The 95,366-nt window shown below is 69.5% G+C and carries 79 protein-coding genes, 9 pseudogenes and 1 riboswitch; of the genes and pseudogenes, 59 read left to right on the forward strand and 29 right to left on the reverse strand.

Annotated features, from left to right (window positions below):
• Positions 1–146: 146 nt before the first annotated feature.
• Positions 147–947: pseudogene (locus ACGFSA_RS21780) on the reverse strand (IS256 family transposase); the annotation flags it as partial.
• A gap of 55 nt (positions 948–1,002) precedes the next feature.
• On the opposite strand from ACGFSA_RS21780, the gene ACGFSA_RS21785 reads away from it, so the two are divergent.
• From ACGFSA_RS21785 to ACGFSA_RS21795, 3 genes are all read left to right on the forward strand, one after another.
• The gene (locus ACGFSA_RS21785) at positions 1,003–1,890 is read left to right on the forward strand and encodes a transcriptional regulator (protein WP_393306577.1); all 888 of its coding nucleotides are present in this window, start codon (positions 1,003–1,005) and stop codon (positions 1,888–1,890) included.
• Positions 1,891–2,178: 288 nt separating this feature from the next.
• Positions 2,179–2,592, forward strand: a complete 414-nt coding sequence (locus tag ACGFSA_RS21790) for a hypothetical protein (protein WP_393306579.1) — start codon at positions 2,179–2,181, stop codon at positions 2,590–2,592.
• Positions 2,589–3,029 (forward strand): hypothetical protein, encoded by a 441-nt coding sequence (locus tag ACGFSA_RS21795; protein WP_393306581.1) that lies wholly within the window; start codon positions 2,589–2,591, stop codon positions 3,027–3,029. The genes ACGFSA_RS21790 and ACGFSA_RS21795 overlap by 4 nt, the downstream gene beginning before the upstream one ends.
• 108 nt (positions 3,030–3,137) lie before the next feature.
• Here the strand turns inward: ACGFSA_RS21795 and ACGFSA_RS21800 are convergent, their stop codons facing one another.
• Positions 3,138–3,491: an IS3 family transposase gene (locus ACGFSA_RS21800; RefSeq protein ID WP_393306710.1), complete on the reverse strand. Its 354-nt coding sequence runs from the start codon at positions 3,489–3,491 to the stop codon at positions 3,138–3,140.
• 50 nt (positions 3,492–3,541) lie between these two features.
• Between ACGFSA_RS21800 and ACGFSA_RS21805 the strand changes: the two genes are divergently transcribed.
• The 3 genes from ACGFSA_RS21805 to ACGFSA_RS21815 all read left to right on the forward strand — a co-directional run bounded on the left by ACGFSA_RS21805 (position 3,542) and on the right by ACGFSA_RS21815 (position 5,468).
• Positions 3,542–3,958 carry a TetR-like C-terminal domain-containing protein gene (locus ACGFSA_RS21805; RefSeq protein ID WP_393306583.1) on the forward strand — a complete coding sequence of 139 codons (417 nt, stop codon included), beginning with the start codon at positions 3,542–3,544 and terminating at the stop codon, positions 3,956–3,958.
• Between the two features lie 118 nt (positions 3,959–4,076).
• Positions 4,077–4,787, forward strand: a complete 711-nt coding sequence (locus tag ACGFSA_RS21810) for a ribonuclease HII (protein ID WP_393306585.1) — start codon at positions 4,077–4,079, stop codon at positions 4,785–4,787.
• A gap of 60 nt (positions 4,788–4,847) precedes the next feature.
• A complete protein-coding gene (locus tag ACGFSA_RS21815) occupies positions 4,848–5,468 on the forward strand; it encodes a hypothetical protein (RefSeq protein WP_393306587.1) in 621 nt (206 codons plus the stop codon).
• 69 nt (positions 5,469–5,537) lie between these two features.
• Here the strand turns inward: ACGFSA_RS21815 and ACGFSA_RS21820 are convergent, their stop codons facing one another.
• Together ACGFSA_RS21820 and ACGFSA_RS21825 are read right to left on the reverse strand one after the other, a co-directional pair.
• Positions 5,538–6,176, reverse strand: coding sequence for a hypothetical protein (locus ACGFSA_RS21820; RefSeq protein ID WP_393306589.1), 639 nt, complete (start codon positions 6,174–6,176; stop codon positions 5,538–5,540).
• A gap of 213 nt (positions 6,177–6,389) precedes the next feature.
• Positions 6,390–6,671, reverse strand: a pseudogene (locus ACGFSA_RS21825) (phosphoribosyltransferase family protein); the annotation flags it as partial.
• 254 nt (positions 6,672–6,925) lie between these two features.
• On the opposite strand from ACGFSA_RS21825, the gene ACGFSA_RS21830 reads away from it, so the two are divergent.
• Positions 6,926–9,085, forward strand: coding sequence for a RecQ family ATP-dependent DNA helicase (locus ACGFSA_RS21830; protein ID WP_393306591.1), 2,160 nt, complete (start codon positions 6,926–6,928; stop codon positions 9,083–9,085).
• A gap of 334 nt (positions 9,086–9,419) precedes the next feature.
• Here the strand turns inward: ACGFSA_RS21830 and ACGFSA_RS21835 are convergent, their stop codons facing one another.
• The 3 genes from ACGFSA_RS21835 to ACGFSA_RS21845 form a co-directional block, all read right to left on the reverse strand.
• Positions 9,420–10,847, reverse strand: a complete 1,428-nt coding sequence (locus ACGFSA_RS21835) for an amidase (protein ID WP_393306593.1) — start codon at positions 10,845–10,847, stop codon at positions 9,420–9,422.
• 320 nt (positions 10,848–11,167) lie between these two features.
• On the reverse strand, positions 11,168–12,805 hold the full coding sequence (locus tag ACGFSA_RS21840; protein WP_393306595.1) for an amidohydrolase: 1,638 nt from the start codon (positions 12,803–12,805) through the stop codon (positions 11,168–11,170).
• Between the two features lie 92 nt (positions 12,806–12,897).
• On the reverse strand, positions 12,898–14,349 hold the full coding sequence (locus tag ACGFSA_RS21845; RefSeq protein ID WP_393306712.1) for an APC family permease: 1,452 nt from the start codon (positions 14,347–14,349) through the stop codon (positions 12,898–12,900).
• A gap of 171 nt (positions 14,350–14,520) precedes the next feature.
• Between ACGFSA_RS21845 and ACGFSA_RS21850 the strand changes: the two genes are divergently transcribed.
• Both ACGFSA_RS21850 and ACGFSA_RS21855 read left to right on the forward strand, forming a co-directional pair.
• Positions 14,521–15,237, forward strand: coding sequence for a TetR/AcrR family transcriptional regulator (locus tag ACGFSA_RS21850; protein WP_393306597.1), 717 nt, complete (start codon positions 14,521–14,523; stop codon positions 15,235–15,237).
• A gap of 154 nt (positions 15,238–15,391) precedes the next feature.
• Positions 15,392–16,809, forward strand: a pseudogene (locus tag ACGFSA_RS21855) (NAD(P)/FAD-dependent oxidoreductase).
• Between the two features lie 15 nt (positions 16,810–16,824).
• Here the strand turns inward: ACGFSA_RS21855 and ACGFSA_RS21860 are convergent.
• Complete coding sequence (locus ACGFSA_RS21860) at positions 16,825–16,959, reverse strand: hypothetical protein (protein WP_393306599.1); 135 nt, start codon at positions 16,957–16,959, stop codon at positions 16,825–16,827.
• A gap of 116 nt (positions 16,960–17,075) precedes the next feature.
• Here ACGFSA_RS21860 and ACGFSA_RS21865 point away from each other — a divergent pair, with 116 nt between their 5' ends.
• Entirely contained in the window at positions 17,076–17,306 is a 231-nt protein-coding gene (locus ACGFSA_RS21865) for a hypothetical protein (RefSeq protein ID WP_393306601.1), read from the forward strand.
• Positions 17,307–17,706: 400 nt separating this feature from the next.
• Here the strand turns inward: ACGFSA_RS21865 and ACGFSA_RS21870 are convergent.
• Positions 17,707–18,099: pseudogene (locus ACGFSA_RS21870) on the reverse strand (DEAD/DEAH box helicase); the annotation flags it as partial.
• A gap of 110 nt (positions 18,100–18,209) precedes the next feature.
• Between ACGFSA_RS21870 and ACGFSA_RS21875 the strand changes: the two are divergent.
• The 6 genes from ACGFSA_RS21875 to ACGFSA_RS21900 all read left to right on the forward strand — a co-directional run bounded on the left by ACGFSA_RS21875 (position 18,210) and on the right by ACGFSA_RS21900 (position 26,380).
• Positions 18,210–19,508, forward strand: coding sequence for a DUF4192 domain-containing protein (locus ACGFSA_RS21875; protein WP_393306603.1), 1,299 nt, complete (start codon positions 18,210–18,212; stop codon positions 19,506–19,508).
• Positions 19,509–19,794: 286 nt separating this feature from the next.
• Positions 19,795–20,559: an NUDIX domain-containing protein gene (locus ACGFSA_RS21880; RefSeq protein ID WP_393306605.1), complete on the forward strand. Its 765-nt coding sequence runs from the start codon at positions 19,795–19,797 to the stop codon at positions 20,557–20,559.
• Between the two features lie 112 nt (positions 20,560–20,671).
• Positions 20,672–22,498 (forward strand): ATP-binding cassette domain-containing protein, encoded by a 1,827-nt coding sequence (locus ACGFSA_RS21885; RefSeq protein WP_393306607.1) that lies wholly within the window; start codon positions 20,672–20,674, stop codon positions 22,496–22,498.
• Positions 22,499–22,658: 160 nt separating this feature from the next.
• A complete protein-coding gene (locus ACGFSA_RS21890) occupies positions 22,659–23,546 on the forward strand; it encodes a FadR/GntR family transcriptional regulator (protein WP_393306609.1) in 888 nt (295 codons plus the stop codon).
• A gap of 324 nt (positions 23,547–23,870) precedes the next feature.
• On the forward strand, positions 23,871–25,421 hold the full coding sequence (locus ACGFSA_RS21895) for an RNA polymerase sigma factor (protein WP_393306611.1): 1,551 nt from the start codon (positions 23,871–23,873) through the stop codon (positions 25,419–25,421).
• Between the two features lie 128 nt (positions 25,422–25,549).
• Complete coding sequence (locus ACGFSA_RS21900) at positions 25,550–26,380, forward strand: S1 family peptidase (RefSeq protein WP_393306613.1); 831 nt, start codon at positions 25,550–25,552, stop codon at positions 26,378–26,380.
• 106 nt (positions 26,381–26,486) lie between these two features.
• Here the strand turns inward: ACGFSA_RS21900 and ACGFSA_RS21905 are convergent, their stop codons facing one another.
• Positions 26,487–26,720, reverse strand: coding sequence for a hypothetical protein (locus ACGFSA_RS21905; RefSeq protein ID WP_037701300.1), 234 nt, complete (start codon positions 26,718–26,720; stop codon positions 26,487–26,489).
• 439 nt (positions 26,721–27,159) lie between these two features.
• On the opposite strand from ACGFSA_RS21905, the gene ACGFSA_RS21910 reads away from it, so the two are divergent.
• The 6 genes and pseudogenes from ACGFSA_RS21910 to ACGFSA_RS21935 all read left to right on the forward strand — a co-directional run bounded on the left by ACGFSA_RS21910 (position 27,160) and on the right by ACGFSA_RS21935 (position 33,929).
• On the forward strand, positions 27,160–29,280 hold the full coding sequence (locus ACGFSA_RS21910; RefSeq protein ID WP_393306615.1) for a type IIA DNA topoisomerase subunit B: 2,121 nt from the start codon (positions 27,160–27,162) through the stop codon (positions 29,278–29,280).
• Between the two features lie 132 nt (positions 29,281–29,412).
• Positions 29,413–29,931, forward strand: a complete 519-nt coding sequence (locus ACGFSA_RS21915) for a DUF1453 domain-containing protein (protein WP_393306617.1) — start codon at positions 29,413–29,415, stop codon at positions 29,929–29,931.
• Positions 29,928–31,091, forward strand: a complete 1,164-nt coding sequence (locus ACGFSA_RS21920; RefSeq protein WP_393306619.1) for a sensor histidine kinase — start codon at positions 29,928–29,930, stop codon at positions 31,089–31,091. The genes ACGFSA_RS21915 and ACGFSA_RS21920 overlap by 4 nt, the downstream gene beginning before the upstream one ends.
• Positions 31,088–31,786, forward strand: a complete 699-nt coding sequence (locus ACGFSA_RS21925) for a response regulator (protein WP_393306621.1) — start codon at positions 31,088–31,090, stop codon at positions 31,784–31,786. The genes ACGFSA_RS21920 and ACGFSA_RS21925 overlap by 4 nt, the downstream gene beginning before the upstream one ends.
• Before the next feature lie 109 nt (positions 31,787–31,895).
• Positions 31,896–32,339, forward strand: a complete 444-nt coding sequence (locus tag ACGFSA_RS21930) for a DUF485 domain-containing protein (RefSeq protein WP_393306714.1) — start codon at positions 31,896–31,898, stop codon at positions 32,337–32,339.
• Positions 32,336–33,929, forward strand: a pseudogene (locus ACGFSA_RS21935) (cation acetate symporter). The gene ACGFSA_RS21930 and the pseudogene ACGFSA_RS21935 overlap by 4 nt, the downstream one beginning before the upstream one ends.
• Positions 33,930–34,023: 94 nt before the next feature.
• On the opposite strand, the pseudogene ACGFSA_RS21940 reads toward ACGFSA_RS21935, so the two are convergent.
• Together ACGFSA_RS21940 and ACGFSA_RS21945 are read right to left on the reverse strand one after the other, a co-directional pair.
• Positions 34,024–34,700, reverse strand: a pseudogene (locus ACGFSA_RS21940) (response regulator).
• Positions 34,697–36,367 (reverse strand): ATP-binding protein, encoded by a 1,671-nt coding sequence (locus ACGFSA_RS21945; protein ID WP_393306623.1) that lies wholly within the window; start codon positions 36,365–36,367, stop codon positions 34,697–34,699. The pseudogene ACGFSA_RS21940 and the gene ACGFSA_RS21945 overlap by 4 nt, the downstream one beginning before the upstream one ends.
• A 97-nt stretch (positions 36,368–36,464) precedes the next feature.
• Between ACGFSA_RS21945 and ACGFSA_RS21950 the strand changes: the two are divergent.
• Both ACGFSA_RS21950 and ACGFSA_RS21955 read left to right on the forward strand, forming a co-directional pair.
• Positions 36,465–36,638: pseudogene (locus ACGFSA_RS21950) on the forward strand (LacI family DNA-binding transcriptional regulator); the annotation flags it as partial.
• 113 nt (positions 36,639–36,751) lie between these two features.
• On the forward strand, positions 36,752–37,519 hold the full coding sequence (locus ACGFSA_RS21955; RefSeq protein WP_393306625.1) for a hypothetical protein: 768 nt from the start codon (positions 36,752–36,754) through the stop codon (positions 37,517–37,519).
• An 86-nt stretch (positions 37,520–37,605) separates the two neighbouring features.
• Here ACGFSA_RS21955 and ACGFSA_RS21960 read toward each other — a convergent pair whose 3' ends face one another.
• Positions 37,606–40,056: a DNA topoisomerase (ATP-hydrolyzing) subunit A gene (locus ACGFSA_RS21960; RefSeq protein ID WP_393306627.1), complete on the reverse strand. Its 2,451-nt coding sequence runs from the start codon at positions 40,054–40,056 to the stop codon at positions 37,606–37,608.
• A gap of 213 nt (positions 40,057–40,269) precedes the next feature.
• Between ACGFSA_RS21960 and ACGFSA_RS21965 the strand changes: the two genes are divergently transcribed.
• From ACGFSA_RS21965 to ACGFSA_RS21975, 3 genes are all read left to right on the forward strand, one after another.
• The gene (locus ACGFSA_RS21965) at positions 40,270–41,646 is read left to right on the forward strand and encodes a M16 family metallopeptidase (RefSeq protein WP_393306629.1); all 1,377 of its coding nucleotides are present in this window, start codon (positions 40,270–40,272) and stop codon (positions 41,644–41,646) included.
• Between the two features lie 26 nt (positions 41,647–41,672).
• Positions 41,673–43,055: a M16 family metallopeptidase gene (locus ACGFSA_RS21970; RefSeq protein WP_393306716.1), complete on the forward strand. Its 1,383-nt coding sequence runs from the start codon at positions 41,673–41,675 to the stop codon at positions 43,053–43,055.
• Positions 43,056–43,264: 209 nt separating this feature from the next.
• Positions 43,265–43,432, forward strand: a riboswitch (cyclic di-AMP (ydaO/yuaA leader).
• Positions 43,433–43,444: 12 nt separating this feature from the next.
• Positions 43,445–44,239, forward strand: a complete 795-nt coding sequence (locus ACGFSA_RS21975; RefSeq protein WP_393306631.1) for a M23 family metallopeptidase — start codon at positions 43,445–43,447, stop codon at positions 44,237–44,239.
• A 182-nt stretch (positions 44,240–44,421) separates the two neighbouring features.
• Here the strand turns inward: ACGFSA_RS21975 and ACGFSA_RS21980 are convergent, their stop codons facing one another.
• Positions 44,422–44,703, reverse strand: coding sequence for an HPr family phosphocarrier protein (locus ACGFSA_RS21980; protein WP_393306633.1), 282 nt, complete (start codon positions 44,701–44,703; stop codon positions 44,422–44,424).
• A 171-nt stretch (positions 44,704–44,874) separates the two neighbouring features.
• Between ACGFSA_RS21980 and ACGFSA_RS21985 the strand changes: the two genes are divergently transcribed.
• From ACGFSA_RS21985 to ACGFSA_RS22005, 5 genes and pseudogenes are all read left to right on the forward strand, one after another.
• Positions 44,875–47,829, forward strand: coding sequence for a GNAT family N-acetyltransferase (locus ACGFSA_RS21985; RefSeq protein ID WP_393306635.1), 2,955 nt, complete (start codon positions 44,875–44,877; stop codon positions 47,827–47,829).
• A gap of 74 nt (positions 47,830–47,903) precedes the next feature.
• Positions 47,904–48,500 (forward strand): DUF5998 family protein, encoded by a 597-nt coding sequence (locus ACGFSA_RS21990; protein WP_037701269.1) that lies wholly within the window; start codon positions 47,904–47,906, stop codon positions 48,498–48,500.
• The gene (locus ACGFSA_RS21995; protein WP_393306638.1) at positions 48,500–49,687 is read left to right on the forward strand and encodes an alkaline phosphatase family protein; all 1,188 of its coding nucleotides are present in this window, start codon (positions 48,500–48,502) and stop codon (positions 49,685–49,687) included. The genes ACGFSA_RS21990 and ACGFSA_RS21995 overlap by 1 nt, the downstream gene beginning before the upstream one ends.
• Before the next feature lie 53 nt (positions 49,688–49,740).
• Complete coding sequence (locus ACGFSA_RS22000) at positions 49,741–50,391, forward strand: thymidine kinase (protein WP_393306640.1); 651 nt, start codon at positions 49,741–49,743, stop codon at positions 50,389–50,391.
• Positions 50,392–50,416: 25 nt separating this feature from the next.
• Positions 50,417–50,710 (forward strand): annotated as a pseudogene (locus ACGFSA_RS22005) (SRPBCC domain-containing protein); the annotation flags it as partial.
• A gap of 63 nt (positions 50,711–50,773) precedes the next feature.
• On the opposite strand, the gene ACGFSA_RS22010 reads toward ACGFSA_RS22005, so the two are convergent.
• Positions 50,774–51,550: a VOC family protein gene (locus ACGFSA_RS22010; protein ID WP_393306642.1), complete on the reverse strand. Its 777-nt coding sequence runs from the start codon at positions 51,548–51,550 to the stop codon at positions 50,774–50,776.
• Between the two features lie 233 nt (positions 51,551–51,783).
• Between ACGFSA_RS22010 and ACGFSA_RS22015 the strand changes: the two genes are divergently transcribed.
• The gene (locus tag ACGFSA_RS22015) at positions 51,784–52,611 is read left to right on the forward strand and encodes a sulfurtransferase (RefSeq protein WP_393306644.1); all 828 of its coding nucleotides are present in this window, start codon (positions 51,784–51,786) and stop codon (positions 52,609–52,611) included.
• A 100-nt stretch (positions 52,612–52,711) separates the two neighbouring features.
• On the opposite strand, the gene sepH is transcribed toward ACGFSA_RS22015, so the two are convergent.
• Positions 52,712–53,767 carry a septation protein SepH gene (gene sepH, locus ACGFSA_RS22020; protein WP_393306646.1) on the reverse strand — a complete coding sequence of 352 codons (1,056 nt, stop codon included), beginning with the start codon at positions 53,765–53,767 and terminating at the stop codon, positions 52,712–52,714.
• A gap of 495 nt (positions 53,768–54,262) precedes the next feature.
• Between sepH and ACGFSA_RS22025 the strand changes: the two genes are divergently transcribed.
• A complete protein-coding gene (locus ACGFSA_RS22025) occupies positions 54,263–55,381 on the forward strand; it encodes a hypothetical protein (RefSeq protein ID WP_393306648.1) in 1,119 nt (372 codons plus the stop codon).
• Positions 55,382–55,397: 16 nt separating this feature from the next.
• On the opposite strand, the gene ACGFSA_RS22030 is transcribed toward ACGFSA_RS22025, so the two are convergent.
• Together ACGFSA_RS22030 and ACGFSA_RS22035 are read right to left on the reverse strand one after the other, a co-directional pair.
• The gene (locus ACGFSA_RS22030) at positions 55,398–56,720 is read right to left on the reverse strand and encodes a D-arabinono-1,4-lactone oxidase (RefSeq protein ID WP_393306650.1); all 1,323 of its coding nucleotides are present in this window, start codon (positions 56,718–56,720) and stop codon (positions 55,398–55,400) included.
• Complete coding sequence (locus ACGFSA_RS22035; protein ID WP_393306652.1) at positions 56,677–57,924, reverse strand: MFS transporter; 1,248 nt, start codon at positions 57,922–57,924, stop codon at positions 56,677–56,679. The genes ACGFSA_RS22030 and ACGFSA_RS22035 overlap by 44 nt, the downstream gene beginning before the upstream one ends.
• A 179-nt stretch (positions 57,925–58,103) precedes the next feature.
• On the opposite strand from ACGFSA_RS22035, the gene ACGFSA_RS22040 reads away from it, so the two are divergent.
• Entirely contained in the window at positions 58,104–59,231 is a 1,128-nt protein-coding gene (locus ACGFSA_RS22040; protein ID WP_393306654.1) for a ferrochelatase, read from the forward strand.
• A 42-nt stretch (positions 59,232–59,273) separates the two neighbouring features.
• Positions 59,274–60,092, forward strand: coding sequence for an inositol monophosphatase family protein (locus ACGFSA_RS22045; RefSeq protein WP_393306656.1), 819 nt, complete (start codon positions 59,274–59,276; stop codon positions 60,090–60,092).
• A gap of 100 nt (positions 60,093–60,192) precedes the next feature.
• On the opposite strand, the gene ACGFSA_RS22050 is transcribed toward ACGFSA_RS22045, so the two are convergent.
• A complete protein-coding gene (locus ACGFSA_RS22050) occupies positions 60,193–60,366 on the reverse strand; it encodes a hypothetical protein (protein ID WP_393306658.1) in 174 nt (57 codons plus the stop codon).
• A 357-nt stretch (positions 60,367–60,723) separates the two neighbouring features.
• Between ACGFSA_RS22050 and ACGFSA_RS22055 the strand changes: the two genes are divergently transcribed.
• The 4 genes from ACGFSA_RS22055 to ACGFSA_RS22070 all read left to right on the forward strand — a co-directional run bounded on the left by ACGFSA_RS22055 (position 60,724) and on the right by ACGFSA_RS22070 (position 64,312).
• Positions 60,724–61,377, forward strand: coding sequence for a response regulator transcription factor (locus ACGFSA_RS22055; RefSeq protein ID WP_393306660.1), 654 nt, complete (start codon positions 60,724–60,726; stop codon positions 61,375–61,377).
• 6 nt (positions 61,378–61,383) lie between these two features.
• Positions 61,384–62,619 carry a sensor histidine kinase gene (locus ACGFSA_RS22060; RefSeq protein ID WP_393306662.1) on the forward strand — a complete coding sequence of 412 codons (1,236 nt, stop codon included), beginning with the start codon at positions 61,384–61,386 and terminating at the stop codon, positions 62,617–62,619.
• 406 nt (positions 62,620–63,025) lie between these two features.
• Positions 63,026–63,322 (forward strand): DUF4193 domain-containing protein, encoded by a 297-nt coding sequence (locus ACGFSA_RS22065; protein WP_003965732.1) that lies wholly within the window; start codon positions 63,026–63,028, stop codon positions 63,320–63,322.
• Positions 63,323–63,334: 12 nt separating this feature from the next.
• Positions 63,335–64,312, forward strand: a complete 978-nt coding sequence (locus ACGFSA_RS22070; RefSeq protein WP_393306665.1) for a hypothetical protein — start codon at positions 63,335–63,337, stop codon at positions 64,310–64,312.
• Positions 64,313–64,374: 62 nt separating this feature from the next.
• Here ACGFSA_RS22070 and ACGFSA_RS22075 read toward each other — a convergent pair whose 3' ends face one another.
• A complete protein-coding gene (locus tag ACGFSA_RS22075) occupies positions 64,375–64,833 on the reverse strand; it encodes a DUF3093 domain-containing protein (RefSeq protein WP_393306667.1) in 459 nt (152 codons plus the stop codon).
• A gap of 58 nt (positions 64,834–64,891) precedes the next feature.
• Between ACGFSA_RS22075 and ACGFSA_RS22080 the strand changes: the two genes are divergently transcribed.
• The 12 genes from ACGFSA_RS22080 to ACGFSA_RS22135 all read left to right on the forward strand — a co-directional run bounded on the left by ACGFSA_RS22080 (position 64,892) and on the right by ACGFSA_RS22135 (position 77,484).
• A complete protein-coding gene (locus ACGFSA_RS22080; protein ID WP_393306669.1) occupies positions 64,892–65,476 on the forward strand; it encodes a PaaI family thioesterase in 585 nt (194 codons plus the stop codon).
• Positions 65,476–66,009 carry a dUTP diphosphatase gene (gene dut, locus ACGFSA_RS22085; RefSeq protein WP_037701218.1) on the forward strand — a complete coding sequence of 178 codons (534 nt, stop codon included), beginning with the start codon at positions 65,476–65,478 and terminating at the stop codon, positions 66,007–66,009. The genes ACGFSA_RS22080 and dut overlap by 1 nt, the downstream gene beginning before the upstream one ends.
• A 1-nt stretch (position 66,010) precedes the next feature.
• The gene (locus tag ACGFSA_RS22090; protein WP_393306671.1) at positions 66,011–66,784 is read left to right on the forward strand and encodes a DUF3710 domain-containing protein; all 774 of its coding nucleotides are present in this window, start codon (positions 66,011–66,013) and stop codon (positions 66,782–66,784) included.
• A 383-nt stretch (positions 66,785–67,167) separates the two neighbouring features.
• Positions 67,168–67,257: a K(+)-transporting ATPase subunit F gene (gene kdpF, locus ACGFSA_RS22095; RefSeq protein ID WP_037701211.1), complete on the forward strand. Its 90-nt coding sequence runs from the start codon at positions 67,168–67,170 to the stop codon at positions 67,255–67,257.
• Between the two features lie 7 nt (positions 67,258–67,264).
• Positions 67,265–68,929, forward strand: coding sequence for a potassium-transporting ATPase subunit KdpA (gene kdpA / locus ACGFSA_RS22100; RefSeq protein WP_393306674.1), 1,665 nt, complete (start codon positions 67,265–67,267; stop codon positions 68,927–68,929).
• Positions 68,930–68,973: 44 nt separating this feature from the next.
• Positions 68,974–71,070, forward strand: a complete 2,097-nt coding sequence (kdpB, locus tag ACGFSA_RS22105; protein ID WP_393306718.1) for a potassium-transporting ATPase subunit KdpB — start codon at positions 68,974–68,976, stop codon at positions 71,068–71,070.
• A 16-nt stretch (positions 71,071–71,086) separates the two neighbouring features.
• On the forward strand, positions 71,087–71,755 hold the full coding sequence (locus tag ACGFSA_RS22110) for a potassium-transporting ATPase subunit C (protein ID WP_393306720.1): 669 nt from the start codon (positions 71,087–71,089) through the stop codon (positions 71,753–71,755).
• Between the two features lie 171 nt (positions 71,756–71,926).
• The gene (locus ACGFSA_RS22115; RefSeq protein WP_393306676.1) at positions 71,927–72,676 is read left to right on the forward strand and encodes an ABC transporter ATP-binding protein; all 750 of its coding nucleotides are present in this window, start codon (positions 71,927–71,929) and stop codon (positions 72,674–72,676) included.
• Positions 72,677–72,882: 206 nt separating this feature from the next.
• On the forward strand, positions 72,883–75,426 hold the full coding sequence (locus tag ACGFSA_RS22120) for an ATP-binding protein (RefSeq protein ID WP_393306678.1): 2,544 nt from the start codon (positions 72,883–72,885) through the stop codon (positions 75,424–75,426).
• A gap of 53 nt (positions 75,427–75,479) precedes the next feature.
• Positions 75,480–76,172, forward strand: coding sequence for a response regulator (locus ACGFSA_RS22125; protein WP_393306680.1), 693 nt, complete (start codon positions 75,480–75,482; stop codon positions 76,170–76,172).
• 139 nt (positions 76,173–76,311) lie between these two features.
• Positions 76,312–76,719: an OB-fold nucleic acid binding domain-containing protein gene (locus tag ACGFSA_RS22130; protein WP_345514291.1), complete on the forward strand. Its 408-nt coding sequence runs from the start codon at positions 76,312–76,314 to the stop codon at positions 76,717–76,719.
• Positions 76,720–76,722: 3 nt separating this feature from the next.
• Positions 76,723–77,484 carry a DUF3159 domain-containing protein gene (locus tag ACGFSA_RS22135; RefSeq protein ID WP_393306683.1) on the forward strand — a complete coding sequence of 254 codons (762 nt, stop codon included), beginning with the start codon at positions 76,723–76,725 and terminating at the stop codon, positions 77,482–77,484.
• A 245-nt stretch (positions 77,485–77,729) separates the two neighbouring features.
• Here the strand turns inward: ACGFSA_RS22135 and ACGFSA_RS22140 are convergent, their stop codons facing one another.
• Together ACGFSA_RS22140 and ACGFSA_RS22145 are read right to left on the reverse strand one after the other, a co-directional pair.
• The gene (locus ACGFSA_RS22140) at positions 77,730–78,407 is read right to left on the reverse strand and encodes a TrkA family potassium uptake protein (RefSeq protein ID WP_037701202.1); all 678 of its coding nucleotides are present in this window, start codon (positions 78,405–78,407) and stop codon (positions 77,730–77,732) included.
• A complete protein-coding gene (locus ACGFSA_RS22145) occupies positions 78,407–79,075 on the reverse strand; it encodes a TrkA family potassium uptake protein (protein WP_358860377.1) in 669 nt (222 codons plus the stop codon). The genes ACGFSA_RS22140 and ACGFSA_RS22145 overlap by 1 nt, the downstream gene beginning before the upstream one ends.
• Before the next feature lie 173 nt (positions 79,076–79,248).
• On the opposite strand from ACGFSA_RS22145, the gene ACGFSA_RS22150 reads away from it, so the two are divergent.
• The 3 genes from ACGFSA_RS22150 to ACGFSA_RS22160 all read left to right on the forward strand — a co-directional run bounded on the left by ACGFSA_RS22150 (position 79,249) and on the right by ACGFSA_RS22160 (position 83,066).
• The gene (locus ACGFSA_RS22150) at positions 79,249–79,440 is read left to right on the forward strand and encodes a hypothetical protein (RefSeq protein WP_393306722.1); all 192 of its coding nucleotides are present in this window, start codon (positions 79,249–79,251) and stop codon (positions 79,438–79,440) included.
• 120 nt (positions 79,441–79,560) lie between these two features.
• Positions 79,561–81,606: an APC family permease gene (locus ACGFSA_RS22155; protein ID WP_393306686.1), complete on the forward strand. Its 2,046-nt coding sequence runs from the start codon at positions 79,561–79,563 to the stop codon at positions 81,604–81,606.
• Positions 81,607–81,707: 101 nt separating this feature from the next.
• The gene (locus ACGFSA_RS22160; protein ID WP_393306688.1) at positions 81,708–83,066 is read left to right on the forward strand and encodes a class I SAM-dependent RNA methyltransferase; all 1,359 of its coding nucleotides are present in this window, start codon (positions 81,708–81,710) and stop codon (positions 83,064–83,066) included.
• Positions 83,067–83,812: 746 nt separating this feature from the next.
• Here ACGFSA_RS22160 and ACGFSA_RS22165 read toward each other — a convergent pair.
• From ACGFSA_RS22165 to ACGFSA_RS22185, 5 genes and pseudogenes are all read right to left on the reverse strand, one after another.
• Positions 83,813–84,058 (reverse strand): hypothetical protein, encoded by a 246-nt coding sequence (locus ACGFSA_RS22165; RefSeq protein WP_393306690.1) that lies wholly within the window; start codon positions 84,056–84,058, stop codon positions 83,813–83,815.
• 93 nt (positions 84,059–84,151) lie between these two features.
• On the reverse strand, positions 84,152–86,536 hold the full coding sequence (locus tag ACGFSA_RS22170; RefSeq protein WP_393306692.1) for an N-6 DNA methylase: 2,385 nt from the start codon (positions 86,534–86,536) through the stop codon (positions 84,152–84,154).
• A gap of 288 nt (positions 86,537–86,824) precedes the next feature.
• Positions 86,825–87,472 carry a hypothetical protein gene (locus ACGFSA_RS22175; protein WP_393306694.1) on the reverse strand — a complete coding sequence of 216 codons (648 nt, stop codon included), beginning with the start codon at positions 87,470–87,472 and terminating at the stop codon, positions 86,825–86,827.
• A pseudogene (locus ACGFSA_RS22180) lies at positions 87,469–87,720 on the reverse strand (hypothetical protein); the annotation flags it as partial. The gene ACGFSA_RS22175 and the pseudogene ACGFSA_RS22180, both read right to left, overlap by 4 nt.
• Positions 87,721–87,782: 62 nt before the next feature.
• Positions 87,783–89,912, reverse strand: a complete 2,130-nt coding sequence (locus tag ACGFSA_RS22185; protein ID WP_393306696.1) for a UvrD-helicase domain-containing protein — start codon at positions 89,910–89,912, stop codon at positions 87,783–87,785.
• A gap of 102 nt (positions 89,913–90,014) precedes the next feature.
• On the opposite strand from ACGFSA_RS22185, the gene ACGFSA_RS22190 reads away from it, so the two are divergent.
• Positions 90,015–92,603 carry a DUF262 domain-containing protein gene (locus ACGFSA_RS22190; RefSeq protein ID WP_393306698.1) on the forward strand — a complete coding sequence of 863 codons (2,589 nt, stop codon included), beginning with the start codon at positions 90,015–90,017 and terminating at the stop codon, positions 92,601–92,603.
• Between the two features lie 450 nt (positions 92,604–93,053).
• On the opposite strand, the gene ACGFSA_RS22195 is transcribed toward ACGFSA_RS22190, so the two are convergent.
• A complete protein-coding gene (locus tag ACGFSA_RS22195) occupies positions 93,054–93,254 on the reverse strand; it encodes a hypothetical protein (RefSeq protein ID WP_393306700.1) in 201 nt (66 codons plus the stop codon).
• A gap of 174 nt (positions 93,255–93,428) precedes the next feature.
• A complete protein-coding gene (locus ACGFSA_RS22200; protein ID WP_393306702.1) occupies positions 93,429–93,656 on the reverse strand; it encodes a hypothetical protein in 228 nt (75 codons plus the stop codon).
• A 114-nt stretch (positions 93,657–93,770) separates the two neighbouring features.
• On the opposite strand from ACGFSA_RS22200, the gene ACGFSA_RS22205 reads away from it, so the two are divergent.
• The 3 genes from ACGFSA_RS22205 to ACGFSA_RS22215 all read left to right on the forward strand — a co-directional run bounded on the left by ACGFSA_RS22205 (position 93,771) and on the right by ACGFSA_RS22215 (position 95,241).
• Complete coding sequence (locus tag ACGFSA_RS22205) at positions 93,771–94,598, forward strand: Scr1 family TA system antitoxin-like transcriptional regulator (protein ID WP_393306704.1); 828 nt, start codon at positions 93,771–93,773, stop codon at positions 94,596–94,598.
• Complete coding sequence (locus tag ACGFSA_RS22210) at positions 94,595–94,798, forward strand: DUF397 domain-containing protein (protein ID WP_393306706.1); 204 nt, start codon at positions 94,595–94,597, stop codon at positions 94,796–94,798. The genes ACGFSA_RS22205 and ACGFSA_RS22210 overlap by 4 nt, the downstream gene beginning before the upstream one ends.
• 254 nt (positions 94,799–95,052) lie before the next feature.
• Positions 95,053–95,241 (forward strand): hypothetical protein, encoded by a 189-nt coding sequence (locus ACGFSA_RS22215; protein WP_393306708.1) that lies wholly within the window; start codon positions 95,053–95,055, stop codon positions 95,239–95,241.
• Positions 95,242–95,366 lie beyond the last annotated feature (125 nt).

A 95,366-nucleotide genomic window follows, 5' to 3' on the forward strand; every position in this document is an offset into this window, starting at 1 on the left:
ACACCGCGCCCGACTCAGCCACCGCCGATGGCACGCGTACGCCGACACCACACCATGATCAGAAAGCACGCCGACTGTTATCTACAGCTGCCGTATCCTTGCTGGCCGGGCCCTGAGCATGGTTACTTTTGGTGATCTTGCAGGGGTCATAGGGGGAGGCGGTCGGGGAAGGCGAGCATGAAGTGGTTCATGGCGCGCTTCCAGTCGAGGGTGCCGGTGCCGCGGACGCGGCCCTGGGGGATGGGGCCGTCGCCGTCGATGTGGCGGCCTTCGATGCGGCGGATGCCGAGGTAGAGGAGGTTGATGGCGGCGTCGTCGGAGGGGAAGTGCCCGCGCGTCTTGGTGATCTTGCGGAGTTGGTAGTTCAGGGACTCGATGGCGTTGGTGGTGTAGATCACGCGCCGGATCTCGCGGTCGAAGGCGAGGAAGGGGATGAACTCCTCCCATGCGCGCTCCCAACTCGCAAAGAGACCAGGGTAGTTCTTGCCGTAATCGGTCCGCAGTTCATCCAGGGCGCCGAGCGCCTCGGACTCGGTGTTCGCGGTGTAGATCGGCTTCAGGGCGGTGGCGACCTTCTTGCGGTCGGCGTAGGTCACGTACTTCATCGAGCTGCGGATCAGGTGCGTGACACAGGTTTGGACCTGGGCCTTCTCCCAGACGGTGTTGATCGCACCCGGGAGGCCGGTCAGGCCGTCGCAGCACACGATCAGGGCGTCCTTCAGGCCGCGGTTCTTGAGCTGGGTGAGCACGTTCAGCCAGAACTTCGAGCCCTCGCTGTCCTGCAGCCAGATGCCCAGGACGTTCTTGATGCCGTCCACGTCGACGCCGATGACGAGGTGGGCGGACTTGTTGGTGACCATGCCGGAGTCGCGGACCTTCACGCTCAGCGCGTCGATGTAGAGGATCGGGTAGACCTCGTCAACGGGCCTGTTCTGCCAGGCGGTTATCTCGGTCGAGGAACCGAACCTGCGTACCTTCCGGCGGACGCTGCAAGATGCACGGGTGTTGTACTTCTCCGACAGCTACAAGAGCGTCGCGGCCCAACTGCCGGGCCTGCTGCGCGATGCCGCACAAGCCGTCGCCTACTACGACAGCGGGGACGAGTACCGGCAGGCCCTGCTGGCCCGCGCCGAGGCGCTGCGTCTGGCCGGCACCTACCTCACCCAGGTACGGCAGTACGACATCGCGTATGCCGCCGTGCGTGGCGCCATCATGGATGCCCGTCAGGCCGGAGACATGCTTGCGGCGGGCTCCGGGGTCGGCTGCATGTGCTGGCTGCTGGTGAGGCAGGGAAGGTTGGACGAGGCGGAACGGGTCGCCGCCCGGAGCATGGACGCGGTGGAGCCGAAGATCACCGGGGCCGAGCCGGACCACTACGCGGTGTGGGGCGGCCTGGCTATGGAGGCCGCCGCCGCAGCGGCGAGGAACAACCGTCCCGACGAGGCGAAGGAGTACCGTCAAGCCGCCCGGGTCGTGGCAACCGCTGTCGGGACGGCACATCGCAACGTCTCCCGCCACTGGTCCGTCTTCGGGCCGGTCACCGTCGCGGTCAAGGCACTCGAAGACTCCCTGGTCATCGGCGACGCCCGCGCGGTGGTGCGCAAGGCTGGCGAGCAGGAGGAGTTGTCGCCCAAGGCGTGGAAGCGCTTGGGCAGGCCCAGTACCAACGACGGGAACCGCTTCACCCTCGATGTGGCGCGCGCCCACACCCGGACCGGCGACCTGTCCGCCGCCATGGACGAGTTGACCCGTGTCCGGGAAGCCGCCCCGCAGTGGCTGCGGCACCAGAACGGGGCCGCCGAGACCATGCAGGAGATCCTGGGCAAGCGCAAGCGCACCCTCACGACGGAGATGCGCGAAATGGCCGACTACCTGGGCGTTATCGGGTAGCTGCCACGCAGCGTGGCAGTTCGTGAACCAAGAGTCGTGAACTGTCATGGCTACAGCCTGGAGTGACGATCAGTCAGTGCCTACGGTCACTGTGTCCACGATCAGTGACCCAGGCCGGGGGTGCCCAGTGAGCCAGCCCAGGAGCGATGCCGACCGCATGCGTCGCAGAGAGTTGTACGACGCCGCGTCGGGCGGGGGAGGTCCCCGTCACGGACACCAGTGGAACCCGAAACCGCCGCTGATCTGCGAATGCGCAGATAGAGAGGGTCCGCTTAGCACACGTACTACGTGCTGGCGGGGGCCACGCCGGTCCTGGTGCACAACTGCGAGGGCGGCGGAGATGATTCCGTTGCTCATTACGCCCTTGGTCGGCGTGAAAATGGTCTGAAGGACTTCGCCAAGTCCATTGAAGCCGAGCACTTCCTCGGTTCGCCGGATGCCACGTGGAAACAGGATGTTCTCAATGCGATTGGCCAGGTGAAGGCAGGCGAAGCGCGACCGTCCTTCCTGTTCGACGGTCTCCCAGGCGCGAGTCAGGGGCCCGCGAAGGCTCTGAAGATCACACTGGAGACACCCGAAAAGCAGCGCATGTGGACACAGTGGGAATTGATCCAGGTCAATGAAGCCGGTCTCATGGGACAGATAGACTTCTATCGGTTCAGTCGGCGTACCGAAACATGGGCAAGGGCCAAGTTCAAGTGACGTACCAGTTGGTGGACGGGAATCTCCCGCTGACTCTGCAGGGCACGTTCAAGCCGTGGGCTATCGGAGTAGGCCACAGCAAGATCCTGCTTCGCGGATTGTCGGGGGGCGAGGAGGGGGATGCCCCTCGGGTCTTCGACGTCTTGTTCCAGGACGTCTCCCGAATCTCGCTGGCTGATCGGTACGCAGGCCTCAGCCTGTCGGACGCGGGCCCGGAAGCCTTGCGCGCCGAAGAGCGGAGGGCCGGGCGTAGCTGGGGAGAGAGCGCACTCTTCCGAGTCTCCGAAGACCATCCGTACGATTACGTCGTTGCGGGGCATGTCTTCTGGGCTGAAGTTTTCGTTCCCGCCACGGATCCGAGCCCGCTGATGCAGGAATTCCCCATTCCTGGCTCGATCAAGGATGACCAGGTCTTCCGAGTGAGAGCGGATCGGTAGCCCCCATCACGTCGAAGCCCTGTCAGGCCCTGTCTGGCAGGGCCTCGGCGCGTCCGGGGGCCGCTCGGCTGGCCCCAACGCCGTGTAGATAGCTCCAGCGGGCTCCTGTCATGGGTCTGGTGTGGTCAGGATGTCGATGCTGATTGGTGGCCTTGTAGCTGGTCCGGTCGATGGTGCCTTTGGCGTTGTACTTGGAGATTGCGCGTTTGACGACGCGGGGTCGGGTTGCTTCAGTGGTAGATCGTGATCATGCTGGTGCTGCCGCCCGGCGGTGGTTGAACCGTTCCGGGTTCGGTAGAGACTCCAGATTGTGGCTGTGACCTGCTGTTTTTGGTTGTTCTGGTAGTGGGTGGTTTCGTATTCGGCGGGTGGGGCGTGGCCGATCTCACCGTGGAGTCGGCGGTGGTTGTACCAATCGACGTACTCAGCGGTGGCCAACTCGACTTCGCCATGGCTTTCCAGGGCCGCTGCGGCTTGATGAGCTCGGTTTTGTAGAGACCGATGGTCGACTGATGGCGGAGGCGCTGCGGGCGGTGTTGCCCGCGATCGGTGAGGCGCCCGACTGCGGCAGCATTCGCGAAGATCTCTACCAGCTGGGCCGACGGCTGCGCGACGCCATGCTCTCCACGCCCGGAACCGCCCTGCTTTCCGTGCTTCACGAGTGCGACTCGAGCGCCTCCGGACGCCTCCAGGCCGTGATCTTCCGAGGCGTGATCCAGCCGTCCACCGAGCTCTTTCGGAAGGTCGTGAGCCGGGGTGTCGAGCGGGGTGACGTCCGTTCCGATGCGACGAGCGAGCCGGCCCTGGACGTGATCCTCGCGATGATGATGTGCCGCAGCAAGGTGTGCGGCAGCGAATGGCCGGATGCCTACATCGCGGAATTGATCGATCAGATCATGGCGCCGCTGCTCCGGCCTTCCGGCAGTTGAACGCAACCGGTGGCAGCCGGACCCTGAGCGTTCCGTCGGAGTGATGCCACGGGCCACACGACGGTCCGGCGCCCCGGGGTGTTCGTGGCGTCTCTGTCGGCGTACCCTGACTGGCGCCATGCCGTACGAACCACCCACGCACACCGTCGAGCGCTCACTGCGCGCTACCACTGGTGCCAAGACCGTCGCCGGTGTCGACGAGGTCGGACGCGGAGCGTGGGCGGGACCGGTCACCGTGTGTGCCGCTGTCACCGGCCTCCGCAAGCCCCCCGCCGGACTCACCGACTCCAAACTGATCAGCCCGAAGCGCCGTGCCGAGCTGGCACCGCTGCTCCAGGACTGGGCCACGGCCTACGGCCTCGGTGACGCCTCCCCGCAGGAGATCGACGAGCTCGGGATGACCGCGGCTCTGCGCCTCGCCGCCGTACGCGCCCTCGAAGCGCTGCCCGTGCGCCCCGACGCAGTGATCCTCGACGGCAAACACGACTACCTGGGAAAGCCCTGGACGGTCCGAACCGTCATCAAGGGCGACCAGTCCTGCATCGCGGTCGCGGCCGCCTCGGTGATCGCGAAGGTCCACAGGGACACGATGATGGCCGAACTGGGCGCGGAATCGGGGGAGTACGCCGCTTTCGCGTTCGATGCGAACGCCGGCTACCCGTCCCCCGTGCACAGGGCCGCTCTGGAGGCGCTGGGGCCCACGCCCCTGCACCGCCTCTCGTGGTCCTACCTCGACGCGCTGCCCAGGTGGCAGCACCTGAAGAAGATCCGCATCTCCGCCGAGGCGGCTGCACTGGAAAGCGGGGGCCAACTCGGCTTCGACTTCTGATCGCGTATTTGTTCCCACCCGCCGACGCCCTCTGCGCCGGCGTTTGATAGACAACCACCCATGCCTCTCATCCCCGAGGAGCCTCAGATTCACGAGAGCGCCCAGGGTCCCCGCGTCACTCCGGCCGCAGGCCGCACCGCGCCGACCCCCCGTCCCGTACCCGGCCCGCGTTCCGCGGCCACGCCGCGCCCCGGTCGTCCGGGTCCTGGCCCCGCGAGGCCCGCGCCCCCGGCGCAACGCCCGCACTCCACCTCCGGTCAGCCTCACGAGGCCCGGTCGGAGACTCGTTCCGCGCCGCAGTTCCAGCTGATCCCGGCCTCGGCCGGCAGTGCGCTCGACGCCGTCGACGAGGCCGTCGATCTGCTGCTCGACTCCGGACGCGCACCGGGCGACATCCTGGTGCTCACCACCGGCGAGCAGCACCCTTGGGCGGTGCACGAACTCTCCTTCGGAGAAGCCGCCTACTGGGCCCAGCACGATGCGGGCGACGACGTCTTCTTCGCCGGTGCTGTGGCCGCGGACCGGGTGAAGGCCCGGCCCGTGGTGATCGTCGCGGTCAACGGTGACGTCGATGACGCCACTGCCCGTGTGCTGCCTCTCGCGAGGGAGCGTGCCGGAGCACTGCTGGTCGTCTGCGGTGACCCGCAGCGGATCAACGCCGTGCTCGGCGCCGGCGTCTGAGCCGGACGACGCGCACGGCCGTGGTGACCCGGCTGCCCGACGACGGGGCGGCCGGGCCCACGACTTGGGTCAGCGGGCCGCGGTACGTCGCAATGCCTCCGCCGCGCCGCCGCCGGTGCGCAGCGGGAACGGATCATGCTGGGCAACGGTGTCGGCGAGAGCCGCGGGCGTCGATATGGAGTTGGGTCGACGGCCGCCCCGGCCCTCGCCCAGCACCTGCCACCCGCCACGCGTCAGCGTGATGTACGCGCCGCACCGCAGGCCGTGCAGTGTGCAGGCATCCCGCAGACCCCACATCCACGCCCCGTCCTCCTCCGTCCACCGCTCGTCGCCCTCGCGGCAGTAGAGCAGCACCGCTGTGCGGACGGGTGTGCGGCGGCGCAGATCGTGCGGGATGACCCGGCGCAAATGCGCCAGCAGTGCGTTCCGGAACTCCCAGCCGTCCGCGGAGACGGAGCGACGGGCGAACGAGGCGCTGGCCGTGAGGCGTTCCTCATGGTCGAGTACGGCGACGACAGCGGTCTCCGGGGTCGGCCGGTGCCGGGTATGCAGGCCGCTGACCACCTCGCGCGGGCTGCGCAGCAACGGTATGCCCGCGGCGGCCCACTCGGCCGGTTCGAGCATTCTGGCAAGGCGGTTGACGGAGTCGGCGGACACCGAGGACGCCGACATCGAAGTGGCTGCGGACGGAGCGAATCCGAAGGTCACGATCCTCCCTTCGCATACGCCCACGGTGCGGGCAGGGTTGGGTGGGGCGCACCGCGGCACAGCCCTTCCGGGCCGCGAAAGGACCGTGCGGGGAGCGAGCTCAATTCTTCCTGGCGTATCGGCGGGCGGCAACGAGCAATTGGCGCGGCTGATGGAAATCGGCCGGAATGACACGGATATCCCTGCCCAAACCGTGGACGGATGACGCCCCTGTCACGCCTGAACGGCGAGGACCAGCGGAAACACCCCTTCCGCACCGGCCGTGCGCAGCAGCCGCGCTGCCACGGCGAGCGTCCAGCCGGTGTCCGAGAGATCGTCCACGAGCAGCACCGGCCCCCCTGCCGACGCCAACGCCTCGGCCAGTTCCGGCTCCACGACGAGCGCCTCATGCAGGGCACGCACCCGCTGCGCGCTGTTGGTCTGCGACATCCGCACCCCGTCCGCCCCGGGGGCGTAGGCGACGCTGCCGAGCAGCGGCATGCGGCCGACCGCGGCGGCGAGGCGGGGCAGGACCTGGTCCCGGAAGTCGGGATTGTTGAGCCTCTCGGAGCTACAGAACTGGGAAGGCGTTCAAATTCCAGACGGGAATGGGGCCCTACCTGCGCAGACGTGCGGATCGGGGATAGTCGTGGCCGAGCGCTCCGCCTCGGCCGTCCGCTATCGGTCCGCGACAGGCGAACCGATTGTGAGCGGGGTGTCGCGCTGGGTGAGTTGGCCGATTGTCCGTGCCATCGGGTTGCATGGGGGGCATGGACAACCTGGAGCTCCGCACTGAAGCCGATGCCATCCTCGCTGAGCTCGTCGGTGCCCCGGGGGGTTCGGCGCGGTTGCGGGAGGACCAGTGGCAGGCGGTGGCGGCCCTGGTGGAGGAGCGTCGGCGAGCGCTGGTGGTGCAGCGCACCGGCTGGGGCAAGTCGGCGGTGTACTTCGTCGCTACCGCGCTGCTGCGCCGTCGTGGCTCCGGCCCGACGGTGATCATCTCGCCGCTGCTGGCACTGATGCGCAACCAGGTTGAATCGGCGGCGCGGGCCGGCATCCAGGCGCGCACCATCAACTCGGCCAATCCGGAGGAGTGGGACACGATCTACGGGGAGGTCGAACGCGGCGAGACCGACGTTCTCCTCGTAAGTCCAGAACGTCTTAATTCTGTTGATTTCCGCGAGCAGGTGCTGCCCAAGCTCGCGGTTACCACCGGCTTGCTGGTGGTTGACGAGGCGCACTGCATCTCCGACTGGGGGCACGACTTCCGCCCCGACTACCGTCGGTTGCGGGCGATGCTCGCCGAGCTTGCTCCGGGCGTTCCGGTGCTGGCCACGACCGCGACTGCCAACGCGCGCGTGACGGCGGACGTGGCCGAGCAGCTGGGTACCGGTGCCGGCGAGGCTCTGGTGCTGCGTGGCCCGCTGGAGAGGGAAAGCCTGCGGCTCGGTGTGGTCCAGCTTCCGGATGCCGCGCACCGCCTGGCCTGGCTCGCTGAGCATCTGGACGACCTGCAGGGCTCGGGGATCATCTACACCCTCACTGTTGCCGCAGCCGAAGAGGCCACCGCTTTCCTGCGGCAGCGCGGCTTCCGCGTGGCGTCATACACCGGTAAGACGGAGAACGCGGACCGGCTGCAGGCCGAGGTGGACCTGCAGGAGAACCGGGTCAAGGCGCTGGTTGCGACTTCGGCGCTGGGCATGGGCTTCGACAAGCCGGACCTGGGTTTCGTGATCCATCTCGGCTCGCCGTCCTCGCCGATCGCCTACTACCAGCAGGTCGGCCGCGCTGGCCGCGGGGTCGAGCACGCCGATGTGCTGCTGCTGCCGGGCAAGGAGGACGAGGCCATCTGGCGCTACTTCGCCGATACTGCCTTCCCACCTGAGGCGCAGGTTCGCCAGACCCTCTCGGCTCTCGCCGGTGCAGGACGGCCTCTGTCCGTGCCGGCCTTGGAGGCGGCGGTGGATCTTCGGCGCAGCCGGCTGGAGTCGATGCTGAAGGTGCTCGACGTCGATGGGGCCGTCAAGCGGGTGAAGGGCGGCTGGACCTCCACCGGGCAGCAGTGGGCCTACGACTCCGAGCGCTACGCGTGGGTCGCCAAGCAGCGGGCGGCTGAGCAGCAGGCCATGCGCGATTACGTGAGTACGGCCCAGTGCCGGATGGAGTTCCTGCGCCAGCAGCTGGATGACGGGGGAGCGACCCCGTGCGGCCGGTGCGACAACTGCGCGGGAGCCTGGGCCGCCCCCTCTGTTTCGGCAGATGCGTTGACCGGGGCGACGAAGGAACTGGACCGCCCCGGGGTGGAGGTTGAACCGCGCCGCATGTGGCCGACGGGGATGCCCGCACTGGGCATCGACCTCAAGGGGCGCATCCCGGCCAAAGAACAGTGCTCCACCGGGCGTGCCCTGGGCCGGCTCTCAGACATCGGCTGGGGCAACCGACTGCGCCCGCTGCTGGCTGAGAACGCGCCCGATACGCCGGTCCCCGACGATGTTCTCCAGGCCGCGGTGGCGGTCCTCGCCGACTGGGCGCGCTCTCCCGGGGGCTGGGCGCCGAACGTCCCGGACGCCTCTGCCCGACCGGTGGGCGTCGTAGCTGTGCCGTCCCTGACCCGCCCGCAGCTGGTCAGCTCCCTCGCCCAGGGAATCGCGACCATCGGCCGCCTCCCCTTCCTGGGCACCCTGACGCACACCGGGCCGAACGGTGCGCACGCGGCACGCCGCAGCAATTCCGCCCAACGCCTCAGGGCGCTGTCCGGCGCGTTCACCGTCCCAGAGGAGCTGGCTGGTGCCCTGGTGAGTTCTCAGGGCCCCATCCTGCTCGTGGACGACTACACCGACTCCGGCTGGACCCTCGCAGCCGCTGCCCGGCTGCTACGTCTGACAGGCGCCGAACAGATCCTGCCGCTGGTCCTTGCCGCAGCGGGCTGACATTGCCTGTTCAGGCGTGCACGTGGGGCAGATGGGCGGCCCGCGCGTCAGATGTACCGACGTGCGGGCTTCCCTCTCCTCCGACATGGGAAATTTTGCCCGGCTGATGTCGCCCTGCGTCACCACCGAAAGTCAGCCGGAGCCGTTCGTTTGACAGACCCCGGCCCGGCGGGGCCCGTAGCCCACATCGTGGAGGATGGCGGCGGCCTCAGCAGGTCGGCGCCCTGCCCCGGTAGTGGTCCGACCTCGATGCGCGGGCGACGGCTTCCTGAGTGTGCGCCCAACCTCCCGCGACAGAACACCTGGTCCGTGGTTCCGGTGGCATGACGTCAAGTCAGAGGACCGGGACGCTGTTCCAGGGTCGGACGGCCTCGATCGCTGCCGCGGCGCGGAACACCGTGGCGTCGTCGTAGGTGCGTCCGACGACCTGCACCCCCGTCGGTACTCCGGTCGAGGCGAAACCGGAGGGCACGCTCAGCACCGGGCAGCGGCTGGCGATGTTGAACACTGTGGTCATTGCGGATTCCAGATAGAAGTCCAGCTCGACGCTGTTGATCACAACCTTGGTCGAGAGGTAGTCGTCGTCCGCCTTGAGCGCTGGGATGGCGGTCGTCGGGCACAGCAGGACGTCGTAGCGGTCCAGCAGGGCGCCGAGCGTCGTCTGCACCGCAGCCTCGATCTCAAGGCCCTGCAGGAGGCTGCCGGGCTCGCGGACGGCCTCGGCGGCTCGCCGGGCGAAGTCGAGCGCGTACGTGGTGAGCTGGTCGGCGTGCTCGGCGGCGACCGACGCGATGTAGGGGCCGAATATTGAGCCGAAGTGGATCATCGCTGCCCGCATCACGTCCGCCCGCATGATGGGGATCTCTACCTCCTCGACGATGGCTCCGGCCGCGCGCAGCGCCTCCGCGACCGCGCGGGTGTTGGCCTCGACCTCGGGATCGACCGGCCAGTCCCCGAGGGTGACCGAAAGCGCCACCCGCAGGCCTTCGGCGCCCTCGAACCGCTCGGGCAGGACGAGCTTGGGCCGCAGCGAGACCGCGTCCAACGGGTGGGGTCCCGCGATGACGTTCTCCAGCAGGGCGCAGTCTCCGACGGTGCGCGCCATCGGACCGTCGTGGCAGTACGTGTCGAGGTTGAACGGCGTCATCGCCGGCACGCGCCCGTACGGCGGCTTGAAGCCGACTGTGCCCGTGTACGAAGCGGGGATGCGGATCGAGCCGCCGATGTCGGAACCGGTCGCGAGCGTTGCCTCACCCGCCGCGAGCGCGGCGCCTGCGCCGCCCGAGGATCCGCCCGGAGTGAACTCCAAGTTCCACGGGTTGCGGGTGACGCCCCACAGCCGTGACTGCGTGTACCCCGCGCAACTGAACTCCGGGGTCGTGGTCCGGGCGTGCACGATGCCGCCGGCAGCCTGGACCCGCTCGATCACCGGGTGCGTCTGCTCGGCGATCTCGCCCTGGTACGCCAGGGAGCCGTCCGTGATGCGGCGGCCCGCGATGGGCTGCTCCTCCTTCGTCGCGACGGCGAGACCCTCCAGAGCGCGGGGTGCCTCGCCCTTGCCCCCGTACCGCGCTTCGGCCTCGCGGGCGGCGGCGAGCGCCTCCTCGAAGGTCTGCTCGGCAAGGGCGTTGACCTTCGGCTCGACGGCTTCGGCGCGCGCGATGACCGCGGTCATCAGCTCGACCGGTGACAGGGAGCGGTCACGGAAACGGCGCAGGGCCTCGGTGGCCGGCAGATAGGCGATGTCGGTGAGGTCGGTCATGTGATGGTCCTTTGCGATGAATCAGAAGAGTCGGGTGGGCGCGCGGCGGCCTTCGGAGATGCGGGTCGGATCCCATCCAGGCCGCGGGCACGGAGTCGAGCAGGAGGCGGGTGCAGGGATGTTGGGCCTGGTCAGGACGGGTGTTGGGGGACCGGATTCGGCGGTCTTTCCGCCCTTGAGCACGATCACCTCGTCGGTGATGTGCCGGACGACCGCGAGTTCGTCGCTGACAGAGAGGAAGCTGATGCCCTCGTCGCGCCGGATGCCGGCGAGCGCGTTGGCGAATCCACGGGTGGAGCCGCGCTCCGAGGGCGCCTCGGTCAGGAGGCGGAGTGCACCAGCGCTCCCCCCACGTAGGTCTGCAGAACCCGGGCTGTGTGGATCTCCTCGGCCGGGGCGGTGAAGATGTCCCGGTCGAGGACCACCAGGTCGGCGAGGTGGCCCGGCCGCAGGGTGCCGACGTCGTCCGTGCCGTTGACGTGGGCCGAGCCCGCCGTGTAGGCCGCGACCGCGGTGGCGAGGTCGAGCCGCTCTTCGGGCAGGAAGACCCGGCCATCGGTTGCCCCGGGCTGCATCCGGTTGACGGCGACGTGGATTCCGGCGAGAGGGTCGGGGCTGCTCACGGACCAGTCGCTGCCCGCGGCGAGGGTCGCGCCGGCACGCAGCAGGGAGCCGAAGGGGTACTGCCAGGCGGCGCGTTCGGGACCCAGGAATGGGATGGTCAGCTCGTCCATCTGCGGCTCGTGCGAGGCCCAGAGCGGTTGGATGTTGGCTATCGCACCGAGCCGGGCGAAGCGCGGGATGTCGTCGGGGTGGACCACCTGCAGGTGGGCGAGGTGGTGTCGCGTGGCACGGCGGCCGTTGGCGGTGCGGGCCGCCTCGATCGCATCCAACGCCTCGCGCACCGCACGGTCGCCGAGGGCATGGAAGTGCACCTGGAAGTCGAGCGCGTCGAGCTCGGCGACGTACGCGCGCAGCGCGTCCGGGTCGACGAAGCTCAGTCCGCTGTTGGCGGTGGCGCAGCCGCACCTGTCCAGGTAGGGGCTGGTCATCGCGGCGGTGAAGTTCTCCGCGATGCCGTCCTGCATGATCTTCACCGAGTCGGCCCGGAACCTGCCGTGGGTCAGTTCCTCGCGGCGGGACACCAGCTCCGGGACCTGGTCGGAGCCTCGGCTGCGGTCCCACCAGAGCGCGCCGTTGACCCGGGCGGTGAGGATTCCCTCGCGGGCGGCGGTGAGATACGCGTCGGAGGGGTCGGGCTGGCCGTTGAACACGCCGAGCAGGGCGTCCTGCCAGCCGGTGATCCCGAGCGAGTGAAGCAGCCGCTGCGCGCGCAGCAGTCCGTCGAGGCGGTCGGCGGCGGTCTTTTCGGGCACGAGTCGGGCCACCAGGCCGGTGGCGCCTTCCTGGAGGACGCCGCTCGGTGTGCCGTCGCCCTCCCGTTCGATCCGGCCGTCGGCAGGGTCCGGGGTGTCCCGGGTGACGCTCGCGAGTTCGAGCGCGCGGGTGTTGGCCCAGGCACCGTGGTGGTCGCGGTTGATCAGATACACCGGCCGGTCCGGCACCACGGAGTCGAGCAGTTGTCGGGTCGGAAGGCCGCCCTCGAAGCTCTCCATGGACCAGCCGCCGCCGGTGATCCAGGTGCTGTCGGGGTAGGCATCGGCGAACTCGCGTAGGCGGCGCAGGTATTCGTCGACTCCCACGGTGCCGGTGAGGTCGCACTCGGCGAGCTCCAGGCCGCCGTAGACGGCGTGGATGTGGGAATCCTGGAAGCCGGGAAGTAGCAGCTTGCCCCTGAGGTCGACCACTTCGGTCTTCGGGCCGATCAGCTCCCGTACCTCGTCATGGCCGACGGCCGAGATCCGCTCCCCGGTGACGGCGAGGCTGCTCGCCCGGGTGCGGGCGGGGTCCCCGGTGTGCACGGGGCCTTGGGTGAAGACCAGATCGGCCTTGGTCATGGGAGGTGCTCCTGATGGGTCGGCGGTCCGTGAGCGGGCCGCTGGAGGGAACGATGGGTCGCGGTCCGTGCCGCGCGTCAGCAGGGCGCCGATCAGCCGACGCTGATCGGTTCGCTGTCAGGGGCGGCGTTGCGGTTACGGGTGAAGTAAGGCGACCGGCGGTGCCAGCGGGCCCATGCGGCGGCCAGCAGGCCGGAGCCGATCATCAGCACCGGGACGAGCAGTGCGAACCAGCCGTTGTCGGCGGAGACTTCGAAGTGATCGGTGGAGCGATAGAAGGTCCAGGTGAGGTAGCCGCCGGTGGCGAGCAGCGCGAGCGCGCCCAGCACCGGTGCGACGACCGCGCGCAGGGCCTCCAGTGGTGAGGTGCGCAGCAGGTGGCGGAAGCGCACCGCCGCGGCCACGGCGGTGAGGGCGTAGTAGAGGGCGACGACGATGCCGATCGCGTTGACGGCGGCGAAGATCAAGTCGTTGACGGTGGGGATGGCCAGCGCCATCGCGGCGAGGACCAGGGCGATCGCGGTGATCAGCAGGGTGCCGACGGCGGGGGTCCCGTGCTTGGGATGGAGACGCGTCCAGACGGAGCCGAGGACGCCGTCGCGGCCCATTGCGTACATCCCGCGGGCCGTGGGGATGACTGCGGCCTGCAGTGACGCTACTGCGGAGAACATGAGGGCGATGAGCGGCAGTGCGGCCAGCGGCTGCTCGGCGAGCTTCATGCCGAAGTAGGCGAGCCCTTGCGCGCCGTTGTCGGCCAGTTCGTCCAGCGGCAGGACCCGCTGGAAGGCGGTGCCGGCCAGCAGGAAGAGGAGCAGCATGACGGTCAGGGCGATGAACCCGCCGCGGGAGGCGTCCCGCGGGTTACTGACCTCTTCACCGACGCTGAAGACCGACTCGAAGCCCCAGTAGCAGAAGACCGCGAGCACCATGCCCTGGGCAAGGGCTTCGGCTGAGGGGATGTCGAAGGGGTTGTACCACTGGAGCGAGAAGGGCTGGTCCCCGGTGAACAGGCCGTAGCCGCAGAAGGCGATCAGCACGCCGTACTCGAAGATCAGCAGGTACTTCTGGAGACGCGCCGCGAGGTCGAGCCCGCGCACGGCGACCAGCGCGGCGGCGACCAGGACGGCCATGCCGAGGAGGGTGGACTGGAGGGTGGAGTCCGGATCGAGGGAGAGGCCGGCGACGCTGTGGACGGTGGCCTGGCCGAGGAGCTGGATGATCGCCGAGCCCGTCACCGTGGTGGTGTAGGCCATGAACACGATGGTGCCGACGACGTTGACCCATCCGGTCAAGAAGCCCAGCCAGGGACTGAAGATGCGGCCGACCCACTGGTAGCTGCTGCCGGCGTTGGGGTCGACACGGTTGAGCCGCCCGTATCCACCCGCTATGCAGAGAATGGGCAGGAAGGCCAACAGCATGATCGCCGGCAGGTGCAGGCCGACGATGCTCGCCATCAGGCCGAGTCCGATGCCGATACTGCTGGTGGCCGCGGTGCTCGACGCGGCGAGGACGATGCCGTCGACGACGCCTATGGACTTCTGCATAGCGGCCTCGGGGGCCTGGGCGCTTCTTCTCGACGTGGTGCTTGCATTCTTCACTGGTACCACCAACGGATCGTCGCCTGCCTGGGGGAAGGTAGCCGGAGGGCCTGGATGGCAGGTCATGAAACCGCCGCCTTCTTCACACGTCAATGGCGTTGTCATAAGCTCCGGGCCATGAATGAGCGTGTGATTCCGGAGCCGCAACGGCGGCGCAGAAGGCCGACGAAACAGGGCACCGTGCTGTCCGAGCAGGTCATTGTGGAGACGACCCTGCGGTTGGTCGGCCAGCATGGCGCTGATGCGTTGACGGTCCGACGGCTGGGAGCCGCGCTGGGCGCCGATCCCAGTGCGCTCTATCGGTACTTCCGCAACACCGACGACCTGCTGCTGGCGGTCGCCGACGAGCTCATCGGCCGTGCCCAGCTCGGCTGGAAGCTCACCGGCGAGTGGCGTACCGACCTGTGCGAGCTGGGTCTGCGCGTCCATGCCTCGTACCGGGCGCACCCGCAGGCCGCCCTGTTGGCGGCGCACCGAACGACCGGGCGGGACAACGAGATCCGGGCCGTGGAGATGATCCTCGGCGTGCTGCGGTCGGCGGGCTTCCCCGACCGGGAAGCGGTGCGGATCTATCACGCCTTCGTGGACCAGGCGCTTGCCTTTGCGGCCCTCGACGCGGCCGCGCTCGCCCTGCCCGCTCCCGCGCAGGCGGCCGATCTCCAGGTGTGGCAGGACCGCTACGGCCGCCTGGAAGCGAGCGCCTACCCTCACATCGGCGCCACTGTGAGCCTGCTGGCCGCCGACATGATGCACAGTGGCTATCCGTTCGCGCTGGAGCTGCTGCTCGACGCAGTCGCAGCCAGGCTGCCCGGGGCAGGTGGGGAGGCCGGCTGAGTCCGGATCAGGCGCTCTCGCCACGGGCCGCGCCAGGACCCGGGCCGGGCGGATCGCGGCCGAGAACCTGACTGCGTCGGCCTCGGGGCCGGGTGGGCCGCAGCACCGTGAGTTTATGTCAACACTGTTGACGATCTTCTGGGAGTGGAGTCTGATGGCTGGACCGCAGGCTCAGCCGCTCCACGCACCACCCGAGGAGTCCTCCGTGGATCCCGTCCGCGTGCTCCAGGACACCAGCCCCACCCCGTTCTGGCTGGACGACCCCGGTCACCCGCAGGCCACATCGGCCCTGGTCGCCGACACCCGCTGTGATCTGCTCGTGGTCGGTGGCGGCTACAGCGGCCTGTGGAACGCGGCGACGTCGTCCTGATCGAAGGCGAGGAGATCGGCTGGGCCGCATCCGGGCGCAACGGCGGTTTCTGCGAATCCAGCCTCACCCACGGTCTGAGCAATGGCTTCGATCGCTGGCCCGACGAGCTCGCCGAGCTGGAGCGGCTCGGCATCCAGAACCTCCAGGCGATCGAGGACACGATCAAGAATTACGGCATCGATTGTGACTGGGAGCGCACCGGCTCTCTCAACGTGGCGACCGAGCCGTACCAGGTCGACGACTTGCACGAGCTGGCCGCGCTCGCCGCCCGCTACGGCTCCGAGCAGACGGTACTGGACGCCGACCAGGTCCGCGCCGAGATCAACTCACCGACCTTCTTGGGCGCGCCCCGGGACAAGGAGGGCACGGCAATGCTCAACCCCGCGCGTCTCGCATGGGGCCTCAAGCAGGCCTGTCTGGACCTTGGCGTACGCATCCACGAGCACACCCGGGCAACTGCCATCGCGGAGGCCGGGCCAGGAATCGCGGTGCGGACCCCGTACGGACGCATCCTGGCGAACCGGGTCGCCCTCGCGACCAACGCCTTCCCCTTGCTGGTCAAGAGCCACCGCCTCTACACCGTCCCCGTGTACGACTACGCGCTGATGACGGAGCCTCTCACGGACGAACAGCACGCCTCTGTCGGCTGGCGCAACCGGCAGGGATGCTCCGACGTCGCCAACCAGTTCCACTACGTGCGGCTCTCCGCCGACAACCGCATCCTGTGGGGCGGCTACGACACCGTCTACCACTACCGGGGCCGGGTGCGTGCCGAGCACGACCAGCGGCCGGAGACCTTCGCTACCCTGGCGCGACACTTCTTCCGGACCTTCCCGCAACTGGAAGGGCTGCGCTTCACCCACGCCTGGGGCGGCGCGATCGACACCTGCACCCGCTTCTGCGCATTCTTCGACACCACTCACCGGGGCCGGGTCGCCTTTGCGGCCGGATTCACCGGCCTCGGAGTGGGTGCGACCCGCTTCGGTGCCGAGGTGATGCTCGACCTGCTGGCCGGCGAGCGCACCGAGTGGACCGAACTGTAGATGGTGCGGCGCAAGCCCCTTCCGTTTCCGCCGGAACCGGTCCGCTGGGCGGGAATCCAGGCCACCAGGTGGTCTCTCGCCCATGCGGACGAGAACTCCGGGCGACGTAACCTCTGGCTCAAGACCCTCGACCGGCTCGGCCTCGGCTTTGGAAGCTGATGTCTCGTCATCCGATCAAGGCTGTTCGTCGGGCGGGTTGAACCCCCAGGTCCGGCCGGTGACCTGGTCGGAGCAGATGCCGACCTGGTCGGCGAAGAGCACCTCGGCGCCCTCGGCCCTCACCCTCGTGCGGATCGTCGGCCAGGCCAAGCTCCTGACTTGTTCAATTGAGCCCAGACGCTCGGTCTGCAGCCGTAGTGTCCAGGGTGTCGGTCGGCACGGGCCCGCAGTGCTCCTTGCCGCCCTCGGGCTGGCTCATTGATAGCGTGCCGCCGCCGGCCGACACCCGCGGCAACCGTGCGCTGAACTCGGTCTTGCACACGATCGCCATCTGCCAGATCCGTGACGGCGGGCGCGGACAGGACTACTACCTGCGCAGGATCGCGGAGGGGAAGACGCCCGCAGAGGCTCGAAGGGCCCTGAAACGGCGTCTGTCCAATGTGGTCTACCGGATCATGAAACGTGATCAACGGACCCACCTCGCCCAGGTCGCTTGACACACAGAGGCGCTATCAGGTCATGTTCCACGCGGCCGGAGCCATGAGAACGAGCCCCGGCGGCCGGACAGTACAACGCGAAGACAGCCCAGCAGGGCATCAAGTCAGTGCCAGAGTCACGACCACCGGAACCCACGTACCACTATCAATGTCAGTGCCGCCTGCCATCCAGGTGCAACGCCCGGCGGCGCCCATCACCAAAGCCGATGCCGCTGCCGGGCACACCCCTGCGCAGCAACGCGGAGCACGGCGCCCCGTCCCGGGTCAGGGCCTGGCACCGGCTGGCCACACGCCTTCCTGAACTCTCTGAACCGGACACCCGGATCGAGCGCTCTAACAAGAGGCCGCAGAACCTACTGAATAGCGGACAGAGTCCGAGTTTGGAGAGGGCAGCGCTTCGGGGGCTGACCAGCAGCACATCCACCTCGCCCGCGGCCACCTCGGCCTGGACGGTCTCCCACTCCTCGGTATTGGACGAGTTGATCGTGCGGGCGATGATGCCGGCCCGGGCCGCGGCCGCGACCTGGTTGCGCATCAGCGCGAGCAGCGGAGAGACGATCACGGTCGGGCCGCTGCCCTGCGCCCGCAGGAGCGAGGTCGCGACGAAATACACGGCGGACTTGCCCCAGCCGGTCCGCTGGACGACCAGCGCTCTGCGCTTGTCCGCGACGAGCGCCTCGATGGCCCGCCACTGGTCCTCGCGCAGCCGGGCAGTGCCGGTGGTGTCCCCGACGAGTCGGGCCAGTACGGAATCGGCCGAAGCCCTGAGCTCTGCGCGGTCTGCGTTGGTCATGCCCCCATGCAACCCGATGGCTACGACAAACGGCGAACGACCCCGCGTCCCTGTGGACAACTTATCCACAGGGGGTCGCGGAATTCTGCTGTCCGCGGGACGGTCATGCCATGAACCAGCACCACGAATCCACCGGACCGGCCGACGAGCAGCAGATCACTCTGCGCGGGCCCGCCGAACTCGCCGATGCCCTTCCGTATCTCATGGGCTTCTATCCGAACGACAGCGTGGTCATGGTCGCTCTGCACGGCGGCCGGGGCCGCTTCGGCGGGCGGCTCAGGCTCGGAATTCCGCAGTCGCCGCAGGAATGGCCACACATCGCCGAGCAGCTCGCCGAGTGCCTGGTCAAGGGGAGCGAGCGACGCGGTGAGCACCCTGATGCGATCGTCGTATTCCTCTGCCAGGATCCTGCCGACGGGGAGACCCCGGGCCAGACGATGGAGCGCCTGCGACCGCTGGCCCAGCGTCTGCGCACGGCCTGCGGGGCTCTCGATGTACCCGTCCTCGAAGCGCTCTGCATCTCCGGCGGACGCTACTGGTCCTACTGCTGTCCGGATGCGCGCTGTTGCCCGGGCGAGGGTAACGGCTTGTCCCTGCCGGGCACTTCGGTGATGGCGGCCGCCGCCACTTACGCGGGTATTCAGGTCCGGGGATCTCTGAGGGAGATGGAAGCCAGACTGGCGCCTCTGAAGACCCCGGCCGTGGCAGAGCAACCGCAGGCCCTCGACTCGGCCGGTGCTGCACTGGTGCCGAGGATCCTCGACGAGGAGGGACGCAAGGAAGTGGCTCGCGAGACCCTCGGGCTCGCGCGCGTCCTGATGAAACGCCTCCGGGAGGCGCCGACGACCGCGCCCTCCGCGGCCGACGGCCGGGACGACTCGCTGATCAGCAATGACGAGGCCGCCGCGGTGATCCTCGGTCTTCAGGACCGGGAGACCCGGGACAAGGCCGCGGAATGGATGGAAGGGCCCGAAGCCCAATCCGCCCTGCGGCTGTGGCAGGCGCTCTCACGCCGTTGCGTCGGACCGTACGAGGAACACGCTGCTGCGCCGCTCACCCTGGCCGGCTGGGTCTCCTGGTCGACCGGCGACGAGCCGGGCGCTCGGGTCGCACTGGGGCTGGCCCTCCGGGTGGACCCCGACTACACCTTCGCTCAACTGCTCCATCAGGCGTGCAACGAAGGACTCGATCCGGAGGCTCTGCGCCGCTGCCTGCGCGGGGAGAGCAGCGAGCAGAAGGAGCGAGGTCACCATCGTGCCGAGCGAGTCGTCCGGCCCCGCACGGTACGCCCGTCGGCGGTGAGGCGGAACAAGACGCAGCCCCGCCCGGCCCGGCCGAGGGCGGTCGCGCGACGCCGTGACCGTGAGCCGCGGGCCCACGGTCACGGCGGGGCCGGCGGCGGCCGATGACCATGGATACCGATCGCCCGGCGTCGGGCAGGGGAGCGGGGGCGCGGCGCAGGGCATCGAGTTGAGCGGGCGCAGACAGCGAGACCGACAAGAGCGACGAAGGGGAGCCGCCGGTGCGAAGCTTCTGCCCACCGGAACACAACGGCCTCCGGGGTGCTGCCGTGGCGTGCCCCGGAGAACGACTCTCATCGCGCGGGTGGCGAGCCGACCAGTTTCTGGGGCCGGGCTGGATGAAGATCATGACGAAGGGAGTGTTTATCGTCAGGCAGACGACTATGATCACGGCATGCCGCCCTACGACCCGTCGACCTTCCCGCCCTTCGCTGTCACCGTCGACCTGGTTGTGCTCACCGTGCGCCGTCATGCGCTCTGTGCGCTGGTGGTTCGCCGCGGCGAGTCCCCGTTCCAGGGCAGGTGGGCACTTCCCGGTGGCTTCGTCAGAGCCGATGAGGACCTCGGAGCCGCTGCGGCGCGTGAGCTCGTCGAGGAAACCGGATTGTGCGCGCAGGACCCGGTGGCTCCGGCAGTCGGCAACGGTGCCCACCTCGAACAGCTCGCCACCTACGGCGACCCCAAGCGCGACCCCCGGATGCGGGTCGTCAGCGTGGCTCACCTCGCACTCGCCCCCGACCTGCCCGCTCCCCGCGCGGGCGGCGACGCGAACAGTGCACGATGGGCACCTGTCGAGGATCTGCTCGGGCCGGAGGGCGGTTTCGGCCGCGAGGGTGAACAGCACGCCCCGCTCGCCTTCGATCATGCGCAGATCCTCGCCGACGGCGTCGAGCGGGCACGTTCCAAGATCGAGTACTCCTCGCTGGCCACCGCTTTCTGTCCGCCTGCGTTCACGGTCGGAGAGCTGCGCCGGGTGTATGAAGCGGTCTGGGGGGTGGTTCTGGATCCACGGAACTTCCATCGCAAGGTGACGGGCACCCCCGGCTTCCTGGTGCCTGCCGGCGGAACGACCACCCGCCAGGGCGGGCGCCCCGCCCAGCTCTTCCGGGCCGGCGCGGCCACCGTGCTCAACCCGCCGATGCTGAGGCCCGAGGTCTGACCTCGCGGAACGCCCGCAGGGCCGATGATGCGCTAAAAGTCTGATATGTCGGGTTATCGTGCTGCAGTATTCGCCCTGCCGCCGAGCGGTCTCACCTCCCGCGAGAGAAGCGATGCTCCAGGCCATCGGACTCACCAGCGCCCCCCACCGCGGCCGTCCGCCCGCCGTGGACGACCTCACCTTCGAAGCCGGACCCGGCCGCGTCACGGCACTCCTCGGCGCCCCCGGTTCCGGCAAGACCACAGCCCTCCGTCTGATGCTCGAAATCGAGGCGGGTCGCGGTGTCACCTACTTCCGTGGCAGGCCGCTGCACCGTATCCCGCATCCCGCCCGTGAAGTGGGAGTGCTCCTCGGGGACGTGCCTGGCCATCCCGGCCGCACCGTCCGTGGCCAGCTCCGCATGCTCGGCGCCGCAGCAGGGGTACCCGCCTCCCGGGCCGACGAGCTGCTCGACACCGTCGGTCTCGCCGGGTTCGGCGACCAGCGCATCGGTGCGCTCTCGCTCGGCATGGACCGCAGGCTGGGCCTCGCGTCGGCGCTGCTCGGAAACCCCCATGCGCTGATCCTCGACGATCCCGGAGAGGGGCTCTCGCCACGCGAGAACGCTTGGTTGCACGGGTTCCTGCGTGCCCATGCCACGCAGGGAGGAACGGTCCTCTACACCACCTGTGACCCCAAGGAGGCGGCGCGCGCCGCCGACCACGTGGTCACCGTCGACGCCGGACGGCTGGTCTCCGACCAGAACGTCATCGACTTCTCGCGTACCCGTCTGCGCCCCCGCGTCGCAGTCCGGACTCCGCACGCCGCACGGCTCGCCGCAGTCGTGAGCCGTGAGGCGCGGGCGGCCCGGCGTTCCGTCGAGGTGGTCACCGAAGCGGGCAGCCGCCTCTCGGTGTACGGCAGCACGTGCGCGGAGATCGGCGACACGGCATTCCGTCACGGTGTACCCGTTCACCAACTCGCCGACGAGATCGCCGACACCGGCCCCGCAACGGCCGTCGCTCCCGAAGTGGAGGCGGCATCGCCGGGGAGGGCGTCACCCGCGTCGGGCCCGGAGGCGGCACTGGCGCAACCGGAGCCGACTGCCTCCGAGCCGGAGGCTGTGCCGCAAACGGCATCGCCCGTCCCGGGTCCGGAACACGCGCCGTCGATCCGCCGGCGGCCGGCTCGTGGTCCGCACCGGCCGCTCCGCTACGAACTGCGCCGTCTCTTCGGCGTCAGGACAACGACGTTGATCATGGCGGCCGTTCTGGTCGTCTCGGTCGGGCTCTCCGTCCTTCTCGCCCGCACCGGCCATGCCCCGCTGCCGAACTTGCTTGCAGCTTGGCCCACGACGCTGCCCCTGCCGCCTGCTGCTGCGGGTGCCGGACTGCTCGGCGCGCTCTCCTTCGGCGACGAGTTCCGCTACCCCGCGCTTGCGGCAGGCCACGGCACCGTCCCCCGCCGCCTCGGTCTGCTCCTGGCCAAGCTGGCGGTCTCCGCGGGTGTCGCGCTGCTTCTTGCCCTGATCGTTGTGGCGGCCTCTGCCGAGGCACTCTGCCTCGTGTACGGAGGCGACTTGGTCAGCGTTCCATCGAATACAGCTTTTCTCGCAGCAAGTTGGGTGGGCCTGAACGTGGGCTGCGCCTGGGCGGGTCTGCTGGCCGCCGGAATCTTCCGAGTGACCGCCGCTGGAGTCGCCGCAGTGCTCGCTGTGCCCGCGCTCGTCGTTCCGCTTGTCCGAAGAGTGCTGTCGGGGCCGGCCGGCCACTCGGTACTCGGGCTCCCCGGCAGGCTCCGCGAACTGGCTTGGGTGCAGTGGCCGGACGGGACGGACTCCTGGGTGATGGCGGGGGTGCGCGTGGTCGCGCACCCCGTGGGGGCGGCGCTGTCGTTGTTGCTCTCGGTCCTCATCTGTGCGTATGTGTTCACCAGCCTTCGCGGCAGGGTCCGTTGGTGATCACGGAGCGCGGCCACCCGGTCACGAGACCTGCAATTCCCTTGAGGATGCCCGTTTTATACGGATAAGGCGTCAATTGGGGGGTGGGCGCCGATCACCCTTTCGTGTGCTTTTCACCAAAGACCTCAAGGGGTGGGCGAGCCGCGCCGACAAAGGATGCGTGAGTACCCTTGCGCACACCATGATGACCGCCGCCCGCTCCGTCGATTCCGGCCTCGCCGGCTCGGGTGAACTCGACCGCTACCCCTATACGGAGGCGCCGGCCGGCGAGCGCGCCGCCATCCGTTCGTGGGACGGCACCGATGCAGAGCTGGGGCGAGCGGGCCGGCGGGGTTCGGCCAGCCGTGGCCGTGGCCTCCACGGACAGCTCGTTCAGCAGCTCGGTCAGATGATTGTCTCCGGTGATCTGGGTGCCGATCGCCCGCTCGTGCCGGAGGAGATCGGCCAGCGTTTCGAGGTCTCCCGCACCGTCGTACGTGAGTCTCTGCGCGTTCTTGAGGCCAAGGGCCTGGTCAGCGCCCGGCCCAATGTGGGTACCCGGGTCCGTCCGGTAAGCGACTGGAATCTGCTGGATCCCGACATCATCGAATGGCGAGCCTTCGGTCCGCAGCGTGACGACCAGCGTCGTGAGCTGGGTGAGCTCCGCTGGACGATCGAACCGCTCGCCGCTCGCCTCGCCGCCGGTCACGGCCGTGAGGACCTTCAGCAGCGGCTCGGTGACATGGTCGAGATCATGGGGCACGCGCTCGCGCAGGGCGACGTGATCACCTACTCGCGGGCTGACGCCGAGTTCCATTCCGTGCTGATCCAGGCCGCCGGCAACCGCATGCTCGAACATCTCTCCGGCATCGTCTCCGCCGCCCTCCAGGTCTCGGGTGGTCCGGTCACCGGCTGTGACCGCCCCGGCGAGGCGTCCCTCGGTCACCACGTCCGGATCGTCGACGCCCTCGCGACTGGCGATGCGGCAGGTGCCGAGGCGGCCATGCGTCAATTGCTCGTCGTCCACCCCGAGGTGGAGCGGGTGGTGCCGGCGCCGCGCGAGCACTGACGCGGTACGGCCAGGGTGTACGAACCATGTGTCGCCGGACCCTCGCGGTCCGGCGGCTCAATTGTTGAAGGATGTCGCTCTTCGTCACATTCGCCGTGAATGGGGTGTGACTCGGGCCACGCAGATTGGGCGTAACACTCCTTGAGGTGGTGCGATGACTTAAGAGGTGACCGCCGCGGAAGGAATACAGCAGCCATTGACGGCGCTGTGCAGTTCTGAGGCCAAACCCGCGCCGTCGGTACATTCCCAGCCCGACGGTCGTCGGTTCCAGCCCTCTCCCGGGCCGGGCCGGAAGCCGTTTTCCATCGTTCCGAGAGGTTGTTCGTGTCGGCCAGCACATCCCGTACGCTCCCGCCGGAGATCGCCGAGTCCGAGTCTGTGATGGCGCTCATCGAGCGGGGAAAGGCTGATGGGCAGATCGCCGGCGATGACGTGCGTCGGGCCTTCGAGGCTGACCAGATTCCGCCAACCCAGTGGAAGAATGTTCTGCGCAGCCTCAACCAGATCCTCGAGGAAGAGGGTGTGACGCTGATGGTCAGTGCCGCGGAGTCGCCGAAGCGCGCCCGCAAGAGCGTCGCAGCGAAGAGCCCGGTCAAGCGCACCGCCACCAAGACTGTCGCGGCCAAGACGACCGTGACGAGGACCGTCGCGGCCACCGCCGCCCCGTCGGCCGAGACCGTGGACGTGGTGGCGGACGACGCTGCCGCGGCCAGCCCTGCGAAGAAGGCGGCAGCCAAGAAGACGGCTGCCAAGAAGACCGCCGTGAAGAAGACGGTGGCTAAGAAGACCGCAACGAAGAAGGCCGGCAAGAAGGACGCCGACGAGCTCCTCGACGGCGACGAGGCTGTCGAGGAAGTACAGGTCGGCAAGGGCGACGAGGAGGAGGGCGAGGGCGAGAGCAAGGGATTCGTCCTCTCCGACGACGACGAGGACGACGCGCCCGCGCAGCAGGTCGCCGTCGCAGGCGCCACGGCCGACCCGGTCAAGGACTACCTGAAGCAGATCGGCAAGGTCCCGCTCCTCAACGCCGAGCAGGAGGTCGAGCTCGCCAAGCGCATCGAAGCGGGCCTGTTCGCCGAGGACAAGCTGGCGAACTCCGACAAGCTCGCGCCGAAGCTCAAGCGAGAGCTGGAGATCATCGCCGAGGACGGGCGCCGCGCCAAGAACCACCTGCTGGAGGCCAACCTCCGCCTCGTGGTCTCGCTGGCCAAGCGTTACACCGGCCGCGGCATGCTCTTCCTGGACCTGATCCAGGAGGGCAACCTCGGTCTGATCCGTGCGGTCGAGAAGTTCGACTACACCAAGGGCTACAAGTTCTCCACGTACGCCACCTGGTGGATCCGTCAGGCGATCACTCGCGCCATGGCCGACCAGGCCCGCACCATCCGTATCCCGGTGCACATGGTCGAGGTCATCAACAAGCTCGCGCGTGTGCAGCGTCAGATGCTCCAGGACCTGGGCCGTGAGCCCACCCCGGAGGAGCTGGCCAAGGAGCTCGACATGACCCCCGAGAAGGTCATCGAGGTCCAGAAGTACGGTCGTGAGCCGATCTCCCTCCACACGCCGCTGGGTGAGGACGGGGACAGTGAGTTCGGTGACCTGATCGAGGACTCCGAGGCGGTCGTCCCGGCCGACGCGGTCAGCTTCACGCTCCTCCAGGAGCAGCTGCACTCGGTGCTCGACACCCTTTCCGAGCGTGAGGCCGGCGTGGTCTCGATGCGCTTCGGTCTCACTGACGGTCAGCCGAAGACCCTTGACGAGATCGGCAAGGTCTACGGCGTGACGCGTGAGCGCATCCGTCAGATCGAGTCGAAGACCATGTCGAAGCTGCGCCACCCGTCGCGTTCACAGGTGCTGCGCGACTACCTCGACTGAGTCGCGGGAGTAGGCAGACCGAGGGCCCGGTTCCGAGGAACCGGGCCCTCGGCGCATGTGCGGGTGCGGTTGCCGACATGGCGGATGACTCTGAGTGGGCATGATCCACCGCAGAGTCAGGAGTACGCATGTCCCGTACCGTCGTCCGCGCCATGACCGGGCTGCTCGCCCTGGTTGCCGCGGCAGCTGTGATACCGCTCGGGTCCCCGGTTCCGGCGGCTGCCGACAGCATCGTCATCGGTGGGCAGCCGGCACACGTCAAGGACAGCCCGTGGGTCGTGGCGCTGTCCAGCCGTAACCGATTCGGAGGTACCCGTGCGGGCCAGTTCTGCGGTGCCGTGCTGGTAGGGCCGACGAAGGTGCTGACCGCCGCCCACTGTCTGGGCCGGGAGGCGCTCGGCACCGATGTGGGCCAGGTGCGCGACCTGCGGATCATTGCCGGGCGGGATGAGCTGACCGGCTCCGGTGGCCGGGAGGTCGCGGTCAAGGGCACATGGATCAACCCGGGGTACGACCCCACCACCAACTCCGGCGATCTGGCGGTGCTCACGCTGGCCGATGCGCTCCCCGGAGAGAGCGTGATCCCGATGGCCACAGCCGGTGACCAGTCCGATGAGCCGGGTAGCGCAGCCCTCGTCTACGGCTGGGGGGACATCTCCGGGAACGGTGACTACGTGACGTCGCTCCGCTCCGCCCAGGTGAGTGTTCTGCCGGACAGCACGTGCCAGCGGGCCTACCCGGGTGGCAGAGGCGCCGCGTACGAGGCCTCGACGATGCTCTGCGCGGGCGAACCGCAGGGCGGGCACGACGCATGCCAGGGGGACAGCGGAGGGCCGCTGGTGGCCGGTGGGCGGCTCATCGGCCTGGTGTCCTGGGGGAATGGCTGTGGGGTCGCGGGCAGCCCCGGCGTCTACACGAGGATCTCCGCGGCTGCGGGCTGGATGGCAGGCAGTAGCTGACCAGCGCCGCTCCGTAGGTACGAGAACGGGCGGCTCCCCCCTCGGTGGGGGAGCCGCCCGTCGGCCGGTACGGAGCCGGACCCTGGCTCGTCGTGGATGCGAGGTGTCAGTGTTGTTCCTCTTCGACGGCATTGGCCTGCACGGCCGTCAGTCGGTCCGTCTCATCCTGTATTTCCGCGGCGATCTTCTTGAGTTCCGGCTCGAACTTGCGACCGTGGTGGGCGCAGAAGAGCAGTTCACCGCCGCTGATCAGGACGACGCGCAGATATGCCTGGGCGCCGCAACGGTCACAGCGGTCTGCTGCGGTCAGCGGGCTCGCGGGGGTCAGAACAGTAGTCACGTCGCCTCTTCTCTAGCTCGACGAGCTGTCGTACCAGGGTCAACATCCAACCAGGCCGAAAACGTTCCCGCTCGTGGCTTTTCTTCGAAACTTCTTCTCAAGATGGCCGTCTGTTGCCGGTTGGCGGCGAATGTGCCGTATTGCGTAGCGCTACGGTTTCGCGTTGCTTGTATCGGTCGGTCGGTCCGTCCGGCCGGCTTGCCGGTTTGTTCATGAGGACGTGCCCGGAGCCTAAATGGTTCATGCCTCGAAGGGAACGTGATGTGCGCGTCACTCCAACGAGGGATCGAACGCGTATGCGAGGCTGGTCTAGTGTGAGCATTCCCCGAGGGCGGCGGTACAACCGCTCTATCAAGCCTCGGTACGCTCTCAGCGGCAACCGAAGCCGAGCCCGTTACCCACCTGGACCCCAAATGAAATTCAGCGAGGAGCGAACCGCGTGACCGCCGATACGTCCGTGCCGTCCACTGCGCTGCTGACCGGAGCAGACCGAGACGGCTCCAACTACACCGCGCGGCACCTTCTCGTACTGGAGGGGCTTGAGGCGGTCCGCAAGCGCCCCGGGATGTACATCGGGTCGACCGACAGCCGTGGCCTCATGCACTGCCTCTGGGAGATCATCGACAACTCCGTCGACGAGGCCCTCGGGGGTTACTGCGACCACATCGAGGTCATCCTCCACGAGGACAACTCCGTCGAGGTCCGGGACAACGGCCGGGGCATCCCCGTCGACGTGGAGCCCAAGACCGGACTGTCCGGCGTCGAGGTCGTCATGACCAAGCTGCACGCCGGCGGTAAGTTCGGCGGCGGCTCGTACGCCGCGTCCGGTGGTCTGCACGGTGTGGGAGCCTCCGTGGTCAACGCGCTCTCGGCCCGCCTCGACGTCGAGGTCGACCGCAACAGCGCGACCCACTCGATCAGCTTCCGGCGCGGGGTGCCGGGCATCTTCACCGAGCAGGGGCCGGACAGCCCGTTCGACCCGGCCAACGGCCTCCGCAAGGGGAAGCGGGTCCCGAAGACGCGCACCGGCACCAGGGTGCGCTACTGGGCCGACCGGCAGATCTTCCTCAAGGACGCCAAGCTCGGCCTGGAGACGCTCTACCAGCGGGCCCGGCAGACGGCATTCCTCGTCCCCGGACTCACGATCGTCGTACGCGACGAACGCGGTCTCGACGGTGAGGGCAAGACCGAGGAGACGTTCCGCTTCGACGGCGGGATCAGCGAATTCTGCGAGTACCTCGCCCAGGACAAGGCCGTCTGCGATGTGCTCCGGCTGACCGGGCAGGGCACCTTCAAGGAGACCGTGCCGGTCCTGGACGAGCGCGGGCACATGACGGCGACCGAGGTCACGCGTGAGCTGGCTGTCGACATCGCCATGCGCTGGGGCACGGGATACGACACCAACCTCAAGTCCTTCGTCAACATCATTGCCACCCCCAAGGGCGGCACACACGTGACCGGGTTCGAACGCTCCGTGACCAAGACGGTCAACGAGGTGCTCCGGTCCGCGAAGCTCCTGCGGGTCGCCGAGGACGACATCGTCAAGGACGACGCCCTGGAGGGCCTCACCGCAGTCGTCACCGTACGGCTGGCGGAGCCGCAGTTCGAGGGCCAGACCAAGGAGGTCCTCGGCACCTCGGCGGCCAACCGGATCGTCGCCAATGTCGTCGCCAAGGAGCTCAAGGCATTCCTCACCTCCACCAAGCGTGATGCCAAGGCGCAGGCCAGGGCGGTCCTGGACAAGGCGGTCGCCGCCGCGCGCACCCGCATCGCGGCCCGGCAGCACAAGGACGCACAGCGTCGCAAGACGGCGCTGGAGTCCTCCTCGCTGCCCGCCAAGCTCGCGGACTGCCGCAGCGACGACGTGGACCGCAGCGAGCTCTTCATTGTGGAGGGGGACTCCGCGCTCGGCACGGCCAAGCTCGCCCGGAACAGTGAGTTCCAGGCGTTGCTGCCGATCCGGGGCAAGATCCTCAATGTCCAGAAGGCGTCCGTCTCGGACATGCTGAAGAACGCCGAGTGCGGCGCGATCATCCAGGTCATAGGGGCCGGGTCCGGGCGGACCTTCGACATCGACGCCGCCCGCTACGGCAAGATCGTCCTCCTGGTGGACGCCGATGTCGACGGCGCGCACATCCGCATCCTGCTGCTCACGCTCTTCCAGCGGTACATGCGGCCCATGGTCGAGGCGGGACGCGTCTACGCCGCCGTGCCCCCGCTCCACCGGATCGAGCTGGTCCAGCCGAAGAAGGGCCAGGACAAGTACATCTACACGTACTCCGACGGCGAGCTGCGCCAGACGCTGCTGGAGCTGCAGCGCAAGAAGGTCCGGTACAAGGACTCGATCCAGCGGTACAAGGGGCTGGGCGAGATGGACGCCGACCAGCTGGCCGAGACCACGATGGATCCGCGCCACCGCACACTGCGGCGGATCAACATCGGCGACCTCGAATCCTCCGAGCAGGTCTTCGATCTGCTGATGGGCAACGAGGTCGCGCCCCGCAAGGAATTCATCACCAGCTCGGCGGCCACACTGGACCGCTCGCGCATCGACGCGTGACCGGCAGCCGCCGTCTCCACCCGTGGGTGGAGACGGCGGCTCCACCCACGATCAACCCCTGAGCCGATCCTCTGACCTGGCATTTTCCGTAGCGTCGAAGGTGTTGAACCTTTCCGCACTTCGGAGGCCGCCATGTCAGGGCTCATCAATGTCCTGGTGATCGTTGCCGTCATCGCGCTCGTCGCGGTCCGCCAGTGCTCGGCACGACGGATCTCGGACGACCGGCGCTGGTGGGTCCTGCCCGGCATTCTCATCTTCTTGTCCCTGCGCGAACCCGGCCTGACCGACCCCCGCCACGAAGCGCTGTCCGTGATGGTCCTCGGTGCCGAACTGCTGGTCGGGCTGGTCATCGGCGTCGGCTGGGGCTGGACGACCCGGCTGTGGCGCGGGTCGGACGGATCGCTGTGGAGCAGGGGCACCAAGGCCACCGTCCTGGTCTGGACGGGAGGTCTGGCGCTGAGAGCCGCGCTGTACGGGACGGCCGTGCCGATGGGCATACGTCAGGGCAGTGCCGCCCTCATGGCAGCTCTCGCGCTGACGCTGCTCGCGCGCAGCGGTGTGCTGACCTGGCAGGCCCGGGGGATGAGCCCGGCATACGGTGATGCGGTCGGCGGCCTGTCGTCGCAGCCGGTGTGGAAGGACCGTGTGTGACACGCGCTACCTGGACGAGTTGGCCGTCCCGGGAGGCACTCTCCCGGCAGGGGCGCACGCGCCCACGGGCGGTCATTGCCTGGTCCGTACGCACGCTCCTGCTGGCCCTCGTGCTCTGGGGCAGCGTCACTGCCGGAAAGTTCGGTCCCTGGGAAGTCGCGGTCGGACTGCTGGGCGTAGTGGGCTGCGGCTGGACCGCATGGGCGTTCTTCCGGACCAGTCTGGAACACCGGCTGTGGCCCTCCCTCGGGCTCATGGCGCTGCTGATGGCGGCGGCCTTCGGGGCGCAGCAAGCCGGTGCCGGTGTGCCGGCCGTAGTCCTGTGGTGCGGCTGCGCGGTGACCGCGCTGGAGCGGTTGCCGCTCTCGGCGGCCGTTCCCGCCACGGCCGTCGCGCTCGCCGCGTACGCCGCTGTCAACACCGACGGGTGGATGACGACGGCGCTGACCACGGGGGGCCTCTGCCTCGCGGGATATGTGCTCCGGTTGGATGCCGAGGCACGTGGCAGCGCCCTGCGGCTCCTGGCGCAGGAGCGGGCGGCGAGGGCGGCGGAAGCGGAATCGGCTGCGCTGAACGAACGCTCCAGGATCGCTCGGGAGATACACGATGTGCTCGCGCACAGTCTTTCTGCGCAGTTGGTGCACCTGGAGGCGGCGCGGCTGCTCATCGCACGAGAGCCTTCCGGGGAGTTCCGGGATCAGGTCCTGGAGCGAGTGGTGGCGGCCCGTTCGATGGCGCGCGAAGGGCTCGCCGAGACCCGTCAGGCGCTCTCCGCGCTCCGGGGCGAGGTCGCGCCGGTGGAGGACTTCCTGAGGCAGCTGGTGACTGCGGAGCCGGGCGAGATGACCGTGGCCGGGGAGCAGCGGCCGCTGACGGCAGACGCCTCGCAGGCGGTCCGGCGGGTGGCGCAGGAGGCGCTGACCAATGTGCGCAAACATGCGCCGGGGGCCACCGTTCTCGTACGGCTGGAGTATCTGCCGGGCGAAGTCGCCCTGGAGGTCAGGGACCGGGGCGGCCGCCGGCCCGTGGACGAGCTCGCTGTCAGCGGCTCCGGATACGGTCTGCTGGGAATGAGGGAGCGCGCCGAGCTGCTCGGCGGGACGTTGGAGGCAGGCCCGGGCGAGGAGGGGTTCGTGGTGAGTCTGCGGGTGCCCGCGTGAACGCGCGGGTCGTGGTCGCCGACGATCAGTCGGTGGTGCGCGAGGGAATTGTGATGCTCCTGGGGCTGTTGCCCGGAATCGAGGTGGTGGGATCGGCGAGGGACGGGGACGAGGCCGTGGCGCTCGTCGCCGAGCGGGCACCCGATGTGGTTCTGATGGATCTTCGGATGCCGCGCTGCGACGGGGTGGAGGCAACACGGCGCATCCGCACGGAGTATCCGGGCACACAGGTGGTGGTCCTCACGACGTTCGCGGACGACGACTCGCTCTTCCCCGCGCTGCAGGCGGGGGCCCGCGGCTACCTCACCAAGGACGCCGGGGGCGACGAGATCGTGCGGGCCATCCAGGCAGTGCTGTCGGGCGAGGCCGGGCTCTCGCCCGTGGTGCAGCGCCGGCTGCTGGAGCGGGTCACCACAGCACCGGCCCCCGCCGGGCCGGTGCCTGAGGAGTCGCGACTGCCCGACGGTCTCACGCCCCGCGAGGCGGAAGTACTCGTTCTGATCGCCGAGGGCATGTCCAACCAGGAGATCGCCCGCAAGCTGCACATCTCGCAGGCCACGGTGAAGAGCCACATCAACAATCTCTTCGCCAAGGCCGGGGTGCGCGACAGAGCGCAGGCCGTGCGCTATGCGTACGTTCGGGGTCTTGCACGCCCGGGACATCCTTCACCTGAAGAGGTGAAGAGAGGCGAATGAAGTGCCCGGGATCTTCCTGATCTGCTCATTCTTGGGTACGCGGCCGAAGTGGTCCGTGGACAAGGGGAGTTGTTCGGTGGAGAAGGAAGCAGGGCGCGACGTTGCAGCGATGCGAGTGGACGACCCGTGGTACGACGCTCTGGCCTCCGGATGGGGCGAGCTGGACGGTGCGGGGGGCTTCGTGTCCGTCGGGCCACCCGGGCCCGTGGCCCCGCAGCGCAGCCACAGCGCGGCCGACATCTATCTGGAGGTGCAGCGCAGCGCGGCCTTCCAGGAAGTGCGCCGTCGATACCGGCGGTTCGTCGGCCCCGCCACCCTGGCCTTCTTCGTCTGGTACCTCGCCTACGTTGTCACGGCGGTCACCGCACCCGGGCTGATGGCCCGTCCGGTCGCCGGGGCCGTCAACGTGGCGATGGTCGCGGGGCTCGGGCAGTTCCTTACCACGTTCCTGCTCACCGGGGCGTACACCCGTCATGCGCGGCTGCGCAGGGACCGGGCCGCGCTCGATCTGCGGTGGGAGACTCAGGAGATGACGCGGGGGATCGGGCGTTGAGCGGGAATCACCAGACCCTGGCGTTGCTTTTGTTCAGCGCATTCATCGCCGTGACGCTCGCCATCACCACCTGGGTGAGCCGCAACCGGCACGGATCGGCGGAGGAGTTCTATGCCGGCGGTCGGTTGTTCTCCCCCATGGAGAACGGTTTCGCGATCGCTGGCGACTACATGTCGGCCGCATCCTTTCTCGGTATCTCCGGCCTGATTGCGCTGGTCGGATACGACGGCATGCTCTACTCGGTCGGCTTCCTCGTCGCCTGGCTCGTCGTCCTGCTGCTGGTGGCCGAACTCGTCCGTAACTGCGGCCGATTCACCCTCGCCGACGTGGTGGCCGCGCGGATGGCGGAACGTCCGGTACGGATCGCGGCCGGCACCTCCTCCGTCACCGTCTCCGTGCTCTACCTGGTGGCGCAGATGGTGGGTGCGGGCAGCCTGGTCGCCCTGCTCCTCGGCGGTACGAGCAACGCCGCCCGCTCCTGGACCGTCATCGGGGTCGGGGCGCTCATGGTGATCTATGTGTCCCTCGGAGGGATGCGCGCCACGACCTGGATCCAGATCGTCAAGGCCGTCCTGCTGATCGTGGGCGCGACTGTGCTCACCGTGCTCGTTCTGGTCCATTTCCACGGCAACGTCAATGCGCTCCTCACCTCCGCCGCCGAGCGGAGCGGGCACGGACTGAAATTCCTCTCGCCCGGACTCAAGTACGGCGGCAGCTGGACCGCCCGATTCGACTTCATCAGCCTCGGGCTGGCCCTGGTGCTCGGTACGGCCGGACTGCCCCACATCCTGTCGCGCTTCTACACCGTGCCCACCGCCCGCGCCGCCCGCCGCTCGGTCGTCTGGTCGATCGGCCTCATCGGCAGCTTCTACCTGATGACGATCGTGCTCGGGTTCGGTGCGGCAGCGCTGGTCGGTTCGGCGGACGTACGGGCGTCGAGTCCCGCCGGGAACACGGCCGTCCCGCTGCTGGCCCTGGTGCTCGGCGGCGGCCAAGGTTCCACCGGGGGAGCGATTCTGTTCGCCGTGGTCGCCGCCGTGGCCTTCGCGACCATTCTCGCCGTCGTCGCCGGGATCACGCTTGCCTCGTCCGCCTCCGTGGCCCATGACCTCTACGCCTCGCTCAGGCGCCCGGGCTCCAAGCAGCACAGCGAAGTCACTGTGGCCAGGGTCGCCGCGGCCGGGATCGGGGTGGCCGCCATCGGGCTGGGCCTGGTCGCCCAGGATCTGAATGTGGCGTTCCTGGTGGGGCTCGCCTTCGCCGTCGCTGCCTCGGCCAATCTGCCGGTGCTGCTCTACTCGCTGTTCTGGCGGAACTTCACCACGCGGGGGAGCGGTCTGGTCGGTCTACGGCGGGCTGATCCCCGCGGTGCTGCTCGTCCTGCTTTCACCGGTCGTCTCCGGCAGCCCCACCTCGCTCTTTCCCGGCGTCGACTTCCAGTTCTTCCCGCTGGAGAACCCCGGACTGGTCTCCGTCCCGCTCGGCTTCCTGGCCGGCTGGATCGGCACAGTCACATCACCCGAGCCACCCGACGGCGCCAAGCATGCGGAGACCGAGGTCCGCGCGCTGACCGGGGCGGGGGCGGTGTAGCCGGTCCGGGCAGCGGACGGCGGAGGAGCCGGTCCGGGAAAAGCGGGACTGGTTGTGGCTGCCGCGGGCCGGTGGTCCGTCACACCGGGATTCCCTAGGAGCCCGAGGCCCAGGTGCAGCGGTGTTCCGGGCGGCCTGTCTCGCCGTAGCGCAGTGTCAGCCGCACCCGACCCGTTCGTTCCAGCAGCTTCAGGTAGCGCTGCGCGGTCTGCCGGCTCATTCCGGCGCTCTCCGCGATCTCCTGCGCGGAGAGCGGCCCCTCGGCGCCCTTGAGCGCCTGGCGGACCAGTTCCGCCGTGGTGGGAGAGTGGCCCTTGGGAAGGTCGGGTTCGCCCGCCGCCCACAGAGCGCCGAAGAGCCGGTCCACGTCTCCCCGCTCGGTCTCGCCGCCGCCCTCCAGGGTGTGATGCAGCGTCGCGTACGCCTCCAGCTTGGTATGCAGCGCCGCGTACGTGAACGGCTTCACCAGGTACTGGAGCGCGCCGTGCCGCATGGCCTCCTGGACGGTGGCGACGTCACGCGCCGCAGTCACCATGATCACATCGGTGCGGTGGCCGACCCTGCGCAGCTCCCGCAGCACGGCCGGGCCATTGCGGTCGGGCATGTAGTGGTCGAGCAGGACGAGGTCCACGTGCTGCGACTCGACCGCGGCCAGCGCCTCCGCGCGCTGTGCGCCTGGGCGGTCACCCGGAAGCCGGGCACCTTGGCGACATACGCCGCGTTGATCCGCGCGACCCGGATGTCGTCGTCCACGACCAGGACCTGGATCACTGAACTCCTCCCGTGAGGTCCGGCTCCGGAAGCTGTGTTTCCGCGAGACCCGGTTCGGTGAGCGCCTCGGGCAGTACGACAGTGAATTCGGCACCGCCTTCCGGCGCCCCGTCGACGGTGGCGCTGCCGCCCTGTCGTTCGGCCAGTCGCCGTACCATCGCAAGGCCCAGACCGCGCTTGCCGTGCGCCGGGAGTTCCTTGGTCGACCAGCCCTCCGTGAAGACCGACTCGCGATTCTCGGGAGGGACGCCGGGGCCGCTGTCACGGACCCGCAGCACCACCGTACGGCCGTCCGCCCGCAGCCCCACCTCGATCAGGGCGTCGTCCGATCCGGTGGCCGCGTCCAGGGCGTTGTCGACGAGGTTGCCGACGACGGTGACCAGCCCGCGCGGGTCCACCAGCCGGTCGGGGAGCAGCGTGCCGGGCGCCATACGCAGCGAGACGCCGCGCTCCGCGGCGACCGTCGCCTTGCCGACCAGCAGGGCGGCCAGCAGCGGATCACGGACCTTCTCGGTGACCTGCTCGGCGGTGGCCCGGTGGACGCCGACGACCTCCGTGACGAACTCCATCGCGTCCTCGTGCATCTCCAGCTCCAGCAGCCCCAGGAGGGTGTGCAGCCGGTTGGCGTGCTCGTGGTCCTGTGCGCGCAGGGCATCGATCAGACCGCGGGTGGAGTCGAGCTCCCGGCCGAGGTGTTCGAGTTCGGTGCGGTCGCGGAGGGTGGCGACGGCGCCTCCGTCGGCGGTCGGCATCCGGTTGGCGAGCAGCACCCGGTTGCCGCGCACGGTCAGCAGATCGTCGCCCACTACCCGGCCGGCCAGCACGTCCGCGGTCCGCCCCCGGCCGAGCACGTCGTCGAGCGGGCGGCCCGCGGCGTCGGGGCCGAGCCCCAGCAGCCGCTGCGCCTCGTCGTTCAGCAGTTGGATGCGTCCCGTACGGTCCAGCGCGACGACCCCTTCGCGGATGCTGTGCAGCATCGCCTCGCGCTCGGTCAGCAGCGTGGAGATGTCGGAGAAGGCCAGGTCGTGGGTCTGTCGCTGGATGCGGCGGGAGATCAGGTAGGCAGCCAGCGCCCCGACGGCGAGCGTCCCGCCCGCGTAGGCGAGCAGCCCCGGGATCGCCGCCAGGAGCCGGGCGCGGACACTGTCGTACGCGATGCCGACGGAGACCGCTCCGACGATGTGGTCCGCGTTGTCGCGGAGCGGCACCTTGCCGCGTGCCGAGCGGCCGAGCGTACCGCTGTCGATCTCCATGATCTCTCCGCCCGCGAGCGCCTCACTGGGGTCGGTCGAGACGACCTTGCCGATCCGGCGGGTGTCGGTGTGCGACCAGCGCACCCCGTGCCGGTCCATGACGACGACGTACTCGGCGCCGGTGGACCACCTGATCCGCTCCGCGGCGGATTGCACGGGCCCCCTGGGTGCGGGGGCCGTGGTGAGCAGGGACTCGGCGATCTGCGGCTGGGCCGCCGTGCTCTGTGCGATGGCGAGCGCACGGCGCATCGTCTCGTCGTCGAGCTGCGTGCTGAGGGGTGCCAGGAAGAGGCCGGTGGCGAGTACGGTGACGCCGGTGGCGATGGCGAGCTGCATCAGCAGCACCTGGGAGAAGACCCGCTGCGGCCAGCCGAGCCGTCGCGGTCTCCGGGGGGTGGGCGGTGGTGCGCTCATCGTATGAAGGTAAAACGCAGCCCTGCGCTTCCTGAAATCTCTCTTTTCTCCAGCTCCACGCAATCCACTTGCGTCTTTTTTCGCTGATCTTGCGTGCATGACGCGACGGCTTGCTCAGGTGGCGCTGAAGGTGGGGGTCAGCGAGGCCACGGTCAGCCGGGTGCTCAACGGCAAGCCCGGAGTCTGTGACGCCACCTGGAAGGCCGTCCACTCCGCGCTCGACGTCCTCGGTTACGAGCGCCCGACCCAGCTGCGCGGCGAGCGGGGGCGGTTCGAGCAGTCGGTCCAGGCGCGGGGGCGTGCGGCACGGGCGCACAAAGACGGTGCGTGAGCCGACCGTTACGGTGCGGCCATGGACGCCGCCGTACTCGACCGCCGACCCGCATGCACGACGAGTGCATACCGCCGGATCTCGTTGACCGTCTCCACGCCCTCGGTCACGCCGACGTGGTGCGCGCCCAGGCCTTGGCGGAGGACGGTGACTGGTTCTGCGCCCGCGCCTGGGCGCGCCTGCTGGCTGGCCGGGGCGAGTTGGAGGAGGCCCTCAGGGTGCTGGCCCCGTACGTCGGGACGAGCTGGTGGACGGCGGCCGCGGAGGCCGCCCGGCTGCTGGACGCGGAGGGCCGGGGCGAGGAGGCTTACGCGCTGCTCCTGCCGCACGTCGCGGACTGGTGCCTCGCCGAGGCTCTGGCCGAGGTGGGTGTCAGGGTGGGCCGGGGCGAGGAGGTTACGGCGCTGCTGGCGGCCCGGACCGTGCCGGGGTGCCCGTGCGCGCGGTGCGGTAGCCCGGAGTGCGGCGGGCGGTACCCGGAGCCGTTCAACGCGGTGAACTTGCTGGCGTCCGTCCGCGAGGGACAGGGCCGCACGGATGAGGCGGTCGAGGTGCTGCGCACGTACGGCTCCACGCCGGTTAACAACCGTGACCCGCTGGCCGAACTGCTGGTGCGGCACGGGCGGATCGATGAGCTGCGCGCCTACGCGGCGGGTGAGGACCGGCTGGAAGCTGCCCGCCGTCTGGCGGAGGTGCTGGAGGCCCGGGGGGGATGTGGTGGGTGCGGTCGAGGTGTACCGGCGGCATGCGGAGCACGACGACTGCGAACCGCCGGTGGAAGCAGGGCCGGCGCCGGACATGACGCAGGACGCCGCACATGAGCAGAGCATGTGGGGCGTCCTGCGTTACGTACAACAGCCGGCTGGCTGAAACCGACCAACGAACGCGGCCGGCGGTATCCCGTCGGCTACACCGGTCCGGCGATCACCGCGACTGGCTTGGCCAGCGGCGTCCCCGAACCGTCGCGCCGCGGATCCGGCTCCGGCAGTTCGGACGGGGTGCCGTTCTTCTGCGCCGCCCGCGCCGGGATCGCACCCGCCCAGGCGAACACCAGGACGTCCTCGCCCTTGAGGAAGCGCTGACAGCGCACACCGCCGGTGGCCCGGCCCTTGCGCGGGTACTGGTCGAACGGCGTGAGCTTCGCCGTCAGCACCGAGTCGTCCAGCGTGCCGTGCGAGCCCGCCACCGTGAACACCATCGCGTCCGCCGCCGGGTCCACCGCGCCGAACGAGAGCACCTCGACGCCCTCCGCCAGCTTCACGCCCGCCATGCCGCCCGCCGGCCGGCCCTGCGGCCGTACCTGGGCCGCCGGGTAGCGCAGCAGCTGTGCGTCGGACGTGATGAAGACGAGGTCCTCCTCGCCCGTACGCAGTTCGGCGGCGCCGATGATCCGGTCGCCGTCCTTGAGGGTGATGACCTCCAGCTCGTCCTTGTTGGCCGGATAGTCCGGCACCACCCGCTTGACGACGCCCTGCAGGGTGCCGATCGCGAGGCCGGGGGAGGACTCGTCGAGCGTGGTGAGGCAGATGACCTCCTCACCGGTCTCCAGCGTGAGGAACTCCGAGACCCGTGCCCCGCCCGAAAGATTGGGCGCGGCATGGGTGTCCGGCAGCTGGGGCAGGTCGATCACCGCGAGCCGCAGCAGCCGCCCTGTCGACGTCACCACGCCGACATCGCCACGCGCCGTCGTCGGCACGGCCGACACGATCACGTCGTGCTTGGCGCGCTTGGCGTCCTCGGCGACGACGATCGGGTCGCCGGTGGCCGTACGGGCCAGCAGACCGGTCGAGGACAGCAGCACCCGGCAGGGGTCGTCCGCGACCTCCAGCGGCACCGAGGCGACCTGCGCACCGGCCGACTCCAGCAGCACCGTACGCCGGTCGGTGCCGAACTTCTTCGCGACCGCGGCCAGTTCGGTGGAGACCAGCTTGCGCAGCTCGGCGTCCGATTCGAGGATCGTCGTCAGCTCGTCGATCTCGGCGTTGAGCCGGTCCCGCTCGCTCTCCAGCTCGATCCGGTCGAACCGGGTCAGTCGGCGCAGCGGGGTGTCCAGGATGTACTGCGTCTGGATCTCGCTCAGCGAGAAGTGCTCGATGAGCCGCTCCTTCGCCTGCGCGGAATTGTCGCTGGACCGGATGAGCCGGATGACCTCGTCGATGTCGATCAGCGCGACGAGCAGGCCCTCGACCAGGTGCAGCCGGTCCCGGCGCTTGGTCCGGCGGAACTCGCTGCGGCGGCGCACCACGTCGAAGCGGTGGTCGAGGTAGACCTCGAGGAGCTCCTTGAGACCCAGTGTGAGCGGCTGTCCGTCGACCAGCGCCACATTGTTGATGCCGAAGGACTCCTCCATCGGCGTCAGCTTGTAGAGCTGTTCCAGCACGGCCTCGGGCACGAAGCCGTTCTTGACCTCGATGACCAGGCGCAGGCCGTGCTCGCGGTCGGTGAGGTCCTTGACATCGGCGATGCCCTGGAGCTTCTTCACCGAGACCAGGTCCTTGATCTTGGCGATCACCTTCTCCGGGCCGACGGAGAAGGGCAGTTCGGTGACGACCAGGCCCTTGCGGCGGGCCGTCACGTTCTCCACGGTGACCGTCGCACGGATCTTGAACGTGCCACGCCCGGCCGCGTACGCGTCCTTGATCCCGCCGAGGCCTACGATCCGGCCACCGGTCGGCAGGTCGGGTCCGGGGACGAACCGCATCAGGGTCTCCAGGTCCGCGCCCGGATGCCTGATCAGATGGCGGGCGGCGGCGATGACCTCGCCCAGGTTGTGCGGCGGCATATTGGTCGCCATGCCGACCGCGATCCCGGATGCCCCGTTGACCAGGAGGTTCGGATACGCGGCGGGGAGGGCGACCGGTTCCTGTTCCTGGCCGTCGTAATTCGACTGGAAATCGACGGTGTCCTCGTCGATCGACTCCGTCATCAGCGACGTGGCGTCGGCCATCCGGCACTCGGTGTACCGCATGGCGGCCGGCGGGTCGTCGTTGCCGAGCGAGCCGAAGTTGCCGTGCCCGTCGACGAGGGGGAGCCGCATCGAGAACGGCTGCGCCATCCGGACCAGCGCGTCGTAGATCGACGCGTCGCCGTGCGGATGCAGCTTGCCCATGACCTCGCCGACGACGCGGGCACACTTCACATAGCCGCGGTCGGGGCGCAGCCCCATCTCGTTCATCTGGTACACGATGCGGCGGTGCACCGGCTTCATGCCGTCGCGGGCGTCCGGCAGGGCCCGTGAGTAGATCACCGAGTACGCGTACTCGAGGAAGGAGCCCTGCATTTCGTCGACGACGTCGATGTCGAGGATCTTCTCCTCGAAGTCGTCCGGCGGCGGGGTCTTCGTACTGCGGCGGGCCATCGCTGCTGCGACTCCTTCACAGATCTGTTCGGGCAACGTCTGGTTCTGACGCGGACCATTGTGGACCGCCGCACTGACAACGCCGACCTCGACCCGTCCCAAGCGCTCTTTCACGCGAACTTCCACGGCACGGGAACTTCGCCAGGTGTCCGTGCGCTTGCTTACAGTGGCAGGTCTCGCAAGAAATCCAGTATCGCGATCGAAGGGACGTACATGCCCATGGGTCACACGGCCACAGCCCAGGCCGGCTCCGGCGGCTTGACAGCGACCGAGCACCGTCTGGCCAACGGCCTGCGCGTGGTGCTCTCCGAGGACCATCTGACCCCGGTCGCCGCGGTGTGCCTCTGGTACGACGTCGGGTCGCGCCACGAGGTCAAGGGACGCACGGGTCTGGCTCACCTCTTCGAGCACCTGATGTTCCAGGGCTCCGGACAGGTCAAGGGGAACGGACACTTCGAGCTGGTGCAGGGCGCCGGCGGCTCCCTCAACGGGACGACCAGCTTCGAACGCACCAACTACTTCGAGACGATGCCCACGCACCAGCTGGAACTGGCCCTGTGGCTCGAAGCCGACCGGATGGGCTCGCTGCTCGCCGCGCTCGACGACGAGTCCATGGAGAACCAGCGGGACGTCGTCAAGAACGAGCGCCGCCAGCGGTACGACAACGTTCCGTACGGCACGGCGTTCGAGAGGCTGACCGCCCTCGCCTACCCCGAGGGCCACCCGTACCACCACACCCCGATCGGCTCGATGGCCGACCTGGACGCGGCGACGCTCGAAGACGCGCGGACCTTCTTCCGTACGTACTACGCGCCGAACAACGCGGTGCTGTCGGTCGTCGGCGACATCGACCCCGAGCAGACGCTCGCCTGGATCGAGAAGTACTTCGGCTCCATCCCGTCCCACGACGGCAAGCAGCCGCCGCGCGACGGCACGCTCCCCGAGATCATCGGCGAGCAGCTGCGCGAAGAGGTCCACGAGGAGGTCCCGGCGCGGGCGCTGATGGCCGCCTACCGGCTGCCGCACGACGGCACCAGGGAGTGCGATGCCGCGGATCTCGCGCTGACCGTGCTCGGCGGAGGCGAGTCCTCCCGGCTGCACAACCGCCTGGTCCGCCGCGACCGCACGGCCGTTGCCGCAGGTTTCGGGCTGCTGCGGCTGGCCGGCGCGCCGTCGCTCGGCTGGCTGGACGTGAAGACGTCCGGCGGTGTCGAGGTGGCGCAGATCGAGGCCGCGGTCGACGAGGAGCTGGCCCGGTTCGCCGCCGAGGGGCCCACGCCCGAGGAAATGGAGCGCGCTCAGGCACAGTTGGAGCGCGAGTGGCTGGACCGGCTCGGCACGGTCGCGGGCCGCGCCGATGAACTCTGCCGGTTCGCCGTGCTGTTCGGCGACCCGCAGCTTGCCCTGACCGCCGTCCAGCGGGTCCTCGACGTCACTGCGGACGAGGTCCAGGCGGCGGCCAGGGCCCAGCTGCGCCCCGACAACCGGGCGGTGCTCGTCTACGAGCCGGTCGATCCGGCCGAATCCGCCGACGCGGAAGCCGACGAGACGGACACCGACACCGACGCGCACGAAGGGGCGGACAAGTGACCGACGCTGCCGCGACTGGAGTATCGATGGAGTACCACCCGCAGCCGACCCCCGGTACGGCCAGGCCCTGGGCCTTTCCCGCACCCGAGCGCGGCGCCCTGCCCAATGGGCTGACGGTGCTGCGCTGCCACCGTCCCGGCCAGCAGGTCGTCGCGGTCGAGATCTTCCTCGACGCCCCGCTGGACGCCGAGCCCGAGGGCCTCGACGGCGTGGCCACGATCATGGCGCGGGCCCTTTCCGAGGGCACCGACAAGCACTCCGCCGAGGAGTTCGCCGCCGAGCTGGAGCGTTGCGGAGCCACCCTCGACGCGCACGCCGACCATCCCGGCATGCGGGTCTCCCTGGAGGTTCCGGCCTCCCGGCTGGCCAAGGCGCTCGGGCTGGTCGCCGAGGCGCTGCGGGCGCCCGCGTTCGCCGACAGCGAGATCGAGCGACTGGTGAACAACCGGCTCGACGAGATTCCGCACGAGCAGGCCAACCCGGCCCGGCGTGCCGCCAAGCAGCTCTCCAAGGAGCTCTTCCCGGCCACGTCGCGGATGTCACGCCCGCGCCAGGGCACCGAGGAGACGGTGGAGCGGATCGACTCCGCGGCCGTGCGCGCCTTCTACGAGGCCCATGTCCGGCCGTCCACCGCGACCGTCGTCGTCGTCGGCGACCTCACCGGTATCGACCTGGACGCCCTGCTCGCCGACACCATCGGCGACTGGACCGGGAACACGGTGGAGCCCCGTCCGGTCCCGCCGATCACCGCCGACGACACCGGCCGCGTGGTGATCGTCGACCGTCCGGGCGCCGTGCAGACGCAGCTGCTGATCGGCCGCATCGGCGCCGACCGGCACGACAGCGTGTGGCCGGCCCAGGTCCTCGGCACCTACTGCCTGGGCGGCACGCTCACCTCCCGGCTGGACCGGGTGCTGCGCGAGGAGAAGGGCTACACCTACGGCGTGCGGGCCTTCGGGCAGGTCCTGCGCTCGACGGCTCCGGACTCCGCCTCCGGGGCGACCGGCGCGGCGATGCTGGCGATCAGCGGCTCGGTGGACACGGAGTCCACCGGACCGGCGCTCGACGACCTGTGGAAGGTCCTGCGGACCCTGGTGGCCGAGGGACTGACCGACGCCGAGCGCGAGACCGCTGTGCAGAACCTCGTGGGTGTCGCCCCGTTGAAGTTCGAGACGGCTGCCTCCGTCGCCGGCACGCTCGCCGACCAGGTCGAGCAGCATCTCCCGGACGACTACCAGGCGCAGTTGTACGCCCGTCTGGCCGAGACCGGCACGGTCGAGGCGACCGCAGCCGTGGTCAACGCCTTCCCCGTGGACCGGCTGGTCACGATTCTCGTCGGCGACGCCGCGCAGATCGAGGGGCCGGTCAGGGCGTTGGGCATCGGTGAGGTTTCGGTCGTCACCGGCTGATGCGCCAAAGCCCCGCCAAGAGGGGCAAAGGGGGACCCTGGTGAGCCGCTTCTCGCCAGGGTCTTCCCTTTTGCCCGATTCGAGGCGAAAGCTTCTTGCTTGCCCTGTGGGATGCGCTACAAAGCGCCCTGTCCGTTTGGTGAATGAAAGTGCCCCCGCCTAGCGTCGGCTCCACTGTCCGTCACTCGTATGCCGCAATCCGTGGCGCCGGGCAGTGATCGTCGAATCCCCGTCAGGCGCGAGCCTGGGGAGCCGGGGACCCACACAGTCCCTGGGGTGAATCGGATGCCGCGACCTCCTGTGAGGCCGGGGATCCGTAGGAGACCTTCCTGCTCCGAACCCGTCAGCTAACCCGGTAGGCGAGAAGGAAGGAAAGGACCAGCTACTTCATGGCGTTCACCCGCCCCACCGGGAAGCACCGTGCCCCTAGCCGCCTGAAGCGCAGGAGCGCACGCGTCACCGGAGTCGCGACGCTGGCGACCACCGGCGTCATCGGCGGGCTGGCCTCTCCGGCCCTCGCCACGGATGCCGAGGCCCCCTCCGGCAACGAAACCGGTCTGACCCAGGTCATCGCCATCGAGGATGCCCTCGCCGACCAGGTGGCCACCCAGGCCGAGGTGCAGAAGCGCCAGGCCGACGTCGCCGCGAAGGCTGCCGAGGCGGCCAAGGCCGAAGCGGAGACCGAGGCGGCGGCGAAGGCCAAGGCCGAGGCCCGCGCCAAGGCGGCCCGTGATGCGAAGGCCCGCGCCGCCCGTTCCGCCGAGCGCACCCGCCTGGGCTCCTTCCAGCTCCCGGTCGCCGGTTCGTACGTCACCACCGGCTACAAGTCGAGCGGGTCCCTCTGGTCTTCCGGCCGCCACTCGGGCATCGACTTCCACGCCGCCTCCGGCACCTCCGTCGTCGCCGTCGGCGCCGGCACGGTCGTCGAGGCGGGCTGGGGCGGTGCCTATGGCAACAACATCGTGCTGCGGATGACGGACGGCACGTACACCCAGTACGGCCACCTCTCCTCGATCGGTGTCTTTGTCGGCCAGAGCGTCGGCATGGGCCAGCAGATCGGCCTCTCCGGCTCGACCGGCAACTCCACCGGACCGCACCTCCACTTCGAGGCCCGCACCACGCCTTCGTACGGCTCCGACATGGACCCCGTGGCGTACCTGCGCGCCCATGGCGTGAACGTCTGACCGACGTCCCATCCGCAACACGTCGAAGGCCCCGGCTTCCGCCGGGGCCTTCGACGTGTCCGTTCCTGCCGATCCGTCCCACGGAACCGTCCCCGGGCCCAAAGATATTCATGGTTTTCGGCCCGGCGTCGGAAATGCAGTCGCATTGGCGGGAAGGCTTCCCCCTGATCGGAACCCTGGAATCAGACGGTCTCCGGGAGCTCCTCGAGCCCCTCGGTGACCAGCTTCGCCAGACGGTCGAGCGCGGCTTCCGCGTCGTCCGCCTCGGAGGCGAGCACGATCTCCTCGCCGCCGTGCGCGCCGAGACCGAGCACCGCGAGCATGGAGGCGGCGTTCACCGGGGGGCCGTCGGACTTGGCGATCGTCACGGGGATGCCGGACGCCGTGGCGGCACGGACGAAGATGGAAGCGGGGCGGGCGTGCAGGCCTTCGGCCCAACCGACATTGACGCGGCGCTCAGCCATGGTTCTGCCCTTCACGAATCAATGGTTGTCTAGACCAGTCTCTCACTCGGTGCGCTGCCTCCCGCCGACCCGCAACCCGGCCTCAGCCCGTGCCGCACGGCCGATCGGAGCTCTCAGACTGCCCCGGCCCCGGGCCCTACGCGACCGCTGACCGCGCCGTAGGCTTTGTCCATGCAGCCCACGCCGGAGCAGAGTCCGCACCACGCGTACCCCGACCACTGGGAAGCGGATGTGGTGCTCCGCGACGGCGGTACGGCCCGCATCAGGCCCATCACCACGGACGATGCCGAGCGCCTGGTCAGCTTCTACGAGCAGGTCTCCGACGAGTCGAAGTACTACCGGTTCTTCGCTCCTTACCCCCGTCTGTCCGCCAAGGACGTCCACCGCTTCACCCATCACGACTACGTCGACCGGGTGGGGCTCGCCGCCACGGTCGGCGGCGAGTTCATCGCCACCGTCCGCTACGACCGGATCGACGCGAACGGCCGGCCGGCCTCCGCCCCTACCGACGAGGCCGAGGTCGCTTTCCTCGTCCAGGACGCGCACCAGGGCCGCGGCGTGGCATCGGCGCTCCTCGAACACATCGCCGCAGTGGCGCGTGAGCGCGGCATCCGGCGCTTCGCCGCCGAGGTGCTGCCCGCCAACAACAAGATGATCAAGGTGTTCCGTGACGCCGGGTACACCCAGCAGCGCAGCTTCGAGGACGGCGCCGTCCATCTCACCCTCGACCTCGAACCGACCGCCGAGTCCCTCGCCGTCCAGCGCGCCCGCGAGCAGCGGGCGGAGGCGCGGTCGGTGCAGCGACTGCTCGCACCGGGGTCCGTCGCCGTCATCGGCACCGGGCGTAACCCCGGCGGGGTGGGCCGCACGGTTCTGCGCAACCTCCTCGGTGCGGGTTTCACCGGCGGTACGTACGCCGTGAACAGCTCGTTCGCCGCCGCTCAGGGAACGATTGACGGAGTCCCCGCGCACCGTTCCATTGGCGAGATCGGTGAACCGGTGGACCTCGCGGTCGTCGCCGTGCCGGCGGACCGGGTCCCGGAGGCCGTCGCCGACTGCGGCGAACACGGCGTCCAGGGCCTCGTGGTCCTCTCCGCCGGATATGCCGAATGGGGTGCCGAAGGCAGGGAAAGGCAGCGCGAACTGGTCCGCCAGGCCCGCTCGTACGGCATGCGCATCATCGGCCCGAACGCCTTCGGGATCATCAACAACGCGGATGGCGTACGGCTGAACGCCTCCCTCGCCCCCGAGCCGCCCGCCCCGGGGCGCATCGGTCTGTTCACACAGTCGGGCGCGATCGGCATCGCCCTGCTCTCCGGGCTCTACCGGCGCGGCGCGGGTCTGTCGACGTTCATCTCCGCGGGCAACCGCGCCGACATCTCGGGCAACGACTTCCTCCAGTACTGGTACGAGGACCCGAACACCGACGTCGCCCTGCTCTATCTCGAATCCCTCGGCAATCCGCGGAAGTTCACCCGCCTCGCGCGGCGCACCGCAGCGGTGAAGCCGGTCGTCGTGGTGAAGGGGGCCCGGCACAGCGGCAGCACCCCGCCCGGTCATGCGGTGCCGATCAGCCGGATCCCGGACGCGACGGTCTCCGCGCTCATGCGGCAGGCGGGCGTGATCCGCGTCGACACGGTGACGGAGATGGTCGACGCGGGCCTGCTCCTCGCCGACCAGCCCCTCCCGGCGGGACCCCGGGTCGCGATCCTCGGCAACTCCGAGTCCCTGGGCCTCCTCACGTACGACGCCTGCCTGGCCGAGGGGCTGCGCCCGCGCCCGCCCCGCGACCTCACCACCGCGGCCACCCCGCAGGACTTCCGGGATGCGCTGGCGGAGGCACTCGCCGACCGGAGCTGCGACGCGGTGATCGTGACGGCGATCCCGTGGGTCGGCGAGAACGGCCAGGCGGAAACGGGTGACGGCGAGGTCCTGGCCGCCGCGCTGCGCGCGGCGGCGGCCACGGGGCCGGCCAAGCCGGTGGCCGTGGTCCACGTGGAGATCGGCGGCCTGGCGGAGGCGCTCGCGGCCGCCAGCAGCACGGTCGCTGCGCCGCGGATGGCCGCGACGGCTGCCCCGGGTGCTTCGGCCGCGGCGGACGGCAAGGGCACCCCGCGCGTCACGAGCCCCACAGGCACTTCAGCCACGCCGAGCACCACCGGCACCCCAGCCACCTCAGCCCCGCCGGATCCCCCGGCCCAGCCGAACGCCCCCGGCCCCGGTGCTCCCACGCCGTCTGCTCCCTCCACCGGCCGGATCCCCGCCTACCCCGCCGCCGAGCGTGCCGTCCGTGCCCTCGCCGAGGCGGTGAAGTATGCGCAGTGGCGACGGCAGGCCGCGGTGCCCGGCAAGGTGCCCGAGTTCCTCGAGGACACCATCGACGCGGCAGGCGCCGCCGACCGTATCGACGCCCTCCTCGGGCCCGACCCCGATCCCCGGGGCCGTCAGCTCAGCCACGACGAGGCGCGCGAACTCCTGGGCCGCTACGGCATCTCCGTACGGCCGACGCTCCCCGCCCCCGACCCGGACGCCGCCGTCGCCGCGGCTGCCCGGCTCGGCTATCCGGTGGCGCTCAAGACCACCGCACCTCATCTGCGCCACCGCGCCGACCTCGGCGGCGTCCGGCTCGACCTCGCCAACGAGACCGCGCTGCGCCGGGCGTACGGCGAGCTGACCGACCTGCTCGGCAAGTCAACCGAGCTGCAGCCGGTCGTCCAGTCCATGGCACCGCGCGGGGTGGACACCGTCGTGCGGGCCACGATCGACCCGGCGGCGGGCGCCGTCCTCTCCTTCGGTCTCGCGGGCGCGCCCTCCGAACTCCTCGGGGACACCGCCCACCGCCTCGTGCCGGCCACCGACCGCGACGCCGCCGAACTGATCCGGTCCATCCGCGCGGCCCCGGTCCTCTTCGGCTGGCGGGGCTCGGCGCCCGTCGACACCGCGGCGCTCGAGGAACTGCTGCTGAGGGTGTCCCGGCTCGTCGACGATCACCCCGAGGTGGTCTCCGTCGCACTGGAACCGGTCGTGGTCGCCACGCAGGGGCTGACCGTCCTCGGCGCGACCGTCCGGCTGTCGCCGCCACCGGCCCGTACCGACCTCGGCCCCCGTCGCCTGCCCAACTACTGAATCCACGGACGATCTGCCGCAGGCCCTGTCCACAGCGTCCCCGGCAGGCATCCACCCCCCGTAGGATGGTCCGTATGGCGAAGACCGGTACGACGACCCAGGGGCTGCGCGCGGCGATCGAGCGCAGCGGCTACTACCCGGCCCTTGTGGCCGAGGCGGTGGAGGCCGCCGTCGGGGGTGAGCCGGTCGCTTCGTACCTGGTGCACCAGGAGACGACCTTCGACTCCAACGAGGTGCGCAGGCACGTCACGGTCCTGGTCCTGACGGACAACCGTTTCATCGTCAGCCACACCGACGAGCAGAACGCGGACACCAGTTCCCCGTCGCCGTACGCCACCACCTCCACCGAGTCCGTCAAGCTGGACCGGATCTCGTCGGTGGTGGTCAGTCGCGTCGTGGCCGACCCGGAGAAGTACGTCCCGGGAACACTGCCCCGCGAGGTCGTCCTAACCATCGGCTGGGGCGCGGTCTCCCGCATCGACCTGGAGCCCGCCGCCTGCGGCGACCCCAACTGCGAGGCGGACCACGGCTACACCGGCAGCTCCACCGCCGACGACCTGAGCCTGCGCGTCAGCGAGGCCGGTGACGGCCCGGACACGGTGCGGCAGACCCTTGCCTTCGCCCAGTCCCTCTCCGAGGCGACGGCCGCGACCGCGGCTACCGGCCGCTGATGGCCCAGCCTGCCTGGCAGGACCCCGTTCTGCTCCCTCTCGACACCGCTCCCGTCCCCGCGTACGGCAGCGGTTCGCTCGCCGATCTGCTGCCGACGCTCGTCGCCGGACAGGGCGTGCCCGGCTTCACGGCGGCGATACCGGAGCTCACCCCCGCCGACCGGAACTGCGTCTTCCTGATCGACGGACTCGGCTGGGAGCAGATCAAGGCCCATCCGGACGAGGCGCCGTATCTGCACTCGCTGCTCCCCACCTCTCGCGGGGGCACGGGCCGTCCCATCACGGCGGGCTTCCCGGCCACCACCGCGACCTCGCTCGCCTCGGTCGGTACGGGGCTGCCGCCCGGCGCACACGGCCTGCCCGGCTACACCGCTCGTAATCCGGAGACCGGCGAGCTGATGAACCAGCTCCGCTGGAAGCCCTGGACCTCGCCGGCGGTCTGGCAGCCGTACCCCACTGTCTTCCGGCTCGCCGACGAGGCCGGTGTGGCGACCGCGCAGGTCTCCGCCCCGACCTTCCAGCACACCCCGCTCACCGAGGTCGCACTGAGCGGCGGCACGTTCCACGGCAGGCTCTCCGGCGAGGACCGGATGGACCTGGCCGCGGACCGGCTCGCCGCCGGTGACCGGTCGCTCGTCTACACGTACTACAGCGAGGTCGACGGCAAGGGGCACCGCTTCGGCGTCGACTCCGACGCCTGGCGCGGCCAGCTGATGTACGTGGACGGTCTCGTGCAGCGCCTCGCCGAGCAGCTCCCGCCCCGCTCGGCGCTGTACATCACCGCCGACCACGGCATGATCGACATCCCGTTCGGCGAACAGTCCCGGATCGACTTCGACGAGGACTGGGAGCTGCGCGCGGGCGTCGCCCTGCTCGGCGGCGAGGGCCGGGCCCGCCATGTGTACGCCGTCCCCGGCGCCGAGGCCGATGTGCTGACTGTCTGGCAGGAAGTGCTCGGCGAGCAGTTCTGGGTGGCGAGCCGGGACGAGGCGATCGCGGCCGGCTGGTTCGGTCCGAAGGTCGACGAGCGGGTGTACGGCAGGGTCGGTGACGTGGTGGCGGCCGCCCGCGACGACGTGGTGGTCACCGCGTCCGTCCAGGAGCCGCACGAATCGGCGATGGTGGGCATGCACGGCTCAATGACCCCCGTCGAGCAGCTCGTCCCGCTCCTCGAAGTACGCTCGTAACCCGTTTTTCTCCCTCTCCGGCCCTTGCTGAACCGAAAGGTGTTCACCCCCTCATGCCCGAGCTTGTGTTCTTCTCCGGAACGATGGACTGCGGAAAGAGCACGCTGGCGCTGCAGATCGGCCACAACCGGTCGGCCCGCGGGCTGCAGGGCGTCATCTTCACCCGTGACGACCGGGCGGGCGAGGGCAAGCTCTCCTCGCGGCTGGGGCTCGTCACGGAGGCCGTCGAGGCCGAGGAGGGCATGGATGTGTACGCTCATCTCGTCGACCACGTCACGCGTGGCGGCCGGGCGGACTACGTGATCGTGGACGAGGCACAGTTCCTCGCTCCTGTACAGATCGACCAGCTCGCCCGGATCGTCGACGACCTCGGCCTGGACGTCTTCGCGTTCGGTATCACCACCGATTTCCGGACGAAGCTGTTCCCCGGGTCTCAGCGCCTCATGGAACTGGCCGACCGGGTCGAGACCCTTCAGGTCGAAGCGCTCTGCTGGTGCGGTGCACGGGCGACGCACAACGCCCGCACGGTGGGCGGCGAGATGGTCGTCGAAGGTGCCCAGGTCGTGGTGGGGGACGTCAACCAGCAGGCGGACGAGGTCGGTTACGAGGTGCTGTGCAGGCGCCACCACCAGCGCAGGATGACCAGCGCGACGGCCCGCGCGGGTGCGCTGTCGCCGGACGTCCTTCCGGTGACGTCCGGCTGAGCCGCCCCCGGACCCGCGGAGCCGGCCTGCTGTGGGGCACCGCTTCACCCTGGACATGGGTCCCTGGGGCCGGCTGGCGTGCGAGGTACTCGCTGTCGAGCCTGAGCGTCCTCTGCGCTATACCTTTGCCCCTGGCTCGCTGGGCACCACCGTCACCTGGCGGCTTCACCCCGAGGGGACGGGCACCCGGCTGTTTCCGGAACATGCCGGGTTCGATGTCGACTCGCCCCTGGGCGAAGCGGCGTTCCACGGCATGGCCGACGGGTGGCCGGACGTCCTGCTGCGCATCGAACCGGCGCTCGCCGGTGGGGACCGGTAGCGGGCCCGCGAACGGAAGGGGCTCAGGGGACGCGGCGGACGCGGCCGCCCACGGCGTGAGGGATCACTGTTCCTCGGACCGTACGATCGTGAAGGCGGCGCCCTCCGGGTCCGAGACCGTCGCCACGCGCCCGCGCGACCCGTCCCGCGGGGGTTGCAGCACATGCCCGCCGAGATCCACCACCCGTGCGGCCGCCTCGTCGGTGTCGGTGACCTCGAAGTACGTCATCCAGTGCGGGCCCCGGTCGCGCGGGAGGGCACGGCCGACGCCGTGCAGCGAGGCCACCGGGCGGCCGTTCAGGTGCAGGGTCTGGTAGTCGAAGTCGGCCGAGACCACCGCCTCTGCGTCGTAGCCGAAGACCGTCTGGTAGAACTTGGCGACGGTCGAGGTCTCGCGGGTCACCAGCTCGTTCCAGACCGGGGTGCCGGGAACCCGCGCCAGCGCCGTACCGAGATGCGCGGCGGCCTGCCAGATCCCGAAGACCGCGCCGTTCGGGTCGGAGGCGATGGCGAGCCGGCCGGCCTCACCGGCGTCCAGCGGTCCCACGGCGACGGTGCCGCCGCAGGAGCGGATGGTCTCCGCCGTGACGTCGGCGTTGTCGGTGGCCAGATAGGTCGTCCAGGCGACCGGCAGGTGCCGCTCCGGCGGCAGCTGCCCGATGCCCGCGACCTCCTTCCCGTCGATCAGCGCCCGCACGTACGGGCCCAGTTGCTGCGGGCCGGGCCCGAACTCCCAGCCGAACAGCTCGGCGTAGAACTTCTGGGTCGTGGACAGGCCGTGCACGATCAGACTCACCCAGCAAGGTGTTCCGGGTGTGCGCCGAACGGCAGCCTCGGTCATCGTCACTCTCTCCTCGGACCATCGTGGTGGCCGTACGGGGGGAACGGGGCCGACGCGCCGACCGGCGGTGCGGGATGTGTGCGCCCCGTGCAGATGCTTGCACCACCCGGCGCGCGATGCGCCCCGGCCGCGCCGCATGTTCCCGGATCTCGACAGAGGAAGTCCGTTTTGATGCGATATATCCGTTGTAGCGCTGTTACCGGTGTGCAGGCTTCTGCGCGAGGATGGCACCCATGAAGCCCATCATCTCCGCATTCGAATGTGCGAGCGAGTCGGCGGGGCCACGTCCGCCGGTGCTCCTGGACGTGCGTTGGCAGCTCGGTGGACCGCACGGCCGTCCCGACTACGAGGCCGGGCACATCCCCGGTGCGGTCTTTGTCGATCTGGACGCGGAACTCGCCGGTCCGGCAGGCAGCGGCGGCCGTCATCCACTGCCCGACCCCGAGGAATTCGGCGCCGTGATGCGCCGCGCCGGGGTCTCCCGCGACATTCCGGTCGTGGTGTACGACGGCGGTCAGGGCTGGGCCGCGGCACGCGCCTGGTGGCTGCTGCGCTGGACGGGCCACCCGGACGTCCGCGTGCTGGACGGCGGTCTCGCCGCCTGGGGCGGCGAGCTCTCCACCGAGTCGCCCACCCCGGCCGAGGGCGACTTCAGGCCCGAACCGGGTGCGCTGCCCCTGCTGGACGCGGAAGGCGCGGCGGCGCTGGCCCGCTCCGGACTGCTGCTCGACGCGCGGGCCGCGGAGCGCTACCGCGGCGACGTGGAGCCGATCGACCGGGTCGGCGGCCACATCCCCGGCGCGGTCTCCGCCCCGACGTCCGAGAACACGGGTGGTGACGGACTGTTCCTGCCCGCGGAGGCGCTGGCCGCCCGCTTCAAGGAACTCGGTACGGACGGGGCACCGGAGGTCGGCGTCTACTGCGGCTCCGGGGTCTCCGGTGCGCACGAGGTGCTGGCCCTGGCCGTCGCGGGAATCCCCGCCGCGCTGTACGCGGGCTCCTGGTCCGAGTGGTCCGCCGACGAGTCCCGGCCGGTGGCCACGGGCCCCGACCCCCAGTAGCGGCGCCATCCGGAACTGCGGTGACCGGTTCCGGAGGCAGGCCGCACGAGGACCCGTACGCAGCGGCGTACGGGCCCTCGTCATGCCACGGTCACCCGGGTCAGTCCTGCTTCTTGCGGCGGGTGCCGAAGACGATCTCGTCCCAGCTCGGCACCGCGGCCCGGCGGCCCGGACGGACACCGTCCGCCTCCGCCTGGCGGTCGGTCGTCCCGGTCAACCGATCGCGGTGACCGGCCACCGCGCGCGGCATCAGCACATCCGCATAAGCGGAACCGGCGCCCGCGGAGGCTGCCGCGGCCGGCGGCTCGTCGGCCTCCGACCCCTGAGCGGCGGGCTCGGTCGTCGGCGGTTCGGGCCGCTCCGGCACCACCATGTCGCCACGGAAGCTCGGCACGGCCTCCAGCAGACTGGTCAGCGAGTCGCGCTCACCGGCCGAGACTCCGACGTTGTGCTCCTCGGGCTCGGGCGGAGGCGGCGGAGCGGGCCGTTCCATCTGACGGTCGAGCGCACGGTCCAGCGGCCGGTCGCGCGGCAGCCGGGCGATCCGGGGCACGAACGGGAAGCTCGGCTCGGGCGCGGCGACATCGTCGGTCTCGCCGATCAGCGAACGCGCCTCGTCGTCCACGGCCTGGACCAGGCGTCGCGGCGCGTCGTACGTCCAGCTCGCCGAGTGCGGCTCGCCCGCGACCCGGTACACCAGCAGGACCTCCCAGGTGCCGTCGTCGCGACGCCAGGAGTCCCACTGGACGGTTTCCTTGTCGGCGCCGCGCAGCAGGAGTCGCTCCTGCACCGCCTCGCCGAGCTGGGGGCCGGTGTTCTCGCCGGGACGGCGCACGGGAGTCTTCCGGGCCCGCTCGGCCATGAAGGCGCGCTCCGCGAGCACGGGGCCCTCGAAGCGGCGGACACGGTCGACCGGAATTCCGGCGAACTGAGCGACCTCCTCCGCAGAGGCACCGGCTCGTATCCGGGCCTGGATGTCGCGGGGGCGGAGGTGGCTCTCCACCTCGATCTCGATCTGGCCGAGCCGCGCGCGGTCGTTGCGCACGGCAGCGCGCAGCCGCTCGTCGATCGGAAGCGTGTACTCCGTGCTGTCCGCAGCCTTGAGCACCAGTCGTGTGCCGTCGTTGGAGACGGCCACGACACGCAGTTCGGGCATGGGGACCTCCCGGGTGGTGCCTGCCGACGTCACGTGCGTCGCTGCTTCCGCTAGTCGAGTGTGGCCTGCCCGGGTGCAGCCTGCCACAACATTGCCGTGTTGCCCGGCGTGTCGGGTGTGAGCCCTGGATCGCCGGTATGACACGGTGACCTTTGCGCAACGCTGAGTGACCAATTGTCACCCCGCGTAGCTGGCCCCCGTGTGATGCCGTGGCGCCGCCGGATCGAGTGCCTCCTTCGGCCCCGTCCCGAAGGTCCCGGACCCCACGTGGGAGTCCGGCCCCAGGGCTCGCCACAGTACTCCATTCGGGCCATGTGGGTGGACCGGCGCGCCGCCGAAGTTCTCGGCGGGTGCGGGAGTCCAACTACCCAACTGGACGCGAAATGCCCATGACGCGTGTCCTGCTTCACAGAATCACCGGAAGTGGAACTATTCACTTCGCCCAATTGTCCCTTCCTGTTGCATGGTGGGAGAGATGTCAATCAAGGGCTGGAAATGGTGCAGAAGCCGGAAAGTGACACAGAACCCAGAGAAAGGCGTATCGATCTGAGCCTGCCGCAGGTTGCCGGCAGTGCGGTGGCAGCGGTCGCGGCGGCAGTGGCGGCCTCGCAACTGGGTGTGTACGGAACGATTCTCGGCGCCGGAGTGATGAGCATCGTCGCCACCTGCGGCGGCTCGGTCTTCCAGCACTTCTTCCGTCGCACGGGCGAGCAGATCCGCGAGGTCACGGTCCACGCGAAGCTCACGGGCAGGGAGACCCGCGGGGCGAGCGGGACGCGTGAGGTGCGGGACGCGTACGGAGCGTCGGATCCGCAGGAGGTACGCGCGGCACGCGACGTGGCGGAGCGCGAGACGTGGGGTGCTCACCGGCCGCCCGACGGATCCGCGGACGCGACAGCGGTGCTGCGCACGGCCGCGGCCGACCCGGACCGTACGCAGCTGCTGAAGCCGCTCGCCGATCACGAGACCCGGCCGCTGCGGCCCCTCGGCACGGACAGGACCCAGCTGCTCACGTCTCCCGACACGGATGCGACCCGGCTGTTCGGGCCCCGTCCCAAGGACGGGGCCCGGCGGCCGGTGCCGCACGGCCCCGCCCCGGACGAGGAGTTCTCCGCGTCGACCATCCACGGAACCCGCATCCGCGGCTGGAAGCGGTCGGCCGTCGGGGCCGCCGCGGTCTTCGCCGTGTCCATGGCCGGGATCACCACGTATGAGCTCGTCTCCGGCGGCGATCTGAGCGGTGGTCACGGAACGACCGTGGGATCCGTCGTACGCGGCGGGCAGGGCTCAGAGCCCGCAGACCCGGCACCGTCCGTCAGCACGGACCCGGGTCAGGGGCGGACGCCAGGTCAGGAGAGCGGCGGGACGCCGGGCACGGACCCGCAGGGCGGGCAGAGCCCGAGTCCGGGCACCGGCCAGGGCGACCGCTCCACGGCCGAGCCGACGCCCGCGCCCACATCGTCGACCTCGGGCGGCGGCCCGGCGACTCCGGCTCCCACGCCCACTCCGACGGCGCCCGGCGACTCCGGCAGCGTCGCCCCGGACCCCACCGGCGCGGGTGTCGCCCCGGGGCAGGAGGCACCGGCCACGACCGGCACGGGCGCCGGCCGGTGACCGGCCGGCGCGGCGGTCAGTCGCCCAGGACCCGGCGCAGATAGTCGTTGGCGAAGAGCCGGTCCGGGTCCAGCCGGTCGCGTACGGCGGTGAACTCGCCGAACCGCGGGTACACCCCGGCCAGGTACTCCGCATCGCGTGTGTTGACCTTGCCCCAGTGCGGGCGGCCGCCGTGCGCGGTCATGATCCGCTCGACCGCGGTGAAGTACGCCTGATAGGGCGTGCCCTTGTACAGATGGACGGCGATGTACGCGCTCTCCCGGCCCGAGGCCGTGGAGAGCGCGATGTCGTCCGCGGGGGCCGTGCGGACCTCCACCGGGAAGCTGATCCGCAACGGCGAGCGGTCGACCACAGCCCTGACCTCGCGCAGCGCCTCCGTCGCGGCCTCGCGCGGCAGGGCGTACTCCATCTCCACGAAGCGGACCCGGCGTGGGCTGGTGAAGACCTTGTACGGGATGTCGGTGTAGGTACGGGCCGACAGGGCACGGCTGGAGAGCTTGGCGATCGACGGGATGGTGGCGGGGACCGCCCGGCCGAGAGAACAGGCCACCTGGAAGATCCCGTTGGAGAGGAGCTCGTCCTCGATCCAGCCGCTGACCTTTCCGGGCGGAGCGGCGGGGCCCGCGCTGCGGTTGTTGCGCTTGGTGTTGCAGTTGCCGGTGTGCGGGAACCAGTAGAACTCGAAGTGCTCGTTCTCGGCGACCAGTTCGTCGAAGCCGGCCGTGACCTTGTCGAAGGTCATCGGCTCCTCGCGGGCCGTCAACAGGAAGACCGGCTCCACGGCGAACGCGATCGCGGTGATGACACCGAGTGCGCCGAGCCCGACCCGGGCGACGGCGAAGATGTCGGCGTTCTCCTTCTCGGAGCAGGTCAGCACCGTGCCGTCCGCCGTGACCAGTTCGAGGGCGCGGATCTGGGCGGATAGGGACGCCGAGTCGCGGCCGGTGCCGTGGGTGCCGGTCGAGGTGGCCCCGGCGACCGTCTGCTCCATGATGTCGCCCATGTTGGTCAGCGACAGGCCCTCCCGGGCGAGCGCGACGTTGAGCCGCTTCAGCGGGGTGCCGGCCTCGACGGTCACCGTCATCGCCGTGCGGTCGATCTCGCGGATGCCGGTGAGCAGATCGGGGCGGATCAACAGGCCGTCGGTGGCGGCGGTCGCGGTGAAGGAGTGCCCGGTGCCGACCGGCTTCACCTTCAAGCCGTCCTCGGACGCCCGGCGCAGCGCCTCGGCGAGCTCGTCCACGGAGGCGGGGGAGACGGCCCGGGCCGGACGCGCGGTTACATTCCCCGCCCAGTTACGCCACGCGCTCGTCGTCGGCCGTGCGTAGGTGTCGGTCATCTTCCCCGCGCCTTCCCGTAGGAACCGGCTTGGCAAGCCGGCGATACCCCAGGAACGCCACCGCGGCCGCGAGCGCTCCCGCCACGGTGGGCACCGCGTACCCCGCCTTCGCCCCGGACGCGTCGACGACCCAGCCGGCGGCCGAGGAGCCGAGCGCCACGCCGACCGCGAGCCCGGTACTGGTCCAGGTCATGCCCTCGGTCAGCTTGGTGCGCGGTACGTGCTGCTCGACGAGGGCCATGGTGGTGACCATCGTCGGTGCGACGGCGAGACCCGCGACAAAGAGCGCCACGGCCAGGAACGGCAGGCTCCCGGCCAGTTGGAGGGGGATCATACTCACGGCCATGGCGCACACCCCCACCAGCCACCTGGTGGACGCCCTCCCCTTGAGACGGAGCAGTCCGAAGACGGCTCCGGCGAGGCAGGACCCCAGCGCGTACACGGCCAGCACCAGGCTCGCCGCGGCCTTGTGCCCCTGGCCCTCGGCGAAGGCCACCGTCACCACATCGACCGCACCGAAGATCGCGCCGGTCGCCACGAAGGTGCCCACGAGCACCTGGAGACCGGGGGAGCGCAGTGCCGAGCCGTCGGTGTGCTGCTCGCGCGGATGCGGGACCGGCTCGGTGGCGCGCTGGGCGGTCAGCCAGGCGACGCCGGCCAGCAGGAACCCGGCGGCCAGCAGTGGCCCCGCCTCCGGGAACCAGGCAGTGGACAGACCGATCGAGATGATCGGCCCGAAGATGAAGCACACCTCGTCGACGATCGACTCCCACGAGTACGCCGTGTGCAACTGCTGCGGCGAGCCCCGGTAGATCTCCGCCCAGCGGGCCCGGATCATCGACCCCACGCTGGGCACGCAGCCGGCGCCGGCTGCGAACACGAAGAGGGTCCAGTCCGGCAGCCGCTGCTGCGCGCAGATCAGCAGCCCGGCCACCGCCGCCAGTGCGACGAGGGTGACGGGGCGCAGGATGCGGCGCTGCCCGTGCCGGTCGACCAGCCGGGAGACCTGCGGTCCCAGCACAGCCGCCGATATCGCCAGCGTCGCGGAGAGCGCGCCCGCGAGACCGTAACGGCCGGTGATCTGGGAAACCATGGTCACCACACCGATGCCCATCATGGACAACGGCATCCGGCCGAGGAATCCGGCAGCCGAGAACCGCTTGGTGCCGGGAGCGGCGAAGATCGCGCGGTAGGGACTGGGCAAGGAGGGCTCCGGTACGGCGAGGTCACATGGGGTGTCAGGGATGCGTGTCAGGCGTGAAGGTGGCCGATACAGCTTACGGGCGGCGCACGGCGTCCGGCGCCGGGGCGGATGCCGGGTCACGGGCACGCCGGTGGATGTCGGTTGGAGCGCTGTCACAGTCGGGTGGGAGGATCGTTCCCATGTCCGATCTGCGCGCTCCCGCTCCCTACGACGCCCTGCTGCTGCTCTCCTTCGGCGGACCCGAGGGCCCGGACGACGTGGTCCCGTTCCTGGCGAACGTGACCCGCGGCCGTGGCATCCCCGAGGAGCGGCTGAAGGAGGTCGGGAAGCACTACTTCCTGTTCGGCGGCGTCAGCCCGATCAACGCCCAGAACAAGGCCCTGCTGGACGCCCTGCGCAAGGACTTCGCGGACCACGGACTCGATCTGCCGGTGTACTGGGGCAACCGCAACTGGGCGCCCTACCTCACCGACACCCTGCGCGAGATGGTTGCCGACGGACACCGCCGCATCGCCGTCCTCGCCACCAGCGCCTACGCCTCGTACTCCGGCTGCCGCCAGTACCGCGAGAACCTCGCCGAGTCGCTAGCCGTGCTGGAGGCCGAGGGACTGCCGGTGCCGCGCGTGGACAAGCTCCGGCACTACTTCAACCATCCGGGCTTCGTCCGGCCCATGGTGGAGGGTGTCCTCACGTCGCTGGCCGAGCTTCCCGAAGAGGACAGGGCCGGGGCGCACCTCGCCTTCACCACACACTCCATCCCCACCTCCGCCGCCGACACCTCCGGCCCCGAGGAGGCGCACGGCGACGGCGGCGCGTATGTCGCCGAGCATCTCGACGTCGCCCGGGTGATCGTCGACGCGGTGCGTGAGGAGACCGGCGTCGCGTATCCCTGGCAGCTCGTCTACCAGTCGCGCAGCGGCGCCCCGCACATCCCCTGGCTGGAGCCCGACATCTGCGACCACCTGGAGGCGCTCCACGGGGCGGGCGTGCCCGCTGTGGTGATGGCCCCCATCGGCTTCGTCTCGGACCACATGGAGGTCCTGTACGACCTCGACACCGAGGCCACCGCGAAGGCCGCCGAGCTCGGTCTGCCGGTGCGGCGGTCCGCGACGGCCGGTGCGGACCCGCGGTTCGCCGCGGCCGTGCGCGAGCTGGTCCTGGAGCGCGCCGCCACCGAGCGGGGGCGCACGGTGGAGCGGTGCGCGCTCGGGGCGCTCGGTCCGAGCCACGATCTCTGCCCCGTCGGCTGCTGCCCGGCCCGTGCCCTCAAGCCCGCCGCGGCGGGCGCCGACAGTCCCTACGCCTAGGAGCGTTGTATCTCTGTGACCCCTGTGAGCCCTGTGCCCTCTGTGGCCGACCCCGTCCTGTCCGAACTGCTCGGCCTCGCCCTGGAGGCCGCCCGGCGCGCAGGTGCGCTGCTCCGCGACGGCCGCCCCGCCGATCTCGGGGTGGCCGCGACCAAGTCCAGCCCCATCGACGTCGTCACCGAGATGGACATCGCCGCCGAGAATCTGATCACCGGCTTCCTCGCCGAGCGCCGCCCCCAGGACGGCTTCCTCGGCGAGGAGGGTGCCAGCTCCGCGGGCAGCAGCGGCATCCGCTGGGTCATCGATCCGCTCGACGGCACGGTGAACTACCTCTACGGTCAGCCGACCTGGGCCGTCTCCATCGCAGCGGAACGGGACGGCGAGCGTGTCGTGGGCGTGGTGGAGGCCCCGATGCGCCGTGAGACGTACCACGCGGTCCTCGGCGGCGGTGCGTACGCAAAGGGCGGCGCGTACGGCGATGGCACCGCGCTGCGCACCCGGCCCGCACCGCCGCTCGACCAGGCGCTGGTCTCGACCGGCTTCAACTACGTCACCGACGTCCGTACGCACCAGGCGGACGTCGCCCAGCAGCTGATCCCGAAACTCCGCGACATCCGGCGCAGCGGCTCCGCCGCCGTCGATCTCTGCGATGTCGCCGCGGGTCGGCTGGACGGCTACTACGAGCGCGGGCTCCACCCCTGGGACCTCGCCGCCGGTGACCTGATCGCCCGGGAGGCCGGCGCCCGCACCGGCGGCCGGCCCGGACTGCCCGCCGACGGCGACCTGACCGTGGCCGCGTCACCGGGCGTCTTCGAGCCCCTGCAGATCCTCCTGGAGGATCTGGGCGCCTGGCACGACTGACGCACCCGGCCATAAAGCGCCTGGGGCGCGCTGTGGCGGGCGTTCACGACAGCACAGGGCCCCGGCGTCATGGGGGATGCCGGGGGCCTGTGCCGACTGCTCAGACGGCCGTGGCGCCGACTTCGACACCGTGCTCGGCGGCGAGGCGGCGCAGGTCGTCCAGCTCTCCCTGCTCGACATCCGCGAGGAAGTCGTCGCCCGTCTCGCGGGCCCTGGTGAGGTCGTACTCGGCGGTCTTGATTCGCTGCAGTAGACCTGCGGTGAAAGCGTCCATGGTGCGCCCCCTCATCGTGGGTCGGTGGCACGGGGGTGTGCCCGGGTTTCCCTCCGCCAGGGGCGGCAGGGCGGGTGATCACGCACTCTCCGGGGACGGAGCGGCCGTGGTGCGCCACATGCATGGCGTGATCGCGGGTGTGAATTCGTCCTCCCCAGGCCCTGGCTCAGAGAAACCTCAACTGGCCCGGAAATCCGGTGAATTCCCCGAAGCCGCAGGTCGCGCCGCGCCGCCTTACCGCCGGTTTATACGCGTTGCAGGCAGGATGGACCCGCACAGACAGTGCTGCTGGGCCGGCCCGATCACGGTCCGTGGCCTCATTCGAACGTTCTGAAGTTTCTAAGGAAGGACAGCGCCGTGCGTGTACTCGTCGTGGAGGACGAGCAGCTGCTCGCCGATGCGGTGGCCACCGGACTGCGCCGGGAGGCCATGGCGGTCGACGTCGTGTACGACGGTGCGGCGGCCCTGGAGCGCATCGAGGTCAACGACTACGACGTCGTGGTGCTGGACCGGGACCTCCCCCTGGTGCACGGCGACGACGTCTGCCGCCGGGTCGTCGAGCTGGGCATGCCGACCCGGGTGCTCATGCTCACGGCCTCCGGGGACGTCAGCGACCGGGTGGAGGGCCTGGAGCTCGGCGCCGACGACTACCTGCCGAAGCCGTTCGCCTTCAGCGAGCTGACTGCGCGGGTACGGGCCCTGGGGCGCCGCACGACGGTCGCGCTGCCGCCCATCCTGGAGCGCGCCGGCATCAAGCTGGACCCCAACCGCCGCGAGGTCTTCCGCGACGCGCAGGAGATCCAGCTCGCGCCGAAGGAGTTCGCGGTGCTGGAGGTCCTGATGCGCAGCGAGGGCGCGGTCGTCTCCGCGGAGCAGCTGCTGGAGAAAGCCTGGGACGAGAACACCGACCCGTTCACCAATGTGGTCCGGGTGACGGTCATGACCCTGCGCCGCAAGCTCGGGGAGCCACCGGTCATCGTCACCGTGCCCGGTTCCGGTTACCGGATCTGAGGCCTGGTGTCCACCATCCCGGCGCCCCCGACAGCGCCCCCGAAACCCACCTGGGACCCCAAACAGCTGGAGCCCCCGTACCCCTGGCTGCGCCCGACCATCCGGATACGGCTCACGCTTCTGTACGGCGGGATGTTCCTGATCGCCGGCATCCTGCTGCTCTCGATCATCTACATGCTGGCCGCACAGGCCCTGCACGTGGGCAGTGAGCTGCCGTTCAAGGTCGTCAGCGGCCAGGTCTCCAGCGATCTGTGCAACCTCTCCGGGGAGGGGTCGTCACCGGCTGCCGTCAACGCGGCCATGAACACGTGTGTCAACCATCAGCGCCAGGAGGCGCTCGACACCCTCCTGAACCGTTCGCTGCTGGCCCTCGTCGGTCTGAGCGTCATCGCCTTCGCCTTCGGCTACGCCATGGCGGGCCGGGTGCTCTCCCCGCTGGGCCGCATCACCCGCACCGCCCGCCGGGTGGCCGGGACGGACCTGTCCCGGCGGATCGAGCTGGACGGTCCCGACGACGAGCTCAAGGAGCTCGCCGACACCTTCGACGACATGCTCGACCGGCTGGAGCGGGCCTTCACCGCGCAGCAGCGGTTCGTCGGGAACGCCTCGCACGAGCTGCGTACCCCGCTCGCGATCAACCGCACCCTGCTGGAGGTCCACCTCTCCGACCCACAGGCTCCGCCGGAGCTCCAGCAGCTCGGCAAGACCCTGCTGGCCACCAACGAGCGCAGTGAGCAGCTGGTCGAGGGCCTGCTGCTGCTCGCCCGCAGCGACAACCAGATCATCGAGCGCAAGCCGGTCGACCTCGCGGAGGTCGCCACGCGCGCGCTCGACCAGACCCGGGCCGAGGCCGAGCAGAAGGGCGTGGAGATCCGTGAGGAGATCGTGCCTGCCGTCGTCCAGGGCAACGGTGTCCTGCTGGAGCGGATCGCGCTGAACCTCGTACAGAACGCCGTGCGCTACAACATCCGGGAGCAGGGCTGGGTGGAAGTCACCACCGAGCTGCAGCCCGGCCAGGCGCTGCTGGTGGTCTCGAACACCGGCCCTGTGGTGCCGGCGTACGAGATCGACAACCTCTTCGAGCCCTTCAGACGGCTCCGTACGGAGCGAACGGGCAGCGACAAGGGGGTCGGGCTCGGCCTGTCCATCGCGCGGTCCGTGGCGCGTGCTCACGGCGGCCGTATCATCGCGGAACCCCGTGAGGGTGGTGGTCTCGTGATGCGCGTCACCCTGCCGGTCTGAGAGGCTGAGTCGAGCGATACGCGCAGGGATTACTTCGTTCGCTTTGAGCGGAATTTTCGGGACCCGTGCCCACGGGATCCGTGTGTGATCGATCACAGGAGCGAATTTCGGGCGCTCCACGCTCCGTGACCAGGCCCCCTACCCAAAATCCGGCAATAGTCGGGGTTTTCGGGGGCCGATATCACGGGAAGTACACGGGGTGGCGCCCGTGAAGCGCGGCATGCGGACCGTGTACGGTCCCCTTCGCCACCCAAGCCGACCACTCCAGAGAGGTCCGCTCGGGTGTCGATTGAGTAACAGACCTTGATGTGAGGCAAAATCTCCGCCTCGGGTCGGGCACAAGTCCGGCCTCTCACGCGTTACGAGCGCTGAGACACCGCAGACACCCAGAGGGGGAGAGCGACACATGGCAACGGATTACGACACCCCACGCAAGACCGACGACGACGTCGACCAGGACAGCCTTGAGGAACTCAAGGCCCGTCGGAGCGACAAGACGGCGTCCGCCGTCGACGTCGACGAGTTCGACGCGGCAGAAGGACTGGAGCTCCCCGGAGCAGACCTGTCCAATGAGGAACTCGCCGTCAGGGTCCTGCCCAAGCAGGCCGACGAGTTCACGTGCATGAGCTGCTTCCTCGTGCACCACCGCAGCCAGCTGGCCCGCGAGAAGAACGGCCAGCCGATCTGCCGCGACTGCGACTAGGTCCGGTCGGACGTGGCAGGCGACACACCGTTCCGGAAGCGGCGCTTGCGACGCAAGCCGTCGGAGGCGAATCAGGGCGGTCCAGGCCCGGCAGAAGGCGTAGCAGCCCTTGCCGAGCGGTCCGCCCTGCCACCCTTCGCGGGCGTATCTGACGACGAGCGAGGCCGTTCGGCCTCGCTCGAAGCAGTGGAAGCCGCCATTGCCGCGGAGACAGGACGAGCAGTACCAGCAGCCGGCACGGCCGATGGGGCCGAGCAGACCGGCAGGACGGAGCCCGTGACCGGGGCAGGCCGTCTGCAATCAGTCAAACGGGGCGTACGCAAGGGCGGGGAGAGCGCCAGGACAGCGATCGGTCATATCGCCGACCGGATCATCGAGATCGCTCCCCGCGTCCCTGTACGCGACCTCGCCACCCTGCGCAGGCAGTTCCCGGGCCTCGGCCCCGAGGAACTCGCCGACAAGCTCGTCGCAGGCGCGAGCAAGGGCACTGCCACCGTCGGCGCCGGTATCGGTGCGGCGGCCATGCTGCCCGTACCGCCCGCCATGTTCGCCGAGCTGGCAGCGGAGATCACCGGCGTGGCCGCGATCGAGATGAAGCTCGTGGCCGAACTGCACGAGGTCTACGGCCTGCGCCCGCCGGGCGGCCTTGCCCAGCGCAGCACCGCGTACCTCACGTCGTGGACGGAGGAGCGCGGTATCGATGTCACCCATCCGACGACGATCGATGCGGCGCTCGGCGGCCGGATGAAGCGGGAGCTGCGCCAGCAGATCGTGAAGCGGATGATGCGCGATCTGCCGAACCTGATCCCGTTCCTGGCCGGCGCCGCCATCGGCGCGATGATGAACCGGCGCGACACGAAGAAGGTTGCCGAACGGGTCAGGAAAGACCTGCGCAAGGCCCAGATCTCCTGGGACCGGCTCCCGGAGCTGCCGCCCCTGGAGCGGCCGCGGAAGCTGCACAAGGACCTCCCGAAGGAGATCGAGGGCTGACGGCCTCCCCCGGAGCGGAGGCCGTCAGGACCGCCCCGGCGGCCCCCAGAGGCGGGAAACGGTTATGCGGCCCGTGCCGCCGTGAGCGCCGCCACCAGGGCCTGCGGCTCGCGGGTCGACAGATAGACGTACGGAGTCGGGTCCTCCGGGTCGGAGACCTCCACCCGCACCGCCGTCTGGATGTAGCTGCGCTGCAGCATGAAGGCACGGGTGTCCGCCTTGTACGTGCGCCACGCGCGTGCCTCCTCGCCCTCCAGCGACTCCGCCTCGCCGAGTGCCGTCACCGGGATCCGGGCGTCACCCGCGACCAGGGCGCCCGCCACCACCCGGATCCGGGCGGAGCCGTACGAGCTGACTGCGAGCAAGGCCAGCGCGGTGCCGCCGACCAGGCCGGCGAGCAACGGCAGGGTGCCCAGTGGCAGCAGTATCAGGGCGCAGGCGACCCCCATCAGGAAGGCAAGGAACCACCACGAACGGGGTGCGGTCAGACGTTCGTCGAAAGGCGGGGTGGAAGGCTGCATGAACCCAAGCTTGGCACGGCGCGACCTGCGGCTACCCGCGCGGGTAAGGTCTGCGCCTGTGAGTGGAACATCTGCGGCTCTTCAGCCACCGGCCGACGCGGTGAAACCGGTCCGGCATCCCGACGCCCCGGTCCCCGGCGAGCTCCTCGGCGCGCACTACGAACACTGTTTCGGCTGCGGTGATGGACAGCCGCACGGGCTGCACCTCCAGGCGCGGGCCGGCGAGGGTGTCAGCGTCACCGCCGATTTCACGGTGAAGGCCGCCCACCAGGGCGCCCCGGGCCTGGCGCACGGCGGCATCCTGGCCACGGCGCTGGACGAGACGCTGGGTTCGCTGAACTGGCTGCTGCGGGTGATCGCGGTGACCGGGCGGCTGGAGACCGACTTCGTGCGCCCCGTGCCGGTCGACACCGTGCTGCACCTGGACGCCGAGGTCACCGCCGTGCACGGCCGGAAGATCTACTCCCGGGCGACCGGCCGGATCGGCGGCCCGGACGGGCCCGTCGCGGTCCGCGCCGAGGCCCTCTTCATCGAGGTCAAGGTCGACCACTTCATCGAGAACGGCCGCCCCGCCGAGATCCAGGCGGCGATGGCCGACCCGGACCAGGTCAGGCGCGCCCGTGCCTTCGAGGTGAACCCCTGATGCGCCGTCCCGTCGACGTACTGCTCCGCCGGATCGATCCGGAAGTGCCGATTCCGGCGTACGGTCACCCGGGCGACGCCGGGGTCGATCTGGTGACCACCGAGGCCGCCGAGCTCGCCCCGGGCGAACGGGCGATGCTGCCCACCGGCGTGTCGATCGCGCTGCCCGACGGGTACGCCGCGTTCGTGCATCCGCGGTCCGGCCTCGCGGCCCGCTGCGGAGTCGCCCTTGTCAATGCCCCGGGGACGGTTGATGCCGGGTACCGTGGAGAGATCAAGGTCATCGTCATCAATCTCGACCCGCGCGAGACCGTGCGGTTCGAGAGGTTCGACCGGATTGCCCAACTGGTCGTCCAGCAGGTCGAGAAGGTGCGCTTCCACGAGGTGTCGGAACTGCCAGGCTCGGCGAGGGGCGAGGGCGGCTTCGGTTCCACCGGAGGCCATGCCACGGGTGATGTTGACGGCGTCAGGGGCGGGATCACCCAGGGCGGGAACAGCTACGCTTCGGTCGTACCCGACCGGGAAGGACAGTGACGTGTTCGGACGTCGCAAGAAGAGTGGTTCCGCCGAGGACGTGGCGGACGAAGCGCGCGAGGCCGAGCAGGTCGTCGACGAGCTCGACGACACCGACGCCGCCGAGAGCGGAGCGCGCCGGGTGAACCTCCCGCCGGCGCCGCGGCCGGACGGGCCGTGGGACATCGACGAGGTCTCCCAGCCCAGTGAGGGCCGGGTCGACCTGGGCGGCATCTTCGTGCCCGGGGTCGACGGAATGGAGCTGCGCGTCGAGGTCGCCGGTGACGCGATCGTCGCCGCCACCGTCGTGCTGCGCGACAGCGCGATCCAGCTGCAGGCCTTCGCCGCCCCCAAGAAGGAGGGCATCTGGGGCGAGGTCCGCGAGGAGATCGCCTCCGGCATCACCCAGCAGGGCGGGATCATCGACGAGGTCGAGGGCCCGCTGGGCTGGGAGCTGCGGGCACAGGTCCCCGTGCAGCTTCCGGACGGGACGAACGGCGTGCAGCTGGTGCGCTTCGTCGGCGTCGACGGGCCGCGCTGGTTCCTGCGCGGAGTGATCTCCGGCCAGGGCGCCGTGCAGCCGCAGGCCGCCGGGCTGCTGGAGACGATCTTCCGGGACACCGTGGTCGTCCGTGGCGAGGGCCCGATGGCCCCGCGCGACCCGATCGTCCTCAAGCTCCCCGACGACGCCCAGATGGTGCCCGAGGGCGTGCAGCAGGAGGACCAGGAGAGCTCGAAGTTCTCCGGTGGCATGGGCCAGCTCCAGCGCGGGCCCGAGATCACCGAGGTGCGCTGAACCGCCTCCCGGGGTGTGTGACAGCTTCGGCCGGTGGGCCGTACCTCCCTTCGAGGGAGGTGCGGCCCACCGGCTTTTGCATGCCTGCGGAGCACGCGCTTTTGCATGCCTGCGGAGCACGCGTGCGGAGCATGCGACAGAGCACGCTCACCGGCGCGTGTATGACGCGCGTATGGGGCACGTATGGGCGCCGTCAAGGGCGCGCCCCTCCCCGTAAGGAAGCCATCAACGCAGGCCACGGGGGCTTCGGACAGGGGTTTGCTCATGAGGTCCGAGAATCCGAACCTCATCTAGGAGCACACGGTGGCCGATCTGGCCTTCGTCGTCACCACGATCGCGGTCTTCGCGCTGGTGGCTCTAGTCGCCAAGGGGGTGGCGAAGCTGTGACTGCCGAGAACATCGTCGGTCTGATCGTGGCCGTCGCCCTGCTGGGCTATCTCGTCCTCGCCCTTCTGTACCCGGAGAGGTTCTGAGCCCGATATGAGCCCCGTCCTCGCTGGTGTGCTCCAGCTGCTCGCGCTCGTCGTGGCGCTGGGTCTGGCCTACCGTCCGCTCGGCGACTACATGGCCGGCGTCTACTCCTCGAAGAAGCACCTGCGGGTCGAGAAGTGGATCTACAAGGCCATCGGCGCCAACCCCGACACGGAGATGCGCTGGCCCGCCTATCTCCGTGGCGTTCTCGCCTTCTCCGCGGTGAGCGTCCTCTTCCTGTACGTGCTGCAGCGGCTCCAGGGCAGCCTGCCCGGCTCGCTCGGCTTCGCCTCCATCGACCCCGATCAGGCGTTCAACACCGCGGCCTCCTTCGTGGCGAACACCAACTGGCAGTCGTACTACGGCGAGCAGGCCATGGGCCATGTCGTCCAGACCGGCGGCCTCGCGGTGCAGAACTTCGTCTCGGCCTCCGTCGGCATCGCCGTCGCGGTGGCGCTCGTACGGGGCTTCGCCCGCTCCCGCACCGGTGAGCTCGGCAACTTCTGGTCCGACCTGGTGCGCGGCACGATACGGATCCTGCTGCCGATCGCCGTGATCGCCGCGCTCGTGCTCGTGGCGTGCGGTGCCATCCAGAACTTCTCCGGCATCCACGAGGTCGGCCAGTTCACGGGCGGCTCGCAGCAGTGGAACGGCGGTGCGGTCGCCTCGCAGGAGGCCATCAAGGAGCTGGGCACCAACGGCGGCGGTTACTTCAACGCCAATGCGGCGCACCCCTTTGAGAACCCCAACGGGCTCTCCAACCTCCTTGAGATCTTCCTGATCCTGGTCATCCCGTTCTCGCTGACCCGCACCTTCGGGCGGATGGTCGGCTCGCTGAAGCAGGGCTACGCGATCCTCGCGGCGATGGGCGTCATCTGGCTCGGCTTCACCGCGCTGATGATGTGGACCGAGTTCGCCCACCACGGACCCGCGTTCGACATCGCGGGCGGGGCGATGGAGGGCAAGGAGACCCGCTTCGGGATCGGCGGATCGTCGATCTTCGCCGTGGCCACCACGCTCACCTCGACCGGCGCCGTGAACTCCTTCCACTCCTCGTTCACCGGCTTCGGCGGCGGCATCACCATGCTGGGCATGCAGCTCGGCGAGATCGCCCCCGGTGGTACCGGCTCCGGCCTCTACGGCATGCTGATCATGGCGATCATCGCGGTGTTCATCGCGGGTCTGATGGTCGGCCGCACGCCCGAGTACCTCGGCAAGAAGATCGGCACCCGCGAGATCAAGTTCGCGGCCTGCTACATCCTCATCACCCCGGCACTGGTGCTCTGCTTCACCGCGGCGGCAATGGCCCTGCCCACCCCGGTCCACTCGATGACCAACTCCGGTGCGCACGGCTTCTCCGAGATCCTGTACGCCTACACCTCCGGCGCCAACAACAACGGTTCGGCATTCGCCGGGCTCAACGCGGACACCCAGTGGTTCAACACCACGATCGGGCTCGCGATGCTGCTGGGCCGGTTCCTGCCCATGGTCTTCGTCCTGGCTCTGGCCGGCTCGCTCGCCGAGCAGCGGCCCGTACCGGCGACCGTCGGCACGCTCGGCACCCACAAGCCGCTCTTCAGCGGACTGCTGGTCGGCACGATCATGATCGTCGCCGGTCTGACCTACTTCCCGGCCCTGGCGCTGGGGCCGCTGGCCGAGGGGCTGGCGTCATGACCACCACACGTACGCAGCACGACGAATCGATGCATGAGGACGCGATGTCCACTGTCACCAAGGACCTGGCACCGCACCAGGACGCGCCCACCGGTCACCGGACCGAGGGACGCGTCGGCGCGGGGCTGTTCGACCCCAAGCAGCTGCTCAAGTCCTTCCCCGACGCGGTCCGCAAGCTCGATCCGCGGGTGATGGTCAAGTCGCCGGTGATGTTCGTGGTCCTGGCCGGTTCGGTGCTCACCACCGTCCTCGCCGCGCTGGACCCGACCGACTGGTTCGGCTGGGCGATCGCCGCGTGGCTCTGGCTCACCACGATCTTCGCCAACCTGGCGGAGGCGGTCGCCGAGGGCCGCGGCAAGGCGCAGGCCGACACACTGCGCAAGGCCAAGACCGACACGTTCGCGCGCCGGCTCGTCGGGAAGAACGAGGAGCGCGTACCCGGCACCGATCTGCGCATCGGTGACCTGGTGGTCTGCGAGGCCGGTGACATCGTCCCCGGCGACGGTGACGTCGTCGAGGGCGTCGCCAGCGTCGACGAGTCCGCCATCACGGGGGAGTCGGCACCGGTCATCCGGGAGTCGGGCGGCGACCGCTCGGCCGTCACCGGTGGTACGAAGGTGCTCTCCGACCGCATCGTCATCAAGATCACCACCAAGCCCGGTGAGACCTTCATCGACCGGATGATCAACCTGGTCGAGGGCGCGGCCCGGCAGAAGACGCCCAACGAGATCGCGCTGAACATCCTGCTCGCGTCCCTCACCATCGTCTTCCTGCTGGCCGTCGTCACCCTGCAGCCGTTCGCCATCTACGCGGGCCGACGCCAGTCGATGATCGTGCTGACCGCGCTGCTGGTCTGCCTCATCCCGACCACCATCGGCGCGTTGCTCTCCGCGATCGGCATCGCCGGCATGGACCGCCTCGTCCAGCGCAATGTCCTCGCCATGTCCGGACGTGCCGTCGAGGCCGCCGGCGACGTGTCGACCCTGCTGCTCGACAAGACCGGAACCATCACGCTCGGCAACCGGCAGGCCGCCGAGTTCGTCCCGGTCACGGGGGTGACGGCGGCCGAACTGGCGGACGCCGCCCAGCTCTCCTCGCTGGCCGACGAGACTCCTGAGGGCCGCTCCGTCGTCGTCCTGGCGAAGGAGAGGTACGGGCTGCGCGAGCGTCACCAGGGTCAGCTCGTCGGGGCCGAGTGGGTCGGTTTCACCGCACAGACCCGGATGTCCGGTGTGGACGTCGAGGGGAGCAGGATCCGCAAGGGTGCGACCGGCTCGGTCGTCTCCTGGGTCGAGGAACGGGGCGGCACCGTCTCGCCGGACGCCCGCACACTCACCGACCGGATCTCCGAGGCGGGCGGTACACCGCTGCTGGTCGCCGTCGACGACGAGCGGGGCGCCCGGATCCTCGGCGTCATCCACCTCAAGGACGTCGTCAAGGAAGGGATGCGGGAGCGGTTCGACGAGCTGCGCCGGATGGGCATCCGTACGGTGATGATCACCGGCGACAACCCGCTGACCGCGAAGGCGATCGCCGAGGAGGCGGGGGTCGACGACTTCCTCGCCGAGGCCACGCCCGAGGACAAGATGGCCCTGATCAAGCGTGAGCAGGCCGGCGGCAAGCTCGTCGCGATGACCGGTGACGGCACGAACGACGCGCCGGCGCTCGCCCAGGCCGATGTCGGCGTGGCCATGAACACCGGTACCTCGGCCGCCAAGGAGGCCGGGAACATGGTGGACCTGGACTCCAACCCGACGAAACTCATCGAGATCGTCGAGATCGGCAAGCAGTTGCTGATCACCCGCGGTGCGCTGACCACCTTCTCGATCGCCAACGACGTCGCGAAGTACTTCGCGATCATCCCGGCGATGTTCGCGGTGGTCTACCCGGGCCTGGACAGGCTGAACATCATGCAGCTGTCCTCGCCGGAGTCCGCGATCCTGTCCGCCGTCGTCTTCAACGCGCTGATCATCATCGCGCTGGTGCCGCTCGCCCTGAAGGGCGTGCGCTACCGGCCGAGCAGCGCCGACTCGATGCTCCGGCGGAACCTCGGGATCTACGGACTCGGCGGCCTGATCGCCCCGTTCATCGGCATCAAGATCATCGACCTGATCCTCTCCCTCATTCCCGGAATCGGCTGATCGCGCCATGACCTCCATGAACAACTCCGCGGGAAACACCGTTCGGCTGCTCTGGGCCGGGCTGCGCGCCCTGCTCGTCCTCACGATCGTCTGCGGCGTGATCTACCCGCTCGCCGTCACCGGCGTCGCCCAGGGGCTCTTCCCGGGCAGGGCGAACGGCTCCGAGATCACGGCGAACGGCAAGGTCGTCGGCTCCGAACTGATCGGCCAGCGCTACGACCTGCCGCTGAAGAAGGGCCAGGAGACCCCGGCCCCGGACCTCAAGTGGTTCCAGCCGCGCCCGTCCAACGGCCTCGGCACCAACAGCGTCAACACCCAGTACAAGCTGATCCTGTCCGGCGCGACCAACCGGTCCGGCGACAACAAGGATCTGATCGACTGGGTCACGGACGCCAAGGCCGCCGTCGTCAAGGACAACTCCGTACCCGGGCACCCGGTCAAGCCCGCGGACGTGCCGGCCGACGCCGTCACCTCCTCCGGGTCCGGCCTCGACCCGGCCATCTCCCCGGCGTACGCGCAGCTCCAGGTGCGCCGCGTCGCCGAGCGGAACCACCTCGTCGTCGAACAGGTCGAGAAGCTCGTGAAGCAGCACACCGACGGCCGGATCCTCGGCTTCGTGGGCGAGCCGCGAGTCAACGTCCTTCAGCTCAACATCGCGCTCAAGGAGCTGGTGAACGGGGGCTGATCCCTTCGTCGGCGGATGCGCCGGGTCGCCGTGGTCGTGCTGGAAGGACCACTGCGGCCCGGCGCCGTACCCGACCGGGCGGCCAAGGGCTGTCCCGTAGGCCATTGCCCAGCCGTGTGCCTCATGCACATACTGGCGGCCGACAGGGACCGACCACGCATGGGGGAGCGCATGACCGACAGCACCGGCGGAAAGAGCACCGGCGGGCAGGGTGGCACGGCCGTCGCCGAGGACCCGGCCCGCGGGCCGATGGTCCGCGTCGAGGACCTGCACCGCTCGTACGGAACCGGCGCGGGCGCCGTCCACGCGCTGCGCGGGGTCTCCTTCGACGTGCCGCGTGGCGAGCTCGTCGCACTCAAGGGGCGCTCGGGCTCCGGCAAGACAACCCTGCTGAACCTGGTCGGCGGCCTCGACAGCCCCGACCGCGGCCGGATCACCGTCGACGGCACGGACCTCTCCGAACTCGGCGAGAACGGGCTGCTGGAGCTGCGCCGGGACCGGATCGGCTTCATCTTCCAGTCGTTCGGTCTGATCCCGATCCTGACCGCCGCGGAGAACGTCGGCGTACCGATGCGGCTGCGCAAGGCGGATCCGCGCGAGCGGGAGGACCGGGTGGCCCTGCTGCTTTCCCTGGTCGGGCTCGGCGACCACGGTGCGCAGCGGCCCGGCGAACTCTCGGGCGGCCAGCAGCAGCGAGTCGCCGTCGCCCGCGCGCTCGCCAACCGGCCCGCACTGCTGATCGCCGACGAACCGACGGGCCAGCTCGACGCGGAGACGGGGCTCGCCGTGATGGAGCTGCTGCGCGCGGTGGTGCGGAGCGAGGGGGTGACCGCGCTGGTGGCGACGCATGATGCACAGCTGCTGGGACTGGCGGACCGGGTGCTGGAGCTGAGCGACGGGCACATCGCCGAGTACGCGTAGGGGCGGGGAAGACAGGTGCCCGGGTTCGTCCCGGGCACCTTTTGTTGCGCATTTCGGTATATGCGTAATCTGCCCGGATTAGGGCATCAGAATTCTGTCAATTCGGTCTTCTGTCCGACTCCATGTCCCATGTGCCGTAAATCCTCGGGGTAACTTCGAGTTCGGCTGCCGCATCGGCCGCAGTCGTTCTGAAAGACAATGGGGCCATGGCACGCGGCAAGCTTCGGATCTACCTGGGTGCGGCACCGGGCGTCGGCAAGACGTACGCGATGCTCTCCGAGGCCCATCGCAGGGTGGAGCGGGGCACCGACTGCGTCGTGGCGTTCGTGGAGCACCACGACCGGCCGCGCACCGAGGTCATGCTGCACGGCCTGGAACAGATCCGGCGCCGCGAGATCGAGTACCGGTCCGCCATCTTCACCGAGATGGACGTCGACGCGGTCCTGGAACGTGCCCCGGCCGTCGCCCTGGTGGACGAACTGGCCCATACCAATGTGCCGGGCTCCCGCAACGCCAAGCGCTGGCAGGATGTCGAGGAACTCCTCCAGGCCGGCATCGACGTCGTCTCCACCGTCAACATCCAGCACCTGGAGTCGCTCGGCGACGTCGTCGAGTCGATAACGGGCGTACGGCAGCGCGAGACCGTCCCCGACGAGGTCGTCCGCCGCGCCGACCAGCTCGAACTGGTCGACATGTCGCCCCAGGCGCTGCGCCGCCGGATGGCCCACGGCAACATCTACAAGCCGGACCGGATCGACGCGTCCCTGTCCAACTACTTCCGCCCGGGCAACCTCACCGCCCTGCGTGAGCTCGCCCTCCTCTGGGTCGCCGACCGGGTCGACGAGTACCTCCAGGCGTACCGCGGCGAACACAACATCCGCTCCACCTGGCAGGCCCGCGAACGCATCGTCGTCGGACTCACCGGCGGCCCCGAGGGCCGTACGCTCATCCGCCGCGCAGCCCGTATGGCCGCCAAGGGCTCCGGCAGCGAGATCCTCGCCGTCTACATCGCCCGCAGCGACGGACTGACCTCCGCGTCGCCCAAGGAACTCACCGTCCAGCGCACCCTCGTCGAGGACCTCGGCGGTACGTTCCACCACGTCATCGGCGACGACATACCCTCGGCGCTCCTCGAATTCGCCCGTGGTGTCAACGCCACCCAGATCGTGCTCGGCTCCAGCCGCCGCAAGGCCTGGCAGTACATCTACGGACCCGGCGTCGGAGCCACCGTCGCCCGCGAGTCCGGCCCCGACCTCGATGTCCACATCGTCACGCACGAAGAGGTCGCCAAGGGCCGCGGACTGCCGATCGCCCGCGGCGCCCGGCTGGGCCGGGCCCGGATCGTCTGGGGCTGGCTGGTCGGGGTCGGCGGCCCGGCCCTCCTCACGGTGCTGCTGACCGGCATGCACAACGGCCCGGGGCTCGCCAACGACGTCCTGCTCTTCCTCTTCCTGACCGTCGCGGCAGCCCTGATCGGCGGGCTGCTGCCCGCCCTCGCCTCGGCGGCCGTCGGCTCTCTGCTGCTGAACTACTGGTTCACCCCACCGACCCACACCCTGACGGTTCAGGATCCGAGGAACTTCGTCGCCATCGTGATCTTCTTCGCGGTTGCGGTGGCGGTGGCCTCCGTCGTCGATCTGGCGGCCCGCCGTACCCATCAGGCGGCCCGGCTGCGCGCCGAGTCCGAGATCCTCTCGTTCCTCGCGGGCAGCGTCCTGCGCGGCGAGACGACGCTGGACGCCCTGCTGGAGCGGGTCCGCGAAACCTTCGCGATGGAGTCCGTGGCACTGCTGGAGCGGAAGAGCGATGTCGACCCGTGGACCTGCGCGGGCAGCGTCGGCCCCGGCCCGGTCGCCCGCCCCGAGGACGCCGATGTGGACATGCCCGTCGGCGACCACATGGCGCTCGCGCTGTCCGGCCGGGTACTTCCCGCCGAGGACCGTCGCGTGCTCGGCGCGTTCGCCGCCCAGGCCGCCGTCGTACTCGACCGGCAGCGACTGGTCGGGGAGGCGGAGGAGGCCCGCCGGCTCGCCGAGGGCAACCGGATACGGACCGCGCTGCTGGCCGCCGTCAGCCATGACCTGCGGACCCCGCTGGCCGCCATCAAGGCCGCCGTCAGCTCACTGCGCTCCGACGACGTCGCCTGGTCCGACGAGGACCAGGCGGAGTTCCTGGAAGGCATCGAGGCCGGCGCCGACCGCCTCGACCACCTGGTCGGCAACCTCCTCGACATGTCCCGGCTGCAGACCGGCACCGTCACCCCGCTGATCCGCGAGATCGACCTCGACGAGGTGGTCCCGATGGCGCTCGGAGGCGTACCGGAGAACAGCGTCGACCTGGACATCCCGGAGTCGCTGCCGATGGTCGCCGTCGACCCGGGGCTGCTGGAGCGGGCCGTCGCCAACATCGTCGAGAACGCCGTCAAGTACAGCCCCGACGGGGAACGCGTCACCGTGGCCGCCAGCGCGCTGGGCTCCCGGGTCGAGCTGCGGGTGGCCGACCGCGGGCCCGGCGTCCCCGACGAGGGCAAGGAGCGGATCTTCGAGCCGTTCCAGCGTTACGGCGACGCCCCGCGCGGCGCCGGGGTCGGCCTCGGACTCGCCGTCGCCCGCGGCTTCGTAGAGTCCATGGGCGGCACCCTCGACGCGGAGGACACCCCCGGCGGTGGCATGACCATGGTCCTGACGCTCAAGGCGGTGCCGGGATACGTTCCGGTCGGCCCCGAGCTGCCGGTGCGGGTCACCTCATGAATCTTCGTCATGCCTCAGTCAGCAGTTCCGTACAGCAGAAAGGCAGGTCCGCGATGACCCGGGTGCTTGTGGTCGACGACGAGCCGCAGATCGTACGCGCCCTCGTGATCAACCTGAAGGCGCGCAAGTACGAGGTGGACGCCGCGCCCGACGGTGCGACCGCCCTGCAGCTCGCCGCCGCGCGTCACCCCGATGTCGTCGTCCTCGACCTCGGCCTGCCGGACATGGACGGCGTCGAGGTGATCAAGGGGCTGCGCGGCTGGACCCGGGTGCCGATCCTGGTGCTCTCCGCCCGCCACACCTCGGACGAGAAGGTCGAGGCGCTGGACGCCGGGGCCGACGACTACGTCACCAAGCCGTTCGGCATGGACGAGCTGCTGGCCCGGCTGCGTGCCTCGGTACGGCGGGCCGAGCCGGTCGGCCAGGACGGTGCCGACGACATCGTGATGGTCGAGACCAAGGGGTTCACCGTGGATCTGGCGGCGAAGAAGGTCCACCGCGAGGGACGCGACGTACGGCTCACCCCGACCGAGTGGCATCTGCTGGAGGTCCTGGTCCGCAACAGCGGCCGGCTGGTCAGCCAGAAGCAGCTGCTGCAGGAGGTGTGGGGGCCCTCCTACGGCACCGAGACCAACTATCTGCGGGTCTACATGGCACAGCTCCGGCGCAAGCTGGAGGTGGATCCCTCGCACCCCCGGCACTTCGTCACCGAGCCGGGCATGGGCTACCGCTTCGAACGCGGCTGACGCCCGAGCGCACCGGATCGACGGCGGCCGACGCGCCGCGCGTACCGGACGGGCGTCAAGAACGAGCCTTACCGAGCACCCCGTTCGAGTGAAAGAATGGGCATCTGCCCGGACCGCCGTGGCCCGGTACCCTTCGGGTATGAGTGCTGTTCCACGTCCCGAGAAGGCGGAGAGGCCGTCCGGCCGCTTTCGCCGGATGCTCGACCGGCTGTCCAGCTCCCAGCAGGACCTGGAGTCGGAGGAGCTGCAGGAGGACTCGCAGGCATCGGGTTGCACGCGGATCTCCGACTGCACCGACCGTCAGATCGTCAAGGTGACTGGTACGTTGCGGACCGTCACCCTGCGGCCGCGCGCCGGAGTGCCCGCCCTGGAGGCGGAGCTCTTCGACGGCACCGCACCGCTCGACGTGGTCTGGCTGGGCCGGCGCTCCATCGTGGGCATTGAGCCGGGCCGCAAGCTCATCGCCTCGGGCCGGATCGCCATGAGTCACGGGCGCCGGGTGCTGTTCAACCCCAAATACGAACTCCGACCGCTCGGCAAGGAGTAGCCGGTGACGTCTCTCGACAAGCCGACGTCCGACACGGACCGCACCAACCCGACCGCCCAGCAGGAGGCCGACGCCAAGGCGGTCACCGAAGCTGCCCTCTTCGAGGCATTCGGCGGCATCCGAGGGATGGTGGAGACAGTCCTTCCCGGGCTGCTCTTCGTCACGGTCTTCACCATCAACAAGGACCTGCACACCTCGGCCATCGCGGCGCTGGCCGTGTCCCTGGTCCTCGTCGCCGTACGGCTGATCCGCAGGGACACCGTCAAGCACGCCTTCAGCGGGGTCTTCGGCGTCGCCTTCGGTGTGGTCTTCGCGATGATGACGGGCAATGCCAAGGACTTCTACCTGCCCGGGATGCTCTACACGCTGGGTCTGGCCCTCGCGTACCTCGTCACGACCCTCGCAGGGGTGCCGCTGATCGGCCTGATACTGGGCCCGGTCTTCAAGGAGAACCTCTCCTGGCGTACCAGGAACCCCGGCCGCAAGAAGGCGTACGCCAAGGCCAGCTGGGCCTGGGGGCTGATCCTGCTCGCCAAGTGCGCGATCCTCTTCCCGCTCTACTGGTGGGCCGACACCGCGCAGCTCGGCTGGGTCCTGGTCGCCCTGAAGATCCCGCCGTTCCTTCTCGCGGTGTATCTGACCTGGGTCTTCCTCGCGAAGGCGCCGCCGCCGATCGACGTCTTCGCCGAGATGGAGGCGGAGGAGCAGGCCGAGAAGGCCCGCAAGGCGGAAGCCGCCGCGGCCGTCCGTCACCACGAGGTCTGACCGGTCTGCGACAGCAGAAGGGGCCCGGAACCGTTGCGTACGGTTCCGGGCCCCTTCGGCGTACAGGAATAAGACCGACCGTCACATGGGGGGTGGGAGAAGGAGCGGGGCTGGGTGCGTGCAGCTGCAAGGCGGAGGATTGAGACATGGCGGAGCCATGGTGATTGACGACAACGCCGCAGATGTGCGTGCCCAGCCCCGCGACGCCGCCTCCCATGTGCCGGTCGGTCTAAGGGACGGCGCCGTCAGCCGCCGCTGATCTCACGACGCACCGAGAGGAGGTCCTCCAACTGCTCCTCGCGCGCCTGGGCGGCCACGAACAGCAGCTCGTCACCGGCCTCCAGCGTCTCCTCGGAGCTCGGCGTCAGCACCCGCGTACCGCGGATGATGGTGACCAGCGAGGTGTCCTCCGGCCACGCCACATCGCCGACCTGGGTACCGGCCAGCGCCGACTCCGGGGGCAGCGTCAGTTCGACCAGGTTGGCGTCGCCGTGGCTGAATCGCAGCAGCCGGACCAGATCGCCGACGCTCACCGCTTCCTCGACCAGCGCGGACATCAGACGCGGCGTGGAGACCGCGACATCGACGCCCCACGACTCGTTGAACAACCACTCGTTCTTCGGGTTGTTGACCCGGGCGACGACCCGCGGTACGCCGTACTCCGTCTTGGCGAGCAGCGAGACGACCAGGTTCACCTTGTCGTCGCCGGTCGCGGCGATCACGACATTGCACCGTTGGAGCGCCGCCTCGTCCAGCGAGGTGATCTCGCAGGCGTCCGCGAGCAGCCACTCGGCCATCGGCACCCGCTCCACCGAGATGGCGGTCGGCGCCTTGTCCACGAGCAGCACCTCGTGGCCGTTCTCCAGCAGCTCGCCCGCGATGGAACGGCCCACCGCGCCGGCCCCGGCAATCGCGACACGCATCAGTGACCACCCTCCTCAGGACCCTCGGCGAAGGCCGCCTCGACCTTCGCGACCTCGTCCGTTCGCATCATCACGTGGACCAGGTCGCCCTCCTGCAGCACCGTCTGCGACGAAGGCAGTATGGCTTCGCCCAATCGGGTGAGGAACGCCACGCGGACGCCCGTCTCCTCCTGCAGCGTGCTGATCTTGTGCCCGATCCACGACGGCGTGGTGTGCACCTCGGCGAGCTGGACACCACCGCTCGGGTCCCGCCACAGCGGCTCGGCGCCCGACGGCAGCAGCCGCCGCAGCATCTGGTCCGCGGTCCAGCGCACGGTGGCGACCGTGGGGATGCCGAGGCGCTGGTAGACCTCGGCGCGCCGCGGGTCGTAGATCCGCGCCGCGACGTTCTCGATGCCGAACATCTCGCGGGCCACCCGGGCGGCGATGATGTTCGAGTTGTCGCCGCTGCTCACCGCGGCGAACGCACCGGCTTCCTCGATCCCCGCCTCACGGAGGGTGTCCTGGTCGAAACCGACGCCGGTGACCCGTCGTCCGCCGAATCCGGACCCGAGGCGTCGGAACGCCGTGGGGTCCCGGTCGATCACCGCGACTGTGTGCCCCTGCTGCTCCAGGGTCTGCGCGAGAGCGGCCCCTACTCGCCCGCAGCCCATGATGACGATGTGCACCTTGCGCCTACCTCGCAGTCCTGGTCGTCCGGCTGACCTGCGAAAACACCCTGCTCACACTCTTTCCTCAGCTTGCCGGGCAAACAACGGGGCAACGTTTTCCGGCGTTGCCCGGGATGAGCTTATGCGGCCATGGACGCGTTGCCTCATTCGAGTGTGCTTTCACCACGGCGGTGCCTGCAAAGGGGTGGCAAAGCGGAACGCAGGGGCAGGCGCCGGCCGCCGGCGTCGCGGCCGCCACCGCGCAGCTCATCGGTGTACGGCGGGAACGCACCGTCGACGACATCGACCGGAACGCCACCGTCCTCTATGCCCATCTCGGTGGCCAACCGGCACTGAACGGTTACAGCGCGCTGTTCTCGTAGCCGGTGAGTGCAAGGATTCCGTTAAGGAATCCGTGGCGTTCTCGGCTATGTGCAGGAGATTGCAGGGCCACGGGGGTGGTGTGTGAGCGGCCTCCATACGGAACGCTTACGATCCTCTGCGTGTCCAAACTGACCGACGTGCCCAAACGGATCCTGATCGGCCGGGCGCTGCGCAGCGACAAGCTGGGGGAAACGCTCCTCCCCAAGCGCATCGCCCTCCCCGTCTTCGCATCCGACCCGCTGTCCTCGGTGGCGTACGCACCAGGAGAAGTTCTCCTGGTGCTGTCCGTCGCGGGCGTGTCGGCGTACCACTTCAGCCCGTGGATCGCGGCCGCTGTCGTGGTCCTGATGTTCACGGTCGTCGCCTCGTACCGGCAGAACGTGCACGCCTACCCGAGCGGTGGCGGCGACTACGAGGTCGCGACCACCAACCTCGGCCCCAAGGCCGGTCTGACCGTCGCCAGCGCCCTGCTGGTCGACTACGTCCTGACCGTCGCCGTGTCGATCGCCTCCGGTGTGGAGAACCTCGGCTCCGCGGTCCCGTTCGTCGTCGAGCACAAGACGCTCTGCGCGATCGGAGCCATCGTGCTGCTGACGCTGATGAACCTGCGGGGCGTCAAGGAGTCCGGCAAGCTCTTCGCCATCCCCACCTACCTCTTCGTGGCGGGCGTCTTCATCATGATCGCCTGGGGTGCGTTCCGCGGTCTTGTCCTCGGCGACACCATGCACGCCCCGACCTCGGACTACGAGATCAGGCCCGAGCGCGAGGGCCTGGCCGGCTTCGCCCTCGTCTTCCTGCTGCTGCGAGCGTTCTCCTCCGGCTGTGCGGCGTTGACCGGCGTCGAGGCGATCAGCAACGGTGTCCCCGCCTTCCGCAAGCCGAAGAGCAAGAACGCCGGGACCACCCTCGCGATGATGGGGCTGCTGGCCGTCACCATGTTCTGCGGCATCATCGGCCTGGCCATGACCACCGGTGTGAAGATGGCGGAGAACCCGGCGAAGCAGCTGATCCACAACGGCCTGCCCGTCGGATCGAGCTTTGTCCAGGACCCGGTGATCTCCCAGGTCGCGGCCGCCGTCTTCGGCGACGGATCGTTCTTCTTCGTCCTCCTCGCCGCGGCCACCGCCCTCGTGCTCTTCCTGGCCGCCAACACCGCGTACAACGGCTTCCCGCTGCTCGGCTCGATCCTCGCCCAGGACCGGTACCTGCCGCGCCAGCTCCACACCCGCGGTGACCGGCTCGCCTTCTCCAACGGCATCGTGCTGCTGGCCGGCGCGGCCATCCTGCTCACCTGGGTCTACGGAGCCGACTCCACCCGGCTGATCCAGCTCTACATCGTCGGTGTGTTCGTCTCCTTCACCCTCAGCCAGACCGGCATGGTGCGGCACTGGAACCGCCATCTGAGCACCGAGACGGACCCGGCCAAGCGCCGCCACATGATCCGCTCCCGGGCGATCAACACCTTCGGCGCCTTCTTCACGGGCCTGGTGCTCGTCGTCGTCCTCGCCACGAAGTTCACCCACGGCGCCTGGGTGGCGCTGCTCGGCATGGTGATCTTCTACGGGACGATGACCGCGATCCGCAGGCACTACGACCGCGTCGCCGAGGAGATCTCCGCCGACGAGGTCCCGTCCGACGACACCATGAAGCCCTCCCGGGTCCACTCCATCGTCCTGGTCTCCAAGCTGCACCGGCCCACGCTGCGCGCGCTCGCGTACGCCAAGCTGATCCGCTCCCACCATCTGGAGGCGCTCTCCATCAGCGTCGACCCGGCCGAGACGAAGGCGCTCAAGGAGGACTGGGAGCGGCGCGGCATCAACATCCCGCTGAAGATCCTCGACTCCCCGTACCGCGAGGTGACTCGCCCGGTCATCGACTACGTGAAGAGCCTCCGCCGGGAGAGCCCGCGCGATGTGGTCAGCGTCTACATCCCGGAGTACGTGGTCGGCCACTGGTACGAGCATCTGCTGCACAACCAGAGCGCCCTGCGCCTCAAGGGGCGGCTGCTGTTCACTCCCGGTGTCATGGTGACGTCCGTCCCGTACCAGCTGGAATCCTCCGAGGCCGCGAAGAAGCGCGCCAGGAAGCGCGCGGACTGGAACGCTCCGGGTTCGGTGCGCCGGGGCCCCGTGGAACGAAGGACCAAGGAGACCAACAAGAGCTGACCCTCCGTGCCCGCCGTTTGGTAAGCGGCCGGACGCCACCCGCGTAGACTCGTGGGTTGTTGTCCGGCCGTTTTTCCTTTGATCTCTGGAGCCACCCCCTCATGCAGAACGAATCCACCTCGTCGCCGGCCGAGGACTCGCAGACCGGGGACTCACTGATCGGCGAGGAGTGCGAGGTCGAGGTGGGCCCCGTCGCCCACGGCGGCCACTGCATCGCCCGTACCTCGGAGGGCCAGGTCCTCTTCGTGCGGCACACCCTCCCCGGCGAGAAGGTCGTCGCACGGGTCACCGACGGCACGAAGGACTCCCGCTTCCTGCGGGCCGACGCCGTCACGATCATCGAGCCGTCCAAGGACCGCGTCGAGGCCCCCTGCCCGTACGCCGGCCCCGGCAAGTGCGGCGGCTGCGACTGGCAGCACGCCAAGCCAGGCGCCCAGCGGCGGCTCAAGGGCGAGGTCATCGCCGAACAGCTCCAGCGCCTCGCGGGCCTCACCCCCGAGGAGGCGGGCTGGGACGGCACCGTCATGCCGGCCGAGGGCGACAAGCTCCCCAAGGGCGAGGTGCCGGCATGGCGCACCCGCGTCCAGTACGCCATCGACGAGAACGGCCGGGCCGGCCTGCGCAAGCACCGCTCGCACGACGTCGAACCGATCGAGCACTGCATGATCGCGGCGACCGGAGTCTCCGAACTCGGCATCGAGAAGCGCGACTGGACCGGCATGGCCTCGGTGGAAGCCATCACCGCCACCGGCTCCAACGACCGCCAGGTCATCCTCACCCCGAAGCCCGGCGCCCGGCTGCCGCTCGTCGAGCTCGACAAGCCGGTCTCGGTGCTGCGCGTCGACGAACGCGACGGCGGCATCCACCGGGTCCACGGCCGCGGCTTCGTCCGCGAGCGCGCCGACGACCGCACGTACCGCGTCGGCTCCGGCGGCTTCTGGCAGGTCCACCCGCAGGCCGCCAACACCCTCGTCCGAGCCGTCATGCAGGGCCTGCTGCCGCGCAAGGGCGACACCGCTCTCGACCTGTACTGCGGCGTCGGCCTGTTCGCCGGCGCCCTCGGCCAGCGCATCGGCGAGAAGGGCGCGGTGCTCGGCATCGAGTCCGGCAAGCGCGCCGTCGAGGACGCCCGCCACAACCTCCAGGACCTCGACCGGGTCCGCATCGAGCACGGCAAGGTCGAGCAGATCCTGCCCCGCACCGGCATCACCGAGTGCGACCTGATCGTCCTCGACCCGCCGCGCGCGGGCGCGGGCAAGCAGACGGTGAAACACCTGACCGGCCTCGGCGCCCGCCGCATCGCCTACGTCGCCTGCGACCCGGCGGCACTCGCCCGCGACCTGGCGTACTTCCGGGAGGGCGGCTACAAGGTGCGGACGCTGCGGGCGTTCGACCTGTTCCCGATGACGCACCACGTGGAGTGCGTGGCGATCCTTGAGCCGGTGCGGGAAGGCGCCTGACCTGCGGTTTCGCCGGTGCGCATTATGTGTACTGTGGGCGTTACGGGCGATGTCTTGACGCTGAGATGACGCTCGGGACGCTCATTTGACGTTCGTTCTGATGGAGTGTCAGGCAGCTGGAGGGGTAGTTTGCCGACCTCGGACCCCCCTGGAGGCATCCGGCTGTTGGGTGGATGCCACCTCACACGACCTTTACAACCCCGACGGCTCCGCCGGAAACAATTCGGGCTCCTTCACAGTTGAGGCCTGCGGAGCACGAGCTACGGGGGGTGTTTGGGCTGAGAAGGCTTCTGCTTTCCGAACGTGATCGCTGGGTTTCTCCTGGTCAGGCATGAACTCCGTTCGTCGGCGGCAGGGATGGGGCGGTTCGTCCGCTCGTGTTGCTCGTGGAGGTGGCTGATGCTGTCGGTGCTCGCCCTTCATGCACCGACCCCGCGACGATCACCCGAACAGGGCCCCTGTTCGGGTGATCAAGCCTGCTGAACGGTAAGCGGAAGCCTTCTGAGCATGGCCGTTGACGATCGCGGCCCCGAGGGCGGTAGCGGAACCGACGGCGGCGCCCAGCAGTGCGGCAAGCCCTGAAGTCCATGGGCCCCAGTCTGCCGTTCTGAGGCAGCCTCCAGGCCCTTGGTAGTCAGGCTGCGCAGCGACAGCAGCCGCTCCAGCAGCCCCATCAGCTTCTGCGCGGCCAGCATGCCGCGCAGGCCACCCACCAGCCGGACTCGCGTCGGCTCGGCCGGCGGGCACTACCGGCGCTTGCGGAGTTCCCGTACCGCCTGCAGGGTGCCGAAGCACAGACCCGCCGCCGCGAGGAAGGCGGTGCCGCCGGAGCGGAGGACCGCCGGGAGGCCGGCGCCCGCGAGGCTTTCCACCAGACCTGCGGACACGGCCACCAGCGAGGAGAAGAGGATCATGATCAGCAGCCAGAGCACCCAGACGGGCAGCGCGGGCGTAGGCGCGGTCGGGTCGGTGGAGGGGTTGGAGCCGGTCACAACGATGTTCCTTTTCGGTCAGATGGGTGGGTGGTGGTCGGGCGGGGACGGACGGTCACCTCGCGTGGAGGGCAGGGAACATCGGCGGAGGGTTCATCGGTTCATCGCCTCCTCCACCAGCAGGCCACGGGCTCGGGTGACTGCCGCCGCCAGTTCCTGGTGCGCGAGCGCCTGGTCCTCGAGGGTGCGTGACAGCTCCGCGATCCGCCGCTGCTGCGGGAGCGACGGCAGCCGCACCTTCATCCGGCCCAGCGCAGAGGTACTGATCGACGGCGCCGCCGTCGCGGCCGACCGGTCCTTGATCCAGGCGATCACCTCGGGCCGCCTGAGCCAGGCGGCGAGGTATTCGGGATCCACGGCGGCATCCCGCTTGCCCCGGATCCTGATCACGTTCGGGCTCATCAGCCACTCCGCCTGATCTGCCTCCACGAGCGCCGGTGGGACCGTCTTGCCGGCGCGCACGCACATGATGTCCCCGGGGCTGAGCAGGTAGTCCTTGAGCCGTAGGGCGAGTTCGTGGGAAACGCGTTCCTCCCCGGTATCGGTGATGCGACCGTCCCGAAGGTGCCGTGGGAACACCACCGGCACCGTGCCGTCGGCCCCGCGGTCCTTGTTGCCGAGCCGCGTGAACGAGGGCCCGGCCTTGATCTCGCAGATGGCCGCGAGCTCCACCTCGCCCGGGACCTCCCCACCCTTCAGGTGCGGGGTCAGCTCCTCGTGGAGGACGGTCGCCCGTACGTCCGCCTCCGCGCTGCGCTCGCGCAGCCGCTGCACCTCGGCCCAGGCGTCCGCCACCTCGTAGGGGTCACCGGGACCGGACCCCTCGTCCAGGCCCCGCTGCGCCGGGGGAATGTGGTCGAGGGGATTGAGCGAACAGGCTCCGCCGAGCAGGTCCTGACGGCTCACCAGCACGTTCGGGACGACCTTGAAATCCTCGGGGTCGTCGAAGCGGGTGAGGAACCGGGCGGGGTGGTGTGCCCTGTAAGTGTCGAGGATGTCGCGGGCATCGGCTTCTTCAAGGACGGTCCGCGGGCCCTTCTTGGTACCGAGGTGACTCGCGTCGAGGAAGAGCACCTGCTCGCACGGCTCGCTCGGATGCCGCAGCAGCCATACGGACACCGGTACGGCTGTGCCGCTGAAGAGCTTGGCGGGCATCCTGATGACGCACTCCACCGCGCCCGCCGTCACCGTCGCCTTACGGATGGCGGCCTCGGCGGGGTTGCCCGAGTTGCCTGCCTTGTTGGGCATCACGATCGCCGCCCGCCCCCCTTCGCACAGGGCGGCGAGTGCGTGCTGGAGGTACGCGAAGTTGGCGTTGTCCAACGGCGGCGGGCCGTAGGCCCACATGCCCGTACGGCGGGCCTCACCGGCCGAGTCGTTCATGTTGAAGGGCGGGTTGGTGAGGACGAGATCGGCTTTCCCGGTGAGGTCCGGACCGCCGGCCCACGGTTCCCTGTCGTTCACGTGCACGCCGGACCGTACGCCGTGCAGCGCCAGGTTGATGGTCGCGAGGGGTGCCACGGCAGTGGATGTCGTCTGTCCGTAGGCCTCGAGCGGCTTGCGGCCGGAGTGGCCCCGTCGAGCCCAGTCCGACCACCTGCGTGCTGCGGCAAGGAACTCGCCACCGCGGACGTAGGGGTCGTAGGCGGTGAGCGGCTCGCGGTCGAGGGAGCAGAGGGCCAGGCCCAGCATCAGGTCTACGACGCCTGGCGGTGTGAAGAACTCCCGGCTGCGCAGGCGGGCGTGCGACTCGTACTCCTCGATGATTAGCTGGAAGGCGTTGCCGTCGAGACTGTCGACCAGGTCCACGACGCGGGCCAGGACCCGCGCGTTCCTGGGCACCAGGTCGGACAGTGCCTCGGTGAAGCGCGCCAGCTGCCCCAGCCGCCGCATTTCCTCGTCCATCGCGCGGCCGATGTGTGCCAGGACCTCGCCGCCGGGTCCCCCTGCCCGCGCCCTGTCCCGTACTTCCGTCCAGCGCGCGCCCGATCGTGCCCGCAGGAAATGCAGCGCGGCAGGCAGGTGCATGTAGTTCACCATCGAGCCCGATCCACGTACCTGGTCGGCTAGCGGTCCCATGAGCTCGCGCACCACCTGACGGTTTCCGCCGTCGTCGGGACGAGGACGCCCGGCCGGCGGGTCCTGCCGCGGGGCGGGAACGTCCGCCGGACTGGGCGGCGAGTGGAACGTCCCCGTCCCGTCGACAGCGAGTGCGGCGCGGGCGCGGAGCCCGTAGGTCGCCTCCTCCCCTTCCTCCGGCCGTCGCAGATGCGGCGGTACGGGACGCTCATCGAGCCAGCCGAGGACCTCCGACTGGAGGAAGTACGCCCGCCCGCCCGCCTGCCTGGGCCGGGGGAAGTCCGCGAAACGGCGTGCCCAGGTGGTGACGGTGGGCCGCGTGACGTCGGCCAGTTCCACGATCCGTGCACGCGTGATCAGTTGCTCGTCGATCTGGAACGGTGTACTTCCGCTTGCCATGTCGCTCCTCTTGAACCACACCCGGTAGGCGTTCCGTTGGTGACGAACGTACGGAGTGAAGGGCTGCGCTGTCGTGTGCGTACTGACAGTGCGCACATACCTTTTCCGTCTACGCCGCCACCACGGGAAGGTGCCAGGGCGCCGATAATCGGTATTCTTCCGCACCTCTGGCCGAAGTGGAGGCCGTCTCAGCGAAGTTGCCGCCTAGTCAGCGGCAAAGGAGTTATCAAGCGACCAGTCGCATCAGACGCACCCTGACCGTGCGAATGCCGAGGCGGCCCGTCCCCTTCACCGCCTCGTCCGCCGACGCGGAGAGCAGGAACCAGAGGGCTGCGGAGGGTATCCGTAGCGCGCTGAGCCGGCCGCCCTCTGGGCTCGGTCGACCTGGACGAGCATCCAGCGCTCGATGCCGCTGCGGTCGCGGATGGAGTTATCCCCGCGTGCGGAAAGTAGTGCACCCAGTCGTTGTCGGACACCTTGCGGGGAACGAGACTCGTAGTCCGTCGCCTTTCGGCGACGGCCTTCGACTTCCTCGGTCGCCAGGTATCCCTGGAGCAGTCCCTGCCGCAGGGCCCGGTCGATCTGCCGTTCCACGGCGTGCCCGAGCGCGGGCAGCACCTCGCGATGCTCAGCCGCGTCGACCTGACCGTCCCGCCAGCCGCCCTTCGGGTCGAGGCTGTAGCCGAGCAGGAAGAACAGGCGCGCGATGGGCACCTTGGGCGTGACGCGGACGGTGACCGGCCCGCTCCCGCCGCCCGGTACGTCGACGGACACCGCGCCGACCTTGCTTCCGGCCCGCAGCAGCCAGCGGCCCGGCGTGTACGGGTCGGGGGACGGATCCACGATCCGGGCGGCGGCCAGCGCCCGGCCGACCGCGTCCGGCAGGATGTGCCCGGTGGCCGGGGCGTGCTCGACGAGCTCGATGGCCGGGATCACGCGAGCCGTACCGGCTCGGGCTCGGGCGGCTGGGGGAGCGAACGGCGCAGCGCGGTGAGCCCGTACCGCTTCTCGATGTCGATGCCTTCGCCGTAGTGGTGCTCCTCCAGCAACGGAAGGATCTTCGTCCGCCAGGTGTGCTCCAGACCGCCGTCCCGGTAGACGCCCTTCTTCATCAGGTACGACGGCCCGATCCGGAAGTCCGGGTCGTCGATACGGGCGTTGAGCGCGTCCAGCAGCTCGGCCGTCCTCGGGGCAGTAGGTGCCCGTCGCCCGAGTTCCCGCACCCCGGCGTACACCGAGGGCCGCGTCACGGTGCAAGAAACGGGCTCGGTATGCCGTGCCAGGAGACCCGCAGGACCTCACGTGCGCGAGTGCAGGCGACGAAAAGGAGGCTCAACTCGCCGAGCAGGTCTTCCCGGTGCTGATGAGCGTCCACTTCTGCGGGTGTCAGAGCCGAGGCCAGAGGGAGGACGCTGTCGCTCACACCGGCAACAGCGACGCAACGGAACTCCAGTCCCTTCATACGGTGCATGGTCCCGATGCAGATGCCGTCGCCGGACGCCTGAGAGGTGCCGAGGAGACGAACGGGCAGATCGGCTTGTTCCAGCGCGTGCGCGATCTCCTTGCCCAGTTGCAGGTATCGAACGGCCACCCCGATCTCGCTCGGTTCCACACCGTCGTTCACCCACTGGGCGATGCGCACCTTGAGGTCCGCGATCTCCTCGGCCTTGTCGGTCGCTGACCTCAGCTCGGGGCGCCCGCCGTTCAGCACGGACCGGTACCCCGCCAGCGATTCGGTTCCGCCGTCCATGTCGTCCAGGCTCTTTTCGCTGAGCAGGGAGGCCGACCATTGCAGGATCTCGTGTGTGGTGCGGTAGTTGATGCGCAGGCGGTGGGATCTGCCGCTCACGTTCACGCCGAGGCTGCGCAGCGACACCTTGTTGCCGTAGATGCGTTGATGTGTGTCTCCAGCAATGAACAGATCGTCGGGCCCGGGGGCGACGGACGCCCGCAGCAAGCGCCACTGCGCCGGGTGGAGATCCTGGGCTTCGTCGATCACCACATGGCGGAACGGGCGGTCGGTACGCGGCTCCAGCAGTCGGGCGGCCTCGGCGCACACCTGGAGGAACGTCCACTCTCCGGCCCGGCGCAGTTCCTGTGTGAACCCCTCGACGGCACGCCATACCTGGGCGCGCCGCAGCGGGCTCAGCGCGGTGCCCCGGCCGCTGCGTGACGCCTTGAGATAGGCCTCGGGCGAGCGCAGGTCCTGAGCGAGGACGACCTGCCGCCATTCCTGGTCGAGGAAGACATCGCTGAAGTCGAGACCGAGTCTGCGGGCGAGTCCGTTCCAGCGGGAATTGATCTCCTTCTGGCTGGTCAGAATGGTCAGCGGGCCGCCCCGGTCTTCGCGTACGAGCTGATTCGCGAGGGCGTCGACATTGACGACGCGGATCTTCGCGCGCAGTGCCTCGTCCGGGATGAGCAGTTCAAGTCCGTGGCGCAGGTCGGCTGCGAGATTCCTGGTGAAGGTCGTGAGCAGCACCGATTCGTCGGGGGCGTCGTCCGGCAACTGTTGTGCCAGATGAAGAGCGCGGTGCAGGGCGACCACGGTCTTGCCTGTGCCAGGGCCCCCGGTCACCCGGGCAGGTCCGTTGTAGGAGGGGTGGTAGGCGATGCGCCGCTGACTGGGGTGCAGGAAGACACGCCACGCATCGAAGGGTCGGGACAGGATGTCCAGCAACTCATCGGGTCCGGAGAGCAGCGCGATACGGCCCTGCGAGTGAGCCATGGCGGCGGTGAGTTCGTCCTCGGCCGGAGTCTGCTGCGTCTCGTCAGCGGCGCGCTCGGCATGCACGGCCACGGACTCGCGCCAGACGTCCTCCGGGGTCAGCCCCGCGGCCAGGCCGGCGAGCACGTCGTACTGCTGCTCGGGAAGGATCTTGCGGAGCGCGTCGAGATGAGCCTCGGTGCCGAGGTTCCGCACGAGCGGGAGTAGGTCGGGATCGATGCCGAGGCGTGTCAGATCCTTGTCCGCGACATCGGTGAAGAGCCGGCCTTCCGCCGCAGTCGAGGCATGGTGCACGTCGGCGGTGGCTTGCTCCAAGGCGATGTCGTCGCGCAGTTCGATGCCCTGCGTCGCAGAGTTTACCGTCGCCCGATGACTCAGTGCCCAGGCGATGGCGTCGTCGTGCGCCATGACCTTCAGGAGAAGGAAGCTGTCTCCGGAGTCCGGTGCGAGAACGACGCCGCGCATGAACTTGCTGACGCGCAGGGTGCGGATGCGCGGGTCGCGGGGATTCTCCAGTTTTTCGAGGTGAAGACCGGCATGGCGGTGCTCGCGGAACTTGTCGAAGACCTCGTGGACCCGCTTCTGGACGGGCTTCTCCAGCTTGGCGAACTCCAGGAGGAAGTCCTTGTGGATTCCCAGCGTCGCCATATGTGCCCCCGAGTCGTACGCGTGTCGACGTTTTGACTGATCACCGTACGGTATGGGGCGACAATGGCTGGTCGGCGTCGAGGGTTTGGGGAGAGGACGGGCGTGCACGCTCAGGAGACCACATTCAGCAAGCTGGTCCAGGGGGAGCAGCAGTTCCAGGTACCGCTCTACCAGCGCACCTACAGCTGGCAGCGCGACGAACTGCGGCAGTTGTGGGACGACGTGCAGGAATTGGTCGAGGACCGACAGGAAGAGCGGCCCGGCTCGGGTCACTTCCTCGGCTCGGTCGTGCTGGCGCCCGAGCGGGTCGCCGCGGGCGGGATGCAGCGTTGGCTCGTCGTCGATGGGCAGCAGCGGATGACCACCTTGATGCTCGCGTTCACCGCTCTGCGGGACCACCACCGGGACCGGGGCTCGGCGAAGAAGGCCGCCCGTATCAACGACCTCATCCTGGTCAACACATATCAGGACGGGCACGACAGCTACCGGCTGCTGCCGACGCAGGCGGACCGTGAGGCGTACACAGCCTGCGTGGACAGCCTCCCGAAGGCCGGCGGCGCCGGAAACGTGGGCGCTGCCTACCGCTTCTTCGTCGCTGCCCTGGCCGACGGGGCGGAGAGCGGTGGTGAGGCCTGGGTGGACGCGGTCGAGTCCGTTCTCGGCGACTGCCTCTCGATCGTCGCGATCACTGCCGCCGAGGGCGACAACGTCTACCGCATCTTCGAGTCCATCAACAACACCGGAGTGGGGCTCAGCCAGAGCGACCTGCTGCGCAACTACCTCTTCATGTGCCTGCCGAGCAGGGGCGAAGACGTCTACCGCAAGCGATGGCTCCCCATGCAGGAGCTGCTCGGCCCCGCCCGTCTGGAGCTGCTGGTGTGGCTGGACCTCGTCGTCGGAGGGAACAGCCGGGCCCGGCAGAGCGAGATCTACCGGGATCAGAAGAAGCGCCTGGAGCCGCTGAGCGGGGACGAGGCCGCGCTGGAAGCCGAGATCGCCCGGTTCTCCCGGCGCGCCGACCGCCTCATGCGGATCCTGGAGCCCGAGAGGGAAGGCGCCCCCGGGCTGCGGGCGGTATTGGAGCGCCTGTCGCGTTGGGGCGGCCAGACCCACTACCCGCTGGCCCTGCACCTCCTCGACCTTGTGGACGAGGGCAGGACCACAGCTTCGGAAGCGGCGGACGCGCTCGCGTTCGCGGAGAGCTACATGGTGCGGCGCCTCTTTGCGGGCCTGTCCACGACGGGCAGTAACCGGGTGTTCATGGAACTCCCCAAGGAGCTGGACAAGGACGGCTCCCCGGCCGAGGCGGTACACCGGTTCCTTTCGCGCCCCCGTACGGGCGCCCGGGTATGGCCGGGCGACGAGGCGGTCCGTGAAGCCATCCGCACCCGCCCTTTCTACAAGACCGGGCGCAGCAACCAGCGCTTCCAGATCCTGCGTCGGCTGGAGGAGAGCTACGGATCGAGCGAGCCCGTCGACTACGACAAGGCGCCGCTCACCGTCGAACACGTCCTGCCCCAGAGCCCGGCCGAGCAGTGGTTCGACCTGCTGGCCGAAGAAGCGGGGGACGGCGAGAGCCCCCACGAGATCCACAACCTGCTCGTGCACACCCTCGGAAACCTCACTCTCTCGGGTGAGAACGCACGGCTCTCCAACCACCCCTTCCACCGCAAGCAGGAGCTGCTCGACTCCAGTGCGCTGCGGATGAACCAGAAGATCGCCGCACAGGAGCGCTGGGGCCGCGCGGAGATCCTCGCCAGGGCTGAGGAACTGGCCGATCGGGCCGTGGAGCTGTGGCCCGGACCCCTGGAGGGAGTCGTGCAGTCGGACGACGAGTGGGCCGGCTGGCGGGAGTTGAGGGAGATCCTGCTCGCCGTGCCGGCCGGGACGTGGACGTCGTACGGTGAGCTCGCCGCCCTCATCGGTACCAGTGCCATCGCGGTCGGCAACCACGTGGCGGCCAGGACGGGACTGCACTGCGCGTACCGCGTGCTGACCGCCGACGGCCGGATCGCGGGCGGGTTCCGGTGGACGGACGACCGGCACTCCGGGGACCCCAAGGTCGTCCTGGAGGCCGAGGGCGTGCCCTTCGACGAGAACGGCCGGGCCTCGAAGGCCCACCGGCTCAGCAGCACCGACCTGGCCGTCCTGGTGGGCAAGGAGCTGCCGGAGGAGACCCCGGCGGGATCGGCCGCGTCGCAGACCGGCGGCGACGAGGCCGGTACCCGCTTCGGAACGCTGCTGCGCGCGAACCAGACACCGGAGGTCGTCGAAGGCGTCCTGGCAGCACTCCGGTTCTGGGAGGAGCAGGGCGGATACCAGGTCTACGGCAAGGCGACCGAGACCAGCTGCTTCCCGACCGTGGACGCGGGCGGGCCGGGTTCGCCGCGTGCCCTGTGGCCGATCGGCATCTACCCGGTGACCGGGACGGCGGAGGTCGTCTTCCAGTACCTCAAGCGGCGCCCGCCGTTCGACGACGAGCCGCTGCGCCGCGCCCTGATGGAGCGGTTCAACGCCATCGACGGCATCGACCTCGCCGAGGCGAAGCTCGACCTGCGCCCCTCCTTCCCGCTGGGGGTCTTCGCCGGCCACAGCGAGGAGATCCGTTCCGTACTGGAGTGGTTCATCCACGAGGTCGCCTTGGCGGAAGCCCGCCGTCCGATCGACGACGGTGACCCGGCGGTGTTCTGACACGGCGGCGGTCGGACCGTCCTCACCTGGCCGGATCCGACCCTTACCGGAAGATCACTGCTCGGGTAACCTGCCCGGGCAGTGATCGGTGTCACTCCGGGCGAAGCGGTGGTTGTTGAACTCCGTGATATTCACCGTGCTATTGACGATGAAGTCGTCCGCGCCTACGGCTGGGACGACCTCCTGACCCAACCTGCTGGGCTCGACCACGGGTTCCATGACACCCGGCAGGGGCCCCGCTACACCGTCGCCCGGTTGTCCGGCAGGAGATTCTCGACCGGCTGCTCGAAGAGAACCAGCGGCGTTACGCGGCCGAAGTTGCCGCCGGTCTGCACGACAAGAAGGGCTCCAGGAAGAAGGCGGCGGCCCCCGCGCAGCGGAAGTCGAAGCCTCCGGTGGAGGAGCCGCCGAGCCTGTTCTGAGCGTGAGGGCGGGGGAGTGGTGGGCCGGTCAGCGCCAGTGGCGTATCGGTCCGCCGCCGGCGTTCCGGTCGCGGGCCACCGTGATCGCGACCCACGGGCCCAGAACGAAGACGTTCCCGTCCTTGAACTCCAGCCGTTTCCGCCGCCCCCGCAACTCCCTTACATCCCGCACACGGTGCGGGATGCCGCCCACGGCGATCACATCCCCTCGCCGCACTGCATCGGGCATGACCTCCAGGGTCTGCATCACGCGCTGCATCCCAGACCCCCTACCGCCGAGGCGCAAGGCTTCGTTTGTTGGCCTCGCGGACCTTGGCCAGTAGTACTTCGTGGCGCACGACGCCGGCCGTGGCGTCTTCGGTCGAGTCGGTCTCCTCCTCCGGATCGGGCGCCGACTCCTCGGTCACTGGGCGCACTGCCTCAGGGCTGCCGCCAACTTCCATGCCACATCGCCCCGGCAGCATCCGAGTTCCACCAGTGGCGACAGGTAGTCGCTCGTCAGGGACACCTGATCGACTCCGAGCGATGGCAGGACGACGTCCACCCCCGCCAACGCCTCTCGCAACTCGTCCCGCGCTGCCTCCGCCTCTCGCGCCTTCTCCGTCGAGCGCCCGCGCCTACCCGCATCCATGTCCGCCTGCCTCCTTGCCGGTCACCGTCTTTCAGTGATGAGCATGGAGGCGTAGCGCTACGCTCACCAGGGGTAACGGTTTTCGGAGCATCGGAACGAAAACGGGAGTCGCCAGTGCCCGCCCCGAAGGAACTCGACCCGAGCGCGTCCCTCGCTGCGCTCTACGGCGCGAAGCTGCGCAAGCTCCGCATCCGCGCCGGGCTCACACAGCGGCAGCTTGGTGACAAGATCCCCATCGCGCACAGCCGGATCGCCCAGTTCGAGTTGGGCAACGACACGCCTCCCGAGGACGTCAACATCAAGTTGGACGGGCTACTCGATGCCGACGGCGATCTGGTCGACCTGTGGGGTCACCTCAAGCGGACGCCTTACCCGGACTGGGCGCAGAAGTTCATGGCGTACGAAGCAAGGGCGAGCGCCATGCACAAGTACATGGCGCACAGCGTTCCTGGTCTCCTTCAGACCGAGGCCTATGCCCGTGAACTGCTCAGGCTCGGCCTGCCTTGGTGCACAGGGGCGGAGGTGGAGGAGAAGGTGGCTGCGCGGATGCAGCGACAGGCGCTCCTCCAGAGCAACAAGCCACCCTTGCTGTGGGTGGTGCTCGACGAAGCGGTGATCCGTCGGCCAGTGGGCGGAGGGGCGGTCATGAGGGACCAATTGGCCCGAGTCGCCGAGGCAGCGATGACGCCGCGTATCGAGATCCAGGTGCTGCCATTCGCTGCGGGCGGTCACTCGGCAATGGGCGGTTCTCTCACCGTGCTGTCGTTCGAGAACGGGCCTGACGTGGCCTATCTGGAAGCCGGTCACTCCGGTGAACTGGTGGAGGACAGGGCCATGGTGGCGCAGCACTCGTATCGTTACGATCTTGTGCATGCCCAGGGCCTGTCGCCCGAGGCATCAACCGCCTTGATTCGGAAGGCGATGAAGGAGTTCGGATCATGAGTGCCGCACGGATAGACACGGCGATCATGTCGTGGCGCAAGAGCACCTACAGCGACGGGGGTGGTGGTGACTGTGTGGAGGTCGCCGACGGCATCCCCGGCGCCGTCCCCGTCCGGGACAGCAAGACGCCCGCCGGTCCCGTGATCCTCGTCGGGGACGCCGCCTGGGGCGCCTTCGTGCGGCACGTCCGAGAGGTGTAGGGCGGTCCGTCGCCGGGGCGCGGATTCCTGGACCCCGGTGCGGCGCGTCGCCCTTTAAAGGGAACGGGAGAGAACCCCACCCAACCAAACCCGGTGGTCGAACTCCCGTCGCCACACGATCGGGTGAAGGGGGCGACGCGCACCCTGACCGGTGGGGTACGGTCGGCCGCAACAACCCCATACATGCAGACGGCCCCCGACAGGACTGCAATCCTGACGAGGGCCTGACCGACCCGGAAGAGAAGACCTTCCCGATGGCTGATCCGCAGTCTAACGCGGTCGCGCCGGCGCGCCCCGCGAATCCGATCCCCACGGACGCCCCCAGCGCTGGGGTGATCCACTTCCGTCACCGTCACACCGACCGGTTCACGGTCGTCGGCAACCACCTGGCCCAGCATCCGCACCTGTCCGCCGTTGCGATCGGGCTCGCCGTCTACCTCTGATCTTGGCCAGTGCTCCGCCCTTCAGGGCGGGGGTGAAGGCCATCCTTGGCCCGGAGGCGCGCAGCGCCGGAGTGCTCTTCGTCTCCGGGTTGAGGGTCAGACGGGACGCTGCTGGTTTTCGATGT

The sequence above is a fragment of the Streptomyces sp. NPDC048496 genome (genome assembly GCF_043200055.1).
Lineage (GTDB): Bacteria > Actinomycetota > Actinomycetes > Streptomycetales > Streptomycetaceae > Streptomyces.

Bases quoted from the DNA above. Each gene is read 5' to 3' on its own strand.
- ACGFSA_RS21985 (WP_393306635.1), top strand. From the start codon at position 44,875: ATGCAGCCCACGCCGGAGCAGAGTCCGCACCACGCGTACCCCGACCAC.
- ACGFSA_RS21875 (WP_393306603.1), top strand. From the start codon at position 18,210: ATGAACCAGCACCACGAATCCACCGGACCGGCCGACGAGCAGCAGATC.
- ACGFSA_RS22110 (WP_393306720.1), top strand. From the start codon at position 71,087: ATGAACAACTCCGCGGGAAACACCGTTCGGCTGCTCTGGGCCGGGCTG.
- ACGFSA_RS21845 (WP_393306712.1), bottom strand. From the start codon at position 14,349: ATGCAGAAGTCCATAGGCGTCGTCGACGGCATCGTCCTCGCCGCGTCG.
- ACGFSA_RS21975 (WP_393306631.1), top strand. From the start codon at position 43,445: ATGGCGTTCACCCGCCCCACCGGGAAGCACCGTGCCCCTAGCCGCCTG.
- ACGFSA_RS22210 (WP_393306706.1), top strand. From the start codon at position 94,595: ATGAGTGCCGCACGGATAGACACGGCGATCATGTCGTGGCGCAAGAGC.
- ACGFSA_RS22185 (WP_393306696.1), bottom strand. From the start codon at position 89,912: ATGGCGACGCTGGGAATCCACAAGGACTTCCTCCTGGAGTTCGCCAAG.
- ACGFSA_RS21850 (WP_393306597.1), top strand. From the start codon at position 14,521: ATGAATGAGCGTGTGATTCCGGAGCCGCAACGGCGGCGCAGAAGGCCG.
- ACGFSA_RS22065 (WP_003965732.1), top strand. From the start codon at position 63,026: ATGGCAACGGATTACGACACCCCACGCAAGACCGACGACGACGTCGAC.
- ACGFSA_RS21830 (WP_393306591.1), top strand. From the start codon at position 6,926: ATGGACAACCTGGAGCTCCGCACTGAAGCCGATGCCATCCTCGCTGAG.
- ACGFSA_RS22125 (WP_393306680.1), top strand. From the start codon at position 75,480: ATGACCCGGGTGCTTGTGGTCGACGACGAGCCGCAGATCGTACGCGCC.
- sepH (WP_393306646.1), bottom strand. From the start codon at position 53,767: ATGCCCGAACTGCGTGTCGTGGCCGTCTCCAACGACGGCACACGACTG.
- ACGFSA_RS21945 (WP_393306623.1), bottom strand. From the start codon at position 36,367: ATGAGCGCACCACCGCCCACCCCCCGGAGACCGCGACGGCTCGGCTGG.
- ACGFSA_RS21990 (WP_037701269.1), top strand. From the start codon at position 47,904: ATGGCGAAGACCGGTACGACGACCCAGGGGCTGCGCGCGGCGATCGAG.
- ACGFSA_RS21815 (WP_393306587.1), top strand. From the start codon at position 4,848: ATGCCTCTCATCCCCGAGGAGCCTCAGATTCACGAGAGCGCCCAGGGT.
- kdpB (WP_393306718.1), top strand. From the start codon at position 68,974: ATGTCCACTGTCACCAAGGACCTGGCACCGCACCAGGACGCGCCCACC.
- ACGFSA_RS22040 (WP_393306654.1), top strand. From the start codon at position 58,104: ATGTCCGATCTGCGCGCTCCCGCTCCCTACGACGCCCTGCTGCTGCTC.
- ACGFSA_RS22130 (WP_345514291.1), top strand. From the start codon at position 76,312: ATGAGTGCTGTTCCACGTCCCGAGAAGGCGGAGAGGCCGTCCGGCCGC.
- ACGFSA_RS21880 (WP_393306605.1), top strand. From the start codon at position 19,795: ATGCCGCCCTACGACCCGTCGACCTTCCCGCCCTTCGCTGTCACCGTC.
- ACGFSA_RS21955 (WP_393306625.1), top strand. From the start codon at position 36,752: ATGCACGACGAGTGCATACCGCCGGATCTCGTTGACCGTCTCCACGCC.
- ACGFSA_RS21810 (WP_393306585.1), top strand. From the start codon at position 4,077: ATGCCGTACGAACCACCCACGCACACCGTCGAGCGCTCACTGCGCGCT.
- ACGFSA_RS21960 (WP_393306627.1), bottom strand. From the start codon at position 40,056: ATGGCCCGCCGCAGTACGAAGACCCCGCCGCCGGACGACTTCGAGGAG.
- ACGFSA_RS21930 (WP_393306714.1), top strand. From the start codon at position 31,896: ATGCGAGTGGACGACCCGTGGTACGACGCTCTGGCCTCCGGATGGGGC.
- ACGFSA_RS21885 (WP_393306607.1), top strand. From the start codon at position 20,672: ATGCTCCAGGCCATCGGACTCACCAGCGCCCCCCACCGCGGCCGTCCG.
- dut (WP_037701218.1), top strand. From the start codon at position 65,476: ATGCGCCGTCCCGTCGACGTACTGCTCCGCCGGATCGATCCGGAAGTG.
- ACGFSA_RS21915 (WP_393306617.1), top strand. From the start codon at position 29,413: ATGTCAGGGCTCATCAATGTCCTGGTGATCGTTGCCGTCATCGCGCTC.
- ACGFSA_RS22025 (WP_393306648.1), top strand. From the start codon at position 54,263: ATGGTGCAGAAGCCGGAAAGTGACACAGAACCCAGAGAAAGGCGTATC.
- ACGFSA_RS21835 (WP_393306593.1), bottom strand. From the start codon at position 10,847: ATGACCGACCTCACCGACATCGCCTATCTGCCGGCCACCGAGGCCCTG.
- ACGFSA_RS22015 (WP_393306644.1), top strand. From the start codon at position 51,784: ATGAAGCCCATCATCTCCGCATTCGAATGTGCGAGCGAGTCGGCGGGG.
- ACGFSA_RS22010 (WP_393306642.1), bottom strand. From the start codon at position 51,550: ATGACCGAGGCTGCCGTTCGGCGCACACCCGGAACACCTTGCTGGGTG.
- ACGFSA_RS22000 (WP_393306640.1), top strand. From the start codon at position 49,741: ATGCCCGAGCTTGTGTTCTTCTCCGGAACGATGGACTGCGGAAAGAGC.
- ACGFSA_RS22170 (WP_393306692.1), bottom strand. From the start codon at position 86,536: ATGGCAAGCGGAAGTACACCGTTCCAGATCGACGAGCAACTGATCACG.
- ACGFSA_RS21900 (WP_393306613.1), top strand. From the start codon at position 25,550: ATGTCCCGTACCGTCGTCCGCGCCATGACCGGGCTGCTCGCCCTGGTT.
- ACGFSA_RS22115 (WP_393306676.1), top strand. From the start codon at position 71,927: ATGACCGACAGCACCGGCGGAAAGAGCACCGGCGGGCAGGGTGGCACG.
- ACGFSA_RS22195 (WP_393306700.1), bottom strand. From the start codon at position 93,254: ATGCCCGATGCAGTGCGGCGAGGGGATGTGATCGCCGTGGGCGGCATC.
- ACGFSA_RS22075 (WP_393306667.1), bottom strand. From the start codon at position 64,833: ATGCAGCCTTCCACCCCGCCTTTCGACGAACGTCTGACCGCACCCCGT.
- ACGFSA_RS21995 (WP_393306638.1), top strand. From the start codon at position 48,500: ATGGCCCAGCCTGCCTGGCAGGACCCCGTTCTGCTCCCTCTCGACACC.
- ACGFSA_RS22140 (WP_037701202.1), bottom strand. From the start codon at position 78,407: ATGCGTGTCGCGATTGCCGGGGCCGGCGCGGTGGGCCGTTCCATCGCG.
- ACGFSA_RS22200 (WP_393306702.1), bottom strand. From the start codon at position 93,656: ATGGATGCGGGTAGGCGCGGGCGCTCGACGGAGAAGGCGCGAGAGGCG.
- ACGFSA_RS21970 (WP_393306716.1), top strand. From the start codon at position 41,673: ATGGAGTACCACCCGCAGCCGACCCCCGGTACGGCCAGGCCCTGGGCC.
- ACGFSA_RS22215 (WP_393306708.1), top strand. From the start codon at position 95,053: ATGGCTGATCCGCAGTCTAACGCGGTCGCGCCGGCGCGCCCCGCGAAT.
- ACGFSA_RS22120 (WP_393306678.1), top strand. From the start codon at position 72,883: ATGGCACGCGGCAAGCTTCGGATCTACCTGGGTGCGGCACCGGGCGTC.
- ACGFSA_RS22160 (WP_393306688.1), top strand. From the start codon at position 81,708: ATGCAGAACGAATCCACCTCGTCGCCGGCCGAGGACTCGCAGACCGGG.
- ACGFSA_RS21980 (WP_393306633.1), bottom strand. From the start codon at position 44,703: ATGGCTGAGCGCCGCGTCAATGTCGGTTGGGCCGAAGGCCTGCACGCC.
- ACGFSA_RS21840 (WP_393306595.1), bottom strand. From the start codon at position 12,805: ATGACCAAGGCCGATCTGGTCTTCACCCAAGGCCCCGTGCACACCGGG.
- ACGFSA_RS22030 (WP_393306650.1), bottom strand. From the start codon at position 56,720: ATGACCGACACCTACGCACGGCCGACGACGAGCGCGTGGCGTAACTGG.
- ACGFSA_RS22050 (WP_393306658.1), bottom strand. From the start codon at position 60,366: ATGGACGCTTTCACCGCAGGTCTACTGCAGCGAATCAAGACCGCCGAG.
- ACGFSA_RS21805 (WP_393306583.1), top strand. From the start codon at position 3,542: ATGGCGGAGGCGCTGCGGGCGGTGTTGCCCGCGATCGGTGAGGCGCCC.
- kdpA (WP_393306674.1), top strand. From the start codon at position 67,265: ATGAGCCCCGTCCTCGCTGGTGTGCTCCAGCTGCTCGCGCTCGTCGTG.
- ACGFSA_RS21965 (WP_393306629.1), top strand. From the start codon at position 40,270: ATGCCCATGGGTCACACGGCCACAGCCCAGGCCGGCTCCGGCGGCTTG.